Origin of the sequence: Edwardsiella ictaluri ATCC 33202 (genome assembly GCF_000264785.1) — a bacterium.
In the GTDB taxonomy this organism is placed as follows: Bacteria; Pseudomonadota; Gammaproteobacteria; order Enterobacterales; family Enterobacteriaceae; genus Edwardsiella; species Edwardsiella ictaluri.
In genome coordinates, this window is record NZ_AFJI01000077.1 from 1 (window position 1) to 91,786 (window position 91,786).

At 57.6% G+C, this 91,786-nt stretch carries 81 protein-coding genes, 5 tRNA genes and 6 pseudogenes; 34 read left to right on the forward strand and 58 right to left on the reverse strand.

Features of this window, described 5'->3' with window-relative positions:
• The 6 genes and pseudogenes from EIEH_RS11215 to EIEH_RS20015 all read right to left on the reverse strand — a co-directional run.
• Window positions 1-323, reverse strand: a pseudogene (locus EIEH_RS11215) (DUF4396 domain-containing protein); the annotation flags it as partial.
• Window positions 324-692: 369 nt separating this feature from the next.
• Window positions 693-839 (reverse strand): hypothetical protein, encoded by a 147-nt coding sequence (locus EIEH_RS19715; RefSeq protein WP_232351067.1) that lies wholly within the window; start codon window positions 837-839, stop codon window positions 693-695.
• Between the two features lie 339 nt (window positions 840-1,178).
• A tRNA-Cys gene (locus tag EIEH_RS11225) sits at window positions 1,179-1,252 on the reverse strand.
• Window positions 1,253-1,295: 43 nt separating this feature from the next.
• A tRNA-Gly gene (locus EIEH_RS11230) sits at window positions 1,296-1,371 on the reverse strand.
• A gap of 812 nt (window positions 1,372-2,183) precedes the next feature.
• Entirely contained in the window at window positions 2,184-2,459 is a 276-nt protein-coding gene (locus EIEH_RS11235) for a hypothetical protein (protein ID WP_015870783.1), read from the reverse strand.
• Window positions 2,460-3,475: 1,016 nt separating this feature from the next.
• Window positions 3,476-3,601, reverse strand: a pseudogene (locus EIEH_RS20015) (cold shock domain-containing protein); the annotation flags it as partial.
• Between the two features lie 318 nt (window positions 3,602-3,919).
• Between EIEH_RS20015 and cspA the strand changes: the two are divergent.
• Window positions 3,920-4,135, forward strand: a complete 216-nt coding sequence (cspA, locus tag EIEH_RS11240; RefSeq protein ID WP_012848159.1) for an RNA chaperone/antiterminator CspA — start codon at window positions 3,920-3,922, stop codon at window positions 4,133-4,135.
• A gap of 120 nt (window positions 4,136-4,255) precedes the next feature.
• On the opposite strand, the gene EIEH_RS11245 is transcribed toward cspA, so the two are convergent.
• Together EIEH_RS11245 and EIEH_RS19290 are read right to left on the reverse strand one after the other, a co-directional pair.
• On the reverse strand, window positions 4,256-4,849 hold the full coding sequence (locus EIEH_RS11245) for a hypothetical protein (protein ID WP_015870781.1): 594 nt from the start codon (window positions 4,847-4,849) through the stop codon (window positions 4,256-4,258).
• A 331-nt stretch (window positions 4,850-5,180) separates the two neighbouring features.
• Window positions 5,181-5,354 carry a hypothetical protein gene (locus tag EIEH_RS19290; RefSeq protein WP_015870778.1) on the reverse strand — a complete coding sequence of 58 codons (174 nt, stop codon included), beginning with the start codon at window positions 5,352-5,354 and terminating at the stop codon, window positions 5,181-5,183.
• A gap of 313 nt (window positions 5,355-5,667) precedes the next feature.
• On the opposite strand from EIEH_RS19290, the gene EIEH_RS11250 reads away from it, so the two are divergent.
• Window positions 5,668-5,985, forward strand: a complete 318-nt coding sequence (locus EIEH_RS11250; protein WP_015870777.1) for an LbetaH domain-containing protein — start codon at window positions 5,668-5,670, stop codon at window positions 5,983-5,985.
• Between the two features lie 173 nt (window positions 5,986-6,158).
• Here the strand turns inward: EIEH_RS11250 and EIEH_RS11255 are convergent.
• The 8 genes from EIEH_RS11255 to arnB form a co-directional block, all read right to left on the reverse strand.
• Window positions 6,159-6,234 (reverse strand) — tRNA-Lys (locus tag EIEH_RS11255).
• A gap of 490 nt (window positions 6,235-6,724) precedes the next feature.
• Window positions 6,725-7,108 (reverse strand): 4-amino-4-deoxy-L-arabinose-phosphoundecaprenol flippase subunit ArnF, encoded by a 384-nt coding sequence (gene arnF, locus EIEH_RS11260; RefSeq protein ID WP_015870773.1) that lies wholly within the window; start codon window positions 7,106-7,108, stop codon window positions 6,725-6,727.
• The gene (arnE, locus tag EIEH_RS11265) at window positions 7,105-7,440 is read right to left on the reverse strand and encodes a 4-amino-4-deoxy-L-arabinose-phosphoundecaprenol flippase subunit ArnE (protein WP_015870772.1); all 336 of its coding nucleotides are present in this window, start codon (window positions 7,438-7,440) and stop codon (window positions 7,105-7,107) included. The genes arnF and arnE overlap by 4 nt, the downstream gene beginning before the upstream one ends.
• Entirely contained in the window at window positions 7,437-9,095 is a 1,659-nt protein-coding gene (gene arnT, locus EIEH_RS11270) for a lipid IV(A) 4-amino-4-deoxy-L-arabinosyltransferase (protein ID WP_015870771.1), read from the reverse strand. Before arnT ends, arnE begins: the two co-directional genes overlap by 4 nt.
• Window positions 9,092-9,991 carry a 4-deoxy-4-formamido-L-arabinose-phosphoundecaprenol deformylase gene (gene arnD, locus EIEH_RS11275; RefSeq protein ID WP_015870770.1) on the reverse strand — a complete coding sequence of 300 codons (900 nt, stop codon included), beginning with the start codon at window positions 9,989-9,991 and terminating at the stop codon, window positions 9,092-9,094. The genes arnT and arnD overlap by 4 nt, the downstream gene beginning before the upstream one ends.
• Window positions 9,988-11,967, reverse strand: a complete 1,980-nt coding sequence (arnA, locus tag EIEH_RS11280) for a bifunctional UDP-4-amino-4-deoxy-L-arabinose formyltransferase/UDP-glucuronic acid oxidase ArnA (RefSeq protein WP_015870769.1) — start codon at window positions 11,965-11,967, stop codon at window positions 9,988-9,990. The genes arnD and arnA overlap by 4 nt, the downstream gene beginning before the upstream one ends.
• Before the next feature lie 2 nt (window positions 11,968-11,969).
• A complete protein-coding gene (gene arnC, locus EIEH_RS11285) occupies window positions 11,970-12,947 on the reverse strand; it encodes an undecaprenyl-phosphate 4-deoxy-4-formamido-L-arabinose transferase (protein ID WP_015870768.1) in 978 nt (325 codons plus the stop codon).
• Window positions 12,948-12,962: 15 nt separating this feature from the next.
• Window positions 12,963-14,108, reverse strand: coding sequence for a UDP-4-amino-4-deoxy-L-arabinose aminotransferase (gene arnB / locus EIEH_RS11290; RefSeq protein WP_015870767.1), 1,146 nt, complete (start codon window positions 14,106-14,108; stop codon window positions 12,963-12,965).
• A 760-nt stretch (window positions 14,109-14,868) separates the two neighbouring features.
• On the opposite strand from arnB, the gene EIEH_RS11295 reads away from it, so the two are divergent.
• The 4 genes from EIEH_RS11295 (at window position 14,869) to EIEH_RS11310 (ending at window position 19,989) form a co-directional block, all read left to right on the forward strand.
• Window positions 14,869-16,113 carry a phospholipase D-like domain-containing protein gene (locus tag EIEH_RS11295; RefSeq protein WP_015870766.1) on the forward strand — a complete coding sequence of 415 codons (1,245 nt, stop codon included), beginning with the start codon at window positions 14,869-14,871 and terminating at the stop codon, window positions 16,111-16,113.
• Between the two features lie 641 nt (window positions 16,114-16,754).
• Window positions 16,755-18,050 carry an MFS transporter gene (locus EIEH_RS11300; protein WP_015870764.1) on the forward strand — a complete coding sequence of 432 codons (1,296 nt, stop codon included), beginning with the start codon at window positions 16,755-16,757 and terminating at the stop codon, window positions 18,048-18,050.
• A 659-nt stretch (window positions 18,051-18,709) separates the two neighbouring features.
• The gene (locus EIEH_RS19295; RefSeq protein WP_015870763.1) at window positions 18,710-18,862 is read left to right on the forward strand and encodes a hypothetical protein; all 153 of its coding nucleotides are present in this window, start codon (window positions 18,710-18,712) and stop codon (window positions 18,860-18,862) included.
• A gap of 491 nt (window positions 18,863-19,353) precedes the next feature.
• The gene (locus EIEH_RS11310; RefSeq protein ID WP_015870761.1) at window positions 19,354-19,989 is read left to right on the forward strand and encodes a LysE family transporter; all 636 of its coding nucleotides are present in this window, start codon (window positions 19,354-19,356) and stop codon (window positions 19,987-19,989) included.
• 149 nt (window positions 19,990-20,138) lie between these two features.
• Here EIEH_RS11310 and EIEH_RS11315 read toward each other — a convergent pair.
• Window positions 20,139-20,226: transfer RNA gene (locus EIEH_RS11315), tRNA-Ser, on the reverse strand.
• Window positions 20,227-20,542: 316 nt separating this feature from the next.
• Between EIEH_RS11315 and yccA the strand changes: the two genes are divergently transcribed.
• Window positions 20,543-21,205, forward strand: a complete 663-nt coding sequence (yccA, locus tag EIEH_RS11320; protein ID WP_015870760.1) for an FtsH protease modulator YccA — start codon at window positions 20,543-20,545, stop codon at window positions 21,203-21,205.
• Between the two features lie 124 nt (window positions 21,206-21,329).
• The gene (gene tusE, locus EIEH_RS11325; RefSeq protein WP_015870759.1) at window positions 21,330-21,659 is read left to right on the forward strand and encodes a sulfurtransferase TusE; all 330 of its coding nucleotides are present in this window, start codon (window positions 21,330-21,332) and stop codon (window positions 21,657-21,659) included.
• A gap of 26 nt (window positions 21,660-21,685) precedes the next feature.
• Here tusE and yccX read toward each other — a convergent pair whose 3' ends face one another.
• Window positions 21,686-21,964, reverse strand: a complete 279-nt coding sequence (yccX, locus tag EIEH_RS11330) for an acylphosphatase (protein WP_015870758.1) — start codon at window positions 21,962-21,964, stop codon at window positions 21,686-21,688.
• 159 nt (window positions 21,965-22,123) lie between these two features.
• On the opposite strand from yccX, the gene rlmI reads away from it, so the two are divergent.
• A complete protein-coding gene (gene rlmI, locus EIEH_RS11335) occupies window positions 22,124-23,344 on the forward strand; it encodes a 23S rRNA (cytosine(1962)-C(5))-methyltransferase RlmI (RefSeq protein WP_035609609.1) in 1,221 nt (406 codons plus the stop codon).
• 86 nt (window positions 23,345-23,430) lie between these two features.
• The gene (gene hspQ / locus EIEH_RS11340) at window positions 23,431-23,751 is read left to right on the forward strand and encodes a heat shock protein HspQ (RefSeq protein WP_015870756.1); all 321 of its coding nucleotides are present in this window, start codon (window positions 23,431-23,433) and stop codon (window positions 23,749-23,751) included.
• A gap of 36 nt (window positions 23,752-23,787) precedes the next feature.
• Here the strand turns inward: hspQ and EIEH_RS11345 are convergent, their stop codons facing one another.
• Window positions 23,788-24,207 carry a CoA-binding protein gene (locus tag EIEH_RS11345; protein ID WP_015870755.1) on the reverse strand — a complete coding sequence of 140 codons (420 nt, stop codon included), beginning with the start codon at window positions 24,205-24,207 and terminating at the stop codon, window positions 23,788-23,790.
• A gap of 192 nt (window positions 24,208-24,399) precedes the next feature.
• On the opposite strand from EIEH_RS11345, the gene EIEH_RS11350 reads away from it, so the two are divergent.
• On the forward strand, window positions 24,400-24,885 hold the full coding sequence (locus EIEH_RS11350) for a YccT family protein (RefSeq protein WP_015870754.1): 486 nt from the start codon (window positions 24,400-24,402) through the stop codon (window positions 24,883-24,885).
• Window positions 24,886-25,080: 195 nt separating this feature from the next.
• Window positions 25,081-25,539, forward strand: a complete 459-nt coding sequence (locus EIEH_RS11355) for a methylglyoxal synthase (protein ID WP_015870753.1) — start codon at window positions 25,081-25,083, stop codon at window positions 25,537-25,539.
• Between the two features lie 49 nt (window positions 25,540-25,588).
• Here the strand turns inward: EIEH_RS11355 and helD are convergent, their stop codons facing one another.
• On the reverse strand, window positions 25,589-27,643 hold the full coding sequence (gene helD / locus EIEH_RS11360; protein ID WP_015870752.1) for a DNA helicase IV: 2,055 nt from the start codon (window positions 27,641-27,643) through the stop codon (window positions 25,589-25,591).
• A 219-nt stretch (window positions 27,644-27,862) separates the two neighbouring features.
• Here helD and EIEH_RS11365 point away from each other — a divergent pair, with 219 nt between their 5' ends.
• Both EIEH_RS11365 and yccS read left to right on the forward strand, forming a co-directional pair.
• Entirely contained in the window at window positions 27,863-28,309 is a 447-nt protein-coding gene (locus EIEH_RS11365; RefSeq protein ID WP_015870751.1) for a YccF domain-containing protein, read from the forward strand.
• Window positions 28,310-28,320: 11 nt separating this feature from the next.
• Window positions 28,321-30,462 (forward strand): YccS family putative transporter, encoded by a 2,142-nt coding sequence (gene yccS, locus EIEH_RS11370; protein ID WP_015870750.1) that lies wholly within the window; start codon window positions 28,321-28,323, stop codon window positions 30,460-30,462.
• Window positions 30,463-30,488: 26 nt separating this feature from the next.
• On the opposite strand, the gene EIEH_RS11375 is transcribed toward yccS, so the two are convergent.
• The gene (locus EIEH_RS11375) at window positions 30,489-31,112 is read right to left on the reverse strand and encodes a TfoX/Sxy family protein (protein ID WP_015870749.1); all 624 of its coding nucleotides are present in this window, start codon (window positions 31,110-31,112) and stop codon (window positions 30,489-30,491) included.
• A gap of 215 nt (window positions 31,113-31,327) precedes the next feature.
• On the opposite strand from EIEH_RS11375, the gene sulA reads away from it, so the two are divergent.
• From sulA to EIEH_RS11390, 3 genes and pseudogenes are all read left to right on the forward strand, one after another.
• Entirely contained in the window at window positions 31,328-31,834 is a 507-nt protein-coding gene (sulA, locus tag EIEH_RS11380) for an SOS-induced cell division inhibitor SulA (RefSeq protein ID WP_226092394.1), read from the forward strand.
• 364 nt (window positions 31,835-32,198) lie between these two features.
• On the forward strand, window positions 32,199-33,260 hold the full coding sequence (gene ompA, locus EIEH_RS11385) for a porin OmpA (protein WP_015870747.1): 1,062 nt from the start codon (window positions 32,199-32,201) through the stop codon (window positions 33,258-33,260).
• A 127-nt stretch (window positions 33,261-33,387) separates the two neighbouring features.
• Window positions 33,388-33,585, forward strand: a pseudogene (locus EIEH_RS11390) (IS4 family transposase); the annotation flags it as partial.
• Window positions 33,586-33,881: 296 nt separating this feature from the next.
• Here EIEH_RS11390 and matP read toward each other — a convergent pair.
• Window positions 33,882-34,340, reverse strand: coding sequence for a macrodomain Ter protein MatP (gene matP, locus EIEH_RS11395; RefSeq protein WP_015870745.1), 459 nt, complete (start codon window positions 34,338-34,340; stop codon window positions 33,882-33,884).
• A gap of 204 nt (window positions 34,341-34,544) precedes the next feature.
• On the opposite strand from matP, the gene EIEH_RS11400 reads away from it, so the two are divergent.
• Together EIEH_RS11400 and fabA are read left to right on the forward strand one after the other, a co-directional pair.
• Window positions 34,545-36,293 (forward strand): AAA family ATPase, encoded by a 1,749-nt coding sequence (locus EIEH_RS11400; protein ID WP_172468381.1) that lies wholly within the window; start codon window positions 34,545-34,547, stop codon window positions 36,291-36,293.
• A gap of 68 nt (window positions 36,294-36,361) precedes the next feature.
• Entirely contained in the window at window positions 36,362-36,880 is a 519-nt protein-coding gene (gene fabA, locus EIEH_RS11405) for a bifunctional 3-hydroxydecanoyl-ACP dehydratase/trans-2-decenoyl-ACP isomerase (RefSeq protein WP_015870743.1), read from the forward strand.
• Between the two features lie 124 nt (window positions 36,881-37,004).
• On the opposite strand, the gene rmf is transcribed toward fabA, so the two are convergent.
• The 6 genes from rmf to rlmKL all read right to left on the reverse strand — a co-directional run bounded on the left by rmf (window position 37,005) and on the right by rlmKL (window position 45,014).
• A complete protein-coding gene (gene rmf / locus EIEH_RS11410; protein WP_035609612.1) occupies window positions 37,005-37,178 on the reverse strand; it encodes a ribosome modulation factor in 174 nt (57 codons plus the stop codon).
• 248 nt (window positions 37,179-37,426) lie between these two features.
• Window positions 37,427-37,993, reverse strand: a complete 567-nt coding sequence (gene pqiC / locus EIEH_RS11415) for a membrane integrity-associated transporter subunit PqiC (protein ID WP_015870742.1) — start codon at window positions 37,991-37,993, stop codon at window positions 37,427-37,429.
• Complete coding sequence (pqiB, locus tag EIEH_RS11420; RefSeq protein ID WP_107775167.1) at window positions 37,990-39,633, reverse strand: intermembrane transport protein PqiB; 1,644 nt, start codon at window positions 39,631-39,633, stop codon at window positions 37,990-37,992. Before pqiB ends, pqiC begins: the two co-directional genes overlap by 4 nt.
• 6 nt (window positions 39,634-39,639) lie before the next feature.
• Window positions 39,640-40,893: a membrane integrity-associated transporter subunit PqiA gene (gene pqiA, locus EIEH_RS11425; RefSeq protein WP_015870740.1), complete on the reverse strand. Its 1,254-nt coding sequence runs from the start codon at window positions 40,891-40,893 to the stop codon at window positions 39,640-39,642.
• 85 nt (window positions 40,894-40,978) lie between these two features.
• Window positions 40,979-42,892 (reverse strand): ABC transporter ATP-binding protein, encoded by a 1,914-nt coding sequence (locus EIEH_RS11430; protein WP_015870739.1) that lies wholly within the window; start codon window positions 42,890-42,892, stop codon window positions 40,979-40,981.
• A 4-nt stretch (window positions 42,893-42,896) separates the two neighbouring features.
• Window positions 42,897-45,014 carry a bifunctional 23S rRNA (guanine(2069)-N(7))-methyltransferase RlmK/23S rRNA (guanine(2445)-N(2))-methyltransferase RlmL gene (gene rlmKL / locus EIEH_RS11435; protein ID WP_015870738.1) on the reverse strand — a complete coding sequence of 706 codons (2,118 nt, stop codon included), beginning with the start codon at window positions 45,012-45,014 and terminating at the stop codon, window positions 42,897-42,899.
• A gap of 366 nt (window positions 45,015-45,380) precedes the next feature.
• Here rlmKL and EIEH_RS11440 point away from each other — a divergent pair, with 366 nt between their 5' ends.
• Window positions 45,381-46,142, forward strand: coding sequence for a potassium channel family protein (locus EIEH_RS11440; RefSeq protein WP_015870736.1), 762 nt, complete (start codon window positions 45,381-45,383; stop codon window positions 46,140-46,142).
• A gap of 738 nt (window positions 46,143-46,880) precedes the next feature.
• Here EIEH_RS11440 and EIEH_RS11445 read toward each other — a convergent pair.
• From EIEH_RS11445 to pyrD, 4 genes are all read right to left on the reverse strand, one after another.
• The gene (locus EIEH_RS11445) at window positions 46,881-47,207 is read right to left on the reverse strand and encodes a YmgD family protein (protein WP_015870734.1); all 327 of its coding nucleotides are present in this window, start codon (window positions 47,205-47,207) and stop codon (window positions 46,881-46,883) included.
• Between the two features lie 17 nt (window positions 47,208-47,224).
• A complete protein-coding gene (locus EIEH_RS11450) occupies window positions 47,225-47,569 on the reverse strand; it encodes a glycine zipper family protein (protein ID WP_015870733.1) in 345 nt (114 codons plus the stop codon).
• Window positions 47,570-47,815: 246 nt separating this feature from the next.
• Complete coding sequence (locus EIEH_RS11455; RefSeq protein ID WP_015870732.1) at window positions 47,816-48,373, reverse strand: cell division protein ZapC; 558 nt, start codon at window positions 48,371-48,373, stop codon at window positions 47,816-47,818.
• Between the two features lie 176 nt (window positions 48,374-48,549).
• Window positions 48,550-49,560 (reverse strand): quinone-dependent dihydroorotate dehydrogenase, encoded by a 1,011-nt coding sequence (gene pyrD / locus EIEH_RS11460; RefSeq protein WP_015870731.1) that lies wholly within the window; start codon window positions 49,558-49,560, stop codon window positions 48,550-48,552.
• Window positions 49,561-50,031: 471 nt separating this feature from the next.
• Here pyrD and EIEH_RS19045 point away from each other — a divergent pair.
• Window positions 50,032-50,295: pseudogene (locus tag EIEH_RS19045) on the forward strand (transposase); the annotation flags it as partial.
• Between the two features lie 239 nt (window positions 50,296-50,534).
• On the opposite strand, the gene EIEH_RS11465 reads toward EIEH_RS19045, so the two are convergent.
• Both EIEH_RS11465 and EIEH_RS11470 read right to left on the reverse strand, forming a co-directional pair.
• Window positions 50,535-51,626, reverse strand: a complete 1,092-nt coding sequence (locus tag EIEH_RS11465; protein WP_015870729.1) for a Tle-like phospholipase domain-containing protein — start codon at window positions 51,624-51,626, stop codon at window positions 50,535-50,537.
• A gap of 3 nt (window positions 51,627-51,629) precedes the next feature.
• Entirely contained in the window at window positions 51,630-52,025 is a 396-nt protein-coding gene (locus tag EIEH_RS11470; RefSeq protein ID WP_015870728.1) for a hypothetical protein, read from the reverse strand.
• Window positions 52,026-52,391: 366 nt separating this feature from the next.
• Between EIEH_RS11470 and EIEH_RS19720 the strand changes: the two are divergent.
• Window positions 52,392-52,508: pseudogene (locus tag EIEH_RS19720) on the forward strand (IS5/IS1182 family transposase); the annotation flags it as partial.
• A gap of 90 nt (window positions 52,509-52,598) precedes the next feature.
• Here the strand turns inward: EIEH_RS19720 and dcuC are convergent.
• The 9 genes from dcuC to pepN all read right to left on the reverse strand — a co-directional run bounded on the left by dcuC (window position 52,599) and on the right by pepN (window position 64,661).
• Window positions 52,599-53,960, reverse strand: a complete 1,362-nt coding sequence (dcuC, locus tag EIEH_RS11475) for a C4-dicarboxylate transporter DcuC (RefSeq protein WP_015870727.1) — start codon at window positions 53,958-53,960, stop codon at window positions 52,599-52,601.
• A 920-nt stretch (window positions 53,961-54,880) separates the two neighbouring features.
• Window positions 54,881-56,071, reverse strand: coding sequence for a CaiB/BaiF CoA transferase family protein (locus EIEH_RS11480; RefSeq protein ID WP_015870724.1), 1,191 nt, complete (start codon window positions 56,069-56,071; stop codon window positions 54,881-54,883).
• An 18-nt stretch (window positions 56,072-56,089) separates the two neighbouring features.
• A complete protein-coding gene (locus tag EIEH_RS11485; RefSeq protein WP_015870723.1) occupies window positions 56,090-57,001 on the reverse strand; it encodes a hydroxymethylglutaryl-CoA lyase in 912 nt (303 codons plus the stop codon).
• 14 nt (window positions 57,002-57,015) lie between these two features.
• Window positions 57,016-57,960 carry a transketolase family protein gene (locus EIEH_RS11490; protein WP_015870722.1) on the reverse strand — a complete coding sequence of 315 codons (945 nt, stop codon included), beginning with the start codon at window positions 57,958-57,960 and terminating at the stop codon, window positions 57,016-57,018.
• Window positions 57,953-58,801: a transketolase gene (locus EIEH_RS11495; protein WP_015870721.1), complete on the reverse strand. Its 849-nt coding sequence runs from the start codon at window positions 58,799-58,801 to the stop codon at window positions 57,953-57,955. Before EIEH_RS11495 ends, EIEH_RS11490 begins: the two co-directional genes overlap by 8 nt.
• A 27-nt stretch (window positions 58,802-58,828) precedes the next feature.
• Window positions 58,829-60,106 (reverse strand): SLC13 family permease, encoded by a 1,278-nt coding sequence (locus tag EIEH_RS11500; RefSeq protein WP_015870720.1) that lies wholly within the window; start codon window positions 60,104-60,106, stop codon window positions 58,829-58,831.
• A gap of 239 nt (window positions 60,107-60,345) precedes the next feature.
• Window positions 60,346-60,723: a VOC family protein gene (locus EIEH_RS11505; protein WP_015870719.1), complete on the reverse strand. Its 378-nt coding sequence runs from the start codon at window positions 60,721-60,723 to the stop codon at window positions 60,346-60,348.
• A 190-nt stretch (window positions 60,724-60,913) separates the two neighbouring features.
• A complete protein-coding gene (locus EIEH_RS11510; RefSeq protein WP_015870718.1) occupies window positions 60,914-61,813 on the reverse strand; it encodes a LysR family transcriptional regulator in 900 nt (299 codons plus the stop codon).
• Between the two features lie 226 nt (window positions 61,814-62,039).
• On the reverse strand, window positions 62,040-64,661 hold the full coding sequence (gene pepN / locus EIEH_RS11515; protein ID WP_015870717.1) for an aminopeptidase N: 2,622 nt from the start codon (window positions 64,659-64,661) through the stop codon (window positions 62,040-62,042).
• Window positions 64,662-65,013: 352 nt separating this feature from the next.
• Between pepN and pncB the strand changes: the two genes are divergently transcribed.
• The 4 genes from pncB (at window position 65,014) to EIEH_RS11535 (ending at window position 70,678) form a co-directional block, all read left to right on the forward strand.
• The gene (gene pncB, locus EIEH_RS11520; protein ID WP_015870716.1) at window positions 65,014-66,219 is read left to right on the forward strand and encodes a nicotinate phosphoribosyltransferase; all 1,206 of its coding nucleotides are present in this window, start codon (window positions 65,014-65,016) and stop codon (window positions 66,217-66,219) included.
• A gap of 211 nt (window positions 66,220-66,430) precedes the next feature.
• Window positions 66,431-67,831 carry an asparagine--tRNA ligase gene (gene asnS, locus EIEH_RS11525; protein ID WP_015870715.1) on the forward strand — a complete coding sequence of 467 codons (1,401 nt, stop codon included), beginning with the start codon at window positions 66,431-66,433 and terminating at the stop codon, window positions 67,829-67,831.
• A 323-nt stretch (window positions 67,832-68,154) separates the two neighbouring features.
• Entirely contained in the window at window positions 68,155-69,237 is a 1,083-nt protein-coding gene (gene ompC / locus EIEH_RS11530; protein ID WP_015870714.1) for a porin OmpC, read from the forward strand.
• A 247-nt stretch (window positions 69,238-69,484) separates the two neighbouring features.
• Window positions 69,485-70,678, forward strand: coding sequence for an amino acid aminotransferase (locus EIEH_RS11535; protein ID WP_015870712.1), 1,194 nt, complete (start codon window positions 69,485-69,487; stop codon window positions 70,676-70,678).
• Window positions 70,679-70,782: 104 nt separating this feature from the next.
• On the opposite strand, the gene flgL is transcribed toward EIEH_RS11535, so the two are convergent.
• From flgL to flgB, 11 genes are all read right to left on the reverse strand, one after another.
• Window positions 70,783-71,718, reverse strand: a complete 936-nt coding sequence (gene flgL / locus EIEH_RS11540) for a flagellar hook-associated protein FlgL (protein WP_015870711.1) — start codon at window positions 71,716-71,718, stop codon at window positions 70,783-70,785.
• 12 nt (window positions 71,719-71,730) lie between these two features.
• Complete coding sequence (flgK, locus tag EIEH_RS11545) at window positions 71,731-73,383, reverse strand: flagellar hook-associated protein FlgK (RefSeq protein WP_015870710.1); 1,653 nt, start codon at window positions 73,381-73,383, stop codon at window positions 71,731-71,733.
• A gap of 128 nt (window positions 73,384-73,511) precedes the next feature.
• Window positions 73,512-74,474: a flagellar assembly peptidoglycan hydrolase FlgJ gene (gene flgJ, locus EIEH_RS11550; protein WP_015870709.1), complete on the reverse strand. Its 963-nt coding sequence runs from the start codon at window positions 74,472-74,474 to the stop codon at window positions 73,512-73,514.
• The gene (locus EIEH_RS11555; protein WP_015870708.1) at window positions 74,474-75,613 is read right to left on the reverse strand and encodes a flagellar basal body P-ring protein FlgI; all 1,140 of its coding nucleotides are present in this window, start codon (window positions 75,611-75,613) and stop codon (window positions 74,474-74,476) included. Before EIEH_RS11555 ends, flgJ begins: the two co-directional genes overlap by 1 nt.
• A 13-nt stretch (window positions 75,614-75,626) precedes the next feature.
• A complete protein-coding gene (flgH, locus tag EIEH_RS11560; protein ID WP_015870707.1) occupies window positions 75,627-76,313 on the reverse strand; it encodes a flagellar basal body L-ring protein FlgH in 687 nt (228 codons plus the stop codon).
• Window positions 76,314-76,416: 103 nt separating this feature from the next.
• Complete coding sequence (flgG, locus tag EIEH_RS11565) at window positions 76,417-77,199, reverse strand: flagellar basal-body rod protein FlgG (protein WP_015870706.1); 783 nt, start codon at window positions 77,197-77,199, stop codon at window positions 76,417-76,419.
• A 16-nt stretch (window positions 77,200-77,215) separates the two neighbouring features.
• Window positions 77,216-77,971, reverse strand: coding sequence for a flagellar basal body rod protein FlgF (locus tag EIEH_RS11570; protein ID WP_015870705.1), 756 nt, complete (start codon window positions 77,969-77,971; stop codon window positions 77,216-77,218).
• A gap of 50 nt (window positions 77,972-78,021) precedes the next feature.
• The gene (gene flgE, locus EIEH_RS11575; protein WP_015870704.1) at window positions 78,022-79,296 is read right to left on the reverse strand and encodes a flagellar hook protein FlgE; all 1,275 of its coding nucleotides are present in this window, start codon (window positions 79,294-79,296) and stop codon (window positions 78,022-78,024) included.
• A gap of 50 nt (window positions 79,297-79,346) precedes the next feature.
• Window positions 79,347-80,045 carry a flagellar hook assembly protein FlgD gene (gene flgD, locus EIEH_RS11580; protein WP_015870703.1) on the reverse strand — a complete coding sequence of 233 codons (699 nt, stop codon included), beginning with the start codon at window positions 80,043-80,045 and terminating at the stop codon, window positions 79,347-79,349.
• A 14-nt stretch (window positions 80,046-80,059) separates the two neighbouring features.
• Entirely contained in the window at window positions 80,060-80,464 is a 405-nt protein-coding gene (gene flgC / locus EIEH_RS11585; RefSeq protein ID WP_015870702.1) for a flagellar basal body rod protein FlgC, read from the reverse strand.
• Between the two features lie 3 nt (window positions 80,465-80,467).
• On the reverse strand, window positions 80,468-80,881 hold the full coding sequence (flgB, locus tag EIEH_RS11590) for a flagellar basal body rod protein FlgB (RefSeq protein ID WP_015870701.1): 414 nt from the start codon (window positions 80,879-80,881) through the stop codon (window positions 80,468-80,470).
• A gap of 286 nt (window positions 80,882-81,167) precedes the next feature.
• Here flgB and flgA point away from each other — a divergent pair, with 286 nt between their 5' ends.
• From flgA to EIEH_RS11605, 3 genes are all read left to right on the forward strand, one after another.
• Window positions 81,168-81,839, forward strand: coding sequence for a flagellar basal body P-ring formation chaperone FlgA (gene flgA, locus EIEH_RS11595; protein WP_015870700.1), 672 nt, complete (start codon window positions 81,168-81,170; stop codon window positions 81,837-81,839).
• Window positions 81,840-82,005: 166 nt separating this feature from the next.
• Window positions 82,006-82,302 (forward strand): flagellar biosynthesis anti-sigma factor FlgM, encoded by a 297-nt coding sequence (flgM, locus tag EIEH_RS11600; protein ID WP_015870699.1) that lies wholly within the window; start codon window positions 82,006-82,008, stop codon window positions 82,300-82,302.
• 5 nt (window positions 82,303-82,307) lie between these two features.
• Window positions 82,308-82,730 carry a flagella synthesis protein FlgN gene (locus EIEH_RS11605; RefSeq protein ID WP_015870698.1) on the forward strand — a complete coding sequence of 141 codons (423 nt, stop codon included), beginning with the start codon at window positions 82,308-82,310 and terminating at the stop codon, window positions 82,728-82,730.
• Between the two features lie 89 nt (window positions 82,731-82,819).
• Here the strand turns inward: EIEH_RS11605 and EIEH_RS11610 are convergent, their stop codons facing one another.
• From EIEH_RS11610 to flhB, 3 genes are read right to left on the reverse strand one after another with little or no spacing between them, the layout of a single operon-like run.
• Window positions 82,820-83,224: a flagellar protein FlhE gene (locus EIEH_RS11610; RefSeq protein ID WP_015870697.1), complete on the reverse strand. Its 405-nt coding sequence runs from the start codon at window positions 83,222-83,224 to the stop codon at window positions 82,820-82,822.
• Window positions 83,225-83,227: 3 nt separating this feature from the next.
• Entirely contained in the window at window positions 83,228-85,318 is a 2,091-nt protein-coding gene (flhA, locus tag EIEH_RS11615) for a flagellar biosynthesis protein FlhA (protein WP_015870696.1), read from the reverse strand.
• A complete protein-coding gene (gene flhB, locus EIEH_RS11620; RefSeq protein WP_015870695.1) occupies window positions 85,311-86,477 on the reverse strand; it encodes a flagellar biosynthesis protein FlhB in 1,167 nt (388 codons plus the stop codon). The genes flhA and flhB overlap by 8 nt, the downstream gene beginning before the upstream one ends.
• A 245-nt stretch (window positions 86,478-86,722) precedes the next feature.
• On the opposite strand from flhB, the gene EIEH_RS11625 reads away from it, so the two are divergent.
• The 4 genes from EIEH_RS11625 (at window position 86,723) to EIEH_RS19300 (ending at window position 89,929) form a co-directional block, all read left to right on the forward strand.
• On the forward strand, window positions 86,723-88,348 hold the full coding sequence (locus tag EIEH_RS11625) for a phosphoethanolamine transferase (protein ID WP_015870694.1): 1,626 nt from the start codon (window positions 86,723-86,725) through the stop codon (window positions 88,346-88,348).
• 236 nt (window positions 88,349-88,584) lie between these two features.
• A complete protein-coding gene (gene mtfA, locus EIEH_RS11630) occupies window positions 88,585-89,370 on the forward strand; it encodes a DgsA anti-repressor MtfA (protein WP_015870693.1) in 786 nt (261 codons plus the stop codon).
• A gap of 102 nt (window positions 89,371-89,472) precedes the next feature.
• Window positions 89,473-89,548, forward strand: a tRNA-Asn gene (locus tag EIEH_RS11635).
• Window positions 89,549-89,755: 207 nt separating this feature from the next.
• Window positions 89,756-89,929 (forward strand): hypothetical protein, encoded by a 174-nt coding sequence (locus EIEH_RS19300; RefSeq protein WP_015870692.1) that lies wholly within the window; start codon window positions 89,756-89,758, stop codon window positions 89,927-89,929.
• 30 nt (window positions 89,930-89,959) lie between these two features.
• Here the strand turns inward: EIEH_RS19300 and EIEH_RS11640 are convergent, their stop codons facing one another.
• The gene (locus EIEH_RS11640) at window positions 89,960-90,412 is read right to left on the reverse strand and encodes an acyltransferase (RefSeq protein ID WP_035609643.1); all 453 of its coding nucleotides are present in this window, start codon (window positions 90,410-90,412) and stop codon (window positions 89,960-89,962) included.
• Window positions 90,413-90,487: 75 nt separating this feature from the next.
• Here EIEH_RS11640 and EIEH_RS19725 point away from each other — a divergent pair.
• A pseudogene (locus EIEH_RS19725) lies at window positions 90,488-90,823 on the forward strand (integrase core domain-containing protein); the annotation flags it as partial.
• Window positions 90,824-91,786 lie beyond the last annotated feature (963 nt).

The following is a 91,786-nucleotide window of genomic DNA, read 5'->3' on the forward strand; positions in this document are numbered from 1 at the left end:
ATCGGCATATCCATCGCCATCGGCTTCTCCCCGTGGCCCGCCATCGGCATATCCATCACCATCGGCTTCTCCCCGTGGCCCGCCATTGGCATATCCATCGCCATCATGCCGCAGCGATCGCCGGGATGGCCACGGCCAAACCAGAAATAGGCCCCCAGCCCCAATACGCCAAAGTAAAGCGCATTAATCGGCCAGGCAACCGTCATTATCGCCATCGGCTGTGGATGCCCACGGCCAATATCCCAGGCGATAATTAAGGCACAAATCAGCGCACTGATTAACCAGCCCCAGGCCAATAGATCCAGCCACTCAGGATAAGACATTATTTACTCCTCAATATACAGCGTATTCATCCGTCATCCTGCCTCACTGCCAAAACCACGACAGAAAATAGACGGCCTATCGCCGCTGCGTTACCGCCAGTCCAGACTGGCCACGGCATTGCCACCGGTTTAGAACAAATAACAAGTTTATTCACGCTTTTTAGGATAAAAAATTTAGTGAAGTGGCATAAATACCCTACACCTCGGGATAAATATCCCTGATGGCTCAAAAGTGTTCTGATTAGCCCGGTGACAGAAGAGCTGTGACATATACCGTACCGCGAACAGCAAGCAGGATGACCTCCGGCAGAGACGCTGACTGGCGGAAATAAACCGCCAGCGTCGCAGAGTGGCCCGCTACCCTTCGCCTCAGATACGGATAAAGTGAGCTGTTTTATTGCTGCTGAACTCATGGCGAATAGCCCGCTTCACCACGGCATACAGCGCATCATGCCCCTGCACGGTGAGCTCCTGGGGGTGAAACCCCTGCTCCGTTACCCGATAAGAGTGACTCATTGGCATATTCACCACACTAATCCACCGATCGCGCTTATAGGTAGAAAATGTCACTTTCTTAAACTGACCTGACGCCACGCAGCACATCAGATAACGCATAATATTTTCGCTGGAAATCCGCATCGGGCTGCCTTCACGTTACACCGGTTGACAACGCCGCTGTCATCACAGGGGCGCGCTCTCCGTAGCGTAACGCAATAGAGGACTGGGGGATATCAGCGCTCCCCCCGGGGAGACAAAAACGACAGACGCAGACCCACCAAGCGCAGGACGCCGGAGAAAACTGCGGTGAGATAAGATAAAAAAAACCCGCGGACAGAGATGTCCGCGGGGTAAAAATGGAGGCGCGTTCCGGAGTCGAACCGGACTAGGCGGATTTGCAATCCGCTACATAACCGCTTTGTTAACGCGCCATTTTTTGACTGTTTGTTCACGAGAGTATCGCAAACATAAATCTGGAGCGGGAAACGAGACTCGAACTCGCGACCCCAACCTTGGCAAGGTTGTGCTCTACCAACTGAGCTATTCCCGCAGCTATCCGTCAGGGCCGCAGCTGAGTGCTGCACACCGTGGGATGCCGCGTATTCTACGTATTTCCCGCGCCGCGTCACCTAAAATTTTCATCCACCAGGATCGAGTGCTGTTTTTTAACCCACTTCGTGCAGACAATCGGCACCTGTGGTGATAAAAACAGCATCCAGCGCGGCATATGGTTCACTCTCTGTGGTGCCACGCGAAAAACAGTGCGCGCCATAATAAAAACGCCGACGCGCAGATCTCGCCGCGCGCCACACCGCAGTTAAGCGTCTATACCATCGCTCAGACTATTCCCGCAAAAAATCAAAACGCTCGCTTATTTAACGCGATGATCAGTTTATGCCTCGGCGTTGGCGCTATAAATAAACAGGCTTACACTCAACTGGGTTGGTTATATCACGCACGGTATCTCTGTGTTATGTTTAACGGGATAAAAGAGAGCGCCTTAAGTGATTACAATCAGTCGGTAGCCTCGATGCTCTGCCTGCCGCCCCGGCGTTTACCGCAGCGCAGATAAATACGCCGGATAGTGCTGGTTATATATACCAAAATTGTCCCACTCAGCTCAGAGCCAATGGGACATGACATCATCGGCGACAGTACAGTAAGCTGATAAAAGCCGCAGACAACCGGTGTGCATCACATGGTGTTGCTGCAAAACAAGGCTATTTCCGGATGCTGAGTATCGCTGACGACGCCAGCAACCACAAAAATATCTTCATTGAGACTTATGCCATACGGCTCTCCGTCCGCGTTGCAGCGGGGACGGAGAGCACGCCGTCGGCACTTTTGCCGGTCCTACGCGACTCACCTCCCGGCAAAAGTGCAGCTCTCCTGACCGGAGAGCTGCTCCAGCCAATCGGCTATCTGCTCACGATAAACGTAAACGGCCCGCGGAGAGTCGACATGGGGTGAGCCCGGGATCATCATGGCAAGGCACGGATAGCGCTGTGGCGCCATAGTGTCAGCCAGACGGCGCATCTCGCTCTCGGAGACCCATACGCCCAGCATAGTTTTACTGTCAAATAAAAACGCCTGATTGAACCACGAATAAAAGCTATCCTGATCCAGTATTACTTGCATTGTACTCACTTTATTACCATCCAGATTGGAATCCGTTATCCTCGCGCCAATACCCTGGGCGAGTCCCTACGCGCTGCCGGAAACATATTCACAGAATGAATAATTAATCGATGAAAACTTCACTGATTACGCATAGTTATCCTTCCTCTGCAAGCGCGGTGTGCATTCTATTCATGAGAAAAGGCAAAATCCACTCAATATGACAAATTTCATACCATTGATAAAAAATCATATTTAAAAACCAATTAAAATGAAAAAAATAGTCTTAATATTTGAATTATATTCAATATTCGGCATTTAATTTTAATTCAAGTAAATTATCTATTATGCAAAATGCAGATCTGTTTTTTATTAAAAATCGTTATTGTCACCACTGACCCGCCAGGGTATCTCTCTACACCGGGAACAGCGCTACAGGTGATCCGCTGAGTCGCGGCAACAGAGGCCCCCGCACGCTTAGCAGTGCACGCAGATACGGGGAAACCGCATTACGCTATCCCGGTGTCAGGCTGCTTCAGGGCAAAGACAATCTGCTCTTCGGTGAATCGTGACTTTTTCATCGGCACCACCTCCGTTCAGGGGAGTGTTTATCATGCCGGAATTCTGTTTCTGAATGGTGCAGGATTTTGGCGCAGGGTCATTCATTAAAAAATCTATGGTCACCCCGTTTTTGCAACACTGATTTTGATGTATGCTGGACTTGCTTAGAGACTATCCCAGTAGGCATATATTCTTGCAGCCCGTTTGGACACGGACAGCGCGCAACAACCGGAGCGTACACGCAGTACGTGAGAATTGTGAGCATGGCCCAGGACCAAAATGGCAAATCAAATAGCCTGATGAGATAGGCGGTTAAATCTATCCGGCATCTCTATGGATAAGGATACCCGTGCCCCGATGAGTTCCGCGCCTGTTGAAGCTGAAAAGCCCCCCGTTTTCCATGATGGCCTCTCCAGAAATAAAACTCTCTTTCAGCGCACCGCCGCAAGGGTGGGGTGACTATCTGATTAGCCCCACAGACCCGCCGAAAGCACCTCTTCATCTTTTAAATGGAGGGCGGCAATATGAACCTGAACGTCTTCACAACCATCGGATGGAGAGATAAAACCTTTACCGCTACGGTAATCAAAAAAACCGAACAATTCAGCTCATTTTATCTGACAAACTAATTCCCTATTATTCTGCAGTATTCTCAGCATACCGATATCCCTACGCATTGCCAGCGTTATGACTAAGGCATCTGGATGTCTAAAAAAAATCTTGCCAAAGCATTCGCCACATGCGTTAATACGTCACCGGTTTGAAATACAGAACCTGACGTCGTTTTTTTAGCAGTACTCAGTTCAAGTGTTATCCCCCCGATATCCCTTTATCAGTGAGTCTTCTTTCTAAGCTTCTCATTAAAATCTGTAAAGCAGACCTCATCAACCAGTAATGGTAATAAAATAAAGGAAATATTTATGTCTAATAAAATGACTGGCTTAGTAAAATGGTTCAATGCGGATAAAGGCTTTGGCTTCATCACGCCGGATAACGGCGGCAGCGATATCTTTGTTCATTTTTCCGCGATTCAAAGCAATGGCTACAAATCCCTGGATGAAGGCCAGAAGGTTGCATTCGAGGTACAAACCGGTGCTGCTAAAGGGCCGTCAGCCATTAATGTAACCCCGCTGTAAAACCAGACTTGGATTAACCATCCGCAATAGCGATGACGGCCCCGACCTGAGCAGCCGGATCGAGAATCAAAGAGAGGAGCCCATGACGATGGGCTCCTGTGCCATTACGCCCCGATAACACTATCCTCCTGCGGTATCGCACAGCAGGCCAGTTGTCGCCTCACCGGCGCCGAGGCTGTTCAACCGAACGGCGTTAAGCAGCACCTTACCGTTGCCGTACACGCCCGCCCTGCAGCTACAGGCCATTCTGACACCGGCGCTCTCCGCCTGTAGTGGCACCGACGCCTGATTATTCCCCCTGAACGCATTGCCATTGATACGTATCTGCACCAAACGATAGGTACGATTACCGCTGCGCACGGCTTCGCCGAAATGCTCTTGATACCACGGCTCTGCGGGCAACCCAGCGGCAGCGTTTGCACCTGCGCCATAACGCCCGCAGCGCCATAGACATGACGCTGCGCCAGCGCAGGAAACAGCGTGACGCGAACGGCATCGAAGCGCCCCACGCCCCCCTGCCACCCAGTCGGGGTGGGACACCGCCGTAATCACGCGCAAAGGCGGATGCGCACGCAGGATCTGCTGTAGTTCACCCGATCCTGCGTCATCTGGCACTGACGGTAAAAATAATCTCATCGGCCATTGCCGATCGGCCAGCATCCTCCGCATGGATATGGCCAGCGTAACGCCGCTGTCAACGCTGATCAGGGTCATCGGACCCGCGGGCGGCGATCGAGGGAAAAGGCCCCTTCCGGCACCGCGGCACAGAGCGGCTGCCCCGCGCGCATATGACGGTGGAGCCAGCTCGATACGGTACCAGACTGCCCCCTTTTCACACCGATCGACCCGCGATCGCCACGGGTCGGCAACGGGGAGAGCGTATAGCCGCGCTGATACATCCGCTACCCTATTCTGACCGTTACCGGCAGGGGCTGACATCAGCCCGTTTAAACCGGAATAGGGTGAAACCCCGGCAGATGGCCTCCACCACATCGCCAATCAACGCAATCGTTTCAGGCAGTCGATTGACATAGGGATAGGGCACCTACGTTGCCACGATATCAACGGGATCCGGGCAGGCTATCTCGCCAGTGGTCAGCGGCGTCTGCATCGCCGAATGAAAGGTGACGCTGTCGGCATCTTGGCTGACGCGAATCCCCAACAGCTGCGGATGCGTTCTTGCCGTCACCATACGGCTGTCCGTCGCCTTAATCAGCATAAACTACCGCTCCTGAACGATACCCTATGATGCTGCGGACACCCGCTCCGCCGCATCTCCCGCCCCGGACTTCAGCGGGTATTGGTACAGCGCCTTTACTGTCAGCATAAAATCGCGCTATATCTTTTTACCCAGCCTCATCTGGAGCTGTCGCTAAGCCATCATAGCCGCCCGTGGACACGTGCTCCCCAATGCCCTGCTCAGGGGTACATACCGGCCCTATTCCCGTATCAGAATAGCGTGAAAAATGGCCGCTCCGCTGCTCACCCGGCGCCGTGGGCGCAGCGATACTGTTTTTAGTGGTGGGTAAAAAATGGCGATACGCATCAACCGGAACCTACGGAATAAATATTGCCCCGATATCAAACTTGGCTGTGAGATCGGTGAGGGGCTGCGCATCGCCCACTATGTGGGTATCGTGATCACCGGGCACTGCATCATCGGTAACAATCTGTATATCAGAAAAAATGTGACTATTGGCGTAAAACACAACGACCAGACGGGGCAAATCTATATCGGCGATAATGCCACTATCGGCGCAATGAGCTTTATCAATAAGGATATTCCACCGAACCACACGGTCTACACGCCAAAATCAGAAAATATCGTGAGGTTGAAAAAGTCGATCTAGTCTGATGTTTCTAGCGTAGGCGAGGAGTGCCGCGCTGGTGCACACCTCGCCAGCCTCAGAGACTCAAAAGCGCCAGCCGATGCCCAACGCACGCCCCACGGTAACTATCGATACAGGCATGCTATCGACAACAAAAAAGGCGCTACGCCATTAGCGTAACGCCTTGAAATTGTTGGTGGGTCGTGACGGGATCGAACCGTCGACCAATTGATTAAGAGTCAACTGCTCTGCCAGCTGAGCTAACGACCCAACGCCGATGATTATTCGCTTTTTAGCGTGGGAGGTCAACTCAGCCTCCCGTGCGTGCCGCCCCGGAGTCTGTCCGCCCTGCTTTACGCCATGGTTAAAAATGACGCAATACAACAATGGGTTATCTATGACATTTTCGCCAATAGCGCGATATGCATCGACGCCAGCTAAGCGGGCAGGATCATGCGATGGGAGAATATGATGGGCCGCTCCGGCAAGGAGCACGATACCGGAAGGCGACCCGGTCTAGACGTTGCGCAGTATATACAGCGCGATGGAGGCTTCAATGAGCACAATCAGCACGGACCAGAATGCCGCCATCAACTGCGAGTGCGTTTTGATAAAAGCATGAATGAGTTGCATAGAATTGCCTGTTCGGCTAAATCACGCGGGGGTGTGAGATCAGTCTACGCCGCTACAAATATTCACGCAATTTATCAAATAAAATGGTTATTCCGTCGCTGGCAGGTTAACGGGACAACCGCCGCTGTCACGGTTTCCCCGCACGGCGCCAGGGGGGGTAAATCACCAGCAAACCCAGTATAATCAAGCCCATTCCCAATAGCTTTCCCCCGTTAAGCCGTTCACCGAACAGTGGCAGGGAGACCGCCAGGGCGCAGACCAGCACATAGCTGAGGCTCAGCAGTGGATAGGCCCGATTCAGTGGCAGATCGCGCAGTGCAAACAGCCAGCACAGCATCGACAGGCCATAGCACAAGATACCGCCCGGTAACCACCAGACCCAGGGCGCTGCGCTGAGCAACGCGGAGATAAGCTGTGTCCCGTCGCTGCAATGCATCATGGTATAACGCATCATCAGCTGCGCCGCGCTGACCAGCACGACGCTGGCGAGTGCCCACAGATAGCCTATCATGCGTTGACTCCCAGCAGGATGATACCCAACATAATCAGCGTTATCCCGACAATATGGCGCCAGTTTAACCGCTCATGCCAAATAAAACGCGCCGCCAGCAGCACCAGGACATAGTTTAGACTCAGCATCGGGTAAGCCACGCTGACCGCCACCCGGCTGAGCACCACCAGCCACAGCAGCAGTGCCAGCCCCAGACAGATCAGCGCCAGCATCAGCCAGCGCAGCAGGTGGCGGCGCGGTGAGCCGCGGGGCACACCGCACATAGCCTGTTTCTGGCACAGCTGTCCTGCGCAGCTGAGCAGGCTGGATAACATGATCAGCAGATAGCTCATGGCTGCTGCTGATACTGTAACAGCAGGAAACGCCCTTTACGCAAAGTCATATCCGCCGACGGCAGCGCCGGGTTAATCTGTCCGTCGCGCGGCAGCAGTAATACCAGGGAAATCGCCCCCTGTTTCCGGTGCTCCGCCAGCCAGGCCGGGAACTGCTCTGCCTTGACCAGGTGACCCGCGGCATCCGGGTAGCTCAGCCCATACTGAAGCTCGCCAGTTTTATCATACATATAGATATCACTGCGCTTGAGCTCCCAGGCCAGCCCCGCGGCGACACCGACGCTGTCACTCAGAATATAGCGGCTCGCCTGCAGCTGCGGCATCGCCGCCTGGATCAGCGCCTGCGGCTGCTTGGACTCCATGACCTGCTGTGGCAGCGCCGTACCGATCAGCAGGGCGACCCCCAGCAGGCAGGCGGCGCTCCAGCGCCAGTAGCGGCGTGAATGATACAGCGACAGTGCGCCAAACAGCGCCCATACGCCAAAAGCGATGGTGCCCAGGATCACTTTACCGATCTCATGTGCGCCGAACAGCGGGTGTCCCGTGATGCCCCAGGGCGCCAGCACCAGCAGGATCGCCGCCATGCCGCCCAGGCCGACCAGCAGGTTAATCAACCCGTTGATCCGCAGTGCCTTGCCATTCTCTCCGGTCAGACGCTGTACATAGCCCGCCATCAGGATCGCCAGCGGCGCAAAGCAGGGCAAAATATAGGTCGGCAGCTTTCCTTTGGCGATGCTGAACAGTAAAAATGGCATTACCGCCCAGCCGAGCAGGTAAAAATCCCCGCCCTGACTGACCCGGCCCCGCCACCCTTCCCGCAGCGCGCCGGGCAGCAGCCCCAGCCAGGGCAGCAGGCCGATGAGGAGGATCGGCAGGTAATACCAGAACGGCGCCTTATGCTGGGCGTTATCTTCGGCAAAGCGCTGAATATGCTCCACCCAGAAGAAGTAGCGCCAATAGTCCGGCTCGTGCTGTGCGATCGCCAGCACCCACGGCAGGCTGATGAGAATGGCGCTCAATACCGCCAGCGGACCAAAGCAGAACAGGGATTTCCAGCGCCGTTGGGCGATCACCCAGGGCAGGACGGCAATCACCGGGATCGCCAGCGCCAGGAACCCTTTGGTCATAAAGCCCATACCGCAGGCCAACCCCAGCAAAATGTAGCCACCAGCCTTGCCCCGCGCACTGCTGGCCTGCTCACCCAACCAGAAGCTGCACATGGCCGCGGTCATCCACAGGGTAAAGATCGGGTCCAACACCGCATAGCTGCCAACGCCGTAGACCAGAAAACTGGTCAGGTAAATCAGTACAGCCACAACAGCCGGGCGGGGGCCAGACAGTAACCGACGCGCCAGCCAGAACACCAGCAGCGCACTCAATACCGTCGCCAGCACAGCGCCAAAGCGGACAGCAAAGTTGCCGTCGCCAAACAGCCACTGCCCCAGATTATTCACCCAATAACCGGCCACCGGCTTTTCAAAATAGCGCAGGCCGAGGAAGTGCGGTACGATCCAGTCTCCACTGGCCAGCATCTCGCGGCTGATTTCGGCATAGCGGGTTTCATCCGGCTGCCATAATAAACGTCCCGGCAGCGGAACGATGTAATAAAGGACAAACAGTACAGCCAGCGTAAACCATCCTGCGATCTTCTTCATGGTGACTCCATCTCCTGCTGACAACCCAGCCATCCCTCACGCCCGCTCAGCGTCGCGCGAACGACTCTCCCGCACGGCAACAGCGTAATATCATCTGGCAATAAATCCCCGAGGGGGCAAAATTCAATCTGTGCCTCACGCGCCATCTCCAGCAGGCGGGCAAACTGCGCCTGTTTGGCAATGCCTTCAACTTCGGCGTGAATGGTGTAAACCGGCACGCCACGATCGGCCAGGATGCTGTCGAGAATGAAACGGTTAAACCCCGCCTCATCGGTCATGATGCCGATAGCCTCATCCCAGGTTGGCTGGGTCACCGGGATCTGTACCGTCCCCAGGCGGCCATCCGGCAGCAGCGGGCGAAACGGATGTGTACCGCGGCAATCGCTGTTATAGCGAAAGCCAAAAGGCTCTTTGGCCTCGACCACCCGGGCATCGGCGCGCCAGCCGGCAACCGCGGAGCAACTGATACTCTCCCCGGTGATCAGCTGCAGCTCATCATAGGCCAGCCCGATCTGCTCGGCCATCTTCTCCCGTGACCAAACGCCGGCCCAGGCCTGCCAGGCATGGTGATCCCAGGCGTGCAGCCCGGTCTCATGCTCTTTGGCAGCGGCGGCGATGGTACTGGCCAGACCGGCGCCGATCCGGCGTCCGGGCCAGGCCGTTCCGGCCAGCAAAATATCCCAGCCATACAGCGATGCGGCATCAGAGCGCAGCATTTTCCACAGAAAGCGCGGCTTCAGCAGGCGCCACAGGTGGCGCCCCATATTATCCGGACCCAAAGTAAAAAAGAACGTCGCCCGGATCCCGTGCCGGCGCAGCAGCGACACCAGCGCCGGCACGCCATCACGCGTGCCGCGCCAGGTGTCTACGTCAATGCGCAGACCAACCCGTTTCATTCCTGCTCCGTACCGTCAAAGGTCTGCAGGAAGAAGTCCAGGGTATCCTCGATAGTGCTCTCCATCGGGATCACCGGCTGCCAGCCCAGCAGACGCTGTGCGTTGCGGATGCTCGGCTTACGGTGCTCCACGTCCTGATAGCCTTTGCCATAGTAGCTGCTGCTCTCCACTTCGCGGAAACCGGCGAAAGGCGGGAAGCGATCGCGCAGCGGGTGCTGCTCAAAGCACACCAGCAGCTGCTCAGCCAGTTCACGGATGCTGGCTTCGTTATCCGGGTTACCGATGTTGATAATCTGCCCGTCACACAGATTGTCTTTGTTTTCGATAATGCGGAACAGTGCCTCAACCCCTTCTTTAATATCGGTAAAGCAGCGCTTCTGGCGTCCACCGTCCACCAGCTTGATCGGCGACCCTTCCACCAGATTCAGGATCAGCTGGGTAATGGCGCGGGAACTGCCGATGCGCGCCGCATTCAGGTTGTCCAGACGCGGCCCCATCCAGTTGAAGGGGCGGAACAGCGTGAAGCGCAGTTCATCCTTGGCACCGTAGGCCCAGATGATGCGGTCCAGCAGCTGTTTGGATACGGAGTAGATCCAGCGCTGTTTGTTGATCGGCCCGACGATCAGGTTAGAGCTATCCTCATCAAACTGCGGATCGCTGCACATACCGTAGACTTCAGAGGTGGACGGGAAGATGATGCGCTTCTTGTATTTTACGCAGTCGCGCACAATCTTCAGGTTCTCTTCAAAGTCGAGCTCAAAAACGCGCAGCGGATTACGGGTATATTCGATCGGCGTGGCGATCGCCACCAGCGGCAGCACCACATCACACTTCTTAATGTGATACTCGATCCATTCGGAGTGAATACTGATATCCCCTTCGACAAAGTGGAAGCGCGGGTGGCCGATAAACCGTGAAATGGCGTCGGAGCCGATATCCAGGCCGTAGATTTCATAGTTATCTTCCGCCAGCAGACGCTCGGTCAAATGGTTACCGATAAAGCCGTTAACGCCCAGGATCAGTACCCGGGTCGCCCGGCGGGCGCCAAAATTCAGCGAACTGTTCAGAATGGCGCCTTCAACCAGCCCCAGGCTTTCCGCCAGCTGGCTGCCCTGCATATACAGGCCGTCCTGCGGCTGACCGGCCACGATCTCCAGCGCCCCTTCGCCACAGGCGATCGTCAGCGGCGATGCCAAAAGCACCGTGCCGGGGCGTGCAGCAGGCAGATCGCGGCGTACCCGTGCCTGCCAGACCGTAAACTGACGGTTACCGGCATAGCTAAAGGCACCCGGCCAAGGCTCTGTCACCGCGCGAACCAGGTTATACAGCTCCCGCGCCGGTTTGCTCCACTCCAGGCGGCCATCGGCCGGAGTACGGCGACCTACGTAGGTCGCGGCGCTTTCATCCTGCGGGAATTCAGCATAGCTGCCGCTGCGGATCTGTGGCAATGCCTCAGCCAGCAGCACGCGGGCGCACTGGCACAGCTTGTGGTGCAGCGTCAGCGCCGTATCCTCTTCGGCGATCGCGATACGATGCTGAGCGATAATATTCCCGGCATCCGCACGCTTCTCCATACGGTGCAGCGTCACCCCGCTCTCCGTCTCGCCGTTGACCAATACCCAGTTCAGCGGCGCACGGCCACGGTAGGCCGGCAGCAGCGAACCATGCAGGTTAAACGCGCCCTGCGGTGCCAGCGCCAAAATCTCATCGTTCAGCAGATGGCGATAGTAGAAAGAGAAGATCACCTGCGGCTGCAGCGCCCGCAGGCGCTCAACCCACAGCGGATGATTCACATCATCCGGCGCAAATACCGGAATATTATGCTGGGCCGCAAGGCGGGCGACCGAGCCAAAGAACAGATTTTCACCGGGAGCATCCTGGTGGGTAACGATGGCAGCGATTTCGTAACCGGCATCAATCAATGACTGCACACCGGCACAGCCCATATCGTGATAGGCAAAGACAACAGCTTTCATGATCATTTTTCCTGTTCTTCGTCCGGCTGGTTAGCGCGGACGACATTCTGAATAAAATAGCGGGGGCGGGCGCGCACGTCGTTATAGATGCGGCCGATATACTCACCCAGCAGGCCCATCCCGACAAACTGCGCGCCGATGAAGATAAAAAGCACGGCAAACAGGGTAAACACCCCTTCCGCAGCCCACTGAGGCCCGAGGGTTAAACGCATCAGGATCAGCAGCACGGCAAAGGCGAAGCCCAGCAGCGCAACGACGCTGCCAAAAATACTCAACGCCCTCAGGGGGGTTGTGGTCAGACAGGTCACCAGGTCGTACATCAGATTGATCAGCTTCATCAGCCCATACTTGGACTCGCCGTGCTCGCGCTCGGCATGTTTCACCGGGATCTCGATGGTGCGGCGGGCAAAACTGTTGGCCAGAATGGGGATGAAGGTACTGCGCTCATGGCAGTGCAACATGGCTTTGATAACGCTGCTGCGGTAGGCGCGCAGCATGCAGCCATAATCGCTCATGCTCTTGCCGGTGGTGCGCTGAATCAGGCCATTGATCAGGCGCGAGGCGCGCCTACGGAACCAGCTATCCTGACGGTCCTGCCGGATGGTACCCACCACGTCATAACCCTGATCGGCAGCCTCCACCAGACGTGGGATCTCCTCCGGCGGATTCTGCAGGTCGGCATCCAGGGTGATCACCAGATCGCCTTTAATGTGGTTAAATCCAGCCATAATCGCCGAATGCTGGCCATAGTTACGGTTCAGTAAAACCGCGACGACCCGGCTTCCCGGGCGCTGCGCCGCCTCGCGGAGGATCTCCGCCGATCTATCGCTGCTGCCGTCGTCAACCAGCACTATCTCATACTGTTTTCCCATGGAGTCACAGGCGGCAATAGTTCTTTTCAGCAGCTCCGACAGGCTGTCCTGCTCGTTGTAAACCGGTATTACCACCGATACAAACTGGATGGTTTTAAAATCACTCATTGTCATATCCAACCGTTACTGCTCAATAATCTCTTTCAACGCGGCGATCACCCGATCGACGTCTGCCTCGGTCATATCCGGAAACAGCGGCAGAGAGCAGATTCGCTGTGAGTTCCACTCCGTCTGCGCCAGCCGCAGCTGTGGGTAGCTCTCGCGGTAATATTTTTGCGTATGGGCGGCACGGAAGTGCAACCCGCTGCCGATATTGCGCTCTTTGAGCGCCTGCATCAGCCGATCGCGATCCACGCCGCTGCGGGCCTCATCACAGCGGATGATAAACAGGTGCCAGGCATGCTGATGTGGCCACTCCGGTGTGTTCAGCGGGGAGAACGGCAGCTGATGCTGCGCCAGCTGTTGCAGATAATAGGCCGCCAGCCGGGCGCGTCGGGCATTGAGCTCAGGCAGCTTTGCCAGCTGTACCCGGGCAATCGCCGCATTGATATCGGCCAGGTTGTACTTGTATCCCGGCGTTACCACCTCCGCCTGCGGCGCCCGGCCATGAGTCTGGCGATCGTAGGCATCGACGCCCAGACCGTGAAACTTAAGGCTGCGCACCTGCTGCGCCAGGCGATCATCATCGGTCACCACCATGCCACCCTCGGCACAGGTGACATTTTTAATCGCATGAAACGAAAAAATAGCGGTGCCGCGCTGACCGATAGGCTCACCGCGATAGGCGGTGCCAATGGCGTGGGCCGCATCTTCGATCAGGGCGATACCCTGCCGCTGCGCCAGCGCGCGGATCGGGTCAAGATCGACGGGGGCACCGGCAAAATGAACCGGAATAATCGCCTTGGTGCGGGGGGTTATCGCATCGGCAATCGCCTCTGGTGTCACCATCAGCGTATCGCGCCCGACATCGATCATCACGGGGGTCGCCCCCAGCAGCGTGATGATATTCAGGGTGGAAACCCAGGTCATTGAGGGGGTGATTACCTCATCCCCCGGCCCAATGCCCAGAGCCATCAGGGTAACGTGCATTCCCGCCGTCGCTGAGCACACGGCGATAGCATGACGGGCGCCGGTGGCCTGACAGAACTCTTGCTCCAACGCCTGATTTTGCGGACCGGTCGTAATCCAGCCGGAGCGCAGTACTTCACTGACAGCAGCAATCTCCTCATCGCCGATAGCCGGCTTGGAGAATGGCAAAAAGTCCTTCATTAACACGTTCCCATATCAGTAATAGAAATGAAAAATGTGATCCATATCGAAATTACAACAATCCATGGCGCTATTTCCCTCGCAGGACGATAAGCCAAGATTTTTCAGCATAGCGTACTTTTCTTAAACCAAGATTAAGAAAAAAGTTATCACCAGCACCAACCTAAACATTCCTGAAACCGAACCACAATCCCTATTACCATGCGCTCATAGCTGCTTTCTCCCAGCCAGTCGATAGGCGCATCCTGCCGTCACCGGCAGTATATGTGAATAAAAAAGGGATTATTATATTAATTTCAGCCCGACCTCACTGCCATTCTCCCGATTCAGCACCAATATGCAAAAAATATTCTCCAATCAGTGAACTGACCTGTAATATTTTTACTTGCACATCATCCAAGGTCTACAACAGGTTATTTTACCAGCAAATTTATCTCTACGATAAAGATGCATACGCAATTATTAACATGGCATGCATAAGTCAATGTCTCTATTCGTTACCTGTGGGATAATAACATATTACCACCTCATATCGCTCAGCCCCGAAAGTATTATTAAGGTATTACTTCTGCCACCATCATGTTGCTATCCTATAACCGATACCCCATAGCCGACACTGGCAGATACCGGATAATGTGCGCGCGCTAAAGGATAATGCCTCCCGGCGACAACCATTTATATGACATAACGCAGGGTACAACTGATTATTTTATTTAATATATAACATAAAGAGAGTGGCCACGACAGCGAGGGCTCAGTAATGAAGCGATTTGCCATTGCGGGATTGATCGCCACTGCCGCCTTTACGGCAGAAGCTCATCAGGCGCGGACGGCAGACTTTGAGCTTATGCAGACCATTCCACAGAATACCGAGGCACTCTTTCAGCAAACCGACATCCACGCCACGGCCACCGTCTGGCTGCGCATGATACAGCAGGCCAGGCACACGCTGGATATCGGTACTTTTTATATTGCCAATCAATCGGGTGAAGCCATGGAGCCTATCCTTAACGCCATCAGGGATGCCGCCCGACGCGGCGTCAGGGTCCGGATCCTGACCGATGATATGGCGCTCAGCGGCAGCAGCGATCCCCGGCAGCTGTTCGCCGACACCCCCCAGATTGTCATCCGCAAAATCAGCTATCGCAGGATCTGCGGTGGCGTAATGCATGCTAAATATATGATCGTGGATGCTGAGAACATTGCACTCAACAGCGCCAACTGGAGCTGGATCTCCCTGAGCCAAATTCACAATATTGGTGTTAGGATCCGTAATCGGTCACTGGCAATGACCCTGCTAAGCGTATTTGATCTGGACTGGACGCTGGCTGGGAATATACATAACACCGTCAACCATGCCTTGACAAATAATACCGATAAACGCCACTGGGTTACCGCCCTGCGCCCTGCCCAGGTTCGCTATGGTAAGGAAACGCTATTAATTCACCCAGCCTTTAGCCCTGTCGATATGCGTCCTCAGGGAACCGATAGCGAAATATCGCAGATGCTGGCAGCCATTAACAGTGCCAATCATATTATTCGTATGCAGGTCATGACATTTTGCGGATTCAAAAAATATGGTGCCGTTGGTTATTGGGGAGAGTTGTATGACGCTATCGTCAACGCCACCCAGCGGGGGGTACAGGTAAAGATTATTGTCGCAGACTGGAATAATACCGCACCGGCCATCGATTTTATGAAGGCACTCCAGCTGATACCCAATCTAGAGGTAAAAATCAGCAGCATTCCCCCACTTCCGTCACGCTATATACCCTATTCCCGGGTTGAGCACGAAAAATATTTCGTCGTCGATGATGACCTCAGCTGGATCACCACCAGCAACTGGGAGTGGGGATATTTTTATAACACCCGTAATATCGCACTGCTTATCAACGGGCAGCAACCGGCCAGGGTCCTCACAGCACTGTTTGAGGCCGACTGGCGCGGCCCCTATACCCAGACGCTGGAGATCGATAAAACCTATCGCGCGCCACTGCATAGCTAAGACGGTTCCCTACTGCGGATCACGGCGTATGACCTCCATGCGCAGCGTCGGGAGTCGGGCCAAAACGCATTGGCCATGACGGATGTGCCGATAAAACCCCCATGTCCATCCAGCCAGATTACCCGCACAATACAGGTGACGCCCGCAGACCCGCAGCGTTTTCAGCACGGCTGCGGTATGTTGTCTTCCCGTATCGTCATCATGGTATATAACGGTAGCCAAAAATAATTTCCGGGAATATTCGTCGGCCATATCGTCTCATTGCCGTTCTGCACTGCGGGGAGGCAAACGGCGTCCTATCTATCAACTGCATTTTAAATTAAACACGATAGATAGATAAAAACCTTTTTCGCCATTTGTATTATATATATACTGCAGTTGCCTCCATCGATAAATGACAGGGGTCACACATATATAAATAGAAACAATTTAGTTAAGTTATATACAAAATGGCGCTGTTTTCCTGACTGTTTATGCCCCGCGCCGCTAGACGGTCGGCACCGTAGCATGACAAAATATACGTCGATCCTACCCATTCCCCTCGAATTGCGGCATGTATCACCAGGCAGCGTGGTCTCATTTTAGATCAGGCTTTTTTATGACGTTTTTTACGCCACCCTGTTCATATTGGTGTCTTAATAATGAATAATATAGATAAAATCTATAAACAATTACGCTGGCAAATTATCATCACGACATTCCTGACATATACCGTGATGTATATTTCCCGCAAAGCGTTTGCCGCCGCCGCGCCACTGCTGATGCAGGATATTGGCATGACCGCGGTACAATTCGGTACCGCCTCATCGATTTATTATATTTTATATGGGATTTCGAAATTCAGTTCCGGGCTATTGGCAGACAGAATCAATCCCCGTCTTTTTCTGGCACCGGTGCTGCTGATCGTCGCCGTAATCAACGTCGGCATCGGTATGTCCAACAACGTTACCGTGCTGCTATCGCTCTACTGCCTGACCGCCATTGCCCAGGGCTGTGGCTTCCCCCCCATCGCCAAGGCTATCAGCCAGTGGTACTCTAAATCGGAGCGCGGCGGCTGGTATTCACTGTGGAATACCTCCCACAACGTTGGCGGAGCACTGGCTCCGCTCATCGCCTCCGGCGTTATTGAATATACCGGAAACTGGCGCTATGCCTTCTATGTTCCGGCCGCCATTACCGCCGTCCAGGCGATTATTTCCGCTATATTTATGCGCGCCAAGCCGGAAAAATATGGTCTGCCCAACGTGGGCGAATGGAAGAAAGACACCAAGCAGCTGGCCATCAATCAACGCTCTGAAGGCGGGCTTACCATGTGGGCCATGTTTACCCGCTACATCGTCAATAACCCGATTATCTGGATGGCCATCGGTGGGGATCTGTGCATTTATGTCATCCGCACCGTTACCAATGACTGGGTCAGTGTCTACTTCGTCAAAGAGCTGGGCTGGGATCTGGTAAAATCCAACTCGCTGGTCGCCTGGTTTGAAGTTGGCGGGATCCTCGGGGGACTGACCTCCGGCATCATTTCGGATCGGCTGTTTAACGCCGATCGCTGGAAAACCATCCTGATCTATACCTTCGTCCTGATCGCCGGTATGGTCGGCGTCGCGCTGACGATCCACGTCCACTATTACCTGGTCGCCATCTGCTTCTTTATCATCGGCGCGGGGATCTATGCCCCCCAAATGCTGTTTGCGCTGGGGATCATCGAGGCCTCCCACGCCGACGGCGCCGGGGCGGCAACCGGCCTGAAAGGCGGTGTGACCTACATTGGTGCCGCAATGGCCGGGGCGCCCATCGCCCTCATTGAACGGGCCTACTCATGGAACGGTGTTTTCGTTCTTATGGCTGCCATTGCCGTCCTGCTGGTACTGCTGACCATTGGCATCATTGGGGTAGATAAACGCTATAACAGTAAAAAGGCCGCGACCCGGTAACGCGGTGCAATCCTTACCCTGTCAACGCAAAAGCCAGCGCCTCCGCTGGCTTTTGACATTCCCCTGCTCCGCCGGTTGCAACGCTCTGGCCCTGAAACGCGGCTGACACCGGCCGTGGCTAGCGCGCTGAACGCCACAAAATCGTTACAGTTACACCGCTGAGACCGTCGGCATAGCGATATGGCGCATATCCGCCCGCCCGTTTTTTGCCGTCGGCCCGGTACGGGGGATATTTGGCAGCGCGTAACCCCCGTAACGGCCGTGCGCCTCGGCGCATGAAACCGCGCTACCCCGCTGCCACAAAACGAGATGCCAAACTGCACCACGACGTCGCGGACAAGCCAAATTGAATGGGAGGAGCCGTCCCACAAGATCCTGCTGAATGGCCATATTAAGGTGAATTTATGCGATGAGCCACACACATTCCCCGTCGGATCATCAGACACCGGCAAAAATCAGGATCAATTTATTCCGGCGTGTAAGGTGATACGGATTGCCGCCAATACCACACAGGCGGAGCGCGAACGCGGCGTCCCGGCGCTGAGCCGACCTCGCTGGAAAACAACCTCTACTATCTGCTCACCCAGGCCTTACGCAGCTACCAATCCTGCTACCAACCGCGCCAACGCGCCTGCGGGCTACGCACCAGCGAGGCCCGTATGCTGCTGGTTCTGGACAGCCCCCGAGAGCTGTCAATGGAGCAACTGTTGAGTGAGGTCGCGATGCCCCTCCGGGAGATCGGGGAAGCAAAAGATGCATTGCGCCGGAAAGGATGGGTTGCCCCGGTTGGTGGCTATTACCGCCTGACCTGAGAGGGAAAGGCACAGGCGGCGATGTTACGCGACATCGCCAGCCATCAACAGCAACAGGTAGTTGCTGGTTTCAGCGTCGAAGAAATCGCGCTATTACAAAAGATACTGCGCGCGATCCCACGCGCTTGCCAAACGCTGAGCCCCGTCATGGAGTAATCCCCAAAGCGCGTTCATCCCCCGGTGCTGAACGCGCTTTTTCTCCCCCCGCTTTCTCTGCACCCAACCGGCATACGCGGCCTCCCCCCCCCGCACTGCTGCGCAGAGGGAGGAACGACAGCGTGGGCATCATGAATAAAAAGGGTCTGCTGACGCCGCGATGGCCGGGGCGTCGCCCGCCCTGTAGCGGCTCCTCCCCCTCCGCCTTATCGCCCGCGGACGCACCTTGAGGGCGCCCTCCCGCCGTCAATTCCGTAATACCCAGCCACGGGTCGCGATATCCCGACCATATTTTGCTATAAATAAGACTACGTTAACTCATGAGCGCGTGGTCTATGGAACCGTTGCATGCCGTCATTCTTACCATCAGCCTGTTCGTCCTGACCTTCTTCAATCCCGGTGCGAATCTCTTTGTGGTGGTGCAAACCAGCCTGGCCTCCGGGCGGCGGGCCGGAATGATGACCGGTCTGGGGGTCGCGCTCGGCGATGCGTTTTACTCCGGACTCGGGCTGTTTGGTATGGCAACGCTGATCACCCAATGCGAGGCGCTCTTCGCGCTCATCAAGATCGGCGGTGGCGCCTATCTACTCTGGTTCGCCTGGAAGAGCGTGCGCGCCCAGGCCGCGCTGCCCATACTCAGCGTGCGGCCCTCCGTCAGCGAACCCTGGCACATTTTCTTCCGCCGCGGGCTGCTGACCGATCTGTCAAACCCGCAGACGGTGCTGTTCTTCATCAGTATCTTTTCGGTAACCCTCAGCGCCGACACACCGCTTTGGGCCAGATTGGCGGCCTGGGGCGGGATCGTGATCGCGTCCATCGTCTGGCGCCTGTTCCTGAGCCAGGCCTTCTCTCTCCCTGCGGTACGCCGCCTCTACGGACGGATACAGCGCGTCGCCAGCCGGGCGATCGGCGCAATTATCGGACTGTTTGCGCTCAGGCTGATCTATGAAGGGGTCAGTCAGCACGACTGAGCCGCGCATCACGGGCGCACAGCGGCCCCGGCCATACACATTCACGGAGGGAATATCAGCGAGCCGATTGAAGCGACAGAAAGGTGTTGGGACTTGAAGCGGCAAAAATGAAAAAGCCCCAAGTCAATTAATGACTTGGGGCTGAAATTTGGCGGAGGAGTAGAGATTCGAACTCTAGGAGCTGTTACACTCGACGGTTTTCAAGACCGCTGCCTTAAACCACTCAGCCACTCCTCCGCGACGGGGAAGACTATATCCAGTGCCACCCCGCTTGTAAAGGCCATCCCGGTGCAAGTGCTGTCAAAACCGGCAACATACGTGCCGCCTGATCGCTTTCTGCGCGGCGCGGGATAAAAAGAGCGCAGTGCGCTGCCGCGACGATAGTAACAGTGCGTAAAGATGGGTAAACCGTCTTTCTGCTTTTTATTCCAATAATTATATTTTAGTCTGGGTTGAGGGATACCATGCGCAGAGGGCAGGAAAACAACGTCTTGCCGCCGTCGCGCGGTCTTCATCTCATCCGATACCAATAACACAACGAGAGAATCTTCGTATGGATCGTATTGTCGTCTCCTCTACCTCTGCACGCAGTTCACTGCTGAGTACGCATAAAGTCCTGCGCAATACCTATTTTCTGCTGGCACTGACCCTGGCTTTCTCCGCCTTCACCGCCACTGTCAGTACGGTCCTGATGCTGCCGGCACCGGGCCTGCTGCTGATGCTGGTCGGTTTTTATGGCCTGATGTTTCTGACCTACCGCCTGGCCGATCGCCCGGCCGGTCTGCTGGCCGTATTCGCCCTGACCGGCTTTATGGGCTATACCCTTGGCCCGATCCTCAGCAGCTTTATCGCCAGCGGCGCAGGCGATCTGATCATGCTGGCGCTGGGCGGCACCGCCCTGGTCTTCTTCTGCTGCTCCGCCTATGTGCTGACCACCCGTAAGGACATGTCTTTCCTCTCCGGCATGATGATGGCCGGTTTTGTGGTACTGCTGCTGGCCGTGGTCGCAAACCTGTTCCTGCAGCTGCCGGCGCTCTCTTTAGCCATCAGCGCGCTGTTTATCCTGTTCTCTACCGGCGCTATCCTGTGGGAGACCAGCAATATCATTCACGGCGGAGAAACCAACTACATCCGCGCCACCGTCGGGCTGTACGTCTCGCTGTATAACCTGTTCATCAGCCTGCTCAGCCTGCTGGGATTCGCCCGCGGCAACTGAGTCATGCCCAACGCATCCCTCTCTGCGCCCCGCTCCCGCGGGGCGTTTTTCTGGGCGCCGTTTGGCGCCCGCCGGGCCTTGGGGTACACTGAGCGGCGTTGTTTGCCTGTTAGGATAAGTTACCATGTTAGAGTTTGACGGCCGTTGCATTGAAACCGACGCCCAGGGATATCTGCTCAATAGCCAGGAGTGGAACGAGGCGCTGGCCGGGATCCTGGCGCAGCAGGAGGGGATCACCCTGAGCGAAGCGCACTGGGAGGTCGTACGCTTCGTGCGTGAGTTTTACCAAACCTTCAATACCTCACCGGCGATCCGTATGCTGGTGAAGGCCATGACGCAAAAATACGGCGAGGAGAAGGGAAACAGCCGCTATCTGTACCGCCTGTTCCCCAAGGGACCGGCGAAGCAGGCCACCAAAATAGCCGGGCTGCCCAGACCGGTAAAGTGCATTTAATCCTCCCGGCGCCGCCGTCGGCGGCCTCAATAGCGGATCTCAAAACGCTGAAAATGCTGCAGGGGACGCGGCTCCGTGTCGACCCGATCGACCCGGGCATAGCGGGGACCGCCGGCTGACAGCCAGCGCAGCAGCTGCGCCACCGCCTGAGACTCGCCCTCGGCCAGCACCTCAACCCGGCCATCGTCCAGGTTGAGGGCATAGCCGGTCAGCCCCAGCCCCATCGCCTGACACCGGGTGCCATAGCGGAATCCAACCCCCTGCACCCGACCGCTGACATAGGCTGCCACACACGCTATTCCCATTGCATATCCCCCGGGTCAAATCGTTTCCCACTATCATAGCGTATCCGCACGGCAGGGATCGTCGGTGCGATGTCCCGCGGCGGGACATAGCCTAGTGCCTCCGCCCACATTCAGCTATGATAGCCGCCCGCCGCATCCATAACAGAATATTGAAGGTGAATCTTGGCCCGTTTAATCCTCGCCAAAGGACGCGAAAAGTCCTTACTCCGCCGCCACCCCTGGATTTTTTCCGGCGCCGTGGCGCGCATCGAAGGCAATGCCGCCAGCGGTGAAACGCTGGACGTCTGTGACCATCAGGGCAAGTGGCTGGCCCGCGCCGCCTACTCTCCCCAGTCTCAGATCCGGGCCCGTGTCTGGAGCTTTGATCGGGATGAGAGCATCGATCGGGCCTTTTTCGAACGTCGTCTACAGCAGGCTCAGCGCTGGCGCGACTGGCTGGCCGGGCGCGATGATCTGACCGGCTACCGCCTGATCGCCGGGGAGTCCGATGGCATGCCGGGGATCACCATCGATCGCTTTCAGGATACGCTGGTGCTGCAGCTGCTCTCCGCCGGCGCCGAATACCAGCGCGCTGCGCTGTTAGACGCCCTGCACGCCCTCTACCCACAGTGCGCAGTCTACGATCGATCCGATGTGGCCGTACGTAAAAAAGAGGGGCTGCCCCTCGTGCAAGGCCCGGTATCCGGCGCCCTGCCGCCCGATCTGCTGCCTATCCGTGAGCACGGTATGCAGATCCTGGTCGATATCAAGGGCGGCCACAAGACCGGCTTCTATCTTGATCAGCGTGACAGCCGTCTGGCGGCCCGTCGCTTTGCCCGCGATGCGCGCGTGCTGAACTGTTTCTCCTATACCGGTGCCTTTGCCGTCTCGACCCTGATGGGCGGCTGTGCCCACGTCACCAGCGTAGACACCTCGCAGGCGGCGCTGGATATCGCCCGCCAGAACGTAGAGCTTAACGGGCTGGATCTGGCGCGCGCCGACTTCCTGCGCGACGATGTTTTCCAGCTGCTGCGCCGCTACCGTGACGAAGGAACAACCTTTGACCTGATCGTCATGGATCCGCCCAAGTTTGTTGAAAACAAAAATCAGCTCGCCGGCGCCTGCCGTGGCTATAAAGATATCAACATGCTGGCCCTGCAGCTGCTGCGTCCCGGCGGCATCTTGCTGACCTTCTCCTGCTCAGGACTGATGCCGACCGATCTGTTCCAGAAAATTTTGGCCGACGCCGCCGTCGACGCCGGACGTGATATACAATTTATAGAACAGTACCGTCAGGCCGCCGATCACCCGGTGATTGCCAGCTACCCGGAGGGATTGTACCTGAAAGGATTTGCCTGCCGGGTCATGGGCGATCTTGGCACAAGGGGGCAATTAGGCTAGCGTAGACTTGAAACCGGCATTTTCACCCGCATATTAAACGGGGTCTTCCCCGATAAAGTAGACGCTGCGGTTGCAAAGGAGGTCATATGATTACCAGCAAATTCGGTATTGGGCAGCAGGTTCGCCACAAACTGTTAGGCTCGCTGGGCGTGGTGATAGATATTGACCCCGAATACGCCCTGGATGACGCCCCGGATGACGATGATCTCGGCTCCAACGAGGCTTTGCGTCACGCCCCCTGGTATCACGTGGTGATGGAGGATGAGCAGGGCCAGCCGGTACATACCTATCTGGCGGAGGCCCAGCTCGATGGCGAGAGCAGCGACTCACATCCGGAGCAGCCATCGATGGACGATCTGGCGGAGTCTATTCGGACCCAGCTGCTGGCGCCACGTCTGCGCAACTGAGCCTGCCGCCCCCGCCTGGGCGGGGGCCGTTTTCCCTTACGCCCCGCGCATTATCCCCAGCCGCGGAATTTCGATTTTCGGACAGCGGTCCATCACCACCTGCATCCCCGCTGCCTGGGCCAGCGCCTGCGCCTGTGGGCTTATCACCCCCAGCTGCAGCCACAGCACGCCGACGCCCACGGCGATCGCCTCCCGGGCAACCGCAACGGCGGCCTCGGCGTTGCGAAAGACATCGACCATATCGATGGGATCAGCAATATCCGCCAGCGCAGCATACACTGTCTGCCCCTGCAGTGTCTGCCCGGCCAGCTTTGGACTGACCGGCGTTACCCGATACCCCTGCGCCAGCAGGTACGCCATCACCCGGTAGCTGGCCCGCTCAGGCCTGTCGCTGGCACCAACCAAGGCAATGTGATGCACTCGGCGTAAAATCAGCTTAATCATTTCATCTTCCATTGCAGACTCCCCCGGGAAAAAATGATGTTCCCAGCTTAGATCGCCCACGAGCAGCGGGAAAGGTTTTTTGACGAAGCGCGGTGAAGCCCCTTATAATGTAAAAAGATGTTACCGGGAAATATTTTGATACACCTCGTCGGTCATTGGATCCGTTGGCATCGCGCCTTTCGCCTGAGTAAATTTGAGGACCCCATGCGATCACGTGTTTTACTGGCTCTAAGCTGCGGCGGGCTGCTCTTTTGTCACGCCCTGTCAGCCACCACGCTGAAATTTGGCAGCGATGTCGAACTGTTGGCCATCGACGGACAGCCGTTGCCCGCGGCGTTGTTCAAAAGCGCCAACAGCCTGGAGCTGAACGCCGGTATCCACCAGATGCTGTTTCGGGTCGCCAAGCCGCTGACGGCAGATGGGAAGCCCCATTACTCGGCTCCGCTGATCGCTGTCTTTGATACCCGGGATGCCACCTCCGTGACCATCAAGCTGCCACGCATCGGAGACGATCGGGATATCCGCCAGCTGGAGCAAACGCTGAACTTTAAGCTGCTCAACCACCGTGGGATCCCGCTGGAGTACCGCGCGGACGTCCTCGGCGCGCCGCCCGCCGGCGACTATCGCCAGCAGTTGCGGCGCTATAACCACAGTGCCGCCGCCGCCGCCCTCCCCGCACTCACCCGTTGAGCCAACGTGCACCACTGCGCCACTTTATTGTGCCTTTCTTGCGCCGCATCGCGGCGCCCCGGATGATATCCTGATAGGGTATCGCGCGTATTCCTCCGCAGCTTACGCCCTGCGTCGGCGTACCTGTGCCGCCGCTCCAAACGCCGCGCCGCGGGACACCGCCAATGAGATGACTTTCTGATAAAGGCCAACAGCATGGAAATGACCACCCGAACTCTCCCCAGCCGTAAACGCATCGCCCTGGTAGCACACGATCACCGCAAGCAGGCGCTGCTGGAGTGGGTCAGCAGCAACAAGCCGCAGCTCAGTGAACACCAGCTCTACGCGACCGGGACCACCGGAAACCTGATCCACAGCGCCACCGGGATCCCGGTCCACTGCATGCTGAGCGGCCCCATGGGCGGGGATCAGCAGGTCGGCGCACTGATCGCCGAAGGCAAAATCGACATGCTGGTGTTCTTTTGGGATCCGCTCAACGCCGTACCGCACGATCCGGATGTGAAGGCGCTGCTGCGCCTGGCGACCGTCTGGAATATTCCGGTCGCCAACAACCGTGCCACGGCGGATTTCCTGATAAGTTCGCCGATGTTTGCCACTGAAATGCGCATCGCCATTCCTGACTATCAGCGCTATCTCAACGAACGCCTGATCTGATACAGCGTGCAGAGCGGGCCGTCAGGCACCACCCCTGCCTCTGCGGAGATTACGCCTTACGTCGCGCGATAGCGCCCAGGCGCTGCAGCGCGGCCACAAAGCGTGAGGGGCGCAGCGGATCCTGTAGCAACCATACCCGATGGCGGGCGCGGGTCAGCGCCACATACAGCAGCCGCCGCTCTTCGGCATCGGGGAACGCCTCCGCCACGGGCAGCAGTACCTCCTCGATCACGCTGGGCGCCTCCGGTGCAGGGAAACCATCTCGCCCCTCATGTAGCCCCAGCACGATCACATAGTCCGCCTGGCACCCCTTGCTGCCGTGCAGGGTCATAAAGCGGAGATCCAGCCCCGGCCAGCGCGTCGCGGCACGATCCAACAGCGCTGGCCGCAGGTGATGATAGCGCGCCAGCAGCAGAATGGACTCATCAGCCCGCACATAGCCGCTCAGCTTGTCGAGCAGCGCTTCCAGCTGGCCCTGCGGCAGCAGGGTGACCGACTGCCGATCGCCATCGCGCAGGGCATTGAGCGTCTTCTTCGCCTGGTGTGGATTCTGCTGTACAAACCCATTGGCGATCTCGCCGATACGGCGGTTAAAGCGGTAAGAGGTATCCAGCCGACAGCACTCTCCCTCACCAAAATAGTGGTGAAAGGCGGTTGTCAGCGTTAGCTGGGCACCACTGAAACGATAGATAGCCTGCCAGTCATCTCCGACGGCAAACAGTGCGCTGTGGCTGTTCTGATTGCGCAGCGCGGCCAGAAGTCGTGCCCGCGGCGGCGAGATATCCTGAAACTCGTCCACCAGAATATGTCGCCACGGGCTGATGAAACGCCCCTGTTCCAGCTGCGCCTGTGCCTGTTGGAGCAGCGCCGGAAAATCCAGCGCGCCCTCCTGCTTCAGCGCCGCCTTCCATGCCTTGAGCAGTGGTGTCAGCAGGCGCAGGCGCTGTTGAAACGGCGCCCGCAGCCCCTCCGACGCCTGTTCAACCATCGCCGCCTGACTGCCGCCGTGCTCGCGCAGCAGTCCGACCCAGTACGCCAGTCGGGGCGCCAGACGCGCCTGCAACGCAGCATCCTGCCAAAAGTCCTCCCGCTCCGGAATATCGTCGAACAGCAGCGCCAACCATTGGCGCCACCCTTTGGCCTGGCTTTTTTTCTCTGCACATTGACGCTGCCACTCGGCGAGCAGAAAGGCATCGCGCGCCTGACGATCGCTCGCCAGGCGTGAAATAGCCACCGGTCTGCGAGCCGTCTGATTAACGATATACAGCGCCAGCCCATGAAAGGTTCTGGCCTGAACCTCTGCGCATCCTGGCGTCTGCCGCAGGCGCTGCGTCATCTCCTGCGCCGCACGGCGGCCAAAGGCCAGCGGCAATATCTGCCCGGCATCAACCTGCCCGCCCTGCAGCAGCCAGGCGCAGCGCGCCAGCAGGACGCTGGTCTTACCGCTGCCGGCGCCGGCCAGCACCAGCACATTCTGTTCGCCGTTGACCACCGCCAGCGCCTGGCTGTCATTGAGCGGCGACGGCATGACATCGGCAAAAAAATCCGCCCGCTCGCTCAGCACCCGTTGACTCCAGCGGCGGTTATGCTGCTGGCGGTGCTGTTCCCCCTCATCGCGCCACGTCAAACAGTCGTGGTACAGCGGGGCGCACGCAGGAAACGCCTCCAGACGCTGCACCGGCAGCGGCAGCGCCTGCAGCGTACGGGTGATCTCCTGTGCCAGGGACGCCAGATCCGCGCGCGTCAGCCAGCCATCGCGCTGCGCCAGCAACTGCAGCGCCTGGCACTGGGTCTGCAGCACCCCGGCGCTGATCTGCGCCATCTCCCCGCTCCATGCCCACCAGCTATGCATCAGGTGCTGATGAAACAGCTGTGTCTCCTGCCAGTCTGTACCATGCAGGCGGACGACCCGCTGATCCGGCAGCTCAAACTCCAGCTCACCCCATACCAGCCCCCGCTTGCAGCGCAGCGCCATCAGTTGGTTAAACGGGATCAGGTACTGGTGCCGCTCTCCGCTGACCTCAATACCGGCGTTCAACAGGCGTACCCGGTTATACGGATGCTGCGCCAGACGCTGCCCCAGTTTGGTGGCTCTAAGTTCCATGCCGTTTTCCACCTGCGTTGATTCCATCATACCGACCAGTTTACCCATGAATCGACGGCGCCTCTAGGCACGCTCCCACAATTGTATCCGGTGCCGTGGCAGGCGAGGGGCGTCAGCGCACCCTGTCACCGGAGCAACGCGGTCAAAACGCAATGCGCCGCCGGAAAAACAGGGTAAAATGAATATAATTATAGCCAGTATCATAATGAGTTAACCTTAATGAGAACCGTACTGAATATCCTGAATTTTGTGCTGGGCGGTTTTATTACCACCCTGGGCTGGCTGCTGGCTACCATCGTCAGCGCCCTGCTCATCGTCACCCTGCCGCTCACCCGCTCCTGCTGGGAAATCACCAAACTCTCATTTATTCCCTATGGCAATGAGGCCGTGCACGTCGACGAACTTTACCCGGAGCGCAAAAACGGTCTGCTGAGCGCAGGGGGAACGCTGCTGAACGTGATCTGGCTGATTCTGTTTGGCTGGTGGCTGTGCCTGAGCCATGTCGCGGCCGGTATTTTGCAGTGTGTGACCCTTATCGGCATTCCGGTCGGGATTGCCAACTTTAAGATCGCCGCCATCGCCCTGTGGCCGGTCGGGCGCCGCATCGTTCCGATTGAGGTCGCGCAGGAAATGCGCCAGGTCAACGCACGCCGCCGCTTTCAGTGAGCCCGCACGCCATGTCCGTTTTTATCACCTTTGCACCCAGCCTGCGCCGCTACGCCTATAACAGCGCTCTATTATATAACCTGCGTATATTGATTGCCCTGGCGGGCGTCGCGGGGGTTCCCTGGCTGCTGCAGCAACCGCAGCTGACCATTCCCCTGACGCTGGGTGTGGCTGCCGCCGCGCTGACGGATCTCGACGATCGGCTGGTGGGTCGCCTGCGCAACCTGCTGATCACCCTGGTCTGCTTTTTTATCGCCTCCGCCTCCATTGAGCTGCTGTTTCCCTATCCCTGGCTGTTTGCCGGCGGCCTAATGCTGTCAACGGTAGGATTTATTTTGCTGGGCGCGCTGGGGCAGCGCTACGCAACCATCGCCTTCGGCGCGCTGCTGATCGCCATCTATACCATGCTGGGAGCATCCATGTACCAGTTTTGGTATCAACAGCCGCTGCTGCTGCTGCTGGGTGCCGTCTGGTATTACCTGCTGACGCTGATCGTCCATCTGCTCTTTCCCATCCGCCCGGTACAAGAGGGGCTCGCGCGCAGCTACAGCCAGCTGGCCATCTATCTGGATGCCAAATCCAACCTGTTTGACCCGGATCAGGAGGAAGAACTGAACCAGCCGCTGATCGACGTGGCGATGGCCAACAGCAATCTGGTCACCACCCTCAATCAGACCAAGCTGACGCTGCTGACGCGCCTGCGCGGCGATCGCGGTCAGAGCAGCACCCGCCGGATGATGCACTACTACTTTGTGGCGCAGGATATCCATGAGCACGCCAGCTCCTCACACTTTCAGTACCAGCAGCTGAGCGACATGTTCCGCTACAGTGATGTGCTGTTCCGCTTTCAGCGCCTGTTGATGCTGCAGGCCCACGCCTGCGCACAGCTCTCCCAAAGCCTGATTCTGATGCAGCATTACCAGCACGATCCCCGCTTCGAGCGGGCATTCTGCCATCTGGAGTCCACGCTGGAGCGCATCGCCACCCGCCATGGCCGCCAGCATACATTGGTCAATTCGCTGTTCAATCTGCTGATTAACCTGCGCGCCATCGATATCCAGCTGGCCAATATCGAGTCGGAGCAAACCCTGGAAGAGACCCGCGAAGAGGAAAACACCCTCGCCGAGGATCGCATTACCGGCTGGCATGACGTGCTGCAGCGTATCCGCCGTCAGCTGACGCCCCAATCCGCGCTGTTCCGTCACGCGGTGCGCATGGCGCTGGTACTGGTGGTCGGCTATGCCTTTATTCAGTTCACCGGCCTGCAGCACGGCTACTGGATCCTGCTTACCAGCCTCTTCGTCTGCCAGCCAAACTACCATGCCACCAAACGCCGCCTGTGGCTGCGGATCGTCGGCACGCTGGCCGGCATTCTGATCGGTCTGCCGGTGCTCTATTTTGTGCCATCTCTGGAGGGACAGCTGCTGCTGATCGTGATCAGCGGCGTGCTGTTTTTCGCCTTTCGCAACGTGCAGTACGCCCACGCCACCATGTTTATCACGCTCTTGGTACTGCTGTGCTTTAATCTGTTGGGCGAAGGGTTTACGGTCGCGGGGCCGCGCGTATTCGATACCCTACTGGGCTGCGCCATCGCCTGGGCTGCCGTGACATTCATCTGGCCTGACTGGCACTTCCGTCAGATCCCGGCGGTGATCGCCCGCACCCTGAACGCAGATTGCCGCTATCTGGATGCCATTTTGGTACAGTATCACCAGGGTAAGTCCAATGCGCTGGCGTACCGTATCGCCCGCCGCGATGCTCACAACTGCGACGCTGAGCTGGCTTCCGTCGTCTCCAATATGTCGCTGGAGCCGCGCCATTCGGCGCAGTCCCAAGAGGCAGCCTTTCGCCTGCTCTGCCTCAATCACACCCTGCTAAGCTACATCTCCGCGCTGGGCGCTCACCGCCAGCATCTGGACGAGCCTGTCATTCTGACACTGCTCAATGATACCGTCTGCTATATGGATAACGCGCTCAACTATCAGGATGACGAGGTCATTCGTCGCCCTCATCAGTCCATAGAGCAACTGCAGCAGCGTCTGCTGACGGTCAATCTCCCCAGCGACAGCGCCGGGCAGCTGGTGCTGCAGCAGATCAGCCTGATGCTGGATCTGTTGCCCGAGCTGACCCGCCTGAAGGCCTCGTTGGCCTAAACACTGAGCGCGCACCGCACCGACGACTACTTTTTGTAGCGCCAGCGGTGTGCGTTCCCCTGCAGCCACTGGCGCAGCGCCTCGCTCACCGGACGCGGCAGCACCGCGCTATGACATCCCTGCACCGCCGCCTCCAGATCGAACAGCACCCGGTCGCCCACCTGGTGATTCGCCTCTTTTAACTGGCTGAAGGCCTGGGTTGCCCCGACGCGCTTCAAATCGGCCAGCGAGCGGATACCGATCCGATACAGACGTCGCTCCATATTGATCGAGATATTGGGACGGGTATGCAGCCGCCGCATCGCCGCCAGACGGATGTCGTTGTCGCTGCGCGCCTGCTGTAGCGAACGTTGCAACAGGATGGCCAGTCGCTGAGGCTGCTGCCATATGGCCTCCTCTACCCGGTAATAGCCCAAGCGCACAGGAAAACCGCGCTTCGTATAGATAAACGGCTGCATTCCGCAATCCTCACAGTGGCGCCCCTGCGCATCGCGGGCCCGTAGATAGAGCTCCCCCTCCGCAATCAGGGCAAACATCACCCCGTCACACCATACGCCCTGGCCACCAAACTGAGATCGCAACAAAACCCGCCCCAGCGCGGCAAACAGGGACTCCGCCACCCGATGCTTTTCACCCTGTAGTCCTTTCATGCATATCTCCTTAACAATCATTGTAATCAATGACCTGTTACCAGATCGCTACGGATAACCATTAGCAACATAACCAATTCAACCGGAACACCCAATACACAATAGAGCGGCATAATGCCTTACATCCGATAAATGCGAAGCGCATTCAAAAAAACAGGTTGATCTTCGGACAGCGTAGAATTACTGTATAAGCATACAGTATACGGAACGAGAACATGACTATGCGTACATCCCCGTTGCATCCTGCTACAGACAACGCCGTCTTCAGCCGTCCCGCTTGCCAGAGCGTGCCCTCGGTACCGCAAAGCGGTTTTGTCAGTGAGCTGGGGTATGGCGCCCAACAGCCGCTGCTGTCGCTGCTGTTGCCCCCGTTACTGCGCCAGCTGGGCGAGCAGTCCCGCTGGCAACTGTGGATCACCACTCAGCACAAACCCAGCAAGCGCTGGCTCTCAGCCTGCGGCGTTCCGGTTCATAAAATGATGCAGCTGAGACGTGCAGAGGCGGGAGAGGCGATCTATGCGATGGAACAGGCACTGCATAGCGGAAACTACAGCGTGGTACTCGGATGGCTGCCGCCGCTGACAGCCGCCGAACGGCTGCGGCTCAACCGCGCGGCGCAGGCTGGTAACAGCATTGGGCTATTGATGCAGCCTCAAGAAGGTAAAATGGTCGCGGCAACACAGACCCAGGCCGTAAATCACGGGTCTGTGCGTTACCATTAAATCACTTTAGGATAAATCCAATGCGGGCGCGTTTATAATATAAAAATAGGTTATTCATCGTGGGAAATCCCTGCCGGTTAGCAGGTTAGACTGGCCGAAAGCGATTTTAGGCGAGTACAAAAAGCAACCACACGTTTACCAAAATACAGCCGATACTATTTTTTTTTGGTGAGCATAATCACATCGTACTTGTAAGTTTCTCATCTCGTTGTAGACTTGCTATCGCCGCGGCTGTCCGAGATATCTATAATTGTTACCTGGCTAACAGCGTAATAAACCGAGCGGCAGCCGTATAAAAGGTATTAAACCAAGAGCCATAGTTATAGATGGCTCATTGCCTATTTGGATGATAACGAGGCGCAAAATGAAAAAAACAGCGATCGCATTAGCAGTGGCACTGGCAGGTTTCGCTACCGTAGCTCAGGCAGCTCCGAAAGATGATACCTGGTACGTCGGTGGTAAACTGGGCTGGTCCCACTTTATCAGCAACAGCTTTGAAGATATGGGTACGACCAAGTCCCATCCGAATCAGCTGGGCGCCGGTGCTTTCTTCGGCTACCAAGCCAACCCGTACCTGGGCTTCGAAATGGGCTACGACTGGCTGGGCCGCATGAGCTACACCGGTGACGTGAATGCCAAGTTCAAGTCACAGGGCGTACAGCTGGCTGCCAAACTGAGCTACCCGCTGATGGACAATCTGGACGTATATACCCGTCTGGGCGGCATGGTATGGCGTTCTGATATCCACGGCGCAGCAAACGGCGGCGAGTATACCTCAAGCCACGATACCGGTGTTTCTCCGCTGGCCGCTATCGGCGTTGAATACGCGCTGAACAAAGACTGGGCGACCCGTCTGGACTATCAGTATGTCAACAAGGTTGGTACCAGCAGCGAAACCGGCGCGCGTCCGGACAACACCATGCTGAGCCTGGGCGTTGTGTACCGCTTTGGCCAGAATGAAGTGGCTGCTCCGGCGCCGATCCCGGCGCCGGCTCCGGCTCCTGCCCCGATCGTTGAAACCAAGCGTTTCACCCTGAAGTCTGACGTTCTGTTCAACTTCAACAAGTTCACCCTGAAGGCCGAAGGCCGTCAGGCGCTGGATCAGCTGTACAGCCAGCTGAGCAGCATGGATCCGAAAGAGGGCTCCGTAGTCGTTCTGGGCTACACCGACCGCATCGGCTCCGATCAGTACAACCTGAAGCTGTCTAAGCAGCGTGCTCAGACCGTGGTTGACTACCTGGTATCTAAAGGCATCCCGGCAAACAAGATCGCTGCCCGTGGTATGGGTAAAGCCGATCCGGTTACCGGTTCTACCTGTGACAACGTGAAACCGCGTGCTTCCCTGATCAACTGCCTGGCACCGGATCGTCGCGTTGTTATCGAAGTTAAAGGCACCAAAGAGGAAGTCTCTCAGCCGCAGGCTTAAGTTCTTCCCCTACATAAAAAACCCCGCCTATTGCTGAGGAATCCCCAGCAATAGGCGGGTAAAAAAAGACAGGCATAGCGTTTTGTGATCTACTGATTTGTGCAACCAATTCAATGAGATCACCTCTATGCCTGCTCGTCATATATGTCAGAATTTTTTCCGTGATGTGTTAGCACATTTTCATAAATACCGACAAAATGCCTTGCTGGATACTACCGTTGCACTCATTAGCGGTGCGTCACTGACGTTGACCAGCATCGGGCGCCATTTACCCGGATCGGCTCAGGTCAAAAATAAAATCAAACGTGTTGATCGCCTGCTGGGTAAGTACGACATCGATAAAAACAGAGGAGCGGCCAACCTAATAGTGCCGCGGCGCTTTTTTATTTCTTCATTTCTCCCGCGCAGCGCCGGACGATGACGCTGTGTCCCTAAACGGCCGCTTAACAGGAATTAAATGCAGCGGTCGGAAATCTTGGCTAAACGCAGATTATTCTTTTTTATTTGATCAGATATGCAATTTCTACTTTTTAGGCATCGATGAAGGAAAAATAAAACACCGATATCAGAAAAAATTACTCTATATAATATTCAGGATAACCTCAACGCGGGCAATAGGCATTAATCCCGTTCATTGTGTAAAAATGCCTGCAGATCCTGTTTTAGCGAGCTCATCTGACTGGCATACAGCTCTTTGCGCTCCGCATCCTCGATAAGCTGAACAATGGTGTCGGAAAGGGTAATGTCCCGCCGTTGCGCCAACACCGCCAAACGCTGCCAGACCAAAAACTCAAGATCGATGGACTTCTTACGGGTGTGCTGGTTTTCAGCGTTAAAATGGCGCTTACGCCGGGCGCGGATCGTCTGCTTCATGCGATTGCCCAGCGCCGGAGCCATATGCTCGCGGATCCAGGGCAACACCTTTACCGGCTCATGCTCCAAACGCAACAGCTGCTCGACCGCCTGCTGAGCCTGGCTGAGCTCCTGATAGCGGGTGATCGGCTCCCCTTCGCGGTGTTTTTTTACCAGATATTTCCACTTCCAGCCACACTCCAGATTTTCAAGCTGTTGATATTTCATATCTGCCTCCCTGTGACACGGTAACTTATCCCTAAGGATAACAATTTTTAGCACTTTTGCCGTCTAAAAATCTGCGCAAAGAGCAAAAAAACGTCACTTAACGACGCAGGCCACAATCCATCCGCTCATCAGGCGGAGTTTCCTGTGCAGTCAGGCGGATTCTTGTATAATTGTTTTTTTCCGACTAACGATGATTTGACAACGTTGAGCAACTACCGACTTGAGTGGCAATCGCTACTGCCCGATACAACTCCCTATACCTCTGTGTTCAGCAGTGCTGCCGCGCTGTCGGCGATCACCTTTGCCGAATATCAGCCGCGTCTGGAGAACAGCCTGGCATACTTTTGCCATGCCCATGCCCCCAGCCCGTTTATGCTGGTCAAGGCAGAGACCGACTTCGAACACCTGACGATCCTGCAGCGTGCCGTAGAGGCCCTGCTCCCCGCGGGCGATCTTTATGGCAGCCGGTATCACATCACGCCTGAGCAGATCAGCGTCACCCCCGCAGAGAGGCCAGGGGACAATCTGGCGGCAACGCAGCGGGTGGCGTGCGCCGAATGGTTTGAGAGTGAGCAGCTGCTGGGCACTGTGCGCCTGGGTAAGAGTGGACTCCTGCTGCAGCCGGGCTTGGTACACCAGGCCAACGGCGGGGTGCTGATCCTCTCCCTGCGTACCCTGCTGACGCAGCCGCTGCTGTGGATGCGGCTGAAACAATGCGTCACCACCGGACGTTTCCAGTGGTTTGCGCCGGATGAGAGCCGCCCGCTGCCACAGTCGATCCCCGATATGCCGCTACAGCTGAAGATCCTGCTGGTCAGCGACCGGGAAGGGCTGGCTGACTTTCAGGAGATGGAGCCGGAGCTGTATGAAAGCGCCCTGTATGGCGAGTTTGAGGTCGACATGCCGCTGGTGGACAGCGACGATATGCAGCGCTGGTGTGCGCTGGTATCGACGTTGGCAGCCAAACAGCAGCTGCCGGCCATTACCCCGGATGCCTGGCCGTCGCTGGTCCGCTGCGCCGTACGCTACAGCGGCGATCAGAATCTGCTGCCGCTTAATCCGGTGGTGCTGGGACGCATGTTGCGCGAAGCCGCGCTGTATGCCGATCCGCATCTCAACGCCGATGCGCTGCGGCAGGCGCAGGAGGCCCGTCTCTGGCGTGAAAGCTATCTGTCGGAGCGCATGCACGACGAAATCGAGGTCGGTCAGCTGCTGATCGATACCGAAGGGGCCGCGATCGGCCAAATCAACGGCCTGTCCGTGCTGGAATACCCGGGGCATCCCCTGCTCTTCGGCGAACCCTCGCGCATCAGCTGCGTGGTCTATCAGGGCGACGGTGAGTTCACCGACGTCGAGCGCAAGGCCGAACTGGGCGGCAATCTGCACGCCAAGGGAATGATGATCATGCAGGCCTTCCTGATCTCCGAGCTGGAGCTGGATCAGCAGCTGCCCTTCTCCGCGTCGCTGGTGTTCGAACAGTCCTACGGCGAAGTCGACGGCGACAGCGCCTCGCTGGCCGAACTCTGCGCCCTGATCAGCGCCCTGGCCATGGTACCGATCAACCAGCAGATCGCGGTCACCGGCTCCGTCGATCAGTTCGGGCACGTCCAGCCCATCGGCGGCGTTAACGAGAAGATCGAAGGCTTTTTTGAGGCCTGCCAGCGCCGGGAGCTGACCGGTAAACAGGGGGTTATCATCCCCACAACCAACGTACGCCACCTGTGCCTGCGCGATGAGGTCATTGAGGCCGTCAAGGCCGGGACATTCCATCTCTGGGCGGTAGAAAACGCCGAAGACGCGCTGCCGCTGCTGACCGGCATCGCCTATCTCAGCGAAAATAGCCCCAGCCTGCTGGGGACTATTCAGGCGCGTATCGCCGCCGCCAGCCCGCTGCTGGACCGGCGTATGCTGCCCTGGCCGATGCGCTGGTTAAACTGGTTTACCCGTGGCTGATCGGACTTGTTCAGCGTACACCTGTTAGCTAAGATGGTCATCTCATTGAATAAAGGCTGACGAGAATTATGGTAGATAAACGCGAGTCCTATACCAAAACGGATCTGGAAGCATCCGGTCGTGGAGAATTGTTTGGCGCCGGCGGGCCGCCACTGCCGTCAGGCAACATGCTGATGATGGATCGCGTCATCAAAATGACCGAGGATGGCGGCAGTCACAACAAAGGCTATGTCGAAGCCGAGCTGGATATCAATCCAGACCTGTGGTTTTTCGCCTGCCACTTCGTTGGCGATCCCGTCATGCCGGGCTGCCTCGGCCTGGATGCCATGTGGCAGCTGGTCGGTTTCTATCTCGGCTGGCTGGGCGGTGAAGGTAAAGGCCGCGCGCTGGGCGTCGGTGAGGTCAAATTCACCGGTCAGGTACTGCCGACAGCCAAGAAAGTGACCTATCGCATTCACTTTAAACGCGTTATCAACCGCAAGCTGATCATGGGTCTGGCCGACGGCGAAGTCCTGGTCGACGGCAAGCTTATCTACACCGCCAACGATCTGAAGGTCGGTCTGTTCAAAGACACCAGCGCCTTCTAAATCCGCGCTGTATCGCCGGGTAGACAAAACGCAGCCCCGCTGCGTTTTTTATACCGAACGGTGGGGCCTCATGTAAAAACCCCCCAGCTCGGGGGGGGTTACACTCAAATTGTGTGGGGAGTAGTTACTCTACCGCGACCAGAGACCTGTCTTCCATGGCCTGCCGCCAGCCTCCCAGCCAGCAGGCGCGCGTGTCCAGAGAGTGATAGGGACAAATCTCCCTGGAACGTCCTGCAATACCCGCTTGATAGCCACGGGCCTGCGCCCTTTCCTGACGATCGCGTTTCTGTCTCTTCATGCCTTTTTTCCCTCATAATTACGCTGGTGGAAAGAAAACAGTGGTCAGCTTACGCTGCCACCCTTAACCAATAGCCACTTTTACCCTGCGGGTCAATGGTTAAAATTCATCCACACGTCACAATTCCACGCTAAAGTAATAGTCATTTTTTCTGCTCTAGGCTGAATTAATAGCGTAATTCACTGAGGAATATACAAAAGCCCTCGCCTTTGTCGGCGAGGGCTCGTCCTGATACGCGGTCACGCATTTTAGCTGGCGCGGGCTATCTGGCCGGCCATGCTGGCAATCTCCTGCTGCCATCCCTGCGCCAGTGTGCGCACCAGCGCATCATAGCCATTCCCCTGCTGCGGGAGCACGATGTGGAATGTCTTTTGCGTCAGCATCCCCTGGCGGCTCAGCAGCCACTCTCCGGCCACCACCACCTTCCCATCATAGCGCCCATAGAACGCGTTGATGTTAACGGTCAGGGTATCCTGTCCCATCTCCAGCGGCTGGGCTGAGACCAGCCACCCCGGCATCCCGGCGCTGAGACCAGCCACCAGCGACTGAGTCAGCTGCTGGGCCAGCGGACTGGCCCACAGGTTATTGCTGGCCGTCACGAACTGCACATCGTTCTGCTGATAGACCACCCCCATTCCCCCGAGCAGATCGGTGACACTCACCGGCTGCACCCACAGCTGGTGCCCCTGTGAAACCGTCCGGGATACGCTGGTTGTCGCCGCCGACGTTGTCGGCAGCTGATAGTAAGACTTCTGACTGCCCACGCTACAGGCGCTCAATGCCAGTACCGCCAACAGGATCATCCCTCTCTTCATGGCTTGGCTCCCTTGGGATGCGGATCTTTACCCGCCGGTGCCTCAAACACCAGCGCGTTGCTCTTCTGGTTCAGGGTGCGCAGTACCGGCTGCAGCTCGCGCAGCACCTGATCCAGATGCTGCAGGTCGCTCACCATCTGGTTATAGGCCGGAGAGCCAGGCTGGATCCCCTTGATGGTCCGATTCAGCTCGATCAGCGACCGCTGCAAATCGCCCGGCAACGACTGCATCGCCTTGCTGGACAAGATATTATTCAGCTGCCGCAGCGTCTCCTGCGTCTTCAGCATCGTCCCCTGGCTGGTCTTCAGTGCCCCGGTTGCCGCCGAGATCATCGGCTCCAGCGGCAACGCATTCAGTTTATCCAGCACCGCGGTGACCTTTTGCTGCAACTGTGCCAACCCGCCGCTCACCGTCGGCATAATCGGGATCCCACTGATGACATCGGGGCCTTTCCACGGCTTGGCGTTGGGATAGAAGTCCAGATCGATATACAACGCGCCGGTGAGCAGATTGCTCGACTTCAGCGCCGCGCGCAGACCGCTATGACGGACCCCCAGCAAATGCTGATGCAGGTTAAAGTTATTACCCATGTTCTCTTTAATGCGCTCGGGCTCAATATGCACCAGCACAGGAATCCGATAGTTGGCATCCAGACGCTGATCCAGCCCTTTCACATAGTAAGGTACCTGTGCCACGGTTCCCAGCCGGATACCGCGGAACTCAACCGGCGCCCCGGCCTGTAGGCCGCGAATCGAATCGGCAAAGAACATCAGCACATCGAAGTGCTCAGTGTAGAGCGAATCCTGAATGCTATTCTGGTTATCATACAGAATATAGTCGCTCAGATTGGCTACCTCCTTACCCGGGCTCAGCCCCTGCGGCACATCGAAACTGACACCGCCGCTCAGCAGCGTTGTCAGCGACCCCATCTGCACCCGCATCCCCTGTGCCGACACATCGAAGGAGATACCACTGTCCACCCAGAAGCGGACGTTCTCGGTGACCAGGGTGTCATACGGTGCCGCAATAAACAGCTGATAGGTGATTTTCCGGGCCTTGGTATCAAATCCGCTGGTCTCCACCGACCCCACGCGCAAGCCGCGGAACAGCACCGGATCGCCTGGGTTCAGCTGGCCTGCCTTATCGCTGACCAGCATGATACGGATGCCTTTGGCATCCGGCGGCGCCAGCGGTGGCTGATCCAGCAGATTGAACTGATGCTGTTCGCTGTCGCCCGACCCCGGCTGCAGTCCGATATAGGCACCGGACAGCAGCGTTCCCAGGCCCGAGATCCCTTCGCGGCCAACCTGCGGCTTCACCACCCAGAATACGCTGTCCTTGCGCAGCAGCTTCTCCATGCCGGTATGCAGACGCGCCCTGACGATCACCTGATTCAGGTTCTCGCTCAGCGTCACGCTCTCCACCATACCGACATCCACGTTGCGGCTCTTTATCGCCGTTTTCCCGGCGATGATACCCTCCGCGTTTTGGGTGACCAGCGTCACCTCCGGCCCCTGATGGCTGAAGTGGTAAAAAATAATCCAGGCGCCGATCAGCGCAGTCAGGATGGGAATAATCCAGACCGGTGACCAGCGCTTGATACGCTCGACTTTAGCCGTTGTTTGCTCATCCACCTTCAATTATTCCTACTCCCCTGTTGGTACTCTGTCCTCGCGATCCCACAGCAGCCGGGGATCAAACACCATGGCGGAAATCATGGTGATAATGACCACAGCGGCAAAAAGAATGGCCCCGATATCCGGATAAATGCTCATCAGACGCCCCATGCTTACCAGCGACGAGAGCACCGCGATCACAAATACGTCGATCATCGACCAGCGTCCGACAAACTCGACGATCTCATAAATAACGTGCATCCGCTCACTGTCCCGTCCGGCGCCGTGATGTGATGCCCAACACAGCCAGGCGATGGACAGGATCTTCAGCGACGGCACCATGATACTGGCGATGAAGATCACCATCGCCACCGGGTATGAGCCCTCGCCCCACAGCAGGATCACCCCGGCCATGATGGTGGAGGTCAGCTTGCTGCCCAGCGCCTGGGTGACCATGATCGGCAGCAGGTTGGCCGGAATATACAGCAGCAGTGCCGTCACCAGCAGCGCCAGCGTCCACTGCCGGCTATTGCGCCGCCGGGCATAGCCCGTCGTCATACAACGCGGACACTGATGCTGATCCGCCGGCAGGATCGCCGTACAGCAGGCACAGGAGCGCAGCCCCTGTCGCAGCCCGGTTTCACCGCAGCGCTGCGGCAGGTTGCAGGGTGGCGGCGCGGTGATGTCATCCCACAGCTGTCGGCGCTCCACCATCTGAAATGCGCGGACCTGAAGCAGGCAAAACAGACAGTAGGCCCAAAAGCTGCTGCCGACCCCCACGTCGCCATACGCCATCAGCTTAACGAAGCTGACCAACACGCCGGCGAGAAAGATCTCCACCATGCACCAGGCACGGCACTGCAGCAGGATCCGCGCCAGTCCCACCCTGAGCATCACCGGCAGCGGTATGCGTAGACACAGCAGGATGATCACCACCATACAAAACGCGGGGATCACCTGCACAAAAATCATAAACAGCGTGGCGATACTGACGTAGTTTTCAGCCATCAGCATACCGGGGATCTGGATCAGCGTAATGGCATTGCTGATCCCGGCCACCGACATCGTGACGAATGAGAACAGGTTAGCCACCACTAAAAGAAACAGCGCGCTGGCCGCATACAGCGTCGGCTGCAGATGCGGATGACGCCAGCGCATGGCCAGCGTCGTACCACAACGCGGACATACGCTCTTGGTGCCCCAGGTTAACCGGGGCAACGCAACCAGCATGTCGCACTGTGGGCACAGTATATGGGCGTTTTCCGTATCCTGTTGACTGCACATTAGATTATCCGGTTATAAAAAAGCCTGATACGCTGCACGCCGGCAGCCATCAGGCAGATGATGATCCCTGCGACTATAGCCTCAATCAGCTGGCATTTTTTTGCGTTTCGAGGGATTCCCAGCGGGCATACGCCTGTTCCAGCGTCTGCTCACACTCCGCCAGCGCCTGCAGCACCGGCTGGGTCTCCCCGTGTGGCAGGGAGAAGAAGTCCGGTGAGGCGACCTGCGCCTGCAGGGCGGCGAGCTGCTCCTCCTGCGCCTCAATCTGCTGCGGCAGCTGTTCCAGCTCCCTTAACTGATTGTAGCTCAGCTTATTGCTGCTGCGACGCCGCTCTGTTTTCGCCTCGGCCTTCTGCGCCTGCGGTGCGGCATCCGTCGCCGTCGGCTGACGCAGCGCCTGCGAGGCCGCCTGCTGCTGATGGGCATCGGCGTAGCCGCCGGTATAGCGGGCAATCACGCCATCGCCCTCGAAGATCCAGCAGTCGGTCACACAGTTATCGACAAACTGACGATCGTGGCTCACCAGCAGCACGGTTCCCGGGTAGTTGGCGACCAGCTCCTCCAGCAGCTCCAGCGTTTCGATATCCAAATCGTTGGTAGGTTCATCGAGCACCAGTAAATTGCTCGGTTTTAGGAACAGTCTCGCCAACAACAGTCGGTTACGCTCCCCGCCGGAGAGCGCGCGCACCGGCGTCATCGCCCGCTTGGGATGGAACAGGAAATCCTGCAGATAGCCCAGCACATGCCGGGCGCGCCCGTTGACCATCACCTCCTGCTTGCCCTCGGCCAGGTTATCCATCACTGTCCTGTCCGGATCCAGCTCGGCGCGGTGCTGATCAAAATAGGCGATCTCCAGCTTGGTGCCGCAGCGCACGCTGCCGCTGTCCGGATTCAGCTGACCAAGCATCAGTTTCAGCAGCGTCGTTTTACCGCAGCCGTTGGCCCCGACCAGAGCGATCTTATCACCGCGCAGCACCTGACCGGAAAAGTCGCGTACCAGCGTCTTATCGCCGCAGTGGTAGCTGACGTTCTCCAGCTCGAAGACGATTTTCCCGGAGCGCAGCGCCTCTTCGGCCTGCATCCTGGCGCTCCCCTGCTGCGCCCGGCGCTGGGCATGCTCCTGACGCATCGACTTCAGCGCACGCACGCGTCCCTCGTTACGGGTACGGCGCGCCTTGATCCCCTGACGGATCCACGCCTCCTCCTGCGCCAGTCGGCGGTCGAACTCGGCGTTTTGCAGCTCTTCCACCCGCAGCGCTTCCTCTTTACCGGTCAGATAGGCGTCATAGTCTCCCGGCCAGGAGACCAGCTTGCCGCGGTCGAGGTCGACGATGCGCGTCGCCATGGCACGAATAAAGGCGCGGTCATGGGAGATGAAGATAATGCTGCCGCCAAACTCCTTCAGGAATCCCTCCAGCCAGGTAATGGTATCGATATCCAGGTGGTTGGTCGGCTCATCCAGCAGCAGAACGTCCGGCTCGCACACCAGCGCACGCGCCAGCGCCGCCTTGCGCAGCCAGCCACCGGAAAGCGCCGAAAGCGGACTGTCGGCCTCCAGCCCCAGCTTGGTCAGCACATCGCGAATGCGGGCATCCATCCGCCAGATGCCCTGGTGCTCCAGCCGCTCCTGCAGCTCCGCCAGCTGGCGCAGGTGCTGCTCGCTGGGATCGCGCTCGACCTTACGCAGCAGCTCATGGTAGTCGCGCAGATGCTGTGCCTGCTCGGCCACGCCACCGGCCACGAAGTCGAATACCGAACCGGCGACATCACGCGGCGGATCCTGCTGCAAACGCGACACCACCAAATCCTGGGCGTACACGACGCGCCCATCGTCCAGCGCCTGCTCGCGCCCCAAGATCTTCAGCAGGGTCGATTTCCCCGCGCCGTTGCGCCCGACCAGACAGACGCGCTCGTTGGGCTCAATGTGCAGCTCGGCATTATCCAGCAGCGGCGCATCGCTAAAAGAGAGCCAGGCGCCTGAAAGACTAATCAAAGACATGGAATTACTGCTCCTCGCCGGCGTGGGTCACCAGCCAGCAATTGTGGATCTGGCGGTTACGGGCAAAGTCGGCAGAGAGCGTGCGATCGGTGATCTCCTGCGCCTGCAGGCCCCGCTGCGCCAGCCCGGCCAGATCCATTTTGAAACCGCGTTTGTTGTTGGAGAACATGATGGTACCGCCCGGACGCAGTATCCGGGCCAGATCGCGCATCAGATCCAGGTGATCGCGCTGCACATCAAAGGTCCCCTCCATCCGCTTCGAGTTGGAAAAGGTCGGCGGATCGATAAAGATCAGATCGAACTTATCCTCGCAGTGGTGCAGATAGTTCAGACAGTCCGCCTGAACCAGGCGGTGCTGACGCCCGGTCAGCCCATTCAGGCGCAGGTTGCGCTCCGCCCACTCCAGATAGGTACGGGACATATCGACCGTGGTGGTCGAACGCGCGCCGCCCAGCCCAGCATACACGCTGGCGCTGCCGGTATAGGCGAAGAGGTTCAGGAAATCCTTACCGCGGCTCATCTCGCCCAGCATCCGACGCGCAATGCGGTGGTCGATAAACAGTCCGCTGTCCAGATAGTCGGTCAGGTTGACCCAGAAACGGGCGCCGTACTCCTGCACCTCCATGAACTCGCCCTTTTGCGCCAGCTTCTCATACTGGCTTTTACCCTTCTGCCGCTCACGGGTTTTCAGGATCAGATTATTGCCTGAAACCCCCATCACCGACTGGGTCACGCTGACCACGTCAAACAGACGCTGGCGCGCCTTCTGCGCATCGACGCTCTTCGGCGGCGCATACTCCTGGACCACGATCTTTTCCCCGTAGCGATCGACCGCCACGTTGTACTCCGGCAGATCGGCATCGTAAACCCGATAGCACGTCAGCCCCTCTTGCCGCGCCCACTTATCAAACTTTTTCAGGTTCTTACGCAGACGGTTGGCATAGTCCTGCGCCACCTCGCCGCCGTCGGCCTGCGGGGCCGCGCTCAGGCGATAGTTCTTCTGGACACACTCCAGCGGGCCATTCTTGGCCTTAAACTGGCGCTCGGCGCGCAGCTGCAGACAACTCAACAGCTCCGGCGAGGCGCTGAACAGCGACAGCTGCCAGCCGCCGAACGCCCGCTTCATGATGCGCCCCAGCGTATTGTGCAGCGCAATCAGCGCCGGCTCGCTCTCCAGCCGCTCCCCATAGGGTGGGTTACTCAGCACCGTCCCCAGCGGCCCTTCCGGCAGCGGGTTATGCAGCTGAGCCACGTCGCCACCGTTAAAGGTGATCAGAGAGGCAACACCGGCGCGGCGGGCGTTGGCGCGCGCCATCTCCAGCACGCGGCGATCGAGATCGTAGCCAAAAAAGCGCGACGTCGTCTGCTCCAGCCCCAAGCGGGCGCGGCGCTGCGCCTCTACCCGCACCTCCTGCCACAGATCGGCGTCGTGACCGAGCCAGCCCATAAAGCCCCAGCGCTCACGCTGCAGCCCCGGCGCCCGATCGGATGCCATCATCGCCGCCTCGATCAGCAGCGTGCCGGATCCGCACATCGGATCGACCATTGGCGTACCCGGCTGCCACCCGGAGCGCAGCACCACGGCGGCCGCCAGCGTCTCTTTCAGCGGCGCCTGGCCGGTCACATCGCGATAGCCGCGCTGATGCAGCCCATCGCCGCTGAGATCCAGCGATACGATCGCCGTTTCCCGCTGCAGATAGACGCTGATACGGATATCGGGATCCTGCTTGGCCACGCTGGGACGCGCGTCGATACTCCGCGTAAAGTGGTCAACAATGGCATCCTTGACCTTAAGGGCGCCATACTGGGTATTGCGGATCTCCTCATTGGTGCCGCTGAAGTGCACGGCAAAGGTCTTATCGATGCCAAACAGCGTCGTCCAGTCGATCGCCTGCACGCCCAGGTACAGATCCAGATCGCTGTAAACCTTAAACTCGCCCAGCGGCAGCATGATGCGCGACGCCAGGCGGCTCCACATCAGACTCTGATAGAGCAACCGCCCATCTCCCCTGAAATGCACGCCACCCTGGACAATCTGGCAGTCATGCGCACCGAGCCCTTCCAGTTCATTTTTCAGTAGTTCTTCGAGACCGCGCGCGGTGCTGGCAAAAAGAGATTTCATGTTTTCACTATCGCTATCAGTCAGTTATGGATGATATTTCCCCGCATCTACGCAGGAAACGCCTGGCGGACGACGCAAAAGCACGCTGTTTTGGGGAATAAACCCGATATTTTCCACTTTTCCCTGCCGCCACGCCATCCCCACAGCGTTTTTTTACACATTTTCTCCTCCGCACACCGCCCGCGGTGCCGACATTGCCCCCCTCGCCATCGCTATCCGCGTCGCAACGCCTCCCGCGGCAGCGCTCCCTTACCCCGGCCGGATACGGCCAGCACCGATGCAGCAGACAAAAATAGCCTGATGGAGTAGGCTGATCCACTTTGGTGAGGCAATGCCTCTCAGTCTTCCAGGCAAGGCTCGACGATTATGCGCAGGTTGAAACACCCCTCTCAACACGCCTCATTGAAGATCAGAGCTGAACGGCATCAGTTTTGCTGGCTGTTTATCTCACTGATCGGCGTATTCTTTATTAATCTGATCCCGAACCTTGGCGACTTGCAGTCCAAATCCCTCATCTGTCTGACGCTGCAGGGGATCGCCGGGTTTAACGTAGTTCTGCGTCGCAACCGGGCTTTCGTCACGGTGCCGATCGTACTCAATGTCATCATCTTCCTGTTCTTTCCCGACTCCCTTCCCTTCATCGTGTTAGGGAAGATGCTGTACTTATATTTTTTTACGCTGGTCACCATTGTCGTCGTACGCAAGGTTATCCGCGCTGCCTCCGCCGACGTCGAAATGGTATTTGCCGCCCTCAGCGGCTTTCTGCTGATCGGCTATATCGGCCTCTTTATCTTTTCCAGCATCGAGGTATTACAGCCGGGATCGTTCAAAGGCATCAGCGATAATCCGCAGCAGATGTTTAACGATCTGTTCTATTACTCATTTATCAGCATCCTGACCGTCGGCTATGGCGACATCGTCGCCGTCTCCTGGCCCGCCCGCAACGCCACTATTTTAGTCGTCCTGATGGGCTATATTTATTCACTGGTCTTTATTGCCAGAATCGTCAGCGACTTCCCTAAGCTGGGGCCGCTATGCGGCGACGAGGGGAGTAAAAGCGAGGAGAAACACCCTCCCGACGGCGGCGGTGATAACCATACCGAGGAGAAACACCTCCCCCGACAGTAGCGGCGTTGCCGAGGATCGCCGACCGCCGACCGCCGACCGTAAAAAAATAACGCGAGGCGGCTAGCCTGCCGCCATACGATTGCGATGCTACCACTGCCAGACCTGCGTATTGAAGCGCCCCACCCAACGCAGTGTAGAGCAGACTTGCAGATCGACGTGAAGGGCGGACACGATAATGGCATTATCGGAGACTGGCGCTGTAAAAATGAAAATAGCGATAACATCATCCTGATGCCCAGGCACCTGGTATCGTGACCAGACCTCGGGGAAAATATCGCTCACCCCGTAGCAGAGTGTGGTGGTCTCCCTGAGCAGGCTCGCTTTACGACAGTATGAAATAATGACAACATGATGCTGGGTACTTAGATCCTATCCCATTAGGCTATTTGATTTTCCATTTTGCTCCTGAGCCGTGCTCACCATCCTAACGTACCGCATGTACGCTCCGGTTGTTGCGCGCTATCCGTGTCCAAACGGGGTGCAACAATATATTCCTACTGGGATAGTCTCTTATAGTATGCCTCTGCCTGCCACGATTAACCCCAGGTAAATATTTCCCCTGACCACCTTACTATCTTAATCCCCCTCACGTTCTTTTATTTTTATTGGCGCACCATGCAGGCAATGAGATAAATGAGCATCGGTAATCTGTAGCCGCCGGACAGCAAAAAGCCAGGGCCTGGCCCTGGCTTTGGCAACAAGAAGAAATAGGGCCGCGTTGTCGCGGCCTACGCTGACTTATTTAGCAATAGCACGCATGGCGTTATCGATCGCCGTAATCAACAGCATCTGCGGATCGGCAGCACACGCCTGATTCAACTTGTCAACAACGGCTTTATCCGTACCGGCAGTCTTGGCAATTTTCAGGCCACGACTTTCAACGCTGGCGTTACCCATAATAGCAACGATTTCCGCTACACCCGCACTATCGGTCTTCGCCATTTCTCCGGCATCGGCACAGGTCATATATACATCCGCCGGCAGGCCCGATTTAATATCGTAAGACTGTGCCCATACGGCCGGTGCCGCTGCCAGCGCAGAAACTAAAAATAATACTTTTTTCACATTCAATTCCTTCTGTTTTATTGGATCCGGCCGATAATCGCGCCGCCGGCGCCGCCGACGACCGCGCCCTTGATAGCGCCCTCGATACCATTACCGGATAGAACGCCAGCGACAGCACCGACGGTCGCACCAATGGTGGCGCCTTTACGGGCCTTCTTGCCTTTACGACCTTTTTCACTGATGGCCCCGACACCGGCACCCAGCGCCGCACCTTTCAGTACGCCGTTGACACCGTTACCGGACAGCAGCCCGGCCGTCGCCCCCAGCAGCGCACCCTTGGTAGTGCGGCTCGGACCGGCCAGCGATGCCGTTGAAAAAGCCAGCAGCGACACGGTTGTCACTGCGATCAGCGTATTTCTCACCGCCGACGGGAATCTCCCTGACGCGTCAAACATATCAACCTCCCTTGATGATCGTGACGTTTGGTATGCTGCGCATCATAACATGAAGAAAAACGGAATTGCCCGCCCATTACCGGATATTCGTCCAAATAAAGTACAAAGCAACACAGAATAGAGCGATTTTCAGATTATTACCTAAACATCGCCATAAAACGCGGCATGCGCGTGGTGCACCGAAGTACATCGAAGAGAGGCAGCGGTAAAGGGTTATCCTGCGCAGGCCAGCGTGGTGTCGTCAGACAGCGTCTCCGGATGCGTACTCAGCGGCAGCAAACGGTCATGCATCACCTTGATTGCCTCTCCCAGCATCAGCCGCTTACCGGCCAGCGCCAGCGAGGGCTGGGCCAACAGACACAGGCTGGCACTGGCGCCCGGCGCAATCACCAGCAGGCGTCCCCAGTCGGGCGTATCGAGCAGCTGCACACCGACCAGCTCTCCCATCTCAGGCACATAGCGACCCGGCTGCGGCGTAAAGTACCAGCTTTTTGGCATTATCGGTTTCAGGAAGCGCTGCGCAACCAGGGCATTCAATACCAGCTCGGCACACTGCGCCGTATCCAGCCCACTCGCCTGACAGCGCTCGGCAAAATGGTAGTAGCTTGCGGCATCATCGACACAAAAGCTACTGGCATCAAAGGCATCTGGCGTCAGCATTTTAGAGGGAAAGCGGGAGCGGAAGACCATGCCATTCGCCAGATCCAACATCAGACGATCGTGCTGCCGATCAAAAAACCAGCACCAGCGATCTCCGGGCTTTATATTCATGCATTGACCCCCCCACGCCATAAAAATCCATGGCAACATAACGATACTGCCAAGCAATGTCACGCGACGGTACGCGATTAACTCAGCATCTGAGCAAATAAGCGACATACTGGTGAAAATATAGACTAGCCCGTGACTAAAATAAAGTCCCGGGCTCAATTAGGCAGGATTAAAAATTAGATGTGATTAACGATTTCTTTAACCAAACCCGGCCCTTTAAAGATAAAGCCGGAATAAATCTGCACTAAGGATGCTCCCGCCTGCATTTTTTCACGGGCGGCAATCACTGAATCAATACCACCGACGCCAATAATAGGCAGTCGCCCCTGCAGCTCAGCTGAAAGCTGGCGAATAATCTCGGTGCTTTTCAACTGCAGCGGGCGCCCACTCAGGCCACCGCTCTGGGCACAATGATTAAGCCCATTGACCAACGAACGATCCAGCGTTGTATTAGTGGCAATCACCCCATCAATTTGATGACGCACCAGGCTATCGGCAATCTGCACCAGCTCTTCATGGCTCAAATCCGGCGCAATTTTTACAGCGACCGGGACATATCTGGCATGTTTTTGCTGCAGCTCGGCCTGCTTGGTTTTAATCGCAGCCAGTAAATCATCCAATGCCTCGCCATATTGCAGCGTACGTAACCCCGGCGTGTTAGGCGAAGAGATATTTACGGCAATATAGCCAGCATAGGAATACACCTTATCCATGCACATCAGATAGTCGTCTTTACCCTGCTCTACCGGCGTATCTTTATTTTTGCCAATATTAATCCCAAGAATGCCACCGAAGTGAGATTTTTTGACATTCTCAACCAGGTTATCCACGCCCAGATTGTTAAAGCCCATGCGGTTAATTAGCCCCTCCGCTTCAACAATGCGGAATAAACGCGGCTTTTCATTACCCGGCTGGGGGCGCGGCGTGACCGTGCCCACTTCGATCGAGCCGAATCCCATGGCACCCAGCGCATCAATGCACTCCCCATCCTTATCCAGCCCTGCAGCCAGACCGAGCGGATTTTTAAATGACAACCCCATGCAGCTGACCGGTTTACTCGGTACCGACTGGCGGAGCAGTCCGATGAGTGGCGTGCCGCTGATGCGATGCAGTTGCCTGAAGGTAAACTCGTGCGCGCGTTCCGGATCGAGTTGAAAGAGGGCCTTCCTGATAAAAGGGTAGAACATGAGATCTCCTGATTCCCGTTGCCAAACGGGGCGTTATTATCAGGTAAGTTGACCTCAATTGGAATTGATTAAAGACAAAAAGAGCCCTATAAAAGCAAACGTTTTACCCCTCCGCCTCAACGACGAGCCTTTCCCGCAGATTTATTAGCTATGATATTGTTTATCAACATATTATAAAGAGTGCAGCGGAGAGGATATACAATAAAGCGGGACCGCGCCGATCCGGCGTCCGGCGGCGTGTTATGCCCAGCCTGCGTACGCGCGCTACGTCCTGCTCTGACTCGCATGAAACGGCCCGCTGGCGCGGCGGTTGGCAGCCGCCGCTCATCATCCAAATAGAACTGATACAGGATGCGGTATCGATAACTGCCCCCAACTTACTCCTGCTCCAACTGGGCCTTGTTGAATACATCGAACTTTTAGCGGATCGCCGGATCAGATCACGGTCATCCTCACGACATCAGCTCTCCTGTGGCAAGGCAAAAGTTCACAATCCCCCACTGGCCCGACGACGACAGAGCACTCGGCAGCGCGCTTCGCTGGCGCTCTGGCGTGACGACCCGGCCATTGCCACATGGACTGAAAACGCCCCCTGAGCGTCGGGGCCGACCGCTTCACTACACCGATATGGCTATCACTGCGGCTCTGATGATAAAGCGCGAGTGCAACCTGCCACACCGGGCGTTACAGGGCTTGATTAACCCAACGTTTAAACTGATGGCGCTGCCGCTGCAGTCTGATTTTTTTACCGACAAGGTTGATGTATTCGCATACTCCGTTTGCAACATCTGTTGATGCCATGCGGTATCATCAATAACAGCATTGAGTCAATCTTATGACTTCAGCACTGCATGGGCATTCGGGAGGCAGTGCTGATTGTGGCTGCACCGAGGCCTGTAAACAGGCCTCGTCGTGGGGACAGAATTTACCGCCGACTCCGGGGCAGTCCAAGCAACGGCGCGAAAGTATCTCCGTTATCCGTATCGATTCGCCTGACCGAGCTGATCAGGTGGAGGGAATAAGTAGGCAAGCAGATGGTGATGCGTCATCGTTTCCGAATGGGCCCAGTTGGTGACGCGGCTACAGAAGTCGACATGTTCGCTAAGATGCAGGCCCGATTGATTATCATTGGGCAGGGTCAGGGTTTTTCCTATATTTGAAATGCTGCCAAAGACCCTGTGCATGCTCGGAACAGGATCTCCCTTAATATTGACATGCAATATATCCCTGCTCAGCGCGTTAAACTCACGGACAATATCCTCGGGTGGTACTCCATTTTTTGCCAATTCATCGGCAATATCCCGCTTCAATTGCGGGCCAAGCTCGGCGGAGGAGAAGTTTATCGATGTTACCGGCTTCTTAATTTGTGCTCCCAGCATCATGGCGGCGTAGGCGGACTCGCCCCCCCCCTTGGAGTGACCCGATACGCTCAAGGTATAACCGGACAACTCCTGATTCAGGTTTTTGACCAGTTGCGCTGCCTCTCGATAACTGTCCGGTGTACCCGAGAAGACATTCTTTATATTTGCCAGCCATTGTCTGACCGTCGAGGCAAAGTTACCCCAGGTTCGGGCAGTCAGGTCCCCCGCTTTTTCACCGGAGGTGGTACCACCGAAGACGACGCGTGCTTCCTTGGTTCTCTCATTGATGAAGAGGTAGGCCGTTAAACCACTCTTGGTGAGGATGCCATTTTCACCGAGATTCTTCTGCCCCGGACCGACGCTCTGATCCTGCAACAGTTTCCCCGCACCGATCTCCCACCCCTTAGTGGTCGCCACCCGAAGCTCGTTCTGATTCTGGGAGTAGGGGAAGTTTGCCAGCGTGACATCGGCAATGAGGGTGGACTTGATGGCCTTAATGGCCGCCTCGTCATCCAGTGATATCCTTTCTGCCTTGATCTGCCTCAGATCGGCGCTAGACACTGCTGACGTATTGAGCGAAGTCCTGGAGGAGGCAAGCGGAGCCGCGACATTGGGGGTCTGTTGTAAGCCGCTGGTACTGGCTTGTCTCTCTCCGCTTGCCGAGCGGGAGGCAGCGACATGCGTGGCAACACTGTGAATCAACATAATTTACCTCCTCTCGGTCTCGATAACTGCTGAAAACAACCCATTGCGCGCCTGCCCCGAACGCTGCCAAAACTCGGCCACCGACTGAATGCTGATCGCCTCACAGGGCAGCGCCGTCGACAGCACCACCGTGAGGTTGTCTTCAGCTAACGAAAATGACGCAAAACCAATAATCTCGGGATGGTTGTTGAGCAGCAGCAAATTCTTGTGTAATTCCGCATCCTGCGGCAATGCGGCCGGCTCAATGGGAAACATGATCAATAACCGGGATGAGTTCAGCTGAATGGAGCAGTAGTGCTCTCCGTCGCTATGACTCAGATGACACTCACCATCCTCAAGTTGCCATTGGCCGCCTGACATATCGGATAACCATTGATTGACCAACGCCTCCTGATTCATCGCACCCCGCAGAAACCCTGACTGTTACACAGGTGAAAAATGTATCACTCGAATGCAGCAAGATATATACATATTCAGTCACAACATTTAACTTTTCAGCCTTTAAATGGCGCTCTCCGCACGCTGGTTTTCTGTTTTTGAATGGTTCAGGATGCTGGACCAGAGTCAATGGTTACGAAATGGTAAAACGCACCATTGCGGCACGGAGGTCAGGTATCCCCATCGTCTTCTGACCCGCGCAGACTGAAAATGAGGATCCGCTCACCGGTGAACCGGATGCGCTTTAGCGGGTACGCTCTTTTCATCCTGGTGGAGCAACCAACGGATTTATCGGGAAAAGCCACGGTGAGACTTGGTTAATGAAATGGCCGTCTGACGGTGTATCGTTTTATCATCACACGTGATGATAAAACGACAAGGAATTATCTGGCGGTGGTTAAACGGGGTTGCATCCGACGGTGTTACAAAAATCTATGCCATTAAGGAATACGCCTGGATGAGGCATCTTTATTATATTGGCCCACGTAGCGCGGGCCTCCGTCCGGCTATTGCGCAGGTTTTGTCCCGCACCGCCTACAGCCACAGCAGATTCAGCGCCAGATTGACGGCGGCGGCCACGGCCATGGGGATCGCGGTACGCTTCACCACCTGCAGCGGCGAAACGTTCGCGATAGCGGCAATGGCAACGATAGCGGCGGTGATCGGCGATACGGTGCGGCCAAAGCTGGTCATGATCTGCATTGGCAGCATCAGGGTGATCACCTCGATATTCAGCGAGCCGGCAATATCCGGCGCAATCCCCGCCAGCGGAAAAAACGCCGCATTACCGGAACCCATCAAAAACGCTGCCAGCGCCAGCATCAGGCTCATGATCACCATCATGGTACCCACGCCAAAGCCCGCATGATGCATACCGTCGGTCAGGGCATCGATCGCACCAATTTTGATCAGCCCATTGGCAAAGACCTCACCGCAGATAATCAGCGAGACGACCAGTACAAAGGCCTTGCCCATGCCGTCAATAAAGATCATCAGACTGCCCAGCACCTGTTTGGGCTGCCGCAGGCGAACCAGCTCGAACAGCATGGCGGTCAGAATGCTGATCAGCATCGCCGCCACGATAGAAATGCGCACCGTCGAAGCAAACAGCGGGCTAAAGGCCATGATCAACGCCAGAGGCAATACCGGTAGCAGGGCATAGCAGAGCGGTGGCCGCGACGGCAGCGATGCCGCCTCTGCTGCACGCTCCTCCGTCAGCGGCGCTGCCGTTTCGCGCCGATCCCACCAGCGCTGCACCACATAATGGCTCAGGGCCACGGCGGCAATAATCGGCAGGGTAACGGGCAGCTGATGATGCACAAAATAGATAACCGGATCCATCCCCGACAGTTCCGCCGCCAAAATTACCGGCCCGCTGGGACCATGATCGATAAACTGGGCGCAGCCGATCACCCCCAGCGCCGACAGTTTGCTGACTCCGCAACGAATAAAAATAGGGTACAGCGTGACCATCAGCAGCAGCGCCAGACCGGAGTGGCTGGGAATAAACAGCACCAAAACCTGTGAGAGAAGGAAGCCCAGTACCAGCAGCAGATAGGGGGAGCGAATGCGCCTAAGCGGTCGCTCAAAAATGGCGAACAGCGCATGGCTGGCCCCTACGTGCTCCATATAGCGGGCAAAGCCCGAAATCGTCATGATGGTCAGCCCAATCCCGGCCAACCGGTTACTCATTACGCTGCCAATCAGGTAAAAGATATCAAAATAGCGCCAGTTAGCGCTGTGTTCGGCCACCATCAGCGGCGTATCCCGTAGCCACGCGGTGAAAAACAGCAGGGCTACGCCCCCCAACAGCAAAACAGCCTGGGGCGCAGCCCCTTTCAACAGGCCGTATATCACGAGAATGACGACGAGGACGGCAATAAACAGGGTCAGCATGACGCGTTTCTCCTTAATGACCGATAGAGGTGGAAAAAACAGGCGTCGTAGCAAGAAAGGGGGATAAGGGGAAAGGATAAACAGACTATCCCGGCAGTGTCCCGCGGCGTCAATGCAAATCACGTTAATAGTATTAATCAATGCTAAAACGTTATTAATCAATGCAGGGAAAGAGCCTATGCCAGCGGCGGACGCAGGCCGCACGGAGAGAGTGGCTCGATATGACAACGCTGCCGGTACCCCGCGACACCCTTCCGCGCGCGGGTAAGTCCCTCTATCGCGCTCTCCCGCGTGTTTCCCCGCCTCACCTTCCCCTAAACGGTGTCGGTGAGACTGCCTGCAGCCAGCCCGTCCCCCACCGGTATTGAGCGACGTCCCCGCGGCGCGGACGGCAATAATCGCCCACCCGCTATGACCGTCATCGCCGGAAGATGCTCACCGTGATGTACCGCTCCGTCATGCCCGGCAAACGTCAGCATGGGTACATGCCTGCCATCATATGGCCGCCTGCCATCACACTCTGCACCCGCACGCCGTCAGTAATCATAAATAAATAATTATTTATAATATCCATTTCAATAAGTGGTTTTAATAATGGAAAAAGCGCTCTCAATGCAGAGCCCCTTATCCGTGCAGCGTACAGATAATCGACTGAATACGCGCCATACCGGGTGCTATTTAATCGATGGAGGCTGACCAGCCTGATGCTGCTGCCCTATGTTTATCCTGTTTTGAACCTATATAGCCGAATCCCTTCTTAAGCTGCGGACGTATTGATATAAGTACCTTCTCCATCGTGGAAGCCGCAGGGGTATTTTCCCTGCGGCACGATGCGCCGTGATGAAATGCCGGGGAGGCGATCCACGCTACGGCGCGAGGCGCGATTCACCGCCCGCGGCCATGGGATCCTGCGCGCCCCGCTACAGCACCCCCTCCCGCTGTAATGCCTGAAACATCTCGGCATCAATACCGAGATGTTTCTGCAGGATAGCCAAGCTGTGCTCGCCCAGCGCCGGTGACGCCTGCGGCGCGCGGTACTCATCTGCGCTTAGCTTGATCGGGTTGCCGGTGATGGTCACCTTACCGGCACGCGGATGCTGCATATCCACGAACATCTGCCGAGCCCCGGCGATGTGGGGATCCTGCACCACCCGATCGATCGTGTTGATGGGCCCCGCCGGGATCCCTACCGCCAGCAGCCGTTCAATCGCCCGATCCATCATCTGATCGGCCAGCCACCTTTCGACGATCGCCTTCAGCGCAGCGCTGTGGCGAATGCGCAGCGGATTGGTGACAAAGCGGGGATCGTCAATTAGCTCCGGCTGCGCCATCAGATGACACAGCGCATGATAGAGCTTATCGTTACCGGCGCCGATCACCAGAGTACCGTCCAGACAGCGGAAAGAGTCATAGGGGTAAATAGACTCGTAGCGGTTCCCGTTGCGGCCTGGCACGATGCCATCCACCAGATAGATCTGATTGATGATCTCCATTCCGGCAACCACGGAGTCCACCAGCGCCACGTCCACCTTTTGCCCCTCACCGGTGCGCTGTGCGCTGTGGCAGGCCGCCAGCACGCCGGTGGACATAAACAGACCGGCCAGCACATCTGCAATGGCCGTGCCGCAGCGGGTCGGCTCCCCATCCGGCCAGCCGGTGGTGCTCATCATCCCCCCCATCGCCTGGCCGATAATGTCGTAACCGGCGCGCGCCGCATACGGGCCATAGTGGCCAAAGCCAGAGACACAGCCGTACACCAGGCGCGGATTGACCTGGCGCAGTTGCTCATACCCCAGCGCCAGCTTTTCCATGGTACCGGGACGAAAGTTCTCCAGCACGATATCTGCCCGCGCCACCAGGCGTAAAAACAGCGCTCTCCCCTGCTCACTCTTCAGGTTGAGGGTCATCCCCTGCTTGTTACGATTCAGGTTCATGTAGTAGGCGCTCTCCCCGTTGACAAAGGGGGCAAACGAACGGCTGTCATCGCCTTTACCGGGCAGTTCTATCTTGATCACTTCGGCGCCCATATCCGCCAGCAGCATGCTGCAAAACGGCCCGGCCAGTACGCGGGTCAGATCCAGCACCACGATGCCCGCTAACGTTTGTTCCATCTGGTCACTCCTTTGGCTCTAAGGGTTAAAATCTTTCTGGCGGGCGCTGATGTGTAAATGGTGGCCGCTGTAGCTGCCCCCGACATGCTGATGCAGATGTTTCGCCGTGGCCAGCAGGCGGGAAAAATCGATCCCGGTCGCCATCCCCTGCGCATGCAGCAGGTAAACCAGATCCTCCGTGGCCGTATTGCCGGAGGCGCCCGGCGCAAAGGGGCAGCCGCCCAATCCCCCCAGCGACGTCTGGATGGCATCGACCGGCCAGGCCGCCGCCAGATAGCTGTTGATGATGCCCATGTTGCGCGTGTCATGAATGTGGATATTGAGCTTCACCGCCGGAAAAGCCGAGCGCACTGCGTTCAGGGTCGACAGCACCTGCTCAGGGTAGGCCACGCCGATGGTGTCGCACAGCGTAAACTCATCGATCCCCTCGGCCGTCAGGGCCGTAATCAGCGCCAGCAGCGGCGGCGTGGCCATCCGCCCCTCGTAAGGGCAGCCAAAGACAGTCGCGATATCCTGCACAATGTGTACCTCGGGAAAGCTCTGGCGAATGCGGGCGATCTCATCCAGCGACTGGCGGTGCGTTTTATTCACGTTTTTCAGGTTATGGGTCTCGCTGAGCGAGATCACCGGGGTTATCTCGCGATAACCGCACGCCTGCGCCAGCCGGGCGCCGTGAAAATTGGGCACCAGCGCGGAGAACTGGCGATCGGGATAGCGTGGAATACAGTGGCGGCTGATGATCTCGGCATCACGCATCTGGGCGATGGCCGCCGGGCTAACGAACGAGGTAAGCTGCATACGCTGTACCCCCGCGCTGATGATCCCCTCAATAATCTCGATTTTCAGCGCAGTGGGAATAAAATCGCGCACGTTTTGGAACCCGTCACGCGGGCCGATCTCCACAATATTTACGCGGGTCTGCTCTGTCATTACCACTTCTCCTTTTATTGGCCGCCCTTGAGTGCCAGCGCCCGCTGGGCGGCGGCGACGATATGTGCGGCATCCAGCCCATAGCGGGCCATCAGCGCCTCCGGCTCACCGCTCTCGCCAAAGCTGTCGTCCACCCCCACCCGGATCACCGGGCAGGGACAGCGCTGCGCCAGCGCCTCGCACACCGCGCTGCCCATGCCGCCGTTTCTCTGGTGCTCCTCTGCGGTGACCACCGCCCGCGTCGCCTGCGCCGCGGCACAGATGAACCCGACATCCAGCGGTTTCACCGTATGCAGATCCACCACCATCGCCGAAATCTGCCGGTCCGCCAGCACCTGGGCCGCCAGCATCGCCTGATACACCAGCGCCCCGTTGGCAAAAATCACCAAATCCGTGCCATCGCTGACCAGACGCGCCTTGCCCAGTGTAAAGGGGGTCTCCGGCCCGGTTATCAGTGGCGTCGCCTCGCGGCCAAAGCGGATATAGGCGGGACCGGGATGCTCTGCCAGCGCCAGCGTGGCCTTTTCGGTCTCCAGCGCGTCGCAGGGTACGACCACGGTCATATTGGGCAGCGTACGCATCAGCGCCACATCTTCCAGCGCCTGATGGGTCGCACCGTCCGGGCCGACCGAGATCCCGGCGTGGGCACCGGCCAGCTTGACGTTCAGATCGCCGTAGCACACCGTCGTGCGGATCTGATCGAAGGCGCGCCCGCTGAGAAACACCGCATAGGTGGCGGCAAAGGGCAGCATACCGCTCAACGCCAGCCCCGCTGCCGTCCCCACCATGTCCTGTTCGGAGATCCCCATATTGATAAAGCGTTCGGGATAGCGGGCCGCCAGCCAGTTGCTGCGCGTGGACTTCGCCACGTCGGCATCCAGCGCCACCAGCCTGTCATCGTGCTCTGCCAGATACAGCAGGGCGTTACCATAGCCGTCACGCGGCGGAACCTTATTCATCGCGGCCTCCCGGATCCCGTTCCTGATATGCCTGGATCTCATCCAGAGCCTGAGCCAGCTGCGCCGCATCCGGCGCCTGACCGTGCCAGTTGGCCTGGTGCTCCATAAAGGAGACCCCTTTGCCCTTGATTGTATCGGCGATGATGACGCTGGGGCGTACCGACTCCAGCACCACGCTGCGCAGGGCCTGCAGCAGCGCGCTCAGACTGTGTCCCTCAACGCACAGGACGTTCCAGCCGAAGGCACGCCACTTATCCGCCACCGGCTCAACCCCCTTTACCTCTGCCGTGGTGCCATCCAGCTGCACATGGTTGTTATCCACGATGGCGCAGACGTTGCCCAGACCGTAGTGGGCCGCGGTCAGCGCAGCCTCCCACACCTGGCCCTCCTGCAGCTCACCGTCGCCCAGCAGGCAGTACACGCGCCGCTTAACCCCCTGCCTGCGCAGCCCCATGGCGATGCCGTTGGCGATCGACAGTCCCTGCCCCAGCGAGCCGCTGGAGCAGTCCAACCCCGGCACCACGCTGGCGTGCGGGTGTCCCTGCAGAATACTGTCCAGACGGCGCAGCGTGTCCAGATGGTGAGGGTCAAAGAAACCGCGCCGGCACAGCGCGCTGTACAGCACCGGGGCACAGTGCCCCTTGGAGAGAATAAAGCGGTCTCGATCCACATCGTCCGGTCTGGCCGGATCGATGCGCATCACGCCGCCAAAGTAGAGCGCGGTGACGATCTCCACGGCAGAAAGCGATCCTCCGGGGTGGCCGGAGCCGGCCTGGTGGATCATCCGCACAATGTCTGCACGGATCTGCCGGGTCATACGCCGCATTGCGGTGATATCCATACGATTGACTCCCGTTACTGGAATTACTTAAAACAGGCCGAACACGCCCAGCCAGGCCAGCAGGCTGAGGAAAACCACACAGAAGAGGGACCAGAGGAACAGGGTGATAAACAGCCGCGCCTGCGGGATCTTGTTTTGCGCCGAGTCGCTCTCATTGGCCGACATGATCAGGGCGCCGACGGTCGATACCGGGCTGAACCCTGCCGTAGAGGAGATAATGCCGATCACGCTGACCAGCTCGATCGCCGAAATGGCGCCATCGCTGCTGCCGATCAACGAGGCGACCGTCGGCAGCATGGTGGGCAGTACCACGCCAATGGTGGAGGAGAACCAGCTCATGATACCGGTCACCGCACCGGTTACGGTGATCAGGGTGGCGGGGGTAGAGATCTGATTGATGGTGCCGATGATAATATCGATGCCGCCGGACTTACTGACCAGATTCATCAGCATACCGACGCCGCCGACCATGATCAGGGTCGGCCAGGGAATACAGCTGATGGCGGATTTTTCGTTTTCTACCCGCGCCAGTAGCAGCAGCACCGTCATCAGAAACGACGCCAGCCCTACATTCATGTTAAACAGCACCACGCACAGCACCATCAGCACAATCGAGAGCAGCACCACTTTCTGCTGGGTACTCAGCGGGTTTATCCGGGAAAAGCTGTCGACCCCGGCGCCGCCGTCGGCGTTCCCTCCGCTAAAGGCGCGCACCCGGTGACCGCCGTAGGCAAAGAAGAAAATCAGCGCCAGCACCCCGGCGCCGATGCCGGTGTTCAGCATCATCTGCACCAGATTGATCTCGATGCCGGACTGGGACATCAGTTGGGTCACCAGCACCCCCTCGGGGGTGATCATCGAGAAGCGCCCGCTATAGGTGGCGACGTCACCGATCAGCATCAGCATAATGCTGTTATAACCGGTACGGTGCGACAGCGGCACGGCGATCACCGCCACAAAGGCCAGCGCCGGGACACAGCCCGGCCCGATGGCCGACAGCACATAGCCCATCACAAACATCGCCACCGGCACCAGATAAATACGCCCGCCGATGCGCCGTACAACGTTCTTCATCACCACTTCCAGCGCACCGCTGTTTTGCACGACGCTAAAAAACAGGGTGACGCCTAACAGGGTAATAAAGAGAGAGGTACTGAAGCCGCTGATTAACTCGCGCTCGCTGAACTGACTGCTGCCATAGCCAAGGATCACCACCATGGCGATCGCCAGCAGGCCTACGTTCACTTTACGCCAGAACCCCAGCGCAATAATGGTAAAGAGAGAAAACAGAGAGAGTAGAGCCATGGGTGTTGCCTCCGACGGTCTCCGTATCGGGCCATGGTGCAGCGTCGCCATAAATTCAGCGTGCAGAAAGCCACACCGCAGAAAAGCGATTAATACAGAGAGAAGAGGTTAATTATCTGCTGACCACGCCAACCTATTATGTTCCCCGCGCCCCGGAGGAAAAGAAACCGCAAATACCATCCATGGTCAACCGCTGTAATAATAGAATTTGATTATTATGCTATCGGTAAGCCCATCTATTATTTATAGACACTGATCTCGACCAGATTACCGTCAGGGTCGCGCAGGTAGACGCTATCAATCGGCCCCTGGGCACCGGTGCGCGGCACCACGCCGAGTTCGATCTCCAGCCCCCGGTTTTCCAGCTCAGCCTTGATTTGTTCGATATCACCTTCGGCGACAAAGCATATATCCACACTGCCATAGGTCACGTTTTGCGCCGCCGGGGTAAATTCGGCCTTCTGACGGTGAATATTGATTTTTTGCGTACCAAACGTCAGGGCCAGACGGCCATTGCGGCTGTCCAGCGACATCCCCAGACCGGCGACATAAAACGCCAGCGTTTTCTCCACATCCTGAACCGTAATCACTACATGATCTATGCCTGTAATTAACATAAAACACCTCATGATAAATCAGCGTAATAAATATAACTTCCCTGACTTATCATCCACGGCAGCAGCAGTGGATGAATCAACTTACACTAATCGCCGCGCCAGACGCAGGCAAAGGAATTTTACGCCATCATCGATTCCATAATGGAAACCAGCGCACGCCGCCCGTGGATATTCCCCGGGGAGCTCCCGGCTATTTCAACAGGTAGCTATACAGCATCCGCGCCGCCGGCAGCGCCTGCGCCTCCTGGCTGATGGAGACATACAGCACCCTTTCCGCCCACTCATCGCGCAGTGCGATGGCGCGGATCCCCTGCTGACGCAGTCCGACCTGATCCAGCGTCTGCGCCGGCAGTATGCCGACGCCGATCCCGGATCTCACCATCTGACTGATGGCGCTGAAGTCGTTGCTGCGCATGGTCACATTCAGATCCCGCCCGGCCAGCTGCGCCTGGGCAGCGATACACTTATAGATGGCGCTGTTGAGGTTGAAGGTCACAAAGCTGTAGTCCAGCGCGCTGGCAAACCACACCCGCTGCTGCGAGGCCAGGGGATGCGTCTCGGCCACCAGCAGCACCAGGCGATCGGCGTTATAGGCTCCCCCCTCCAGCCCTACGGCGGCCGCGGCGGCAAAATAGATGCCGATATCGGCGCGGTTCTCCACCAGCGCCCGCCTGACGTCGTCGCTGTCGGTTTCTGTCAGCATGATGCCGACGTCCGGGTGCTGATGGAGAAAGGTGCTGATATCGCGCGACAGAAACTGAATAATAGACGAGGTATTGGCCAGCAGGCGAACCTGATGGCGCTGACGCTGACGCAGGCGCTGTACCGTCCCCCACAGGCGATCCAGGCTGCCCACCAGATACCCCGCCTCGCGCAGCAGGGCCTCTCCCTCGCGGGTCAGCGCCATCTTCCCGGGCAGGCGCTGGAACAGCGTCAGCTGCGTAATGCTCTCCAGCTCATGGATCCGTTTGCTGACGGCCGACGGCGTCATATGCATCAGCTCGGCGGTCTTTGACATGGAGTGGTTATCTGCAATCAGGCAAAACAGGGCGATGGTTTTCACATCGATACGTTGCAAAGGATTACTCATCGTCACCTCGCATCGGTATATATCCGTACCGGGGAGAATCCCCGGCATCATCTCCGCTATATAAGCCCCATCGCCGCCGTGCGCCCAGCACTATTTCCCGGAACTCTGCGCCAGAGCACGGCCCGTCGCCTTCCCACACCGCACGGCAGCGACAAAAATACCGGCCCGCAGGCCGGTATCGTCATGGCGTGGCACCGCGAGCCGAAGGATGCGCGGCGGCGAGGGATCAGGCCTCCAGTGCCCGGGTGATCTTCTCATACAGATCACCGGAGAGATTTTCCAGCGCCAGCAGGGACTCCAGCTGCTGACGCATCAGAGCCTGACGCCCGGCGTCATAGCGCTTCAGCCGGATCAGCGGATCCACCATGCGGGCGGCGACCTGCGGATTGCGGGTGTTCAGATCCATCAGGATCTCCGTCAGGAAAGCATAGCCAGAGCCGTCGGCCGCATGGAACGCGCGCGGGTTCAGCTGGGCAAAGGCCCCTACCAGCGCCCGGGTGCGGTTCGGATTGCTCAGGGTAAATGCGCGGTGTTGCAGCAGCGCGCGCACCTGGGCCAGCACCCCATCATCCGGTGCGGTCGCCTGCAGGGTAAACCACTTATCCATTACCAGCCCATCCTGATGCCAGCGTTGATCGAACTGCGCCATCAGCGTCTCGCGACAGGGCAGCTGTGCGGCCACCGCCGCCGACAGGGCGCCGAGCGCATCGGTCATATTATCTGCATCGCGATACTGGGTGCTGACCAGGGCATCCGCCTGAGCCACATCATCACCAAACGCCAGGTAGCGCAGGCAGACGTTACGCAGCGCCCGCCTGGCGATATCGCCATGCTCGATGCGGTACTGCGGCGTGGTGTTGCGCTGATACGCCTGCAGCCACTCCGCCGCCAGCTGCCGGGCCAACAGACGGGTCAACGCCTGGTGTACCTGGGCGATGGCCCCGGGGTCGATCTGGCTGAACAGCTCGGCCATCTCCACCTCTGACGGCAGGGTCAGGATCTGCGCCCGCAGCGCCGGATCCTGGCGCTCATCCGCCAGCACGCTGCCAAACGCCGCCACCACATGCTCCGGCAGCGACAGAGGCTGCCCCTGCTGGCTGCGCGAAACGTTCAGACGCACATACTTGGCCAGCAGCATCTGTGCCGCGTCCCAGCGGGCAAAGTCGTTGCGCGCATACTGCATCAGGAAGGTCAGCTGGCGATCGCTGTAGGGATACTCCAGGCGTACCGGCGCGGAAAACTCCCGCAGCAGCGACGGTGTCGGCGCCTGCGGCACGTTGTCAAAGGCGAAGCTCTGCTCCGCCCCGGTCACGCTCAGTACGTTACCGACCGGCTCGCCGTTCACCACCAGCGGGATCACCTCGCCCTGGTCGTCATACAGCTCAATATCCAGCGGAATATGCAGCGGCAGCTTCTCCGCCTGATCCGCCGTGGCGGGGGTCGTCTGGGTCACATACAGCCGGTACTGCCGGCGCTCGGCGTCATATTCGTCGCGCACCGTCAGCAGCGGGGTACCAGACTGGCTGTACCAGCGACGGAACTGCGTCAGATCGATGCCGGAGGCGTCCTCCATCGCCTGGACAAAATCGTCGCAGGTCGCGGCGCTGCCGTCGTGACGCGTAAAGTAAAGCCGCATCCCCGCCTGGAACCTCTCCTCTCCCAGCAGGGTGTGCATCATGCGGATCACTTCGGCGCCCTTCTCATACACCGTCAGGGTGTAGAAGTTATTCATCTCGATCACTTTGTCGGGACGGATCGGGTGCGCCATCGGGCCGGCATCCTCAGCGAACTGGGCGCCGCGCAGCACCCGCACGTTGTCGATGCGGTTCACCGCCCGCGACCCCAGATCGGAGCTGAACTCCTGATCGCGGAATACGGTCAGCCCCTCTTTCAGACTCAGCTGGAACCAGTCGCGACAGGTTACCCGGTTGCCGGTCCAATTATGGAAATATTCGTGGCCGATCACTGACTCGATATTCAGATAATCCTTGTCGGTGGCCGTCTGCGCCTTGGCCAGCACGAACTTGGCGTTGAAGATATTCAGCCCCTTGTTCTCCATCGCCCCCATATTGAAGAAGTCCACCGCCACGACCATATAGATATCCAGGTCGTACTCCAGACCGAAGCGCTGCTCGTCCCAGCGCATGGCGTTTTTCAGCGAGGTCATCGCCCAGTCGGCGCGATCGAGGTTACCGCGATCGACGTACAGCTCCAGCGCCACCCGACGCCCGCTGCGGGTAATAAAGGTATCGCTCAGCCGATCGAAGTCACCGGCCACCAGGGCGAACAGATAGCAGGGCTTGGGGAACGGATCCTCCCACTGCACCCAGTGGCGCCCGTCCTCCAGCTCGCCCTGGCCTACGCGGTTGCCGTTGGACAGCAGGTAGGGATAGCGCGCTTTGTCCGCTACGATGCGGGTACGGAACCGGGCCAGCACGTCGGGGCGATCCAGACAGTAGGTAATATGGCGGAAGCCCTCGGCCTCGCACTGGGTGCACAGCGCCTCGCCTGACTGGTATAGCCCCTCAAGGGCGCTGTTTTGCGCCGGATGAATCTCGTTGACGATGGTCAGGGTAAACTGCGCCGGCAGTCCGTCGACGATCAGCTGATTACCCTCAATCCGGTATGCCATCCAGGTGACGCCATCCACGGACAGGCTGCGCAGGGTCAGCGCCTCGCCGTCGAGCACCAGTGCCGCCCCCGGGCTCCCCAACCGCATCACCTGACTGACGGCCGTCACCGTTGTGCAGTCCGCATCGAGTACAAAATCCAGCTCCAGATCGGTAATGGTGTAATCCGGCGTTTTATAGTCGCGGCGATATTTCGCCTGTGGTTGTTGCTGAGTCATAGCTACCCTTAATTGGCTGTCTTTGGAGGAGCGCCAGGCGCCCGACCCCGTCGGCCGGTTTACCTGTGCAATCCGTACGGCATCGTATCTGTCCGGTACCGCACACGCCCCGCATTGTCGCAGCATATAGCGTACGATGGGATAGCGCCATACTACCCAATCGGCAGCGTTAACACACCGCGCAGAGTGCGATCGGTCACCCTGCCATCCAGCCGCGCCGCGCTGGCAGGGACGCCCAATCAGCAACCTGTCAGGCGCCATTTGCGCAGATTATCGGTTCATTCTGCGTATAAACTAGGTATACTCCTTCGACTTTTGTCAATAATCCCTGACGAGGATGCAGTAACGCGCCATGACTCAAGATGTCTCCCCGATTATCACTTCGCTGCTGGACACCGACGCCTACAAACTGCATATGCAACAGGCGGTGTACCATCGTTACCGCAATGTCAGCGTAGCGGCGGAGTTTCGCTGCCGTGGCGATGAGCTGCTGGGGGAATACGCCGGCGAGATAGCCAACCAGGTCAATCTGATGGGGCAACTGGCCCTGACGCAGGATGAGTATGACTATCTGGCCGCCCTCCCCTTCTTCCAGCGCGACTATCTTGACTGGCTGCGTACCCTGCGCCTCGATCCGCGCCGGGTGGCTATCAGCAACGATCGCGGACGCCTGAACATTCGCATCAGCGGTCCGTGGCGTGAGGTGATCCTGTGGGAGGTTCCCCTGCTGGCGGTGATCAGCGAGGTGGTGCACCGCCACCGCTCGCCCCATATCACCCCGGAGGTCGCCGCGGCGCAGCTGCAACGGCGTCTGAGTGAGTTCCGCCATCTGAGCGCGGACGTCGATCTACGCGGTTTCCACCTGATAGACTTCGGCACCCGCCGCCGCTTCTCACGGGCGGTGCACCAGGCCATCCTGACCACCCTGAAGAGTGAGTTCCCCTACCTGAGCGGCACCAGTAACTACCTGTTTGCCAAACAGATGGCGCTGACACCGCTGGGTACCCAAGCCCATGAATGGTTCCAGGCCCACCAGCAGATCTGTCCGGTGCTGGCTAACAGCCAGCGGGCGGCGCTGCAATCCTGGCTGGATGAGTACCCCGATCAGCTGGGGATCGCCCTGACCGACTGTATCACCATGGATGCGTTTTTACGCGACTTTGGCAGCCAGTTCGCCGGACACTATCAGGGGCTGCGCCACGACTCCGGCGATCCCATCGCCTGGGGAGAGAAAGCCATCGCCCACTATGAGCAGCTGGGCCTCGATCCGCAGGATAAGATGCTGGTCTTCTCCGATAATCTGGATCTTCCCAAGGCGCTGGCGCTGTATCGCCACTTCCATCACCGCATCAATCTCAGCTTCGGCATCGGTACCCGTCTGACCTGCGATCTGCCCGGCGTACGTCCGCTGAACATCGTCATCAAACTGGTGGAGTGTAACGGGAAGCCGGTGGCCAAACTCTCCGACAGCCCGGGAAAAACCATCTGTCAGGATGCCGCCTTCGTCAAGGCGCTGCGTAAGGCGTTCGATCTGCCGCTGGTCAAGCGCGCCAGCTGAGTCCCCCCGGCGTGCAGCGCCGCTGGCGCTGCACGCCCCCTGCCACAACGCCTCTCCCGGCGAAAGAGCGCTAAATCCACAAAAAGTTGCCCCGCGGGCGCTTAATTCCGCTTGTGTCTGTTTGCATGACAAGTAACATAGCATCATGCCCTCCACCCGTGAGGGGGTAAGGTTATTTGTCAATCAAGATTAATGTAAAAGAGAGAAATCTATGAGCGTAGTGCCTGTAGTCGACGTACTGCAAGGCCGCGTGGCGGTGGACACTGAGGTCACCGTTCGTGGCTGGGTACGTACCCGGAGAGATTCTAAAGCCGGTATCTCCTTCCTCGCCGTTTATGACGGCTCCTGCTTTAATCCGTTACAGGCCGTCGTAAATAATTCTCTGCCGAATTATGAAAGCGAGGTGCTGCGCCTGACCACCGGTTGCTCCCTTGAGGTCAGCGGCCGGGTCGTCGCGTCACCGGGCGAGGGCCAGAGCTTCGAGCTGCAGGCCACCGCCATTAAGGTGGTTGGCTGGGTCGATGATCCGGACACCTATCCGATGGCCGCCAAGCGCCACAGCATCGAATACCTGCGCGAGGTCGCCCACCTGCGTCCGCGCACCAACCTGATCGGTGCCGTCGCCCGCGTGCGTCACACCTTGGCACAGGCCATTCATCGCTATTTCAACGAAAACGGCTACTTCTGGGTCTCTACGCCGCTGATCACCGCGTCGGATACCGAAGGCGCCGGTGAAATGTTCCGCGTCTCCACCCTGGATATGGAAAACCTGCCGCGCAACGACGCGGGCAAGGTGGACTACAGCGAGGACTTCTTCGGCCGCGAAGCGTTCCTGACGGTGTCCGGTCAGCTGAACGGGGAAACCTATGCCTGCGCGCTGTCCAAGGTGTACACCTTTGGCCCGACCTTCCGTGCCGAAAACTCCAACACCAGCCGCCATCTGGCTGAATTCTGGATGGTCGAGCCGGAGGTCGCCTTTGCCGATCTGAACGATATCGCCGGTGTCGCAGAGGGCATGCTGAAGTATGTCTTTAACGCGGTGCTGGAGGAGCGCGCCGACGATATGGCCTTCTTCGCCCAGCGCGTGGATAAAGACGCCATTGATCGCCTGCAGCGCTTCGTCTCCTCCGATTTCGCCCAGGTGGACTACACCGATGCCATCACCATTCTGGAGAGCTGCGGCAAGCAGTTTGAGAACCCGGTATTCTGGGGCGTCGATCTCTCTTCTGAGCACGAACGCTATCTGGCCGAACAGCATTTTAAGGCACCGGTGGTGGTGAAAAACTACCCGAAAGATATCAAGGCGTTCTATATGCGCCTTAACGAAGACGGTAAGACCGTCGCTGCCATGGACGTGCTGGCGCCGGGGATCGGTGAAATCATCGGCGGTTCGCAGCGTGAGGAACGTCTCGATATGCTGGACAAACGTCTGGATGAGATGGGGCTGAAGAAAGAGGACTACTGGTGGTATCGCGATCTGCGCCGCTACGGTACCGTGCCGCACGCCGGCTTCGGCCTCGGCTTCGAGCGTCTGGTCGCCTACGTTACCGGGGTTCAGAACGTACGTGATGTCATCCCCTTCCCACGCACGCCACGTAACGCAACATTCTAACCAAATCGCTATCATAAAAAATACAAATTAGCAACAAAACAGAGGATCAGCAATGCTGATCCTCTTCCTTTTAAACTTAGATCTGTGTCACAAAGTCCTTATATTTTTACATCTTGAAACACACTATTTCATCTTGTTACTTCTATAAGATATTTGTATCATTTTGCCTGTGGATTATCCATGATGTGAATGGAACACTGCCAACCAGACATAGGAGGACACCATATTCTCTAGCTTAGTTCCGTAGGGAGTTCAAAAAATTCCCGATGGAATCAAATTAGGCAGTGGCAGGTGTCAAAAAAATAAAACCAATGAGGGTAACAATGATGAAACGCAATATTCTTGCAGTGGTAATCCCGGCTCTGCTGGTTGCTGGCGCGGCCAACGCGGCCGAGCTGTACAACAAAGACGGCAACAAGCTCAGCCTGTATGGTAAAGTGGACGCCCGTTATAAGTTCACCAACGATAAATCTGACGACGGCGATCACACCTATGCCCGCTTTGGCTTCAAAGGCGAAACCCAGATCAACAGCGAACTGACCGGTTACGGTCAGTGGGAAGCTGAGGCGAAAGCCAAAAAACCAGAAAGCGATTCCGGTAACTTTAAAACCCGTCTGGGCTTTGCCGGTCTGAAATTCGCCGACTACGGCTCCCTGGATTACGGCCGTAACTACGGTGTGGTCTACGATGTGGAAGCCTGGACCGACGTGCTGCCGGTCTTTGGTGGCGATACCTATGCCTCTCCCGATAACTACATGACCTACCGCACCAACAACGTGCTCACCTACCGTAACAACGGCTTCTTCGGCCTGGTTGACGGCCTGAACGTTGCCCTGCAGTACCAGGGTAAAAACGGTGCCGTAGGCGAAAGCAACAACGGTCGTGGCCTGGCCGAGCAGAATGGTGACGGCTTCGGTATGTCTGCCTCCTACGATCTGGGCTGGGGCGTCAGCGCTGCGGCGGCTTACTCCAACTCTAACCGTACTGTAGCCCAGAAAGAACTTGATGGCGCCAACAAGGCCGAAGTCTGGACCGCCGGTCTGAAGTATGACGCCAACAACGTCTACATCGCTACTATGTACGCCGAAACCCGCAACATGACCTGGGTCGGCGGCGACCAGGGTGGCATCGCACCGAAAACCAAAAACTTTGAAGCGGTAGCTCAGTACCAGTTCGACTTCGGTCTGCGTCCGTCCATCGCCTACCTGCAGTCTCGTGCAGAAGGTTACGGTGATAAAGTAGACGTTGTTAAATATGTTGACTTGGGCGCGACCTACTACTTCAACAAGAATATGTCCACCTACGTTGATTACAAAATCAACCTGCTGGATAACAACGACTTCACCAATGCAGCCGGTATCAGCACCGACAACATCGTTGGCGTTGGTATGATCTACCAGTTCTAATCCTGCGCGGCCGCCGGCCGTCATGGATATCCGATCAGGCAGGGCTTCGGCCCTGCCTTTTTATGGTTTTTTAAGTGACACCGGCGCTCAATGCCAGGCTGTTTACTGTTGTTTTTACAGTATTTATTCCGTATTTTCTGCCCTACACGCCACTTTATCTTCTTTTTCAGCCAAACGGTTGGCAAGGGTTTTCCATAGCGGTAATCTGTCCCTTCACTGGCTTAACTGGACACATGGAAGCTCTCGCATGTTTGAAAACATCCCTGCTGCACCCGCCGATCCAATCCTTGGGCTGGCCGATCTGTTTCGCGCCGATGCGCGCCCGCATAAAATCAACCTGGGCATCGGCGTCTATAAAGACGAAAACGGTAATACGCCGGTGCTGACCAGCGTTAAAAAGGCCGAGCGGTACCTGCTGGAGCATGAGACCAGCAAGAACTACCTGAGCATCGAAGGGATCGCGGCCTTCGGCCAGCGGACCCTGGAGCTGCTGCTGGGCGGTGATAATCCGATTATCAGCGCCGGGCGGGCCCATGCGGCGCAGACGCCCGGTGGCACCGGGGCGCTGCGCGTCGCCGCCGACTTTCTGGCCAGTAAAACCAGCGCCAAGCGTATCTGGGTCAGCAACCCCAGCTGGCCGAACCACAAAAGCGTTTTCAGCGCCGCCGGTCTGGAGGTGTGTGAATATGCCTATTATGATGCCGAAAATCACTGTCTGGACTTTGCCGCGCTGCAGGATAGCCTGTCTCAGGCACAGCCTGGCGACGTGGTGCTGTTCCACGGCTGTTGCCATAACCCGACCGGAATTGACCCGACCACTGCGCAGTGGGAGGCTCTGGCAGAGATGTCCCGTAACAGTGGCTGGCTACCGCTGTTTGACTTTGCCTATCAGGGGTTTGCCAATGGTCTGGAGGAGGATGCCCAGGGGTTGCGTATTTTTGCTGCACGCCACGCTGAGCTGATCGTCTGCAGTTCCTATTCCAAAAACTTTGGTCTGTACAACGAACGCGTCGGGGCCTGTACCCTGATTGCCGCCGACCGCGACAACGCCACCAATGCCTTCAGCCAGATCAAGGCGGTGATCCGCGCCAACTACTCCAACCCGCCGGCCCACGGCGGCGCTGTCGTCGCCACCATCCTGGGCAACGATACGCTGCGCGCCATCTGGGAGCAGGAGCTGACCGATATGCGCCAGCGTATCCAGCGGATGCGCCAGCTGTTCGTGAATACCCTGCAGGAGAAAGGCGCCGAGCGGGACTTCAGCTTTATCATCCACCAAAACGGCATGTTCTCCTTCAGCGGGCTGACCAAAGAGCAGGTAGGCCGTCTGCGCGACGAGTTCGGCGTCTACGCCGTCAGTTCCGGGCGCATCAACGTGGCGGGGATGACGCCGGACAATATGGCGCCGCTGTGTGAAGCCATCGTTGCCGTACTGAAATAACGCATTGTTGATCATCGCGCGCAGACGCTCACCGGAGAGCCCATCTGTTAGATACACAAAAGGCGCGGCCCATGGGCCACGCCTTTATTTCTCAGCACAAAAACTCAGCGCATCATCTTAAACAGGGACATTCCCTGCATATCGGTAAATACCTTATAGGATGCCTGCAACGAGACCTGGCGGAACGTATAATCAGAGATGGCCTGAGTCCAGTTCACATCCTGCAGACCGCTGATACGGGTTTTAAAGGTGATCGCATTCTCCTCACCGATGGCATCCAGTGAGTCCAGCTCATTTAACTGGGTACCCAGTTCGGCACGAACCTTTGAAACATTATCCAGACTGGCCCGCAATCCGGTATTGGCCTCATTCAACGCTTGGGCGACCTTGGCCTTATCCGCATCCGTCGCCTTATCCAGTGGCTGATTCAGAGCCGTGATCGCTTTTTGTAACGCGGCAAAAATATCCTTCTTACCGTTATCGGACTTAAACACATGATCACCGGTATGGCTGACGATCATGGTCCGCGCTGCATCAACCTGCTGGGTCAGTGCTTTCTTGCCACCAACATACTTAATTTCGCCGCTGGCTTCCTTGACAAAGGGTTCCGCATTACTTTTGTAACCGGCAAAAATATAACGGCCGTTACCGTCGGTGCTGTTGGCCAGATTGAGCAGCTGATTACGCATGCTGGAGAGCTGGGTGGCAATCGCGGCACGATCCTCATCACTCTTGGTCCCGGAGGACATCCCGTCAACCAGCACCGGGGTCGCATTCTGCAGCACATTAGTCACCTGCTGCAGCACGCTCTCTTCCATGGAGGTGCTCTCACGGGCATAGCCCCGGGCCATACCGTACTGCTCATTCATTGACTTGGACTGATTCAGTCCCACCAGCTGGGAAGCAGCCAGCGGATCATCCGACGGGTTGATCACTTTCTTCCCGCTGTCCAGCTGGGCCCCGACGCGCTGCCACTCAGACTGGGCATCGAGGACACCATTCATATTCTGCTGATAAATCATACTGCTGCTTAAACGCATGGATGTGCCCCCTTATCGGATATTAAGCAATGCATTGAACAGCGACTGGGCACTCTGGATGACCTGAGCATTCGCCATATAGTACTGTTGAAAACGGACCAAATCGCCGTACTCTTCGTCCAGATTCACCCCTGATACAGACTGCTGCTGTATGGTCAGCTGCTTAACCACGTTGCCCTCGGCCTTACTGTCCACCTTGGCACTGTTGGTCTGGTTACCGATGGTACTGACCAGACCGCCATAGGCCCCACTCAGGGTCGCATTACCACCGACAATTTTCTGGTTCTGCAGATCCAGCATCTTCTGCGCATTGGTATTATCGCCAACATCATCTTTACCTTTGGCGGAACCGGCAGCAAGCAGGGCCGGATCACTGATTTCAACCCCAAACCCACTGACCACCGTCGAGGTGGTGCACAGCTTAAAGCTGTCGTTGACTTCCGGTTTACCGTCCACCTTAACCTGCAGACCATTGAACGCCAGCACATCCCCCTTGGCAGCAAGGGTCTGCTGGGTACCGTCCGCCAGATGGATAATCTGCCACTTATCGCCCCCGGTGTACTTCAGCTGATAATCCGTCGCCTGCGCATGGGTAATATTGTCGGCCCCCACCTTATCGTAGGTCGCACTCAGGTGTGCCTGGGAGAGATTATTGGTATTGGCCAGCGCCTCCGGCTTACCGATACTGAATAGCGGCTTACCCTTCTCGCCATTCAGATCCACCCCTTCCGACTGCACATGATTGAAGGCATTGGCCATACTCAGGGCAATGCGTCCCAGCTGATTACGGGTATTTTCCAGCGCCTCACTGCGAAAACGGAACACCCCGGCCAGCGTACCGCCACTGATACGGGCCTCCGGCACCTCACTCAGGCCATTGCCGCGATCATATGCCAGAGTCGCATGCGAGGGATCATTGCTGGATGGAATGGCTTTCACACTGTAAGCATCACCGCCCTGAACCAGAGAGAGCCCCCCGGCAAAGGAGACGCTCATCGCCCCATCCTGCATGCTGATGTCGACGTTAACAATCTTGTTCAGATTACTGGCCATGAGATCACGCTGGTCCAGCAGATCATTGGGAGCCGTGCCCCCGCTGGCACCGGTCATCTCGGTGATGCGGTTGTTCAGATTGGCTATCTGTTTGGCATAGTCATTAATCTGCTCGGCATCGTTGCGTACCGTCAGATTTGCGCCGTTTTCCAGATTACGCAAATAGTCATCGGTACTTTTAAACTGTGCCGTCAGCCCATTGGCGTTGGAAATCACGGTCTGACGGGCGGCAGAGTCTGCCGGATAGCTGACCAGATTCTGCAGATTTTTAAAAAACTTCTGCATATTGGCAGACAGGCTGTTGGTACTGTCCGCCATCAAGTCATCGATCTGTGAAATCTGCTGATGATAGGTTGACAGCGCCGCTTCCTGAGTCTGCCCCTGACGCAGCTGATTCACTATAAACTGGTTATAATCACGGTCAATTCCGCTGACTGTGACGCCATTACCGATAAATCCTGCAGGAGTACTGGTACCGTTACTCTCAGCCAGCGTAACCGTCTGACGGTTATAACCGGCGGTATACACGTTATTGATGTTATTGCTGGTGACACCAAGCGCCGTCTGCGCAGCGCTCAGACCGCTCATTGCGTTATTGATTAAGTTGGCCATGCGGTTTTTCCTTTGTACTAAAAAAGCCCGCTGCCGGGAGATCTACGGGCTCTCACTGTGACTCTGTTTATCGGCCGGGCGGCTCAAAACTTAAATCTTTTTCGCCGCCCGTCACCGCGCTGCGGGGACTAGAACAGATTCGCCAGATCGTGGGTATAGGCCTGTACCATCCGGTGTCCTGTCTGTTTTATCTGCCCTATCAGGTGCACCAGCTTGCTGGCATAATTCGGATCGGTGGCATATCCGGCCCGCTGCAGGGCATGGGCGGCCTGCTCCGGGGTGTCAGCGCTAACCACCGCCGCGTAGCGCGGATTATGGGTCAGCATACGGACATAGTCGCTGATCGCCTCAAAATAGGACGCATATACCCGGAAACGGGCCCGGGTTTTCACCGCCACGCCATTTTCATATTCGGTGGTGGCCACCTCCGTGGTCGGGCCATTCCAGTTTTTCCCTGCCTTGATGCCAAACAGGTTATAACTGCGCACGCCGTTGGTGCCCGGAATTTCCCGTTGCCCCCACCCCGACTCCAGGGCGGCCTGCGCCATAATCAGCTGATGCGGGATCCCGCTCTGGCGGCTGGCCAGCTGGGCCGGCAGGCTCAGCTGAGAGACAAACTCACCGTTGCTGTTGGGCAAAGGTAATGCCGAACCGGCCCGGGGGAGATGAGGCATGGCGCGACGGATCACCTGCTCCAGCGCGTGAACCGGCATACTGTTAATGGTTTCACCATCCAGCGCCATCGGCGTCACCCCGACGCTGTCCGGAATCGCCGCCGCCGCATGATGGGCACCGCGCATCTGCTTATACAGCATATCGGCAATCCCCATACCTTTACCGGCAGCCATATCCTGAGCCACCTGCTGATCATAGAGCGAGGTATACAGGCGGCTCTGCTCATTGTCGAAGATCCCCTCCTGGGGCATCGCCTGACGCATGCTTTTCAGCATCATCTGGATAAACATGCCCTCCATCTGGCGTGCGGTTTCCCGCAGCGCCTTATCGGACCCTCCGGCAGCGCTGTATTTCAGCGTATTCAGCGACCGCGCATCATACGCGGCGCCGGAAAACGCCAGACTATCGTCAGCCATCAGATAATCTCCAGCTTGGCCCGCAGGCAACCGGCACTCTTCATTGCCTGCAGGATTGACATCAGATCGTTCGGCGTTGCCCCCAGCGCGTTCAGCGCGCGCACCACGCTGTTCAGATTGGCGCCGGCCCGGACCTGATGCAGGGCACCACCGCTCTGATTGACCGAAATCTGGGTATTTGGCGTCACCACCGTCTGCCCACCGCCCAACGGCGTATTCGGCTGGCTGACGTTCAGCTGGCGATCCACCACCACCGACAGGTTCCCCTGAGCCACCGCACACGAATCCAGCTCAACATTCCGGTTCATCACCACCGATCCGGTGCGGGAGTTGATGATGACCTTTGCATCGAACGTTCCGGCATTCACCTCAATATTCTGAATATTGGCCAGGACACGTACCTGATTGCTGCCACCCTGAGGTACCAGTACCTGCACGGTACGGGCGTCCAGTGGCGTCGCGGAACCCAGTCCGTTGGCACGGTTAATCGCATCACTGATGCGCTCAGCCAGGGTGAAGTTTTCGTTGTTCAGCTCCAGATTAATCACGTTACCGTGACCGAAGGTGGTCGGTACGGAGCGTTCGATGGTGGCACCACCGCTGATACGGCCACCGGCAAGCTGATTGACCTGAACACTGCTGCCGCCGGCCGAGGCACCGGCCCCGCCGACCAGAATATTCCCCTGTGCCAGGGCATAGACCTGATTGTCCACACCTTTCAGTGGGGTCATCAGCAATGTGCCGCCGCGCAGGCTCTTGGCGTTACCCATGGAGGACACCACCACATCGATGGTCTGTCCCGGGCGGGCAAACGGCGGCAGGTTTGCCGTTACCATGACCGCAGCCACGTTTTTCAGCTGCATGTTGGTACCGGCCGGTACGGTGATCCCCAGCTGGGACAGCATGTTGGTCAGACTCTGCGTGGTGAACGGTGTCTGCATGGTCTGATCGCCGGTACCATCCAGCCCCACCACCAGACCATAGCCAATCAGGGCGTTGCTGCGCACGCCCTGAATGGTGGTGAGGTCGCGGATACGCTCGGCCTGTGCCCCCTGACTCAGTAGCCCCAGCGCCAGCAGTACGCCGGTCAGCCAGAAACCGGCATGTCGCCAGCGGGTGTATAGTCCACAATTACCCATAACCAAATACCTATCAATAAGGGGAGAGATTAAGGAAGAAGCGCTGCAGCCAGCCCATATTCTGCGCTTCATTGATATAGCCGCTGCCCACATATTCAATGCGTGCATCCGCCACCTGGGTGGAGGATACGGAGTTATTACCGCTGATGGTGCGTGGGTTGACGACGCCGGAGAAACGAATGTATTCGGTCCCCTGATTGATGGCGATCTGTTTCTCCCCGACCACCTTCAGGTTACCGTTGGCCTGCACCTGATCCACGGTGACCGTAATGGTCCCGGTAAAGGTGTTGTTGGCCTTGGCGCCCCCCTTACCGCTGAACTTGTTATCACCATCCACTTCCATATTGGCGCGCGCGTTACCGAACAGCCCTTCCAGATAGCGGGGAACGGTTGAGAAATCGAACTTGGAGCTCCCGTCGCGGCTGGCGTTGGCCGACGAGTTCTTACTGGCGCTGACGTTTTCCTGCAGGACAATGGTCAGGATATCGCCGACATTGCGCGGGCGGCGATCCTCAAACAAAGGCTGATAGCCGTAGTTTATCGGCTGAACCGTCTGAAAAATGGAGCCATTGGGACGCGGGGGAACGGCCGGGGCCGGCGTGGCAGTCGTCGGCCCGGTTACCACCTGATCATGGGGAATATAGGCGCAGCCCGACAGCGCCAGCGTACACAACAGTGCGATTCCCGAATGTTTTTGCATCGTTATTCTGCCTTTTCTGCCATTACCGTCAATTCACGTCACGGTACCCGAAGGTACACCTGCAACAGACCCGGTGCATGCCTGCAGCGGGTCTGTCACCTGCTTACAGCTGAGTCAGCCGCTGCAACATCTGATCGGATGTGCTGATGGCCTTGCTGTTGATTTCATAGGCGCGCTGAGTCTGGATCATATTCACCAGCTCTTCGGCCACATTTACGTTGGAGGTCTCGACATACCCCTGATACAGCAGACCGGCCCCGTTCAGTCCCGGAGTGCTTTCGGTCGGGGAACCGGAGCTGGCAGTTTCCTGATACAGGTTTTCCCCCATGCTCTCCAGACCGGCATCGTTAATAAAGGTGTTCAGGGTCAGCTGACCGACCTGCTGCGGTGCCGCCTGTCCCTGCAGGGTAACACTGACAATACCGTCACGGCCGATGGTCATGCTGGTGGCGTTGGCCGGGATGGTAATAGCCGGCGTAATCTGAAAACCGCTGGCGGTTACCAGCTGGCCGTTCTGATCCACCTGAAATGAGCCGTCACGGGTGTAGGCCTGGCTGCCATCCGGCAGGGTGACCTGAAAGAACCCCTGACCCTTGATGGCCACGTCCTTGCTGTTGTTGGTCTGGGACAGATTACCCTGACTGTGCAGACGCTCGGTGGCCACCGGGCGGACACCGGTCCCCAGCTGCAGACCGGACGGCAGATTAGTCTGCTCGGATGACTGGGCTCCCGGCTGACGCAGGGTCTGATACAGCAGGTCCTCAAACACCGCCCGCTGACGCTTAAAGCCATTGGTACTGACGTTGGCCAGGTTGTTGGCGATCACATCCATGTTGGTCTGCTGGGCTTCCAGCCCGGTCTTGGCGATGTATAGTGATCGGATCATGATTACTCCTGCACTGTTAGCTCAGTGATAACAGCTGATTGGCTTTCTGTTCGTTGTCATCCACACTGCGGATGACCTTCATCTGCATTTCAAAGCGGCGGGCGTTGCTGATCATGCTGATCATCGCCTCAACCGGCTGTACGTTACTGCCCTCCAACACCCCCGGCATCACCTTCACCGTCGGGTCCAGCGGCAGGCTGGCACCCCGCTTCTGCTCGGCCTCCGCACTCAGGTGAAACAGTCCGTCATCACCGTGTACCACCTCGCTCGCCGTGGCCTTCACCAGCTTCAGGCGCCCTATCTGGGTGGTGGCATTGGGGTTATCCCCGGCCCCCAGAGCCGTGATGGTCCCGTCGGCGGCAATGGTCAGCTGGGCCCGATCCGGTACGGAGATTGGCCCGTTGTCCCCCATCACCGGGTGACCTTCAACGGTCAGCATCCCATCCGGACTGATCTGCAGGTTACCGTCCCGGGTGTAGGCCTCGGTGCCATTGGACATCTGCAGTTCCAGCCAGCCATCCTGCTGCAGGGCCACATCCAGCGGACGGCCGGTATAGTCAAAACGCCCCATGCTCAGATCATTCATCGGCGTCGATGCGGTGACCAGGGTCCGGGTGTCCAACGATTCACCGTCCACCGGCACAGCACGCATCGCTGCCAGCTGGGCCCGGAAACCCGGGGTGGTGGAGTTGGCCATATTGTTGGCCGCGACGGCCTGCAGGTTCAGCGTCTGGCTGGCTGCATCCATCGCGGTATAAATCGCATGATCCATTTAACTCGTCTCGCAATACCGCCCGGCCTGCGGGCGGTTGTCATCCACAATTAACGCAGGTTGACCAGCGTCTGCAGGATCTGATCCTGCGTCTTGATGGTCTGGGCGTTGGACTGGTAGTTACGCTGGGCGACGATCATGTCGACCAGCTGCTTGCTCAGATCAACGTTGGAGGCCTCAACGGCACCACTGGTCAGGGTGCCCAGGCCACTGGTTCCGGACGTCCCGATAATCGGCTGCCCGGATTTGGCGCTTTCGCTCCACTCGTTGTTGCCTTCGGAGGTCAGCCCTTCCGGATCGGCGAAGTTGGCCATCACGATCTGCCCCAGCAGCTGTTTCTGCTGGTTGGTGTAGCTGCCGGTAATACTGCCATCGTCGTTGATCTGGTAGCCGGTCAGCTCACCGGCCTTGTAGCCGTTCTGGGTCTTGGCGCTGACGCCATCCTTGCCGGTGTTCTGCTGACGGGTACCGGTGAAGTTCAGGGTAAAATCCTGTGCCAGGGCACCATTGCTGGCTACCATTTTCAGCGTCAGTGGCGCGGTCCCCTTCAACAGCTCACCATTGCTGTCAAACTCTAAGGCCCCAATTGACGTAAATGTTTTTGGCGCCGGAGACTCGGCGCTGTCGATGGAGTAGATGTGCCATGGTGTAGCCATTACCTTCTCGATTTTTGGAGGGGTGCCTGTTGTAATATCCTTCTCTTCAGGTTTCCCCTTGACAAAATACAGATTCATATTGTGGACGTTGCCCAACGAATCGTAGGTGGTCATCGAGGTGGCATAGTTATAGCTGTTGACATTGGTCGGGTCGAATTTCAGCTTGGTGCTGTCTATCGCCTTATCCGCCGAGTTCAGGTTCAGCACCATGGTGCCCTCGGTACTCGCCTTGGCCGGCATCAGCCCGGTCGGGATCTGGAGCGGTACCGGATCGGCCCCCTGCTGGATGGTCGGCGGGGTACCGGCGGCCGGGTAGCCGGTCAGGTACAATCCCTGCGCATTGGTCAGAAAGCCCTTGGCATCCTTGGTAAACTGGCCGTTACGGCTGTAGTTAACACTGCCGTTGGGCGCCTGCATGCGGAAGAAACCCTGACCGCTGATGGCCACATCCAGGGCACGGTTGGTGGTGGTGGTGGCACCATCCTTAAAATCCTGATCAACGCTGGCGACCTTCACCCCCAGGCCGATTTTGGATCCGGCAAACATGTCGGCAAACGTAACGGACCCGGACTTAAAGCCGACGGTCTGTGAGTTGGCAATGTTGTTGCCGATCACATCGAGTTGGGTGGAAGCGGCATTCATACCGCTGATTGCCTGAGAAAATCCCATTGTAAAATCCTGTATCTAGAATGCGGAAAAGGCCGGCATACCGGCCGCCATTATAAGATCTGGCGTACGTCGGCCAGTGTGGCTGTACCGGACAGTCCCAGTTCCAGCAACGCCCCGTTGCCGCTTTTGGTGATCCCGTTCACCGTGGCAAAATGCAGCGGCTGGGCCACCATCTGTTGCCCCTGATTGCTGGCATTGACGCTGAAGGTATACGCACCGTCCGGCACGGCAAGGCCATCCGTCCCGGTACCGTCCCAGGTGTAGCTATAGACACCGGCACGGTGGCCGCCTGTATCTATCTGCTTAACCACCTTACCGGTACGATCGCTGATGGTTACCACCACGCTTTGTGCCCCGCTTTCCAGCTCAAAGCCAAAGGGCGTGGTACTGACCGGGCCGCCATCCTTTTCTTTACCGACCAGAATGGTTTTCCCGGGGATCATGACACCATGGCCAATCAGGCTGGTGGCCTGAATGGACTGATTGCTGTTGATCTGCCCGGAGATGCTGCCCAGGGTGGTGTTCAGCTTCTCAATCCCGCTGACGGTGCTGATTTGTGCCAGCTGAGTGGTCAGCTCATTATTCTTTAACGGATTGGTCGGATCCTGATTACGCAACTGCGCCACCAGCAGAGTCAGGAAGCTGTTCTGAAGATCCTTTCCGTTATCCGCAACCAGCCCGGTCTTACTGTTGGCATTGACCGGCGAGCTGGTATCTACCGGATCATTAAGCGATACCGAAATGGCCATCATGCCTCCCGTAATTATTGTCCAAGGGTTAATGTCTTCATCATCAATGACTTGGTAGTATTTAATACCTCAACGTTAGCCTGATAGCTCCGGGAGGCGGCAATGGAGTTCACCATTTCACTGACCACGTCGACATTGGGCATCCGGACATACCCTTTGGCATCGGCCAATGGATTACCCGGCTGGTATACCAGACGCTCCGGGGCCGGATCCTCCACTATCTGGGAGACCCGGACTCCGCCAATCTCTTCCCCTGCCGCCGGGTTGACCTGAAACACAACCTGCTTGGCATGGTAGGGCTGGCCATCCGGTCCGGTCACACTGTCGGCGTTGGCCATGTTACTGGCCGCAACGTTCATCCGCTCGGACTGTGCCGTCAGCGCAGAACCGGAAATATCAAAAATAGAAAGAAGCGCCATGAATTACCCCTGTTGCAGCACAGCCATCATGTTTTTAATCTGGCCGCTCAGTACGGTCAGATCGGTCTGGTAGCGCAGGCTGTTATCGGCAAACTGCGTACGCTCGCGGTTCATATTGACAGTGTTGCCATCCAGCGACGGCTGGTCCGGCACCCGGAACAACAAATCCAGTGACGGTGGCTGCACATTCTGAGCCGGAATATGGCGTGCTGAGGTGAGTGTAAGAGCGATGCCGCTGCCGTCAGGACGCCCATTTTCAAGGACCCTCGACAGCTGTGAGGCAAAGTCAATGTCCCGGGCCTGGTAGCCGGGGGTATCCGCGTTGGCGATGTTCGCCGCCAGAATTTCCTGACGCTGCGCACGCAGGTTCAGGGCATCCTGTTGGAAACGAAACGCGGCATCCAGTTTATCGAGCATACCGTCTCCGCTATCGGTTAGCTGGGATGGCGGAAAAGCTCCCCCCACCCTGTGTCAATGACAATTTGGAGTGCATAGGATAGGACCGGTACGGTAAAGCTGATGGCGGGAATAAGGCGTAAATGGCGCGCTATTTATCGCCTTTACTTTTGCGCTGCACGGGTAAACTAGGGCGCGTCTCGACACTGTCCGCGGCGCCAGTGCGGCGTCCCGTCACAGAATACAGCCGCATTCGGCGGATGCAGGCCACGCCTGTCAACGCCCGTTTATTGACCGGGAGAACACCATGCTGCGATCCACGTTTGGCCTGATGGCCCCCCTTAGCGCTGCGCTGTGGCTGGCGGCACCCGCCTGTCAGGCGGCGCCGCTCCAAGACGCGGTGCAAGGCTATTTTCAGCAGCAGTTTCCCGGCAGCGACTACCAGGTTAAGGTCAATATTCTGTCGGCACCCGATCAGTGGCCCAGCTGCCTGCAGCCGCAGATCAGTCAGCTTTCGACGTCCCGACGCTGGGGTCGCCTCAGCGTTCTGGTACAATGTCCACAGGAGAAACGCTACCTGCAAACCGAAGTACAGGTCACGGGCAGCTATCCGGTCGCTATTCACGCGCTGCCGCGCGGGCAAAACCTGACGGCGGCGCAGCTGCGCCTGACCCGGGGTCGACTCGACAGCCTGCCTCCCGGTACAATTCTGGATATTGCGCGGCTGTCCGGCGCCACGACGCTACGCAGCATCGGCGCAGGGCAGCCGATCGCGGCCACCATGCTGCGGCGCACCTGGGTGATCCGCGCCGGACAGCAGGTGCAGATCCTGGCTCAGGGCGATGGCTTCAACGTCAGCAGCGAAGGGCGCGCGATGAACAACGCCGCGCTGGCGGATGTGGTGCAGGTGCGTACCGCCTCCGGTCAGGTGATCAGCGGTAAGGCCAGCGGCCCGGGAACCCTGACGCTGGTTCTCTAGTCCGCGGTACCCACGCGGGCGCCGGCCAGATTCAGCGATTGGCGAAATTATCGGTACATTTTTCTAAAGTTACTGATTAATTTGCCGATGGTATAGCTAAAGAAGATAAAGACCGTATAACCACCCGCAACACCAGGTGGACAGGTCAACCAGAGAGACCATAACGATGAGCATAGATCGTACCTCCACACTGAGTGCCATCAACCACCTTCAGGCCCGGGAGCCACAGGACGCGGCGCAGCAGACCCGCAAGATAGCGACCGGCCAGGAGAACGTTACCGGCACTCAGGTCAAGCTTAGCGACGCTCAGGCCCGCCTGATGCAACCCAACAGCCGCGACATCAACACCACCCGTGTTGAGGCGCTGAAGCAGGCTATCCGCAGCGGCGAACTGAAGATGGATACCGGCAAAATCGCCGACGCCCTGTTGCAGGATACGTTCGCCTATTTAAAGGATAAGTAATTTCCATGGCAGACATACTCATTCACCTGCAGCAGATGGCTGAAAACCTGCAGGCCCTCAACGCCACCCTGACCCAGGAGCAGCAGCTGCTGTGCGCTGGGCAGGTAGACGCGGTGCGTCTGCAGGCGGTGACGCTGGAAAAAGAGAATCTGCTGGCCGATCTGCGCCACCTCGATCAGCGCCGCCGCGACGATGTGGCCCAGCCACCCTACGCCGATCCGCAGCAGGCCGCGCTATGGCAAACGATCCTGACGTTGACCCGTCAACTGCATGACATGAATCAGCACAACGGTAATCTGCTCAGCCGCCATTTATCTCATAATCAACAGGCGCTGGGTACGCTGAAGAGCCGCCACGGCCAAACCCTGTATGGTCCCGACGGACAGACCCAGAGCGGCCTGCTCAACGCCCGTAGGCTGCGTGTTTAACGCAGACCCTTTTGGCCAATGCCAGGCTGTGCCCTGAACAGGGCACAGAATGCCGGGCGTCTGATATTGGCGTCGTATTTATAACAATATTAATGATAATTAACGATAACCTGCTGGCTGACAACGTTGATCGGCGGGTAGATTGTCCCCTTCCCCGCTATCCACAGCATCAGTCGCAGCGGCACAGCAGCGCTCTCACCGTTTAATCCGGCAGAACGGCCGGACAGACCATCCAGCGCCATGCAGCGCCGTGCGCTGCACAGCTGTAGATTCAGTCCGTCCGGCGCCGGGCTCAGCAGGGTTATCTGCCACACCACGTCATCAATCGCGGCCGCCGGAGGTACCTCCCCCGGCGGTGGGGCCAGCGGGGGCTGGTTACTGACCATCCCCTTCTGACTCAGGATCCGGCCATTACCGTCCGCAGACCAGCTGCCACCGTTGGCCTGTACTGCCCATGGCGCCAGCAGAATAGCCAGACAGAGCAATCGCTTCATGTATTATGCTCCTGACTCCACGCCACCGATCGTTGAGGTCATACGGATCTGGCGGTTGTCGCTGATCTCCAGATTGGAGAGCACCACCAGCTGCGGCAGTGAGCGGTGCAGGAAGCGCGCCAGCAGCGGCCGCAGGGCATGATTCACCAGCAGCACCGGCGGGGCGCCGAGCAACTCCTGGCGCTGCAGGGCCTGACGCGCCTGCTCCAACAGACGATCCGCCAGCCCCGGCTCCAGTCCACCGCCCCCCTGCAACGCCTGCAGCAGCAGACGCTCCAGCGGGGTATCCAGTCCAATCACCTGAATCTCACCCTCGCCCGGGAACCACTGCTGGCTGATGGCCCGCCCCAGCGCCACGCGCACCAGCGCGGTCAGCTCATAAGGATCTTTCTGTACCGGTGCGTGTTCGGCCAGGGTTTCAATAATGGTACGCATATCGCGGATCGAGACCTTTTCGGCCAGCAGGTTCTGCAGCACCTTGTGCAGGATCGTCAGCGATACCACGCCGGGGATAAAGTCCTCTGTCAGCTTCGGCATCTCCTGGGAAACCCGGTCCATCAGCTGCTGTGCCTCCTGACGACCAAACAGATCGCTGGCGTACTGGCTGATGATATGGTTCAGGTGAGTCGCCACCACGGTGCTGGCCTCGACCACGGTGTAGCCCTGGATCTGCGCCTGTTCACGCTGCGCGCCGTCGATCCAGATCGCCGGTAAACCAAAGGCCGGATCGGTGGTGGCCTGTCCCTCCAGGGTTCCGGCAGCGCTGCCCGGGTTGATCGCCAGCCAGCGTCCCGGGTGGGCCTCACCGTGTCCGGCCTCGATCCCTTTTAGCAGGATACGATAGCCGGAGGGCTGCAGCTCCAGATTGTCGCGGATATGGACCACCGGCGGCAGAAAGCCCATGGTCTGGGCAAATTTCTTACGAATACTGCGGATACGCCCCAGCAGTTCACCATTTTGCTGGAAATCCACCAACGGGATCAGGCGGTAGCCCACCTCAAGACCCAGCGGATCCTCCAGCTGCACATCCTCCCAGCTGGCCTCCATCACCGGCTGACTCTCCTGCTGCGGCATCTGATCCTGCTGAACCTCGGCCTTCGCCGCCCGCTTGCTCATCCACCAGGCGGTCCCCAGCAGCGCGGCGGTAAACAGCAGAAACACCAGGTTCGGCATCCCGGGCACCAGGCCTAACAACCCGAGCACCGCGCCGCTTAAGATCAGCACCCGCGGGTTATTGAACAGCTGGGTCACCATCTGCTCGCCCACGTCCTGATCGGTGCTGACGCGGGTTACGATCACGCCCGCCGCGGTAGAGATCACCAGCGCCGGGATCTGGGCAACCAGACCGTCACCGATGGTCAGCAGGGTGTAGGTTTCCGCCGCCTGACTGACCGCCATGCCGTGCTGGATAACACCGATCAGCAGGCCGCCGATGACGTTCAGCGCCATGATCATCAGACCGGCGATGGCATCGCCGCGCACAAATTTACTGGCGCCGTCCATCGAACCATAGAAGTCGGCCTCTTGGGTGACCTCTGAGCGGCGCTTTTTGGCCTCCTCTTCGCCGATCAGCCCGGCGTTGAGATCGGCGTCGATGGCCATCTGCTTGCCCGGCATTCCGTCCAGCACAAAGCGCGCGCCAACCTCGGCAATACGCCCGGCCCCCTTGGTGATAACCATAAAGTTGATCAGCACCAGGATAATAAATACGACGATACCGATGGCGAAGTTGCCGCCCACCAGAAAGTGGCCGAACGCTTCGATCACCTGCCCCGCCGCCGCGCCGCCGGTATAGCCGTTCATCAGGATCACCCGGGTAGAGGCGACGTTAAGCGACAGGCGCAGCAGCGTCGAAAACAGCAGGATGGTCGGGAAAGCCGCAAACTCCAGCGTTTTCTGGGTAAACATGGCCACCAACAGCACCATGATCGACAGGGCGATGTTAAAGGTGAACAGTAAATCCAGCACGAAGGGTGGCAGCGGCAGCACCATCATGGAGAGGATCATCAAAATAAGGATAGGCCCGGCCAAAACCTGCCATTGAGAGTCTTTCATATTGCCGGGTAGGCGCAGTAGCGCGGCCAGATTAGCCATCTATCGGTGTTCCTTCTTCGGAGTCAGTAACGCCAAAATCCAGTGCGGACGGCACCGGTAAGTTTGCGGGTTTTTTCGGGGCCTGCCCCCCTTCGCGCCGCCAGCGCTTGAGTTGGTATACCCAGGCCAGCACCTCGGCCACGGCGGCGTACAGGGTGGCGGGAATGGCCTGGCCAATCTCGCTGTGACGGTAAAGCGCACGCGCCAGCGGCGGCGCCTCCAGCTGGGGAATGCGGTGCTCCGCCCCCAGCGCCTTAATACGCTGGGCTACCTCCCCCGCGCCCTTGGCCAGTACCTTAGGCGCACTCATCTTGTTTTCCTGGTACTGCAGCGCCACGGCGTAGTGGGTCGGGTTGGTCACGATCACATCGGCCCCGGGGACATCGCTCATCATGCGGCGACGCGCCGCAGCGCGCTGCTGCTGGCGGATCCGCCCTTTAACATGCGGGTCCCCCTCTTGCTCCTTGAACTCATCCTTAATTTCCTGCTTGGTCATACGCAGCTTGCTCAGGTTGCTCCACACCTGATAAAACACGTCAAACCCCACCATCGGCAGCAGGCCCAGCACCACCAGCAGACCGCACATTCCCACCAGATGCAGGGCATCGCCCATCGCATCCAGCGTGGGTTCGGTGACCAGGCGCAGCATCCGCGACCAGTAGTGCAGCAGAAACCATCCGCACACCCAGCCGACCAGGGCAGCCTTCAGGATCCCTTTCAACAGCTCGGCCAACACCTGGCTGGAGAACATGCGCTTAAACCCGCTGAGCGGGTTTAAGCGGTTCAAATCGCATTTAATGGAGCTGGGGCTGAACAAAAAACCGCCGATCAGCATCGGCGCACACCAGCCGACCAACATCAGGCCGAACAGCACCGGCATCAGCGCCGCGACCGCCTGCTGTAGCAGCATGCCCAGCTGGATCAACATCTGTTTATCATTGCTGAGCAAACGCTGATCAAAATTCAGCCCCTGGGCAATCATTTCCGCCAGTGAATGAGCCAGATACTCACCACCCAGCAACATGATAGCCAGACCCGCCGCCAGCATCAGTATCGAGGTCAGCTCACGTGAACGCGGGATCTGACCCTTCTCCCGGGCCTTTTCTATTCGGTGGGGTGTGGGATCTTCGGTTTTTTCCAGATCGCTCTCTTCTGACACGGCGTCCCCGACTGCAATACCTAAAATTACGCAGTGCATAGCATGCCAGAGTAAAAATGAAGCGATGGCGGGAATAGGCGCCGTGAAGCGGGTTTTATTGGCCGATCGCCCCAGCGGTGTGCCTCTCTGGGCGGCCGGTCGCGCAAAAGCGACCGGCTTAAGGCTATTTTAAGTTTCTCTGCTTAGCCTTAGGCCATTTTTAAATTTACCCTCGCGGGGACATTGCCAGATGCCAGGAGTCCGCTTTGTCGCATAAAGGTCTTTCCGCCAGCTTTCTGACAGTCATGCTGCTATTGGCCGGCTATTTTACGCTGGTACTCAATATCCCAATTCTGCTGCATTTTTACCGGATCCTGCACGCGCTGGGGGAGTATCGCCTCGGCTTTGCCCTGTCGATCCCGCTGGTGCTGTTCGCGGCATTGACCTGCGTGTTTATGCCGTTCAGTTTCCGTCCGATCCTAAAGCCCTTTTTTGCCCTGCTGCTGGTCGTCACCGCGCTGGCCAGCTATGCCCAGTACAAATATCAGGTGATTTTTGACCGTTCGATGATCGAAAACATCTTTGAAACCAACAGCGCCGAAGCAGGTTCCTACCTTAATATCTATGTTATCGCCTGGGTGCTGCTCGCCGGGGTGCTGCCTGCCCTGCTGCTGCTGCGTACCCGAATCATCTATGGCCATAACGTCCTGCTGCGGCAGGGGATCCGGCTGTTGGCCATGTTGATCTCACTGCTGGTTATCGCGCTGGTCGCCTGCCTGTACTACCAGGATTACGCCTCCGTCGGGCGTAACAACCGCAGCCTGAACCTGGAGATCCAGCCCGCCAGCTACCTGTACAGCACCGGGCAATATATCAACCGCCGCTACCTCACCACGCCAATGCCGTTCCGTAAGGTGGGGGAAGACGCGAAGCTGGTTGAACCGGCGGGTGGGAAGCCGACGCTGGTGTTCGTGATCCTGGGCGAAACCGCCCGGGCCCAAAATCAGTCTCTGGGCGGCTACTCACGGGAAACCAACCCCTACAGCGCCAAACAGCCCGGGCTTATCTACTTCCGCAATGTCGCCTCTTGCGGCACGGCGACCGCGGTTTCGGTCCCCTGCATGTTCTCCAACCTGACCCGTGAACACTATGATGGCAACATCGCGCGCAACAGCGACAGCGTGATCGATGTGCTGCACCGGGCCGGTGTCACCACCTTCTGGCGTGATAACGACGAAGGCTGCAAAGGCGCATGCGATCGTACGCCAAACCAGCTGGTACCGACCAAGGCCGATAATCCGCTGTGCAACGGTAAGACCTGCTACGATGAGGTGATGCTGAATAATCTGCAGCAGCGGATCCCTGACGACGGTAAAAGCAAGCTGCTGGTATTCCACCTGATCGGCAGCCACGGTCCGACCTACTATCGGCGCTACCCCGCACGCTTCCGTGTCTTTATGCCCGACTGTGAGCGCAGCGATATTGAAAACTGCACCCAGCAGCAGCTGGTCAACACCTATGACAATACCCTGGTGTATACCGACTACGTGGTGAATCAGTTTATTGAACGGCTGAAAACCTATGATAAACAGTACAATGTAGCATTGTACTATGTCTCCGACCACGGCGAATCACTGGGTGAGAAAGGGCTGTATCTGCACGGCACCCCTTATCAGTTTGCCCCGGCAGAGCAGACCCATGTCCCGATGTCGCTGTGGCTGTCGGACGGCTATGCCAAGGCCAATCGCATCAATCTGCAGTGTCTGCAGGAGGCCGCCCGTGACGGCAGCTTCTCTCATGACAATCTCTTCCCTACCCTGCTTTCTATGATGCATGTCACTACCAGCGCGGCAAATCCACAGTTGGATATTCTGCAACGTTGCCGTAACTGATCGCCACGCCGCCCCGTCCATCGGGGCGGCCTTATCCCCACAGCGCGATACATATCACAATCCTCTCAGAACAACCTTTTTAATATCAATAGGTCACGCATAATATCCCAACACGGATAGCCCGCCAGCCTCTGGGCAGCAGATCATGAGATCATGCGCGCCCCGGCAACCGGCGGCTATCCCGGCACACTGGAGCGGCCCCCTATAGCCCGTAAAAAGAGGAACGGAACCCCATCATGATTAAGTGGCCCTGGCGCACGCAGCCCCCTGCCCAGCAGGACAGCTATCCCTGGCCGGAGGCCTGCGCTATCCCGCTGCTGGCAGCGCTGGGCGACGACGAGCAGCAGCGGCTCATCGCCCTGGCGCGGCAGGTGATCCGCCAGAAGCGCCTGATCCCGCTGCAGGAGCTGCGGGTCACCCCGCTGATGGAGGCGCGTATCGCCCTGCTGTTTGCCCTGCCGGTGTTGGAGCTGGGTATCGGGTGGCTCGATGGCTTTCACGAAATCCTGCTGTATCCCGAACCCTATGTCCTGCACGAAGAGTGGGAGGACGACATCGGTCTGGTGCACTGCGGCCCCTCCGTTCAGGCAGGTCAGTGCAGCGCCCAGGGGCCGGTGGTACTCAACTGGCTGGACGTCCGTGACTCCTTTGACTGCTCCGGCTATAACCTGATCATCCATGAAACCGCCCATAAACTGGATATGCGCAATGCCGGGATCGCCAGCGGGATCCCCCCGATCCCGCTGCGGGAGATCGCCGCCTGGGAGCAGGCGCTGCACGCCGCCATGGAGGCGATTCAGGAAGAGGCCGACCTGCTGGGTAAAGAGGGTGCCAGCATGGATGCCTACGCCGCCAGTGAACCGGCGGAGTGCTTTGCCGTCCTGTCGGAGTACTTTTTCAGCGCCCCGGAACTGTTGAGCGAGCGCTTTCCGGCCGTCTATGCCCATTTTGCCCGTTTTTACCGCCAGGATCCGCTACAGAGGCTGTACCAGAGCGGCCTGCTGACGCCAGAATCATTCTGAAAACAACATAATGGCGATAAAAGCAGCAGTTAGACGCGCCGTTGGGCGGCGGCTGTTGACAGGCCGGAAACGGATCGCTATGATGCGCCCCGTTGCTACGATTCCTCTGTAGTTCAGTCGGTAGAACGGCGGACTGTTAATCCGTATGTCACTGGTTCGAGTCCAGTCAGAGGAGCCAGATTCCTGAAAAGCCCGCCTTGTGCGGGCTTTTCGTTTTTATATCAGCCCGCCCCGCCCGCATATAAACACTGAACCGTACCGGATTGGGCTGCTGGCAGCTCTTCTCCCGGCATCGGCCCACGACTTTTCCCGATACGGGAACATCATCAGCAGTGTGGCTAAATCTGCCTGTCTGACCACGCCTCCCGCAGTTCCGGAGCCGGGTATGATGGACAGCCTGTCTGATTTCCGGGCCACCAGAATACAGATGCTGTCAGGGCCGGGCAAAGAGTTGCTGAAAAAAGGTGATATCACTGACGCAGAATACCGAGCCGCGGTAAAAGCCGATCCCCGGCTGTCGCTTTCTGTTCACCCGCCGTACTCACCGATCTACCGCTGATAAAAAGGGCCGATAATCGCCCTTTTACTTTCATAATGTTCTGATCAGCCTTGCCGGATTTCCTGCATAAATGCCTTTGATCTCAATCGGCCTCACCACAACTGAACCCGCACCAATAACGGAGCCACTGCATATATATGTTGATAGAATGGTAGAGCCGCTGCCCACAGTAACCGAATCCCCCAGGGAGATGGTGATCCAGTTATCCGGTGACGGGTCCGGCGCTCCAGACCGGAACAGATCGTTGGCGAACGTCACGTTATGGCCAATGAAGCAGTTCTCACCCAGTGTTACGTTTTCACAGATAAAGGTGTGCGACTGGATCCGGCTTCCACTGCCAATGACACAGCCTTTCTGTATCTCAACGAAGGGGCCGACAAACACGTTGTCCCTGAGTTCACAGGCATAAATATTGGCAGGTTGGACGATGGTGACGTTTTCCCCTGAAATTACATCCCGAACTTCACTGTCAATCAATTTCATAGCCGTTTTCAACATAGGGTCTCATTAAGAGAAGATAATTGGTGTACGTTAAGGTTTTTTTATCAGATGCCACCTCTTCAGACAGCGTTCGTACTGGGCGCGCGGGAGCAGGTGCTGTGGGCCCGCCAGCCATCAGGGACCCTCGATCATAGCATCAAAGGCTCGCAGTACGTATCGCTTAGGTACACACAACGGCTACAGGAGGCGGAGCTTCTGGCTTCAACGGGCAGTGCTGGTGACTCTTATGATAACGCACTGGCAGAAAGCATAAATGGTCTGTACAACGCGGAGGTGATACACCGACAGCGCTGAAAAAACCGTTCAGTGGCAGAGCAGGTCACACTGGCATGGGTGGACGGGTAGAACAATCATCGGTTGCTGGAACGACTCGGTTCACATCCCCCTATATAAGCAGAAAAAACGGATTACGCTTCCATCGGGAATAAGGATCGGGCAGTCTGAGCTCCCGGACTTAACGCTCTCCCACAAAACCGCTACGGTTCAGCTTCATCAGCAAAGATCAGCATAAAGTCGAAAGGTCAAAAAAGAGCCTTCACGTACAATGCTTTTCAATATCCAAACTGCCCCCTTTAAGGAAAGCCATTCGTTCGGACAGGCGGTATTTATCCACTGAATTAATGGGAAAATTTCACTATGCCACTTTATATCGGAACCGGATGTTTCCCCGCCACCATCAGCAATAACAACACTACTCACACCTCTAACGCTAATACCCCACTGGAGATAAACATACATGAGAAGATTCAAGCGTTTTTCTGCTCAACGCATCAGTCTGAAGTCCTGAACTGTCTCCGGGAGATTTGCTACCCGCCAGCCGGAACCACGCGGGAGGCGATAGCCGGTAGATTTGAGCAGCTCAGGGCGCTCGCCTCTCCGGGATATAGGGAGAATATCCGGACTGATCGCGATGGAGAGAACCGCTTCTGTATCCGGGATAAAGACGGACGGGAAATATTATCAGTCACCATTGATGCCGATACGTATACCGTTGTCTATCCCGGTGGCGAGATAACACATGACCTCAGTCTGCCCGCATCACAAGGAGATGAAGGACTTCTGGCATCAGGTGCTTCCACCACCGCGGGACCACAAACAGAGGAAGAGTATAAAGCTGCCTGGTCAGCGTGGGAAAGGGCTGCGCAGCCAGAAGAAGCAGCAGACCGTGCCCAGACAGTGCTGCGGCTACGTCGCTGCATGCATAATGACACAGTTCTTGATGTCTCTGACATGCCACTGACCAGTCTACCGCCGCTGCCCACCGGACTGCAGAGTCTTGACGTCTCTCACACGTCACTGACCAGTCTGCCGGAGCTGCCCTCCGGACTGGAGAGTCTGGATATATCTAACATGCCA

Excerpts from the sequence above, each read along its gene's own strand:
- EIEH_RS19715 (WP_232351067.1), bottom strand. The coding sequence starts at position 839 with ATGAGTCACTCTTATCGGGTAACGGAGCAGGGGTTTCACCCCCAGGAG.
- EIEH_RS11235 (WP_015870783.1), bottom strand. The coding sequence starts at position 2,459 with ATGCAAGTAATACTGGATCAGGATAGCTTTTATTCGTGGTTCAATCAG.
- cspA (WP_012848159.1), top strand. The coding sequence starts at position 3,920 with ATGTCTAATAAAATGACTGGCTTAGTAAAATGGTTCAATGCGGATAAA.
- EIEH_RS11245 (WP_015870781.1), bottom strand. The coding sequence starts at position 4,849 with ATGACCCTGATCAGCGTTGACAGCGGCGTTACGCTGGCCATATCCATG.
- EIEH_RS19290 (WP_015870778.1), bottom strand. The coding sequence starts at position 5,354 with ATGCTGATTAAGGCGACGGACAGCCGTATGGTGACGGCAAGAACGCAT.
- EIEH_RS11250 (WP_015870777.1), top strand. The coding sequence starts at position 5,668 with ATGGCGATACGCATCAACCGGAACCTACGGAATAAATATTGCCCCGAT.
- arnF (WP_015870773.1), bottom strand. The coding sequence starts at position 7,108 with ATGATAGGCTATCTGTGGGCACTCGCCAGCGTCGTGCTGGTCAGCGCG.
- arnE (WP_015870772.1), bottom strand. The coding sequence starts at position 7,440 with ATGAGCTATCTGCTGATCATGTTATCCAGCCTGCTCAGCTGCGCAGGA.
- arnT (WP_015870771.1), bottom strand. The coding sequence starts at position 9,095 with ATGAAGAAGATCGCAGGATGGTTTACGCTGGCTGTACTGTTTGTCCTT.
- arnD (WP_015870770.1), bottom strand. The coding sequence starts at position 9,991 with ATGAAACGGGTTGGTCTGCGCATTGACGTAGACACCTGGCGCGGCACG.
- arnA (WP_015870769.1), bottom strand. The coding sequence starts at position 11,967 with ATGAAAGCTGTTGTCTTTGCCTATCACGATATGGGCTGTGCCGGTGTG.
- arnC (WP_015870768.1), bottom strand. The coding sequence starts at position 12,947 with ATGAGTGATTTTAAAACCATCCAGTTTGTATCGGTGGTAATACCGGTT.
- arnB (WP_015870767.1), bottom strand. The coding sequence starts at position 14,108 with ATGAAGGACTTTTTGCCATTCTCCAAGCCGGCTATCGGCGATGAGGAG.
- EIEH_RS11295 (WP_015870766.1), top strand. The coding sequence starts at position 14,869 with ATGAAGCGATTTGCCATTGCGGGATTGATCGCCACTGCCGCCTTTACG.
- EIEH_RS11300 (WP_015870764.1), top strand. The coding sequence starts at position 16,755 with ATGAATAATATAGATAAAATCTATAAACAATTACGCTGGCAAATTATC.
- EIEH_RS19295 (WP_015870763.1), top strand. The coding sequence starts at position 18,710 with ATGCTGCTGGTTCTGGACAGCCCCCGAGAGCTGTCAATGGAGCAACTG.
- EIEH_RS11310 (WP_015870761.1), top strand. The coding sequence starts at position 19,354 with ATGGAACCGTTGCATGCCGTCATTCTTACCATCAGCCTGTTCGTCCTG.
- yccA (WP_015870760.1), top strand. The coding sequence starts at position 20,543 with ATGGATCGTATTGTCGTCTCCTCTACCTCTGCACGCAGTTCACTGCTG.
- tusE (WP_015870759.1), top strand. The coding sequence starts at position 21,330 with ATGTTAGAGTTTGACGGCCGTTGCATTGAAACCGACGCCCAGGGATAT.
- yccX (WP_015870758.1), bottom strand. The coding sequence starts at position 21,964 with ATGGGAATAGCGTGTGTGGCAGCCTATGTCAGCGGTCGGGTGCAGGGG.
- hspQ (WP_015870756.1), top strand. The coding sequence starts at position 23,431 with ATGATTACCAGCAAATTCGGTATTGGGCAGCAGGTTCGCCACAAACTG.
- EIEH_RS11345 (WP_015870755.1), bottom strand. The coding sequence starts at position 24,207 with ATGGAAGATGAAATGATTAAGCTGATTTTACGCCGAGTGCATCACATT.
- EIEH_RS11350 (WP_015870754.1), top strand. The coding sequence starts at position 24,400 with ATGCGATCACGTGTTTTACTGGCTCTAAGCTGCGGCGGGCTGCTCTTT.
- EIEH_RS11355 (WP_015870753.1), top strand. The coding sequence starts at position 25,081 with ATGGAAATGACCACCCGAACTCTCCCCAGCCGTAAACGCATCGCCCTG.
- helD (WP_015870752.1), bottom strand. The coding sequence starts at position 27,643 with ATGGAACTTAGAGCCACCAAACTGGGGCAGCGTCTGGCGCAGCATCCG.
- EIEH_RS11365 (WP_015870751.1), top strand. The coding sequence starts at position 27,863 with ATGAGAACCGTACTGAATATCCTGAATTTTGTGCTGGGCGGTTTTATT.
- yccS (WP_015870750.1), top strand. The coding sequence starts at position 28,321 with ATGTCCGTTTTTATCACCTTTGCACCCAGCCTGCGCCGCTACGCCTAT.
- EIEH_RS11375 (WP_015870749.1), bottom strand. The coding sequence starts at position 31,112 with ATGAAAGGACTACAGGGTGAAAAGCATCGGGTGGCGGAGTCCCTGTTT.
- sulA (WP_226092394.1), top strand. The coding sequence starts at position 31,328 with ATGACTATGCGTACATCCCCGTTGCATCCTGCTACAGACAACGCCGTC.
- ompA (WP_015870747.1), top strand. The coding sequence starts at position 32,199 with ATGAAAAAAACAGCGATCGCATTAGCAGTGGCACTGGCAGGTTTCGCT.
- matP (WP_015870745.1), bottom strand. The coding sequence starts at position 34,340 with ATGAAATATCAACAGCTTGAAAATCTGGAGTGTGGCTGGAAGTGGAAA.
- fabA (WP_015870743.1), top strand. The coding sequence starts at position 36,362 with ATGGTAGATAAACGCGAGTCCTATACCAAAACGGATCTGGAAGCATCC.
- rmf (WP_035609612.1), bottom strand. The coding sequence starts at position 37,178 with ATGAAGAGACAGAAACGCGATCGTCAGGAAAGGGCGCAGGCCCGTGGC.
- pqiC (WP_015870742.1), bottom strand. The coding sequence starts at position 37,993 with ATGAAGAGAGGGATGATCCTGTTGGCGGTACTGGCATTGAGCGCCTGT.
- pqiA (WP_015870740.1), bottom strand. The coding sequence starts at position 40,893 with ATGTGCAGTCAACAGGATACGGAAAACGCCCATATACTGTGCCCACAG.
- EIEH_RS11430 (WP_015870739.1), bottom strand. The coding sequence starts at position 42,892 with ATGTCTTTGATTAGTCTTTCAGGCGCCTGGCTCTCTTTTAGCGATGCG.
- rlmKL (WP_015870738.1), bottom strand. The coding sequence starts at position 45,014 with ATGAAATCTCTTTTTGCCAGCACCGCGCGCGGTCTCGAAGAACTACTG.
- EIEH_RS11440 (WP_015870736.1), top strand. The coding sequence starts at position 45,381 with ATGCGCAGGTTGAAACACCCCTCTCAACACGCCTCATTGAAGATCAGA.
- EIEH_RS11455 (WP_015870732.1), bottom strand. The coding sequence starts at position 48,373 with ATGAATATAAAGCCCGGAGATCGCTGGTGCTGGTTTTTTGATCGGCAG.
- pyrD (WP_015870731.1), bottom strand. The coding sequence starts at position 49,560 with ATGTTCTACCCTTTTATCAGGAAGGCCCTCTTTCAACTCGATCCGGAA.
- EIEH_RS11465 (WP_015870729.1), bottom strand. The coding sequence starts at position 51,626 with ATGTTGATTCACAGTGTTGCCACGCATGTCGCTGCCTCCCGCTCGGCA.
- EIEH_RS11470 (WP_015870728.1), bottom strand. The coding sequence starts at position 52,025 with ATGAATCAGGAGGCGTTGGTCAATCAATGGTTATCCGATATGTCAGGC.
- dcuC (WP_015870727.1), bottom strand. The coding sequence starts at position 53,960 with ATGCTGACCCTGTTTATTGCCGTCCTCGTCGTCATTCTCGTGATATAC.
- EIEH_RS11480 (WP_015870724.1), bottom strand. The coding sequence starts at position 56,071 with ATGGAACAAACGTTAGCGGGCATCGTGGTGCTGGATCTGACCCGCGTA.
- EIEH_RS11485 (WP_015870723.1), bottom strand. The coding sequence starts at position 57,001 with ATGACAGAGCAGACCCGCGTAAATATTGTGGAGATCGGCCCGCGTGAC.
- EIEH_RS11490 (WP_015870722.1), bottom strand. The coding sequence starts at position 57,960 with ATGAATAAGGTTCCGCCGCGTGACGGCTATGGTAACGCCCTGCTGTAT.
- EIEH_RS11495 (WP_015870721.1), bottom strand. The coding sequence starts at position 58,801 with ATGGATATCACCGCAATGCGGCGTATGACCCGGCAGATCCGTGCAGAC.
- EIEH_RS11500 (WP_015870720.1), bottom strand. The coding sequence starts at position 60,106 with ATGGCTCTACTCTCTCTGTTTTCTCTCTTTACCATTATTGCGCTGGGG.
- EIEH_RS11505 (WP_015870719.1), bottom strand. The coding sequence starts at position 60,723 with ATGTTAATTACAGGCATAGATCATGTAGTGATTACGGTTCAGGATGTG.
- EIEH_RS11510 (WP_015870718.1), bottom strand. The coding sequence starts at position 61,813 with ATGAGTAATCCTTTGCAACGTATCGATGTGAAAACCATCGCCCTGTTT.
- pepN (WP_015870717.1), bottom strand. The coding sequence starts at position 64,661 with ATGACTCAGCAACAACCACAGGCGAAATATCGCCGCGACTATAAAACG.
- pncB (WP_015870716.1), top strand. The coding sequence starts at position 65,014 with ATGACTCAAGATGTCTCCCCGATTATCACTTCGCTGCTGGACACCGAC.
- asnS (WP_015870715.1), top strand. The coding sequence starts at position 66,431 with ATGAGCGTAGTGCCTGTAGTCGACGTACTGCAAGGCCGCGTGGCGGTG.
- ompC (WP_015870714.1), top strand. The coding sequence starts at position 68,155 with ATGATGAAACGCAATATTCTTGCAGTGGTAATCCCGGCTCTGCTGGTT.
- EIEH_RS11535 (WP_015870712.1), top strand. The coding sequence starts at position 69,485 with ATGTTTGAAAACATCCCTGCTGCACCCGCCGATCCAATCCTTGGGCTG.
- flgL (WP_015870711.1), bottom strand. The coding sequence starts at position 71,718 with ATGCGTTTAAGCAGCAGTATGATTTATCAGCAGAATATGAATGGTGTC.
- flgK (WP_015870710.1), bottom strand. The coding sequence starts at position 73,383 with ATGGCCAACTTAATCAATAACGCAATGAGCGGTCTGAGCGCTGCGCAG.
- flgJ (WP_015870709.1), bottom strand. The coding sequence starts at position 74,474 with ATGGCTGACGATAGTCTGGCGTTTTCCGGCGCCGCGTATGATGCGCGG.
- EIEH_RS11555 (WP_015870708.1), bottom strand. The coding sequence starts at position 75,613 with ATGGGTAATTGTGGACTATACACCCGCTGGCGACATGCCGGTTTCTGG.
- flgH (WP_015870707.1), bottom strand. The coding sequence starts at position 76,313 with ATGCAAAAACATTCGGGAATCGCACTGTTGTGTACGCTGGCGCTGTCG.
- flgG (WP_015870706.1), bottom strand. The coding sequence starts at position 77,199 with ATGATCCGATCACTATACATCGCCAAGACCGGGCTGGAAGCCCAGCAG.
- EIEH_RS11570 (WP_015870705.1), bottom strand. The coding sequence starts at position 77,971 with ATGGATCATGCGATTTATACCGCGATGGATGCAGCCAGCCAGACGCTG.
- flgE (WP_015870704.1), bottom strand. The coding sequence starts at position 79,296 with ATGGGATTTTCTCAGGCAATCAGCGGTATGAATGCCGCTTCCACCCAA.
- flgD (WP_015870703.1), bottom strand. The coding sequence starts at position 80,045 with ATGGCCATTTCGGTATCGCTTAATGATCCGGTAGATACCAGCTCGCCG.
- flgC (WP_015870702.1), bottom strand. The coding sequence starts at position 80,464 with ATGGCGCTTCTTTCTATTTTTGATATTTCCGGTTCTGCGCTGACGGCA.
- flgB (WP_015870701.1), bottom strand. The coding sequence starts at position 80,881 with ATGCTCGATAAACTGGATGCCGCGTTTCGTTTCCAACAGGATGCCCTG.
- flgA (WP_015870700.1), top strand. The coding sequence starts at position 81,168 with ATGCTGCGATCCACGTTTGGCCTGATGGCCCCCCTTAGCGCTGCGCTG.
- flgM (WP_015870699.1), top strand. The coding sequence starts at position 82,006 with ATGAGCATAGATCGTACCTCCACACTGAGTGCCATCAACCACCTTCAG.
- EIEH_RS11605 (WP_015870698.1), top strand. The coding sequence starts at position 82,308 with ATGGCAGACATACTCATTCACCTGCAGCAGATGGCTGAAAACCTGCAG.
- EIEH_RS11610 (WP_015870697.1), bottom strand. The coding sequence starts at position 83,224 with ATGAAGCGATTGCTCTGTCTGGCTATTCTGCTGGCGCCATGGGCAGTA.
- flhA (WP_015870696.1), bottom strand. The coding sequence starts at position 85,318 with ATGGCTAATCTGGCCGCGCTACTGCGCCTACCCGGCAATATGAAAGAC.
- mtfA (WP_015870693.1), top strand. The coding sequence starts at position 88,585 with ATGATTAAGTGGCCCTGGCGCACGCAGCCCCCTGCCCAGCAGGACAGC.
- EIEH_RS19300 (WP_015870692.1), top strand. The coding sequence starts at position 89,756 with ATGATGGACAGCCTGTCTGATTTCCGGGCCACCAGAATACAGATGCTG.
- EIEH_RS11640 (WP_035609643.1), bottom strand. The coding sequence starts at position 90,412 with ATGAAATTGATTGACAGTGAAGTTCGGGATGTAATTTCAGGGGAAAAC.